Here is a 115,343-nt window from a genome sequence, read left to right on the forward strand (position 1 = left end):
ATCAGCCCCATGGCGCCGGCCTTGCTGACGATGGGCTTGCCGTTGACGGTGGTGCGCCCGCCGCTTTCCTGGCGGATGACCTCGCGGATCCACAGCTCCGGCATGTCGAAGCGCTTGGAGGCTTCCGCGACATGCGCGTCGATTTCCTCCGGCGAGGCGACGCGATGTGTGCCCCCGCCGCTGGCGCAGGCGCTCAGCAGGGCAGTCAAGGCGGCGCAGGTCAGCAACGGCTTCAGGCGACGCACGGAACCCCCGGTCATCGTTCAGTTCAACTTTAGGATAAGCCCGATTTGGAGGTAGAGACCTTTGCACATTCCCGGCCCGCCGTAAACCGTCCCAGCTGTGACCTTCGACGCGGCCGGAGAGCGCGGGAGGGGAGGGGGCTTCCAATCCTTCGGACGGACAAGCGGCCGTCCGGGTATCTGCCGTCCGGCGTGGCCTATGCCGGGATTTCCCTTGCCCGGGTTTTAAGGGCGATCAGCTCTCGCGATCGTCGTCGGGGTCGCGGCGGGTGGTGAGTTCGCGCATCAGCCGTTCCTTGGCGGTTCTGCGGCTCGGCCTGCTGCCGCCGCGTCCGAACAGCCCGCCCAGCAGGCCGCCGGGCTTCGGCTCCTCCTCCGGTTCCTCAGCCATCTGGGCGCGTTCCGCCTCGCGCCGGGCCAGCATGGCGGCGCGGTCGACCAGCGGGTTGCGCAGCCGGTGCGGCAGCGCCCTGAAGGCGAGGTTGGCGCGTTCCAGGTCGGCCAAATCCTCGGTGGAGCGGGCGATGCGCAGCGCCACCCGCAGCAGGTCGAGTCGCCACGCATCCTCCGGCGCATGCGGCAGCGTCTCCGCCGCCACCAGCAGGGTATCCAGGCCCTTGCCGGTCAGCGCGCTGGTGGATCGTTCGCTGCTGGATTTATCGGTGTCGCGGTCCCGTCCCATTCCGTCATCGAAGCTGTCGCGCTGAAGGCGGACTTTAGGACGGCTCGACAGGATTTGTCTGCCCCCATGCGTAGACCACACCATTCGGGTGGGGAGGGGGCGGGTCAGGCGGCGTCCGCCAGGTGGTGCAGGGCCGCATCGGGGACCGACTCGTCGACAACTTTCGCGGCCCCGGCAATCATTCAGGGGGATCGAACTGCAACGGCAGTTGCCGCGCTGCACTACGATGTTCGACCACTTCAAGAACTGTGTATTCTGTACGTAGACCGTCCTTAACTCGCCATTGTTCCATGAGAACTCGGCAAACGAGGATATCTCCCTTGGCGAAAACAACGTCGTTTTGATTTACCCGACTGATAAACTTCTCATCAGCCATAGTGACGTTGATTGTATTTTGTCCGTCATAGAGGCGCCACTTGTTTCCATCTTTGAATGAAACGGAAACAATGGTGAATGCGGATTTTCGCTCCTCATTGATTATCTGTTCTTCTTCAGGTTCCGGAGCGGCAAAAGAAGGAGCATCAGATTTCTCGACGACTTCGGTAGATTCAGGATTCGGGGAGAATTCTATCAGTTCAATGCCTGGATTTTCCAAAGGGCGAATTACATCGGCAGCAGCCTTGCGAACGCCCAAATCACGGTAAAGATCAATTACTTCGCGAGCGGTTTCAATGGATGAATCATCCAGTTCAAGCCGCACCCTTCCGCTCTCCAAAGAAACGAGCCGTTTCGGACGCCTGCCGCGCAGCCATTTGATGACGCCGATTAAGCCGGTCGTGCCTCCGGAAGCTCCACCCAACAGTGCCAGCAGGTTGGCAGCAGCAGTTGCATCCTCGCCGGTCAGGAAACTGCGCATCTGGGAGATGAGGCTCTGCACGAGATCAAGGTTGACCTCGAAAGATCCCTTACGGAAGTCGGAGCGAACCAGGACCGTTGCTTGGATGCGCTCCCCATTCAAGACACGGTTTGCTTCCTCACAGAGTTGGCCAATGGCCAATAGTGAAGGCGCGAGGTCCCGAACATCCATGGTGCCGTCATGGATGGCAGGTCCGTCAAAAGCTACCCTCAGCGTTGCTCTGCTCATTTCATCCGCCAACAACGCGCATTCTCCCCTACTGGCACACACGATCAGGGAAGAAAGCTACCAGAAATTCTACCGGATTGGAGTCTTCAATCATTAAACTAAGGCTGAAGCGTGGTGCCGTCAAATCGGGTCGCTGCCTCAGTGCTACGGTTAATGATGTAAGGTGCAATCCATCGTTCATATCCCGGCAATGGGGGTATGCAGCGCCCTTCAACGCCTTGGGAAAGCAGGTTCGTTTGCAACGGTGGTTTACCGGTTCCGAGCCTCCATCACAAAAAAGCCCTCTTCCCATCGCCGGGAAGAGGACCGCAAGTCTTTCGGGGAAATGCGCGGCTGGATGCCGGCAGTCATGCCGCCGCCCAGGGGGACGGGCGCGGCATCTCAAACCCGGCCCCTCCGCAATGCCGCGGAAGGGCCGGGAAACTCACCTCACTCGGCGGCCTGGGCCACGGTCAGGCCCAGCCGCTTGGCGACGCCCTCGCCATAGGCGGGGTCGGCGGCCAGGAAGTGCTTCAGCTGGCGCTGCTGGATGAACAACGGGGCCTTGTCCAGGCTGCCGGCGATGTTGTCCATCAGGCGGGCTTGAGCCTCCGCGCCGATCAGGTGGAACAGCGCGCCGGCCTGGGCGTAGTCGTCGTTGCCCTCGCGGTGATCATAATGGGCGGCGTCGCCGCTGATGTGCAGCGGCGGCTCGCTCGGCACACCCGTCTGGGCCGGGCCGCCGAAGCTGTTCGGCTCGTAGTTCGGCCGGCCGCCGCCGTTGCCGTCCACCCGCATGGCGCCGTCGCGCTGATAGTTGTGGACCGGGCAGCCCTGCGGCTTGTTCACGGGGATCTGCGCGTAGTTGCCGCCCAGTCGGTAGCGGTGGGCGTCGGCATAGGCGAACAGTCGGCCCTGCAGCATCTTGTCCGGGCTGAAGGAGATGCCGGGAACCACGCTGGCCGGGCTGAAGGCGGCCTGCTCGGTCTCCGCGAAGAAGTTCTCCGGATTGCGATCCAGCACCAGTTCGCCGATCTCGATCAGCGGGTAATCGGCATGCGGCCACACCTTGGTCAGGTCGAACGGGTTGATGCGGTAGCCGTCGGCCTCGGCCTCCGGCATGATCTGCACCGAGACGGTCCAGGCCGGGAAGTCGCCGTCCTCGATCGAGGCGTACAGGTCGCGGGTGGCATGGTCGGGGTCGATGCCGGCCATCGCGGTCGCCTGCTCGGCGGTGAAGTTCTCGATGCCCTGGCGGGTCTTGAAATGGTACTTGACCCAGAAGCGCTCGTTCGCCGCGTTGATCCACGAGAAGGTGTGGCTGCCGAAGCCGTCCATGTGGCGATAGCTGCGCGGGGTGCCGCGGTCGCTGAACAGGATGGTCAGCTGGTGCATCGTCTCCGGTGACAGCGAGAAGAAGTCCCACACGGCGGTGGGGTCCTTCAGGTTGGTGGCCGGGTTGCGCTTCTGCGTGTGGATGAAGTCGGGGAACTTCAGCGGATCGCGCAGGAAGAAGACCGGCGTGTTGTTGCCGACCAGATCGTAATTGCCCTCTTCCGTATAGAACTTCACGGCGAAGCCGCGCGGGTCGCGTTCGGCATCGGCGGAGCCCTTCTCGCCGCCGACGGTGGAGAAGCGCAGGAAGACGCCGGTCTCCTTGCCCACGGTCGACAGGAAGGCGGCCTTGGTCCACGGCGTCACGTCGCGGGTGACGCGGAAAGTGCCGTAGGCGCCGGCGCCCTTGGCATGCACCACACGCTCCGGAATGCGTTCGCGGTTGAAATGGGCCAGCTTCTCGATCAGGTGGAAATCCTGCAGCAGCAGCGGACCGCGCGGCCCGGCGCTCAGCGAATTCTGGTTGTCGGGAACGGGCTGGCCGAAGCTGGTGGTCAGGGTGCTCATCCGGGTCATCCTCATTGGGGCGGTGTCGCCTGAAGCGGCGTCATTGTCTCGCCCCTGGTTATCCGGCGTCTTGAACGATATATCCAAGACATAGAAGGAAATGCACCAATAGGCTCCACCTATGAATCTCTCCGGCCTGTCCCTGCGTGACCTGGAATATGTCGTCGCCGTCGCCGAGCTGCGCCACTTCGGCCGCGCCGCCGAACGCTGCGCCGTCAGCCAGCCGTCGCTGAGCGCCCAGATCCGCAAGCTGGAGGAGTCGCTGGGCCTGTCGCTGTTCGAACGCACCAGCCGCAAGGTCCTGCTGACCCCGCGCGGCGAGGCTATCGTCGTCCAAGCCCGTGTCGTGCTGGAGGAGGCGCGGCGGCTTCTGGCGCTGGCCGACGGGTCGGACGGGGCGTTGACCGGCCGGCTGCGGCTGGCGGCGATCCACACGCTCGGCCCCTACCTGTTTCCGCACATCCTGCCGGCGCTGCGCACGACTTGGCCCGACCTGACCCTGATCCTGTCGGAAGGCCGCACCGACAGCCTGCTGGAGGAACTGCGCGACGGCCGGCTCGATGCCGTGCTGCTGGCCCTGCCGGTGGAGGGCGACGGGCTGACGGCCGAACCGCTGTTCTTCGAGCCCTTCCTGCTCGCCCATCCCGCCGGCCACCGCCTCTGCGCCACGCCCGGCCTCTCGCTGAACGACCTCGACCCGGCGGAACTTCTGCTGCTGGAGGAGGGGCACTGCCTGCGCGATCAGGCCCTGGCCGCCTGCGGTCTCAGCGCGCGGGGCGGCGGCGTCCACGCCACCGGACTGGAGACGCTGCGCCACATGGTGGCGGCGGGAGCCGGCTGCACGCTGATGCCGGTCCTGGCGGTAAAGGGGGCGGCCAAGGGGGAAGACGGCCGCGCCGCCACGGTCGGCGGGCTGGTGGAGTACCGTCCCTTCGACGGTCCGCACCCGCCCGGCCGTGTCATCGGTCTGGTCTGGCGCGCCAGCGACCCGCGCGACCGTGGCCTGCGTCAACTGGCAGACTGGTTGCGTCGCGACCTGCCTGCCGGCACGGAGCCCGCCCTATCCCAAAGAGATGACTGACGGGGGGAAGGAACAAGCGCCCATCGGCCGGGTTGAAGGCTCCGCCCGCTCTCCTCACTGTTCAGGGGACGGGTGTGACTTTCGATACAGGCGGAGAAACGGGCGATCATGGCGAATATCCTGAAACAAGCGACACGGCTCGGTGAAGGATTGCCCTTTCCGCTGGGCGCAACCTGGGATGGGCTCGGCGTCAATTTCGCCCTGTTTTCCGCCAACGCGACCAAGGTCGAACTGTGTCTGTTCGACGAAAACGGCGAGGAGGAGCTTGAACGCATCGAGCTTCCCGAATTCACCAACGAAATCTGGCACGGCTATTTGCCGGACGCCCGTCCCGGACTGCTCTATGGCTACCGCGTGTACGGCCCTTACGAGCCGGAGAACGGCCACCGCTTCAACCCGAACAAGTTGTTGCTCGACCCCTACGCCAAGGAGCTGGTCGGCGAGATCCGCTGGAACCCGGCCCATTTCGGCTATGTGATGGAATCGGGCGACGACCTGACCTATGACGAGCGCGACAGCGCGCCCTTCATGCCGAAATGCAAGGTGATCGATCCCGCCTTCACCTGGGGTCGCGACCACAAGCCGGGCACCGCCTGGGACCGCACCATCTTCTACGAAACCCATGTGAAGGGCTTCACCAAACTGCACCCGGCGGTGCCCGACAGCCTGCGCGGCACCTATGGCGGCATGGCGGTGAAGGAGGTGGTCGACTACATCAAGTCGCTCGGCGTCACCTCGGTGGAACTGCTGCCGGTCCATGCCTTCGTCCAGGACCAGCATCTGGTCGACAAGGGTCTGGCGAATTATTGGGGCTACAACTCCATCGGCTTCTTCTCGCCGGAGCCGCGCTATGCCGCGTCGGGCAACGCCATCAAGGAATTCAAGGAGATGGTCGCCCATCTCCACAATGCCGGGCTGGAGGTGATCCTCGACGTCGTCTACAACCACACCGCCGAGGGCAACGAGCGCGGACCGACCCTGTCCTTCAAGGGCATCGACAACGCTTCCTACTACCGGCTGATCCCGGACCAGCAGCGCTACTACATCAACGAGACCGGGACGGGGAACACCGTCAATCTCAGCCACCCGCGCGTGCTGCAGATGGTGACCGATTCGCTCCGCTATTGGGCGATGGAGATGCATGTCGACGGCTTCCGCTTCGACCTCGCCACCATCCTCGGCCGCGAGCCCTACGGCTTCGACGAGGGCGGCGGCTTCCTCGACAGCTGCCTGCAGGACCCGATCCTCAACAGCGTCAAGCTGATCGCCGAGCCGTGGGATTGCGGCCCCGGCGGCTATCAGGTCGGCAACTTCCCGCCGGGCTGGGCGGAGTGGAACGACCGTTACCGCGACACCGTCCGCGCCTTCTGGAAGGGCGACGAGGGCAAGCTGCCGGAGGTGGCGCCGCGGCTCTGCGGTTCGGCCGACCTCTTCAACAAGCGTGGGCGCAAGCCGTGGGCGAGCGTAAACTTCATCACCGCCCATGACGGATACACGCTGAACGACCTCGTGTCCTACAACGACAAGCACAACGAGGCGAACGGCGAGGGCAACAACGACGGCCATTCCCACAATCTGTCCTGGAACCACGGGGTGGAAGGGCCGACCGACGATCCCGAGATCAAGGAACTGCGCGAACGGCAGAAGCGCAACATGCTGGCGACGCTGCTGCTGTCCCAGGGCTCGCCGATGCTGCTGGCCGGCGACGAGTTCGGCAACACCCAGCACGGCAACAACAATGCCTATTGCCAGGACAACGAGACGGCGTGGCTGAAGTGGGACGGCATCGACGAGGACGGGCAGGCTCTGATCGAGTTCGTCCGTCGCGTCGTCGCGGTTCGCCAGTCCTTCCCCATGCTGCGCCGCGGCCGTTTCCTGTCCGGCGAATACAATGCCGAGTTCGACGTGAAGGACGTCACCTGGCTCACCCCCGCCGGCGACGAGATGGACGAGAGCCATTGGCACGACGGCAATGCCCGTTGCCTGGGCATGCTGCTCGATGGCCGCGGGCAGGCCAGCGGCATCAAGCGCCCGGCGATGGACGCCACCCTGCTGCTGGTCATCAACGCCCACCATGACGTGGTGGAGTTCACCCTGCCGGAGGTGACCGGCGGCAGCGTCTGGCGCTGTCTGCTCGACACCAACCTGCCCGACCCCGACGAGGTGCCGCGCGTCAACACCGGCGAAGGCTACATCGTCACCGGCCGGTCGCTGCTGCTTCTGGCCCTGGAGCCGGAAGGCAAGACCTCCTTCGCGCTCCGCCGTGCCGCCCGCGCGCTCCGCAGTGTCGCCGAAAGCCCGACCGCGGTGTCGTCCTATGGCGAGGAGACCACGGAAGAGGAGAAGCCGGCGGAACCGGTGGAGGTGAAGGAACCGGCGAAGGCCGAAGCGGTGGCGGAGCCTGCGCCGGTGAAGGGCGAAGCGCCCGCGAAAAAACCCACCTGACCCATCTCCTAATCCCCCTCTCCCCCCCGGGGAGAGGGTCGGGGTGAGGGGGTGCACCGCAGGATTTCCACAAAGGTCCCGCCGCGCCTCCCCCTCACCCTAACCCTCTCCCCGGGGGGGAGAGGAGATCCTCCGGCCTCCGGATCCCCCGCCATGAAACTCTTCGAATGCCAGAACTGCCACCAGCCGCTCTATTTCGAGAACACGCTGTGCGAGCGCTGCGGGCACCGGCTCGGCTATCTGCCGGATGTGGGGACCCTGTCGGCACTCGACCCCACCGACCATGACGGGGTGTGGAGCGCGCTCGCTACCCCCGAACCGCTCTACAAGTTCTGTGCGAATGCGGAACTCGACGCCTGCAACTGGATGCTGCCGGCCGACTCCGCCGACACCCACTGCGCCGCCTGCCGGCACAACCGCACCATCCCCGACCTGTCCGATACCGCCAACCTGACGCGCTGGCGCAAGCTGGAACTGGCGAAGCATCACCTGTTCTACACGCTGACCAACCTGAAGTTGCCCCTGCAGACCCGGATCGACAATCCGGAGGAAGGTCTGGCCTTCGACTTCCTGTCCGACACCGTCGCCGCCGACGGCACGGTGACGCCGGTGCTGACCGGCCATGCCAACGGCCTGATCACCATCAATGTCGCCGAGGCCGACGATGCCGAGCGCGAGAAGCGCCGCACCGAGATGGGCGAGCCCTACCGCACGCTGCTCGGCCATTTCCGCCACGAGAGCGGCCATTACATCTGGGATCGGCTGGTGCGCGACGACCCGGCGCTGCTGGAGCGCTTCCGCGCCCTGTTCGGCGACGAGCGGCAGGATTATGGCGAGGCGCTGAAACGTCATTATGCCGACGGCGCGCCGGCCGACTGGCAGGCGAACTTCGTCAGCACCTATGCCACCGCCCACCCGTGGGAGGATTTTGCCGAGACCTGGGCGCATTACCTGCACATCGTCGACACGCTGGAAACCGCCCGCGCCTTCGGCCTGCGGGTTCGCCCACGCATCACCGAAGGGGCGGAACTGGAGGCGGAGGTCGACTTCAACCCCCACAAGGCCCGGCGTATCGAGGACCTGATCGACCTTTGGCTGCCGCTGACCTACGCGGTGAACAGCCTGAACCGCAGCATGGGCCAGCCGGACCTGTATCCCTTCATCCTGTCGGCCGCAGTGATCGAAAAGCTGGGCTTCATGAACGGGATGGTGCGGGGGCTGGAGGGACGTTAGGCACCCTTTATTCCTGGGCCCCCACCACCGCCCGCACCCAGCGCACCGCGCGGTTGCGGCCGTCGCGCTTGGCCTTGTAGAGCGCGGCGTCGGCATGGCGCATCACCGTCGCCATGTCGCTGTCGTCCTCCGGCCAGGAGGCTATGCCGATGGAACAGCCGACGCGGACCGTCTCCCCGTTGAACGACACCGGCTCGTTTACGGCGGCGATGATGCGTGACGCCAGCTCCTCGGTGTCGGGAGCCGGGCGGTCGGCGCGGCGGGGAAGCACGGCGGCGAATTCGTCGCCGCCCAGCCGGGCGACCACGTCGTCGTCGCGGAAGATGCTGGCCAGCCGGCCGCCGATCTGGCGCAGCACGGCGTCGCCGGCATCGTGGCCCAGACGGTCGTTCACCGGTTTGAAACCGTCCAGGTCGATGTACATCACCGTCGCCGATCCGCCGCCGCCGCCGGTCGACGCCTCGACATACTGTTCGAAGTAACGCCGGTTCGGCAGCGCGGTCAGCCGGTCCTCGTAGGCGATGTCCTCCAGCCGCATCAGGGCGACGTCCTTGTTGGTCAGGCTGTCCACCATCTCCCGCAGCGCCACCGACAGCCGGCGGATCTCCGCCGCACCGCCGACGTCGGGGATCGCCATGCCGCGCTCGCCCTTGCCGATGCGCTCGGCAGCGTCGGCGATGGCGCCCAGCGGCCGGGCGATGCGTCCGGCGGCGAACCAGCCGATGCAACTGAACAGCAGGGCAAGCACCGCGCCGGACCCGATGATCGTCAGCCGCAGGCGGTCGGTTTCGGCATAGACGATGTCGGCCGGCTGACGGGCGACGACGGTCCAGCCCAGCCCGGCGTAATCGTGCAGCCCCTTGCCGTGGGCCACGCCGGTGACATAGGTGACGCCATCGGGCCAGACCTCGCTGCTCCAGCCGTCGCGCAGCTTGGCCGTCAACGTCGGCACCGGCAGGGGCTTGCCGACCGCCGAATCGGGACCGATCAGCACGGTGCCGTCCGCCGACAGGATGTAGAGCGTCAGCCCCTTGCGGTCGGACAAGGGCTCGATCAACTGCCGGATCGAGGCGTGGGCCCATTCCCAGCTGTAATGGGCGGCCAGCACGCCGACCGTGGTGCCGTCGGCCTTCTGCAGCGGGGCCGACACGTCGACGAATTTCGGTGTTTCGCCCTTCAGGTACGGCACCTTGCCGTGCAGGGCCACCGCCTCGTGCACGTCGCCGACGAACAGGCCCTTCATGCCTTCCTGATGGACCGGGCGGCTGGCGATGTCGGCCCCCAGCAGCAGCCCGTTGGAGGCGGCCACCACCCGCCCGTCGGCGTTGGTCATGCCGATCCAGGCGATGGTCGGGTCGCGGCGCTTCAGCTCGTCGATGGTCGATTGCGCCACCGCCGGGTCCTTCAGCGCGTCGATCCGCGACAGCGCGGCGATCTGGTTGGCGCGGGCCCACATGGTCAGATCGAGCTGCCGCGCCAGCGATTGCGCCAGCCCGGTCATCGAATTGCCGATCTCCTTCGCCAGCGCGTCCGCCGCGCCATTGCCGACGACCAGCCCCTTGACCAGAGTCGACCCGAGCAGCAGCACGGCCACGGTGACGGCCACGGTCATCCGCAGGCCGATGGCCCGGCGCGGAACACGGATGGTGGCGACATGGTGTCCGGCGGTCCGGCCGCTTGGCTGTCCAAGGGGCGACATCGTGGCAAGATCCTTATCAAGCGGCGCCGGCCGAGCCGGATGGGAGACGATCAGTGCAGACACTGTATCATCCCAGCCCTTTATAAAGGGTCAAGCGGAAGCGAAGCGATGCATTTGCAATGTAAAAGGGAAAATTGCCGAGCTTCCGGCACGTCCCGGACGTACGTCAGCCAAAAAAGTTTGCGAAGCTGACTTTCAGCATATTGCGTAAAAGAGAAAAGGCCGCTAGCTATACAGCCGCGGCCCGAGTTTAGGGAGGAAACGCCTGAAAGGCGATCGAAACAACAAATAATGCTGCGTCGCCGAAAATCCAGCCCGATGTGGCTGGATTTTTCGTTTCAGCCGCAAGAATCTTCGCCAATATCGGTGTTGCCCCAGCGGAAGGGGGATTCCCCAAACGGTTGGTTGCGCTATCATGTCAGCCCAACGAACCAGACAGCCGGGAAGACTCCTCATCATGAAACGGCGTGCGTTCCTCTCCAGCGCCGGTGTCGGCATTGCCGCCGCCGGAACCGCCGCGACCATCGCGGCTCCGGCCATCGCCCAGAGCTCCCAGCCGGAGATCAAGTGGCGCATGGCGTCGAGCTATCCCAAGAGTCTCGACACCATCTATGGCGCGGCGGAGTTCATCGCCAAGCGGGTGTCCGACGCCACCGACGGCAAGTTCCAGATCCGCACCTTCGCGGCGGGCGAGATCGTTCCGGCGCTCCAGGTGCTGGACGCGGTGCAGAACGGCACGGTCGAGTGCGGCCAGTCGGCGGCCTATTTCTATGTCGGCAAGGATCCGACCTTCTGCTTCGACACCGCCATGCCCTTCGGCCTGAACACGCGCCAGCACATCGCCTGGATGATGCATGGCGGCGGTCTGGAGCTGATGCGGGAGGTGTTCAAGGATTACAACATCCACCACATCCCCGCCGGCAACACCGGCGCCCAGATGGGCGGCTGGTTCCGCAAGGAGATCAAGAGCCTGGAGGATCTGAAGGGCCTGAAGATGCGCATCGGCGGTCTGGTCGGCCAGATCCTGACGCCCTTCGGGCTGGTCCCGCAGCAGCTCGGCGGCGGCGACATCTATCCGGCGCTGGAGCGCGGCACCATCGACGCGGCGGAGTTCGTCGGCCCCTACGACGACGAGAAGCTGGGCTTCCACAAGGTCGCCAAATACTACTACTACCCCGGCTGGTGGGAGGGTTCGGCCCAGATCCCGCTGATGTTCAACATGCAGGCCTGGGAACAGCTGCCGAAATCCTACCAGACCATCCTGGAACAGGCCTGCTGGGAAGCCAACAGCTGGATGATCGCCAAGTACGACACGTTGAACGCCTCGGCGCTCAAGCGGCTGGTCGGTGGCGGCGCCGTGCTGCGCCCCTTCCCGCGCGACATGATGCAGGCCTGCGAGAAGGCGGCGTTCGAATTTTACGACAAGCTCGCCGCCGGCAACCCGCGCTTCAAGAAGGTCTATGACGGCTGGAAGCCCTTCCTGGAGCAGGAGCGGCTGTGGTTCCGCGTCGCCGAGAACGGCTTCGACAGCTTCGTCTACAGCCAGTCGGCGCAGCAGCGCTGAGTGGTATCGCGGGGCGGATCGCCTGCGGCGATTCGCCCCGCCTTTCGTTGAAAAGGCTGATTTTTTCAGGTCTTTCTGTCCGCAATCGCGATCATTGGTCTTCTCAATCGCACGCAGATGGAGCACACTGCCGGTCTAAGCGTGGGCATTGCCTTCGCAGTTGCACAAAATTTCGGCAAAGCGTTGAATTGATCACGACATAGTCATTCCTCTTGTCTATTTTCTTAAACGCGTGGTACCGTCAGGGTCAGAAAGACGGACCGGACCGGGGTGGCGTACCCGGATCCAGGTCGCCTGTGACGGGAGCGGACGGATGGACGGCGGGATGATCGCGACGACAGATACCCTGGTGCGCTTTTCCGGGGTGCAGAAGACCTACGATGGCGAGCATCTCGTGGTGAAAAGCCTCGATCTCGACATTCGCAAGGGCGAATTCCTGACGCTGCTGGGGCCGTCGGGGTCGGGCAAGACCACCACGCTGATGATGCTGGCCGGGTTCGAGGTGCCGACCCATGGCGACATCTTCATCGGTGACCGGCCGATCAAGAACACGCCGCCGCACAAGCGCGACATCGGCATGGTCTTCCAGAACTACGCCCTGTTCCCCCACCTGACGATCGAGGAAAACGTCGCCTTCCCGCTGTCGGTGCGCGGCGTTCCGAAGGCGGAGGTGAAGGAGCGGGTTCGGGCCGCGCTCGACATGATCAAGCTCGGCAACCTCGCCGGCCGCCATCCCGGCCAGCTGTCGGGCGGCCAGCAGCAGCGCGTGGCGCTCGCCCGCGCCCTGGTCTTCAACCCGGCGCTGGTGCTGATGGACGAGCCGCTGGGCGCGCTCGACAAGCGCCTGCGCGAGCATATGCAGCTGGAGATCAAGCGCCTGCACGAGACGATGGGCCTGACCGTCGTCTACGTCACCCACGACCAGGGGGAGGCGCTGACGATGTCCGACCGCATCGCGGTCTTCAACGACGGCATCGTCCAGCAGATCGACCGGCCGGATGCGCTGTACGAGCGGCCGGTGAACAGCTTCGTCGCCAACTTCATCGGCGAGAACAATGTCCTGAGCGGCGTTGTCGAAAATATCGAACAGGGCTGGGCGCGGGTGAGGCTCGATGCCGGCGGGTCCGTGGTGGCGCAGGCGGTGAACATCGGCGGCGCCGGCAACCGCACCTCGCTGTCGCTCCGGCCGGAGCGCGTCGCCATCGAAACCGGTAACAGCGGCGACAGCGACATGAACCGGCTGCCGGCGACGCTGACCGACCTGATCTATCTCGGCGACCACACGCTGGCGGTGCTGAACACGCCGGCCAACCCGGAATTCATGGTCAAGCTGCCGGCCGGCTCCTATGCCGGTCTGGCGCCGGGCCAGGATGTCTACATCGCGTTCCGCCCGGAGGACTGCCGGGCGCTCGATCCGGTCTGAGGACGTGGTTCCTCAGCGCCAGGATGCCTTTCAGCAACAACAACCACGACGAATAAGGACGGGGAATCATGTCGAAGATTAAGGTGGCTCTCGGTTTCGCTGCGACCTTCACCGCCCTCACGGCCCTGGCTTCGGCCGCAAGCGCCCGCGACCTGACCGTCGTGTCGTGGGGCGGCGCCTATCAGGACGTCCAGAAGAAGGTGTATTTCGGTCCGTTCAAGGAGACCGGCACCCCGATGAACGACGAATCCTGGGACGGCGGCGTCGGCGTCCTGCGCGCCAAGGTCCAGGGCGGCGCCTCCACCTGGGACGTGGTCCAGGTCGAGAGCGAGGAGCTGGCGCTCGGCTGCGACGAGGGTCTGTACGAGAAGATCAACTACTCCAAGATCGGCGGCGAGGACATCTATCTGCCGGCCACGGTCAATCCCTGCGGCGTCGGCGCCATCGTCTATGACTTCGTCCTTGGCTACGACAAGGACAAGCTGAAGGACGCGCCGAAGAGCTGGGCCGATTTCTTCGACACCAAGAAGTTCCCGGGCAAGCGCGGCCTGCGCCAGGGCGCCAAGACCACGCTGGAAATCGCGCTGATGGCCGACGGCGTGGCCCCGGCCGACGTCTACAAGGTGCTGGGCACCGATGCCGGCATCGACCGCGCCTTCAAGAAGCTCGACACCATCAAGAACGACATCGTCTGGTGGAAGGCCGGCGCCCAGCCGCCGCAGCTGCTGGCCTCGGGCGAAGTGGCGATGACCTCGGTCTACAACGGCCGCATCGACGCCGCCAACAAGAACGAGAAGAAGAACTTCGGCATGGTGTGGAACGGCGCGCTCTACACCATCGACAGCTGGGTCATCCTGAAGGGCAGCCCGAACCAGGACGCCGCCTACAAGTTCCTGAACTTCGTCGGCAAGGCGGAGAACCAAGCCAAGCTGTCCGAAGGCATCGCCTACGGCACGTCGAACAAGAAGGCCCCGTCGCTGCTGCCGAAGGCCGTCCTGGCCGACCTGCCGACCGCGGATCACAACATGAAGAACGCGATCGAGATCAACACCGACTTCTGGCTGGAGAACATCGACCGCCTGACCGAACGCTTCAACAAGTGGGCGGCGAAGTAAGTACTTGTTTGTGATGTTTCCCTCTCCCGTCTCGGGAGAGGGAAGGGGCCCGTGCGGAGCACGGGAAGGGTGAGGGGCACTGCAAGAATCCCGAACCGCATGGTTCCTTGGATCACCCCTCACCCGGCGCCTTCGGCGCCACCCTCTCCCGGGGCGGGAGAGGGGATGGTGCACAAGTGCGCGAGCGCCTTTTGCGTCTTTCCAACAGGACAATGCCGATGACAGCCGCCTTCGTTGCCGGCGCCGACGTGCCGTTGAAGCGTCGATTGAAACGGGCCGAGCGGGCCCGGCAGTTCCGTGCGCTGGGCCTGGTGCTGCCGCTGCTGGCCTTCCTGCTGTTCACCTTCGTCGTGCCGCTCGCCGGCATGATCTGGAAGTCGGTGGACGACTGGGAGGTGCCGCAGGCGATGCCGCAGACTGTCGCGGCGCTGGAGCATTGGAACGGCCAGGGGCTGCCCGACGAGGCCACCTTCGCCGCGCTCGCCGCCGACCTCCGCACCGCGTATGACGCCGGCACGCTGGCCGTCGCCGCCAAGCGGCTGAACTACATCGTCAACGGCTATCGCACCACGCTGCTCTCCACCGGCCGCAAGCTGAAGGAGCAGCCGGCTCCCGGCACCGCCAAGGAGACGCTGATTGGCATCAACCCGGCCTGGGGCGAGCGCGAGAGCTGGACCGCGATCAAGAGCGCCAGCGGCCCGGTCACCAGCTATTACCTGCTGGCCGCGGTCGACCTGACCCGCAACGCCGACGGCGCCATCGTCCAGGCCCCGGCGGACCAGTCGATCTACCGCGAGGTCTTCGTCCGCACCTTCACCATCGGCTTCGGCGTCACGGCGCTCTGCCTGATCCTGGGCTTCCCGGTGGCCTATCTGCTGGCGAACCTGCCGACCGGCCGGTCGAACCTGCTGATGATCTTCGTGCTGCTGCCCTTCTGGACCTCGCTGCTGGTGCGCACCTGCGCCTGGATCGTGATCCTGCAGAGCGAGGGCATCGTCAACGGCTCCCTGGAGTGGCTGGGTGTCATCGACGAGCCGATGCGGCTGATCTACAACCGGTTCGGCGTCTACATGGCGATGACCCATGTGCTGCTGCCCTTCATGATCCTGCCGCTCTACAGCGTCATGCGCGGCATCTCGCCGGCCTACATGCGGGCCGCCGCCTCGCTCGGCGCGCCGCCGATGACCGCCTTCCTGCGCATCTACCTGCCGCAGACCATTCCGGGGATCGGCGCCGGCTGCCTGCTCGTCTTCATCTTGGCCATCGGCTACTACATCACGCCGGCGCTGGTCGGTGGGGCCGCCGACCAGATGATTTCGTCCTTCATCGCCTTCTACACCACGGAAACGGTCAACTGGGGCCTCGCCTCGGCGCTGGGTGCGGTTCTGCTGCTCTCCACGCTGGTGCTGGCGCTGGTCTACGGCAAGCTGGCGCTCGGCCGCCAGACGACGGGAGGTCTGAAGAATTGAGCGCGAACCATTCCCCCCAAACCGCCAGCCAGCGTTTCGCCTGGATCGCCACGATCGTCGCCTCCACGCTGGTGTTCATCTTCCTGATGGCGCCGATCCTGGCGATCGTGCCGCTGTCCTTCAGCTCCAGCACCTACCTGACCTATCCGCTGCCCGGCCTGTCGCTGCGCTGGTACGAGGAATTCCTCAATTCGGCGCGTTGGATGAATTCGCTGAAGAACAGCTTCATCATCGGTGTGTCGTCGGCCATGCTGTCGATGGCGCTGGGCACGCTCGCCTCGCTTGGTCTGGCCCAGTGGAAGAGCAAGTGGAAGCCGCTGATTCTCGCTGTCGTGCTGTCGCCGATGGTGGTTCCGGTGGTCATCACCGCGGTCGGCGTCTATTTCTTCTTCGCGCCGCTGGGGCTGACCGGCAACTATCTCGGCCTGATCCTGGTCCACACCGCGCTGGCGACGCCCTTCGTCGTCATCACCGTGTCGGCGACTTTGCAGAGCTTCGACATGACGCTGGCGAAGGCAGCCGCCTCGCTGGGGGCGCCGCCGCTGCTGACCTTCCGAAAGGTGATCCTGCCGCTGATCCTGCCGGGGCTGGCGTCGGGCGCGCTGTTCGCCTTCGCCACCAGTTTCGACGAGGTGGTGACGGTGCTGTTCCTTGCGGGACCGGAGCAGCGCACGCTGCCGCGTGAGATGTTCAGCGGCATCCGCGAGAACATCAGCCCGACCATCACCGCGGTGGCGGTGGTGCTGACGGTGATCTCGGTCTTCATGCTGTCGACGCTGGAAATCCTGCGCCGGCGCAACGAGCGGCTGAAGGGGAATGTGGGGTAGGGGGTTTGCCCCCTCCCTAACCCTCCCCCTCTTCGAGGGAGAGGGAACTGCCGCTGCTCCGCTAATCCACCCTCTCCCGCGAAGCGGGGGAGGGCAGGGGCCCGCGGCGCAGCCGTGGGAAGGGAGGGGGCAGCTGGAGGCTCACAAATACGGCGGCGTGCAGGCGCTGATCAGCTCGCACTCTTCCTCGCCGATGTTGCGGAACCTGTGCGTCACGCGGCTGTCGAAGAAATAGGCATCGCCGGGGCCGAGCAGCTGCTTGCGGTCGCCCACGGTCAGCTCGATCTGACCCTTGATGACGATGCCGCCCTCTTCGCCCTCGTGCTGCAGCATGGTGCGGCCGGTGTCGGCGCCGGGAGCGTAGCGTTCGTGGAGGATCTGCAGGTTGCGGCTGCGCAGGTCGCCGACCTGCCGGAAGGAAATCCGGCCGACGGTGCCCTTCAACTCATCGGCCAGTTCGATCAATTCGTCGCCCTTGAAGAAAATCTGCTCGGGCGGCGGCAGATCGTCGGAGGAGAAGAATTCGGCAAGAGTCATCGGGATGCCCTGAAGCACCTTGCGCAGCGACGATACCGACGGGCTGCTGCGGTTCTGCTCGATCAGGGAGATTGTGCCGTTGGTCACTCCGGCCCGCTGGGCGAGCGCCCGCTGCGACAGTCCATGCTGTTCGCGGATCTGCTTCAACCTTGCGCCGACGTCGAATTCCATCACCGGACTCCTGCTCCACATCCGTTAACGCAATAGCCCATTCGTGCAACCCCGTCATCAGAATATGAACAGCTAAACAGGGGTTGTTTAATTTATTAAACATGGTAGGCTTCTGTCCAAGGTCCAGGCCCCCGCGACGGAAATCCTTGATTGGTAAGGACATTTCCACCGGGCGCGGCCGGACGGTTCCACAATCTTCATGCAGGGCGGATCGAACATGCTGTCGCTGAACGACCAGGGCCTTCTCCGAACCAAGGGCTACGTGAACGGTGCGTGGCGCGCGGCCGATTCCGGGAAGAGCTTCCCGGTCACCAACCCCGCCACCGGCGCCGTCATCGCCGAAGTGTCCGACATGGGCGCCGCCGAGACGCGCGAGGCGATCGACGCCGCCAACGCCGCCCTGCCGGCGTGGAAGGCCAAGACCGCCAAGGAGCGCGCGGCCATCCTGCGCCGCTGGTACGACCTGATCCTCGCAGCCCAAGAGGATCTGGCCCAGCTGATGACCGCGGAGCAGGGCAAGCCGCTGACGGAGTCGCGCGGCGAGGTGGTCTATGGCGCCTCCTTCATCGAGTGGTTCGCGGAGGAGGGCAAGCGCGCCTACGGCGACGTGATCCCGTCCTTCGCCGCCAACAAGCGCATCGTCGTGCTGAAGGAGGCCATCGGCGTCGTCGCAGCGATCACGCCGTGGAACTTCCCGAACGCGATGATCACCCGCAAATGCGCCCCGGCCTTGGCCGCCGGCTGCACCGTGGTGGTCAAGCCGGCCGAGGACACCCCGCTGTCGGCGCTGGCCCTGGCTGAGCTGGCGGAGCGCGCCGGCATGCCGGCCGGTGTCTTCAACATCGTCATGGGCCGGGACCCGGTCGCCATCGGCCATGAGCTGACCCACAGCCCGATCGTCCGCAAGGTCAGCTTCACCGGCTCGACCGAGGTCGGCAAGCTGCTGATGCGGCAGGCCGCCAGCACGGTCAAGAAGGTGTCGCTGGAACTCGGCGGCAATGCCCCCTTCATCGTCTTCGACGATGCCGACCTGGACGAGGCGGTCAAGGGCGCCATGGCGTCGAAGTACCGCAATGCCGGCCAGACCTGCGTCTGCGCCAACCGCCTGCTGGTCCAGGCCGGCGTCTATGACGCCTTCGCCGCCAAGCTGGCCGAGGCCGTCAAGGCGCTGAAGGTCGGCAACGGTGCCGAGGCCGGTGTGACCCAGGGTCCGCTGATCAACGCCGACGCCGTCGCCAAGGTGGAAGAGCTGATGGGCGATGCGTTGGAGAAGGGCGCCAAGGTCGCGCTCGGCGGCAAGCGCCACGCGCTGGGCGGCACCTTCTTCGAGCCGACCATCCTGACCGGCATCACCACCGAGATGCGCGTCGCCCGCGAGGAGATCTTCGGCCCGGTCGCCCCGCTGTTCAAGTTCGAGACGGAAGAGGACGCCATCCGCATGGCGAACGACACCGAATTCGGGCTCGCCGCCTATTTCTACAGCCGCGACATCGGCCGCGTCTGGCGGGTGGCGGAAAAGCTGGAATACGGCATCGTCGGCATCAACGAAGGCATCATCTCGACCGAGGTGGCCCCGTTCGGCGGCGTCAAGGAGTCCGGCATCGGCCGCGAAGGCTCCAAGTACGGCCTCGATGATTTCATGGAAGTCAAATATCTCTGCGTCGGCCTCGGCGCCTGACCGTCGTCAAAGGAAAAGTGAAAATGACCACCAACCAGTCCTTCGTCGCCCGTCGCGAGGCCGCCGTCTCCCGCGGCATTTCCGCCGGCATGCCCTTCTACATCGACCGCGCCGAGAACGCCGAGATGTGGGACATCGAGGGCAAGCGCTTCATCGACTTCGCCGGCGGCATCGCCGTGCTGAACACCGGCCACCGCCATCCGAAGGTGATGGAGGCGGTGAAGGCGCAGCTGGAGCGCTTCACCCACACCTGCGCGATGGTCACTCCCTATGACAGCTTCGTCGAGCTGGCGGAGAAGCTGAACGCGCTGGTCCCCGGCCCGACCCCGAAGAAGACCGCCTTCTTCACCACCGGCGCCGAGGCGGTGGAGAACGCCGTGAAGGTCGCCCGTGCCGCCACCGGCCGTCCGGGCGTGGTCGCCTTCTCCGGCGGCTTCCACGGCCGCACGCTGCTGACCATGGGCCTGACCGGCAAGGTCGTGCCCTACAAGGTCGGTTTCGGCCCGTTCCCGGCCGAGATCTTCCACGTGCCGTTCCCCAACGCCTACCGCGGCATCAGCGAGGCGGAGAGCCTGAAGGCGCTGGACAATCTGTTCAAGTCCGACGTCGATCCGGCCCGCGTCGCCGCGATCATCATCGAGCCGGTGCAGGGCGAAGGCGGCTTCAACATCGCCAGCCCGTCCTTCCTGCAGGCGATCCGCGCGGTCTGCGACAAGCACGGCATCGTCATGATCGTCGACGAAATCCAGACCGGCTTCGCCCGCACCGGCAAGATGTTCGCCGTCGAGCATGCCGGGATCGAGCCGGACCTGATCACGATGGCGAAGAGCCTGGCCGGCGGTTTCCCGCTGTCGGCGCTGACCGGCAAGGCGGCGCTGATGGACGCCCCGGTTCCGGGCGGCCTGGGCGGCACCTATGCCGGCAGCCCGCTGGCGACCACCGCCGCGCTGGCCGTCATCGACGTCATCGAGGAAGAGAAGCTGATCGAGCGCGCCGAGAAGCTCGGTGAGCGCATCGCCGGCCGCTTCCGCACCATGGCCCAGCGCAACAGCCTGTCGGTGATCGGCGACGTCCGCAACCTGGGCGCCATGGTCGCCATGGAACTGGTCACCGACCGCGAGACCAAGGAGCCGGCGGCCGACCTGACCAAGGCGCTGGTCGCAAAGGCGGCGGAAAAGGGCCTGATCCTGCTGTCCTGCGGCACCTACGCCAACGTCGTCCGCATCCTGGTCCCGCTGACCGCCTCGGATGCGCTGGTCGACGAAGGCCTGGACATCATCGAGCGTTCGCTGGAAGAACTGGTGTCGGCGTAATCTTTCCCACCCCCATATCCCCTCTCCCCCCCGGGGAGAGGGGGGACCGCGGGAGAGGGCAATAACACCAACAGGAGGAAGACCTTGGCCGGACCCTTGTCGCACATCCGGGTGCTGGAGCTGTCGCGCGTTCTGGCCGGGCCGTGGTCGGCGCAGACGCTGGCCGATCTCGGCGCCGACGTGATCAAGGTGGAACGGCCGGGCGCCGGTGACGACACCCGTGCCTGGGGTCCGCCCTGGGCCGGCGACCAGTCGGCCTATTTCCTGTCGACCAACCGGGGCAAGCGGTCGATCACCATCGACTTCGAACGGCCAGAGGGCCAGGAGCTTGTCCGCAAGCTCGCCGCCCAGGCCGACGTCGTCATCGAGAATTTCAAGGTCGGCGGGCTGGTCAAGTACGGCCTCGACTATGACAGCCTGAAGGCGGTGAACCCGCGGCTGGTCTATTGCTCGATCACCGGCTTCGGCCAGACCGGGCCGTACCGCAACCGTGCCGGCTACGACTTCATGATCCAGGGCATGGGCGGGCTAATGAGCATCACCGGCCAGCCCGATGGCGAGCCGGGCGGCGGCCCGGTCAAGGTCGGCGTCGCGGTGACCGACATCTTCACCGGCCTCTACGCCACCATCGGCATCATGGGCGCCCTGGCCCACCGCGACCGCACCGGCGAGGGGCAGCAGGTCGACCTCGCCCTGCTCGATGTGCAGGTGGCGGTTTTGGCCAATCAGGCGATGAACTGCCTGGTCGGCGGCAAGGCGCCGCAGCGGCTCGGCAACGCCCATCCCAACATCGTGCCCTATCAGGCTTTCGCCACCCGCGACGGCTACATCATCCTGGCGGTCGGCAACGACGGCCAGTTCGCCAAGTTCTGCACGGTCGCCGGCCGTCCCGATCTGGCGAAGGATGAACGTTACGCCACCAACCCGGCCCGCGTCGCCAACCGCAAGGAGCTGGTGGCGCTGCTGGAGGAACTGATCCGCACCCGCGACAGCCACGACTGGCTGAGCGCACTGGAGCAGGTCGGCGTGCCCTGCGGCCCGATCAACGACCTGACCGCGGTGTTCGAAGACCCGCAGGTGAAGGCCCGCAACATCCATCAGGATCTGCCGCACCCGACCCAGGGCAGCGTGCCGACGGTGGCGAGCCCGATCCGCTACAGCGGCACCCCGCTGGTGCACGACACCGCCCCGCCGACGCTGGGCCAGCACACCGACACGGTGCTGGCGGAATCCCTCGGTCTGAGCGAGGCTGACATCGCGTCCTTGCGCGAGAAGGGCGTGATCTGATCGCAGGAGTGGGGAGCCGGAAAGCGCTGACTTTCCGGCTCCATCATCAAATACTGCCCTCAGAACTCGGTCACCACCGTCACCCCGGTGCCCTCGAACCTGTCCATGTTTACCAGCGCGTCGATCGACTGCTCCAGCGTGATCGTCCTGCCAACCAGCTTCTCCGGCGCCAGCTTGCCGGAGCGCATCATCTCCAGCATCGCATCGTAGCGGTAAGCCTGCATGCCGTGGCTGCCGAGGATTTCCAACTCCTGGGCAATGACGCGGCTCATCGGGATGGCGGGGGTGCTGTTCTCGGCCAGCATCAAGCCGACCTGCACATGCTTGCCCCGCTTGCGCAGGTTGCTGATCGAGTTGAAGCAGGTGGTGGGATGCCCCAGCGCGTCGAGCGAGACGTGGGCGCCGCCGCGCGTGATCTCGATGACCGCCTCGGCGACCTCCCCGACCTCGGCCGCATTCACCGTGGCGACCGCGCCCAGCGCGCGGGCCAGGGCGAGCTTGTCCTCCGAGATGTCGACGGCGACGACGTTGGCGCCCACGGCATTGGCGATCATGATCGCCGACAGCCCGACGCCGCCGCAGCCGTGAACAGCCACCCACTGGCCGGCGGAGGTCTTGCCCTGGTCGACGACGGCGCGGAACGAGGTCACGAAGCGGCAGCCGAGGCTGGCGGCCGTGGTGAAGTCCATCGTCTCCGGCAACCGCACCAGATTGATGTCCGCCTGATGTAGGCCGACATATTGCGCGAAGGAGCCCCAGTGGGTGAAGCCAGGCTGGAACTGCCGGTCGCAGACCTGATGATTGCCGGAATGGCATTCGGGACAGGCGCCGCAGCCGCCGACGAACGGGACCGTTACCCGGTCGCCGACCTTCCATTTCGTCACGTCCCTGCCGACCGCCTCGACGATGCCGGCCAACTCATGGCCGGGCACATGGGGAAGCCGGATGTCGGTGTCATGGCCGACCCAGCCATGCCAGTCGCTGCGGCAAACCCCGGTCGCCATCACCTTGACGACGACACCATGCGGCTCCGGCGTCGGATCGGGCACGGTCATGATTTGGGGCGGTGCGGAAAACGCCTCGTAGACCACCGCTTTCATCGGGATTCTCCTGCTGGATTTTCCCGGCATTCTACGGCGAAGCCGCTGAAATTGCCTTTCAATTGAAGACGGGGCATCCCGGAGATATGAAGGAGTCTTTCACAAAATCCAGCTTTCTTGAGGGAACTCGCCGGTATGGACGCGCTCGATAAAATGGATGCCACGATCGCGGACCGGCTGCAGCAGGATGGCCGGCTGTCCAACGCCAAGCTTGCCGAGCAGCTGGCGCTGAGCGAGGCATCCTGCTGGCGCCGCCAGAAGCGTCTGGAGGACAGCGGGGTCATCAAGGGCTATCAGGCGGTGCTCGACCGCCGGAAGCTGGGCTTCGGCGTGATGGCCTTCGTGCAGATCGTCTGCACTCAGCATGGCGAGGAGGTGACCGCGGCGTTCGAGGCGGTCATCCAGGCCTGCCCCTATGTGCTGGGTTGCCACAACACCACCGGCGAGGCGGATTTTCTGCTGATCGTCGTCGCCCGCGATCTCGACGATTACAGCAAATTCGTCGATACGGTGCTGCGCAAGCTTCCGGGCGTCGCCAGCATCCGGTCCAACCTGTCCCTGCGCGAGATGAAGGCGACGAACCGGCTGCCCGTTCTGGCCGAGCCCTTCCGCTGACGGACCGGCCCCCGGAGCGGATGGAATTTTCGCATCGCTCCTGCCCGCCGGGCGGGGGTTGCGTTCGTCCGCCAATCCAGCAAAATCGCTGCCCGCCCTGGCCTCCGGCCTGCTCCTGCGGATCACGCCCTCAAACCAACCCCGGATCCCTTCCATGACCGCGGCCCCCGCGACCGACACCCGCCTCGGCATCCTGATGATGCTGGGCGGCATGACGCTGTTCACGCTGAACGACGCGCTCGGCAAATGGCTGGTGGCCGACCATCCGGTCGCCATGCTGATCGCGGTGCGCAGCCTGTTCGGTCTGGCGGTTCTGGCGCCGATGATCTGGCGCGACGGCTTCGCCGCGGTCTTCGCCGTCGACCGGCTGCCGCTGCACATCCTGCGCGTCGTCCTGATGACGGTGGATGTCGCCTGTTTCTACTGGGCGGTCGGCTATCTGCCCTTGGCCGACGTGATGACCATCTACATGTCGGCGCCGCTGATCGTCACCGCGTTGTCGGTGCTGGTCCTGCGGGAAAGCGTCGGCTGGCGCCGCTGGGTGGCGGTTCTGGTCGGTTTCGTCGGCGTCGTCATCGTGCTGAACCCGACCGGCCGGTTCGACCTGCTGCCGTCGCTGGTGGCGCTGGTCGGCGCCTTCATCTTCTCCAGCGGGGTGATCTCCACCCGCGTCCTGCGCTCCTCCTCCAGTCTGACGCTGGTCGGCAACCAGATGGTCGGCGGCATCCTGATCGGCGGGGCGGCGCTGCCCTGGTCGTGGCAGGCGCCGGGCTGGCTCGGCTTCTTCCTGCTGGGGCTGCTGGGCGTCTCGGCGCTGGCCGGCCACGCCATGATGAACCGCTCGCTGCAGCTCAGCCCGGCCGCGGTGGTGGTGCCGTTCCAGTATGTGTCGATCCTGTGGGCGGTGGTGCTCGACCTCGCCGTCTGGGGCACCGCGCCGACCGCCCGCATGGGGGTGGGGGCGGCGCTGATCATCGGCAGCGGCCTGTTCATCGTCTATCGCGAACAGCGCGTGAAGCGCGGCGTGGTGGCCGAAGGGGTGACGGAGGTGCCGTGAGGCTGCCCCTCACCCCCCGAAGAAGCGCGGCACCAGCCTGACCGTCAGCGGATCCAGCGGGCGCCAGCCATAGTCGCCGATGACGTCGTTGGCCTCCACCGGCCGCCGCCCGTCCGCCAGCGACCATGTGATGTGGTAGGTCGATCCGTCCGGCCGGTCGCTGGTGCCGTCGATGGCGACGACCAGCGCCTGCACCCCCTCGCCGTCGTCGGCGCAGCCGATCACCTCGGCCAGCGTGGCGGTGGGCAGCGGGTCCTGCGGGCCGGCGCCGAACTGCAGCGTGACATGGTCGGCGACCAGCCGTTCATAGCGCGGCGGGACCTGGGCCAGCAGGCGGCCGCGTTCGTCGGCCGGCAGTTCCCACCCGGTGTATCCCGATCCCATCACCGCTTCCCCTAAGCCGAAAGGCGCCGGCACACTCACCGCCGGCCGCCGTTCATGATCCCGTCCATGATCTTATTCGCTTCCGCCGGCCCGGCAATCAGCTCGATCATGCGGATGGCGGTATAGCCGGTGCGGGCGTTGCCGGCGGGGCCGGCCAGCTCCTTCTGCGCCCGTTCGGTCAGCGAGGCGGTGGTCTTCTGCGTCATCTCGCGCAACTCGCCGCGCAGCCCCAGCGAATCGGCGATGGTCGCGCATTTGCGCAGCGCCCGCGCGTGGTTCTCCGCCTGGGCAAGCTGGGCCCGTCCCTCGCGGACGTCACCGCCGCCGTCCAGCGCGCCGATGGCCGAGACGATGCCGGCGTCGGCATCCTGCAGCACCTGGGTCTTCACCATGGAGTGGACGGAGCTGCGGACCTGTTTCAGCCGCTGGTCGAACTCCTTGTTGCGGCTCTGCTCCATCGCCGCGCGGGTGGCGTCCAGGGTGGCGACGAGGTCGAGCGCCAGATCGGCCACCGCCATGCGATCCGCATTCCCGGCGCTCTGCCCCGCCCGCGAGCGGTCCTCGATCTGGGCGACGACCGTGCCGCTCAGCGACATGAACAGCGCGGCGCGGTCGGCCGATTTCTGCCCCAGATCCATGTCCCACAGCCCGCTCAACAGCACCGACGGGTTGGTCAGCCGCGACGCGGCCAGCAGCACGAAGATCTTCAGCGCATCCGGCCGGACGCGGGACAGCCGCCGGCCGATGGACTGGATCGCCTCGATATGGTCGGCGTGCAGCTTCGGCACAGGCTTGGGCGACAGCGCCGCCTTCAGCTCCGCCACCTCGGACGCGATGGACAGGATGACGGCGATGTCGGCCAGCGCCCGAGTCCGGTTGGGGTTCATCCGCAGGTCCAGCGGCTCACTGAAATGCCCGGCCACCGCCCCTTCGGCGATCTTCGCCACCGCCGCCGCGCATTCCGTCCAGAACGTCTCGCGCAGCGCCTTGTGCTCCGCCCCCTCCTCCAGGGCGGGGCGGTAGGCGCGCAGCCGGTCCTTGCCGATCTCCGCCTCGACCAGCGGCCACAGGCCGTTCATCAGCGACCGCTCGATCACGCTCAGCGGCACCGGGTCGGCCTTGCCCAGCGCTTCGAACAGATCCTCGAACGGGTCGCAGAACAGGCGCTTCAGGGTCGGCCGGCGGCTCAGCCGCAGCTCGACCAGCCGCGGGCGGATGACGGCGATGGTGCGCTGGATGTCGGGATGGTCGTTCATCTGCTCCAGCAGGCCGACGACCTGGCGGAACTTGGCCTCGTCGATGTCCATCAGCTTGTCGCCCAGCGCGACCAGATCCCTCATCTCCATGGTCAGGCCGCCTTCCCTTTGATCGTCTCGATCCGCATGACCAGATCGACGTCCAGCTGGCCGCTGCGCCAGTCGACATAGGCGCGCACGGAGCGCTTGTGGCTGGTGATCAGCTTGTCCGCCATCATCGACTGGTCGGCACGGCCCTCGTCCTTCGGCAGCAGGGGGATGACGCGGAAGATGTCGTGGACGGCCATGTCCTGGCTGTGGCGGTCCTGGGTCTGCGCGTCGGTCCACAGCAGGATCAGATATTCCCAGCCGTCGAGCAGCCAGGACAGCCGACTCGACGCCTTGCGGATCAGCGCCCGCTTGGTCTCCCACTGGCGCAGCAGGGTCTCGAACGATGCCATCGCCTGATCGAGCTGGCCGATGACGTTGCGGGCATGGTTGACCGTATGCTCCGCCACCTCGGCGCAGAATCCGCCGATGGGGGCCGCCTCCGACACATTGTCGGTCGCCCAGTCGGTCATGCTGTCGCGGAAGCCCTGCAGGTCGCGCATCAGCCGCCGCAGCCGCGCCGGCTTGGGCGAGCTTGCCAGCCCGATCGACTCCATCAGCACCGCCAGCTCGGCGATGCGGCCATACAGCTCGGTCGGCTCCAGCGCCAGACGCTGCGCCGCCTTCATCATCAGGTCGCGCGTCAGCTTCTGCCCCTCGGCGGAGGTCAGGCCGACCCGCAGGATCTCCGTCGATTCCAGCCCGACCGCCTTCAGCGCCTCGACGATCAGCTGATAGTTGATGAGAAGCCGCTGCTCCTCGTCGTCGTTCAGCGCCGCTTCGGCCGCCGCCACCGCGCCGCCGCCGGCCAGCCCGCAGCGCGCCGCCTCCAGCACCGCCTTGCGGATGTCGTCCGGCGAACAGCCCTCGGCCTTGGCGATCAGCTCGTGCAGCATCCGGTCGTGCACCGTCATCGGGAAGGCCAGCGGCAGCGACTTCCACGGCACCACATAGACGCCGCGCCCCTCCGACAGGTTGGGCACCAGCACTTCCAACTGGTCGCGGCTGTCCTTGCGCACGCGGGTCTGGGCCAGCACCGGCGTGGTGAAGGCCACCGCGGCACCGCGTTCCTCGAAGGTGGACGGGGCGAAATTGGTAAGGGAACGCATCGTGTCTGCGGCCGTGGCTGCTGGAAATGGTGGAACCGGATGATCGGGTGATTACGGCGCCGCGATACTGAATTTTGCGTTAAATCCAATATAAGCGCCAACGGAAATATATCACCTTTGGACAGTGTGCCCGGATCTCTCGCGGTACCCCCCGCCTGTGGCCTTCGCTGTTCCGTCCGCTCGTCCGTTGTCGAAGAAGGACGGTGCGCGGAGGGACGGCGGCATGGCGGCGGATGCGGGGGCAGCGGGGGCAGGATCGGTGTTCAAATGGATCGGCTACGGGCTGCTCGGCCTCGTCGGCCTCGTCGTCGTCGCGGTCGGCGCGGTGCTGCTGCTGTTCGACTGGAACGATGCCCGCGGCTTCGTCGCCCGCCATGCATCATCCGCGCTGAACCGCGAGGTCGCCATCGACGGCGTCCTGCGCGTCCATCTCGGCAACCCGATCCGCATCCACCTGGAAGGGCTGCGCGTCGCCAATGCGGAGTGGGCGCAGGACAAGACGATGGCGGAGATCAAGGTCCTCGACGCCACGCTGCGCCCCTGGCCGCTGCTGCGCGGCGACTGGGAACTGCCGGAACTGAAATTCCAGGGACCGAAGCTGATCCTGGAGAAGAACGAGAAGGGCGAGGCCAACTGGAACTTCGGCCCGCCCAACGCGGAGAAGGAGGTGGCGAAGCAGGCCGCGACCCCCGACAACCGGGGCGACATCCCGGTGATCGAGCGGCTGGTGATCGCCGACGGCACCATCCGCTATCGCGACCCCACCAGCGACATCGACATCGACAACACCATCAACACCGCGACCGGCGGCAACGACGACGACACGGTGGAGTTGAAGGGCAAGGGCAGCTTCGCCGGCAAGCCCTTCACCCTGGCGGCGGCCGGCGGCTCGTTGCTGTACCTGCGTGACGACCCGAAGCCCTATCCGCTGAAGATCGACGCCGCGGTCGGCAAGACCAAGGGCCACATCGAAGGCTCCATCGCCGAACCGGTGAAGATGCAGGGCGTCGACCTGTCGGTCGCGCTCAGCGGTCCGGACATGGCGGAGATCTTCCCCATCGTCGGCATTCCGACGCCGAAGACACGGCCCTATTCCATCGACGGCCATCTGTCGCGCGAGGGCGACCTCTGGGCCTTCCGCGACATGACGGGCAAGGTCGGCGAAAGCGATTTGTCCGGCGACCTGTCGGTCAAGACCGGCGGCGAACGGCCGCTGGTGAAGGCCGACCTCACCTCCAAACGGCTGGCGGCGCAGGATCTTGCCGGCCTGGTCGGCGCCTCCCCGCGCGGCAGCGACGATTACCCGACCCGCGGCAAGGACAAGGTAATCCCGGCCACGCCCATCCCGGTGGAAAAGCTGCGCAACACCGACATGGACGTCCGCCTGCGCGGCAAGCGGGTGGAGGCGCCCTTCGCGCCGCTCGACGATCTCGACATGAGGGTCCGGCTGAACGACGGCGATCTGCATTTCGACCCGCTGTCGCTGGGAATCGGCGGCGGGCGGATCGCCGGCGCGGTGCAGGTGGACAGCCGCCGCAAGGTGCCGGCGATGCGCTCCAACCTGGACATCCGCGCCATGAAGCTGTCGACCTTCTTCAGCGAGACCGCGCTGGCCGGGCAGATCGGCGGCACGGTGGCTGGCCGCGTCCAGCTTGCCGGCACCGGCAAGACGGTGGCCGACCTGCTGGCGACCTCCGACGGCAAGATCGGCGTCGCGGTGGACGGCGGCCGGATCACCAGCCTCGCGGTCAAGGGGCTGAAGACCAACATCCTGGAAACGCTGGGAGTCGCCATTTCCGGGTCGAAGCCGATGCCCTTCAACTGCCTGGTCGGCAACATGTCGGTGGAGAACGGCATCGCCCAGGTCCAGGCGCTGGTGCTCGACACGCCGGAGACGCTGGTCACCGGCAAGGGGCGGATCAGCCTGCGCAACGAGGCGCTGGACCTGCGCATCGTCGGCGACGCCAAATCGCCGCAGGTCTTCGCCACCCATGTCCCGGTGCTGGTCGGCGGGACGCTGGGCAACCCCGACATCGGCGTCGATCCCACCGAGTCGGCGGCACGTGGTGCGGCGGCGGTGGCGCTGGGCGTGCTGCTGACGCCGCTGGCCAGCGTGCTTCCCTTCCTTGACCCAGGCAGTGATGAGCAGCCACAGTGTGGCCGGCTGGTGCGGGATGCCCGCTCTCCCGAAAAGGGGGGGCAGGCATCCGGCAAGTCGGGCAATGGCCGCGGGGAAGGGAAGGCGTCGGGTTCGGCGCGCTGACCGGACGCCGATCCGCATCCATCCTGTCCGATCCGGCCATCGTGTAGGCCTGGAAGGACGCTGTCCCTGCCAATGACCATCGACCAGATGTTATCTTTCGGAATCATCGGCGCGGTGATCGCGCTGCTGATCTGGGACCGTCTGCGCTACGACCTCGTCGGCATGCTGGCGCTGCTGGCTTCGGTCGCGGCGGGCATCGTGCCGGCAAAGGAGGCCTTCCAGGGCTTCTCCGACGACATCGTCGTCATCGTCGGCTCCGCCCTGGTGGTCAGCGCCGCCGTCGGCCGGTCGGGGGTGGTGGAGGCGGCGATGCGCCCGCTGACCACGCGCATGACCAGCGTCTGGACCCAGGTGGCGGTGCTGGCCGGCGCGGTGACCATGCTGTCGGCGATCGTCAAGAACATTGGCGCGCTGGCCATCTTCATGCCCATCGCGCTGCAGGTGGCGCGGCGCACCGGCACGCCGGTGTCGATGCTGCTGATGCCGATGGCCTTCGGCTCGCTGCTGGGCGGCCTGATGACGCTGGTCGGCACCTCGCCCAACATCATCGTCTCGCGCGTCCGGGCGGAGATGACGGGCCAGCCCTTCCACATGTTCGATTTCACGCCGGTCGGGCTGGTGATCGCGGTGTTCGGCGTCGCCTTCCTATCGATCGGCTACCGGCTTCTGCCGAAGGGCAGGGCGGCGGGGGCGGGCCCGGCCTTCAACATCGATGACTACACGGCGGAGGCGCGGCTGCCCCCCGGGTCGCAGTTCGTCGGCCGCACCGTGGCGGAGCTGGAGCATTTCGGCGAAGGCGAGGTGACCATCGCCGCCATCGTGCGCGAGAATTACCGCCGCTACGTGCCGTCCGCCCATTGGGTGCTGTTCGCCGGCGACATCCTGGTGCTGGAGGGCGACACCACGGCGCTGGCCGAACTGGTCAAGCGCGCCGGCCTGCGCATGATGCACGACAAGGACCAGGAGGGGGTCGAGCACGAGGACGACATCGCCGTGGTCGAGGCGGTGGTGGAGCAGCGCTCCGCCATGATCGGCCACAGCATCGAGGAGGTGAACCTGCGCGAGCGCTTCGGCGCCAACCTGCTGGCGATCAGCCGGCGCGGTCGTCCGATCCGCCAGCGCCTGCGCCGTGTCCGCCTGCAGTCGGGCGATCTGGTGGTGCTGCAATGCCGTCAGGCCGCCGTGGCCGACACGCTGGCCGAGCTGGGCTGCCTGCCGCTGGCCGAACGCAACCTCGCCATCGGCCGCACGCCGAAACGGGCGGCGGCGGTGGCGGTGCTGGGCCTGACCATCATCCTGGTCGCCAGCGGGCTGGTGCCCGTCGCCATCGGCTTCTTCGGGGCGGCGGTGGCGATGACCGCGCTGAAGGTGGTCAGCCTGCGCGAGGCTTATGAGGCCATCGAATGGCCGATCCTGGTCCTGCTGGGATCGCTGATCCCGGTCAGCGAGACCTTGCGCACCACCGGCGGGACCGAGCTGATCGCCGGCTTCCTGTCGGACGCGTCGCAGGGGCTGCCGCCCATCGGCTCGCTCGCCATGATGATGGTGGCGGCGATGGCGGTGACGCCCTTCCTGAACAATGCCGCGACCGTGCTGGTGATGGCGCCGATCGGCGCCAGCCTCGCCACCCATCTGGGGCTCAGGCCCGACGCCTTCCTGATGGCGGTGGCGATCGGGGCGGGTTGCGACTTTCTCACCCCCATCGGGCACCAGTGCAACACGCTGGTGATGGGTCCCGGCGGCTACCGCTTCGGCGATTACTGGCGGCTCGGCCTGCCGCTGTCGATCATGGTGGTGGTGATCGGCACCGCCGCCATCGCCCTGTTCTGGCCGCTGGTGCCGCGCTGAAAATCAGGTCCGATCACGACATTGTGTAACCTACGGGCAGTTCCGTCTTCCCTCCGTCTGGTGTAGGCTTCTCCCCAGGGCTAGAGCCTGACAGGAGGCGGAGATGTCGGTTTGGCGCCGCTATCTGGTAAAGGACGTGACCGGCCGGCTGGTCGATCTGCCGAGCAGCCTGCTCGACCGGGCCGATGACGGCACGGCGCCGCTGCCGCATTTCGCCGGCCGCTGCGTGGAGATGGTGGCGGCGGTGATCGTCGGCGACCGCAAGACCCACGCCCGCGTCACCGAACTGGCCTTCACCAAGCTCTATTTCGACCAGATGGGCTATGTCGACGCCGCCAAGCGCGAGCGGATGATCCGCCTGATGCTGGAAAGCTGCGCCGACCGCCGCTGCCGCCCGCCGCGCCGGGACGCTCCTCAGGACAATTGCGCCCAGCTGTCCCGCCGCGCCGTCGCCGCCCGTGACCAGCTGATCCGCGAATTCGGCTGGGAGCCGAAACCGGCGGAACGCGACGCCGCCCTCAGCCGCCTCGACCCCGCCCGCCTGCGAAGTGCGCCGCCGGAACCGGCGCGCACGCTGCATTGAGGATCGTCCATTCCGGCCCTGGGAAAGGGAGCCGGTTTCCGCAAAGGAGTGGGCCCCCTTTTCGACCCGCCCCTCTCGACCCATATGCAGGCGTACGCAAAGCATGGAGCCTGGCGAACCGCAGATGAGTCCTCCCGATACCGCCCAGACGCTGTCTTTCGCGCGCGTGCGTCAGCTGGCCCTGATCGGCGCCGGATGCACCATCATCCTGCTTGGCATTCTGCTCGCCCCCTTGCCCGGTCCGGGCGGGCTGCCGGTGATGCTGCTGGGCGGCGTGCTGGTGCTGCGCAACTCCGCCGACGCCCGCCGTCTGTTCGTGCGGTCCAAGCGCCGCTATCCCCGCATGTTCAGCCCGGTCGAGCGCATCCGCCACAAGCTGCGCGCCCGCCGCCTGCGCAAGATGCACGGCGGCTGATCCGCCCGCGCTTTTCGGGCGGGCGGACTGCCAAACGATGCTTCCGGTGCCCCCTTATTACGGTGCCGACAGGGCCGGAACGCCGTCCTTCCACTGGTCCCAGTGGCCGACGATGTGGTCGACCATGCGTGACCCGACGAGTTCCACATTCTCCACCGTTTCGGCGAAGCCGCCGGCGGTCTCGCCGGGTTTCGGGTCCAGATGCTGGAGCGTGGTCTCGTTCGGGTTGCCCTGGTCGAAATTGACGGCGCCGCGCAGGCTCATCACCCGGTCGGAGCCTTGCAGCCGCTTGATGACCAGCGTGATTGCCGCCGCCTCCATCTCGGTGATGACATAGTCGTCCGCACCGTAGAGCTTGGCGATGTACTGCGCCTGGGCCGACATGCCGGGACCGTGGAAGAAAGTATCGCCGGTCATGTGCGTGCCGGTGCCCACAAAAGGAGCACGCTGCGCGGTTTCCTGCGGATAGCGCTTGCGGTAGGCACGGGCGGAGTCGCTGTCCTTCAGCGGCGTGTCGGCGGTCAGGCGCATGGCCCAGGACACCAGCGCCGGGTTCATCGGGAACAGCCGCACCGCTTCGTAGCCCTTGCGCGGCATGAAGGTCGGCTCGCCCGGCTTGCCTTCCTCCGGTGCCCAGCGGTGGCCCAGATCATAGTCGACCACCCAGGTCGCCCAGTTCACTTCGCCGATGGTGCCGCGTGACGGCGGGGTGCCGGCCACGCCGGTGACCAGAATATAGGCTTGCGACAGGTCGAGCTGCGGATTCAGCAGGATCGCCTGCATCGAGGCGGAGGAGCTGACTTTGCCCATGCCCAGCACCGACCCGCACACGCCGTCGGCGTTGCAGTAGACCGGATTCAGCGCGCCCTTCACCGTGATGGGCTCGGCCGTTTGCCAGTAGCGTTCGTACCAGTGTTGGAACTCGCCGGCGCGGTCCCCGGTGTTCTTGCCGATCTCGAACATCGAGCCGACGAACACCTTGACCTTGATCGGCTCCGCGGCCTGAAGAGGGCCATTCAGCCCGAACAGGAGCAGAGCCGACAAGGCGGCGCCGCGGCAGCGGGAGAACAATGACATCGGACCTTCACTCCTTGGGACAAAAAACGTACCTGAGTATGCAACGTCCATACCATGGCCGTCTCGGTCGCTTCATACGGCTCTGCAAGATTCGTTGGTCCCTCACCGGTCGCCCTGCCGCCCGCCCGCGGTCTGCCCTGCGGAAGCGGGCACTGGACAGCGTCGCCCCGCAGCAGCCATCTTGTGCGTCCGTTCGCATGAGGAGGTCTTCCGGTGAAGTCGGGCAACGCGCTCCTGTCCAGCTATGGCACCACCATTTTCGAGGTCATGTCCCGCCTGTCGGAGGAGCATGGCGCGATCAACCTGGGCCAGGGGTTCCCCGACGACCGCGGGCCGGCCGACGTGCTGCAGACCGCGGCCGACGCGCTCCTCAACGGGTGGAACCAGTATCCGTCGATGATGGGCACCCCCGACCTGCGTCAGTCCCTGGCCGCCCACGCCGGCCGCTTCTATGGCCTCGAAATCGACTGGAAGACCGAGACGATGGTCACCTCCGGCGCGACCGAGGCGCTGACCGCCTGCCTGCTCGGCCTGATCAATCCGGGCGACGAGGTGGTGCTGTTCCAGCCGATGTACGACAGCTACCTGCCGATCGTCCGGCTGGCCGGCGGCGTTCCGCGCTTCGTCTCGCTGAAGGCGCCGGACTGGAGCTTCAGCCGCGCCGACCTGGAGGCCGCCTTCTCCCCCCGCACCAAGCTGGTGCTGATCAACGACCCGCTGAACCCCGCCGCCAAGGTGTTCGACCGGGCGGAGCTGGAGTTGATCGCCGAGTTCGTGCAGCGCCACGACGCGCTGGCCGTCTGCGACGAGGTGTACGAGCACATCGTCTTCGACGGCCGCCGCCACATCCCGTTGATGACCCTGCCCGGCATGCGCGACCGCTGCCTGAAGATCGGCTCGGCCGGCAAGACCTTCTCGCTGACCGGCTGGAAGGTCGGCTATGTCACCGCCGCCTCGCATCTGCTGCAGCCGGTGGCGAAGGCGCACCAGTTCCTGACCTTCACCACCCCGCCCAACCTCCAGACCGCCGTCGCCTTCGGGCTGGGCAAGGAGGAGGGCTATTTCACCGGGCTCGCCGCCGGGCTGCAGGCCAAGCGCGACCGGCTGTCGGCCGGCCTCGCCGCGGTCGGTTTCGACGTGCTGCCCAGCGCCGGCACCTATTTCGTCGCCGCCGACATTTCCCGCTTCGGCTTCGACGGCGACGATCAGGCCTTCTGCCGCTGGCTGGTGGCCGAGGCGAAGGTCGCCGCCATCCCCGTCAGCGCCTTTTTCGTGGAGAACGCGCCGACCAACGTCGTGCGCTTCTGCTTCTCCAAGAAGGACGAAGTGCTCGACACCGCCATCGAGCGGCTGCGGAATCGTTTCGTGTCTCGATAGAACTTCGTGCATATCAATATTTCATAGGCCAACTGTTCGGATATTTGACAAGTCTTAACCGATCGGCGCGATGATCGGCTCCACCCCCACCGATCTCCGCCGAAGGCGCGGGCCGGTGCGGGGGCCGGTGGAACGGCGGAGCGCAGGTCATGCCACGACTCCCGACCTTTCGGTTCCCCTCTCTCAGGACGCCGTCCTTCCGGAGCCCATTTTTCCGGGCCCCATCTTTCCGGATTGGCGTCCTGACGGCGGCGGCCCTGGCCATTGCCGGGGTGTGGGTCGGCTACGTCGTGATGGCCGCCTCCATGCTGGAAACCCAGACGCGGGATGCGCTGGTGAATGCCGAGGCGACGGCGCGCGCCTATGAAAGCAGCACCAGCCGCACCCTGCACGATGTCGACACCACGCTCCGCTCCTTCGCCGAACGCTATGCCGATGGCGGGCTGGCCCGTGCCCGGCGCATCGCCGACGACGGGCTCTATGACACTGCGCTGATCCATCACGTCTCGGTCTTCGGCCCCAGCGGCGCCCAACTCTTCCACAGCCTGGGAAGCGGGCCTCCCGAAAAGCTGGAGGACGAGGCCCTGCTCGCCTACCACCGGATGGAGGGGCGGGACCGGATGACGGTCGGTCCGCCCTCCGCCGGATCGGCGGCCGGCCGGCCGCTGCTGCGCCTGTCCCGCCGGTTGAACGATGCGGCGGGCGGCTTTGCCGGGGTGGTGGTCGCCAACGTCGATCCCAGCTTTCTCTCGGGCTTCTACCGGCAGGCCGATGTCGGCCGGAACGGGGTGGTGACCCTGGTCGGGCTGGACCGGATCATCCGCGCCCGCGGCTCCAAGGACGGGCACGACGCCATCGGGCTGTCCATTTCCGGCTCGGCCCTGTGGGAGGCGGCGCGGCGGTCGCCGACCGGCATCTACTGGCAGGACAGCATCGCCGACGGTTTCCGGCGCGCTTACGCCTACCGGCCGGTGGAAGGCTATCCGCTGATCCTCAGCGTCGGCATCGCCGTGACCGACCTCGAGGCTGCGGTCGCCGGTTTCCGCAGGCAGATGCGGATCATCGCCGTCCTGCTCAGCGTCTCGGTCCTGCTGGTTGCCGCCCTGCTGCTGGTCCAGCACCGCAACGCCGAACGGCTGGCGGCGGCGCTGGCGGTCAACCGCGATTTCCTGGCCCGCGTCAGCCACGAACTGCGGACGCCGCTGAACGCCATCATCGGCTTTTCCGAGATCATCAAGGACCGGATGTTCGGGCCGGACGCCGGCGACCGCTATGCCGACTATGCCGGCGACATCCACGCTTCAGGTCAGCATCTGCTGACGCTGATCGACGACATCCTGGATCTGTCGCGGCTCCAGGCCGGCAAGTTCGCCCTGCTGATGGAGGATGTCGACCCCGTCGCAGCCGCCGAATGGGCCATCCGCATCGTTACCCCCCAGGCGGAGCAGAAGTCGATCCGGCTGGAGATCAACCGCCCGCCGGCCCCGACCCTGGTGCGGGCGGACGAGCGGGCGCTGAAGCAGATGCTGCTGAACCTGCTGGGCAACGCCCTGAAATTCACCCCGGAGAACGGGCGCGTGCTGGTCAGCATCGGGCGTGGGGTCCATGGCCGCTGCATCGTCCGCGTCACCGACAACGGCATCGGCATGACGGCGGAGGAACTGCGCCAAGCCTCCATCCCCTTCGGCCAGACCTCCGCCCTCACCACCCATCCCGGCCGCGGCACCGGTCTCGGCCTGCCCATCGTCAAGTCGCTGATCGAGGCGCATGGCGGCAGCCTCCGCATCGACAGCCGCCCCGGGCAGGGCAGCCAGATCACCCTGGAATTCGCGGCCTGATCCACAGGTCCGTTGCCGATCCGGCCCGCAACCTGGGCGATCTTCGCGGCGGTGCCGCAAAGCCATGGCGAAACCCCCGCCGCTTGGGCATACTCCGCGCCGGTTTTGTCCAGGTCCGAGCCGACGCCAGGGCTGTCCCCGGCCGCGTGCTTCCGGACCCACCCGCGGAATTGGGGCCTGTCCAGAATGTTGCGTGCGCTGGCGCGTGTCTGTGCCGTTCTTGTCGCGTGCTCCGGCACGTTCACCGCATCCCAGACCCTCGCCGCCGATCCCCCGGCCGAGCCGGTGCCCTTCGGCGTCTCCAGCGTCGAGGTGGTGGCGGAGCGCGATACGCCGCAGGCCTGCTTCACCTTCACCGACCGGCTGGAGCGTTCGCGCGCCGTCAACTACCGCGACTATGTCGCGGTGGAGCCGGCGGTGGACGGCGCCGCCATCGCCCGCGACCGCACGCTCTGCGTGGAGGGGCTGCACCATGGCGAGACCTACCGCGTCACGCTGAAGGACGGGCTTCCCGGCGCCGACGGCAAGCGGCTGCCGGCGGCCGACACCCGCGAGGTGCAGGTGCCCAACCGCAAGCCCTCGCTCGCCTTCCGCGGCGCCGGCTACATCCTGCCGCGCGTGGGGTCGGACGGCCTGCCGCTGCGCTCGATCAACCTGGACCGGGCGAAGCTGCAGGTGCTGCGCATCGCCGACCGCGCGCTGGTCGAGAAGATCTATTTCGGCCGCATCACCCAGCAGATGACCGATTACGACATCGGCGAGATCCTGGACAAGTCGGGCCAGGAGGTGTGGCGCGGCGAGATCGGCATCGGCAACCAGCCGAACCGCACCGTCACCACCGCCTTCCCGATCGACGCCGTGCTGGGCAAGCTGGAGCCGGGCGTCTATGTCGCCGTCGCCGGCGCCGACGAGATCAAGCCGGGCGGCTGGGACCGCAAGGCGACCCAGTGGTTCGTCGTCTCCGACCTCGGCCTCAACACCATCCTCGGCGAGGATTCGCTGGTGGTCTTCGCCCGTTCCGTCCAGAGCGCCGCGCCGGCCGCCGGGGTGGAACTGCGTCTGGTCGCCCGCAACGGCACCGAGCTGGGCCGCGTCCAGACCGGCGAGGATGGGCTGGGCCGCTTCGACCTCGCGGCCCTGCGCGCCGCCGGGACGGAGCCGGTGCAGGCGCTGTTCGCCGCGCGCGGCGACGGCGACTTCGCCGTTCTCGACCTGACCGCCGGCGGAGCCCCGCCGGCCGAAACGCCGGACAAGCCCGCCACCGTCGTCCGCCCGGCAGCCAATGGCCTCGACGCCTATCTCTACACCGAGCGCGGCATCTACCGGCCGGGCGAGACGGTGCAGCTGACCGCGCTGCTGCGCGACGCCGACCTGAACCCGCCGCCCGCCGGCAAGCAGCTGACCATCCGCGTCCTGCGGCCCGACGGTTTCGAGGTGGAGCGGCGCGGCCTGACCGACAGCGGGGCCGGCGGCTATGCCACCCGCATCGACCTGCCGATGAACGCCTATCCCGGCAACTGGATCGTCACCGCCCATGCCGAGCCGGACGGCCCGGCCATCGGCAAGGCCGAGTTCCTGCTGGAGGATTTCGTGCCGCCGCGGCTGGACGTGGCGCTCGCCTCCCCGACGACGGTGCTGGCGTCCGACGGCGAGGCCGACATCGCGCTCGACAGCCACTATCTTTATGGCGCGCCGGCCTCCGGCTTGCCGGGGGAGCTGACGGTGACGCTGCGCGCCGCCGCCAACCCCTATCCCAACCTGCCGGGCTATCATTTCGGTCTGGTGCAGGAGGACGTGAAGCCGGCCCGCGCCGATCTGCCGGGCTTCATCACCGATTCCAACGGTTCGGCCCGCCTGAAGGTCAAGCTGCCGCGCCCGCCCGACAGCACCCGCCCGCTGGAGGCGGTGGTGCGCGCCACCCTGTTCGACCTCGGCGGCCGACCGGTCGGCCGCGACTTCGTGCTGCCGGTGCGCCACCAGTCCTTCGCCATCGGCATCAAGCCGCGCTTCGAAGGCGACGGCGTGCCGGAGGGGGCGACCGCCGGCTTCGACGTCATCGCCGTCGGTCCGGATGGCAAGCCGACCGACCACCCCGACCTCTCCTACGAGCTGTTCGAGGAGGAGTATGATTACTCCTGGTACGAGGCCAACGGCCGCTGGGACTACAAGGTCACGGTGAAGGACCAGCGGGTGACCGGCGGTTCGCTGTCGGCCCAGGCTGGCGCGCCCGTCCCGGTCGAAACCCCGGTGACCGCCGGCCGTTACCGGCTGGAGGTGTTCGATCCCAAGACCGGCGTCGCCAGCAGCTTCCGCTTCGCCGCCGGCTGGTGGATGACTCCGACCGCCGGCGAGCGGCCGGATTCCGTCGATGTCTCGGTGATGATGCCGGCCTACCGCGCCGGTGAAAGCGCCTGGGTCTTCGTCAAGCCGCCCTATGACAGTCAGGTTCTGGTCGCCGTGGCCGACCGTGGCGTCTCCTATGCCGTCACCCGCGCCATTGGCACTCAGGGCGCGTTCCTGGAAATCCCGGTCGGGCAGGGCTGGACCAGCGGCGCCCATGTGCTGGCGACCGCCTTCGCCACCTCCGACCCACAGTCGAAGAAGCCGCCGCGCCGCGCCGTCGGCCTTGCGTGGCTGGCGATGGACAAGGCCCCGCGTACCCTCGACGTCCGCCTCTCCGCCCCGGCGGAGACGGAGCCGCGCCGCGCCATGACCGCCGACATCACGGTGGACGGCGTCGCCGAGGGCAAGCAGGCCTTCGTCACGCTCGCCGCCGTCGACGAATCGGTGATGCAGCTGACCGACCAGCCCTCGCCCGATCCGGCCCGCCATTATCTGCGCAAGCGTCCGCTCAGGGTGGAACTGCGCGACTCCTACGGCCGCCTGATCGATCCGGCCAGCCTGGACGCCGCCCGTCCGCCGGCCCAGCCGACGCCGCGCCTGCGCCAGATCGCCGGGCTGGTACCGCCCAAGTCGGAACGGGTGGTCTCGCTCTATTCCGGCATCCAGACCGTCGGGGCCGACGGCAAGATCGCCATTCCCTTCGATCTTCCCGACTTCCAGGGCCGCCTGCGCCTGATGGCCGTCGCCTGGAGCGAGGGACGGATCGGCCATGCCGAAAGCCAGATGCTGGTCCGCGATCCGGTCGTCGCCGACGCCGTGCTGCCGCGCTTCCTCGCCCCCGGCGACTCGGCGCAGGTCCTGCTGTCGCTCGACAACCTGAACGGCCCGTCCGGCGATTACACCATGACCCTGACCGCGGAGGGCGCCGTCACCATCGCCCAGTCGGAGTCCGGCAACGAACTGGCCGTTCCGAAGCTGGCGCGCGGCAAGCGGGCGACCGCCGGCCGGGTGCTGACCGCCACCGGGGTCGGATCGGGCCATGTCACGCTCGATGTCACCGGTCCGGAGGGCGTCCGCGTCACCCGCCGCTGGGACGTGACCGTCCGCCCGGCAACGCCGCCGGTGTCGCGCCGCAACACCGCCGCGCTGCCGACCGACAAGAGCCTGACCATTCCCGCCGACATCACCGCCGGCCTGCGGCCGGAAACCCTGTCGGTCGGCGCGGTCGTCGCACCCCTGCCGGACCTCGACGTGGCGGGTCTTCTCTTCGCGCTCGACCGTGCGGCAGCGGGCGGGGCGGAGCAGACCGCCAGCCGCATCCTGCCGCTGCTGTCGATGAGCGACGTCGCCGCCGGCCTCGGTATCGCGCCGGAGGACCGCATCAAGGCCCGTGTCCAACGCAGCGTCGACCGGCTGCTGACCTTCCAGAGAATTGACGGCGCCTTCGCCGCTTGGTCGCCGAAGGGGGAACTCGATCCCTGGCTGACCGCCTACGCCGTCGATGTGCTGGGCCGTGCCAAGGCGGCCGGCTACCGCGTCCCCGACCAGCCCTATCGCAAGGGGCTGGACTGGCTGAAGCAGGCCATCGACAACGCCTGGGTCGAGACCGCCGACCTGCCGGGCCGCGCCTATGCGCTCTATGTGCTGGCGCGGGCGAAGATGATCGACGCCGGCGCCGTGCGTTATTTCCGCGAGAACTACTGGGACCGGCTGCAGACCGACTTCGGCCGGGCGCAGATCGCCGCCGCCACGGCCGTGCTGGGCGACCAGCCGGGGGCGACGGAGGCCTTCTCCAAGCTGACCGGCGCCCGCATGGTCACCGCCAGCCTGCGTGACCAGGGCTCCTCCCTGCGCGACGAGGCCGGCGTGGTGGTGCTGATGGCCGAAAGCGGGGCGGTGGACCGTGACCGCATCTTCCAGGCGGCTGACCGGGTGGCCAAGACCTTCGCCGCCGTCCGCACTACCAACCCGCAGGAGCAGGCCTGGCTGCTGCTGGCGTCCAAAGCGGTGTTCGACCGCGCGGCGCCGATGAAGCTCGCCATCGGCGACCAGACGGTGGAGAACGCCAAGCCGCAGATCCTGCCCGTCGACCCGGCCGCCCCGACCGCCATCCGCAATCTCGGCGGTGAGGTCCGGCAGACTGTGTCGGTCGCCGGCGTGCCCGACCAGCCGGCCGGCGCGGAGGAGCAGGGGATGACCATCCGCCGCCGCCTGTTCGACATGGCCGGCCGTCCGGTCGATCCGGCCGGCATCCGCCACAACGACCTGCTGGTGGTGACCCTGGAGGGCGAGGCCGGCGATCCGCTCGACCATTCGGTGCTGGTCAGCGATCCGCTGCCGGCCGGCTTCGAGATCGAGAATGTCCGCCTTGCCAACAGCGGTCAGCTCGGCAAGCTGTCCTGGCTGGGCGACCTGTCGGCCGTCCGCAATGTCGAGTTCCGCGACGACCGCTTCCTGGCGGCGGTTGACCTGCCGAAGGCGGCCCCCCGCTTCCGGCTGGTCTATCTGGTCCGCGCCGTGACCCCTGGCGACTTCGCGGTCCCCGGCGCCCAGGTTCAGGACCTGCAGCGTCCCCACCTGTCCGCCCGCACCGCCGCATCCCGGCTGCGCGTGCTGCCGGAGTGACGCAGGCAAGGCGGACGGGGGCCGGCAACGGCGCCACCGTCCGCCTCAAATGCCTAAGGCCTTGAAAGTTTAAAGATAGCTCTGCTCGCCCCGGTGGTGCTCCCGCCGGCGGGCGAGCAGGGTCAGGGCCGCGACCACCACCGCGAAGCACAGGGTCAGCAGCAGGTAGAAGGCCAGTGCAAGGCCGACCGTCATGGTGCCGATCAGCACCATGGCCAGTATCCAGACGCCCAACGATACGATGGCGCGCGCCGACATGGGTTGTCTCCTGTCCCCTGTCCCGATTTTCCAAAAACCTTGAAATTTGTCGCGGCCTTCTGGCCGTCTGTCCGGCGCCGCACCCCATCCCCATATCGACCAGGGAGATGGGCGGATGCGTCCGCTCACCGCAAAGCCTGCCACAGCCGCCACCCGTGCGGGGGCGTGGCATCCTGTCACTGCGCGGGCGCGCCGCACCCGTTAGTGACTGAACAGTTCCGGCCAACCAGTTTTCCAGGCGGTTCGGCAAACTGGTTTGCATGGTCAACAAGTCTGTTGACAGCAAGCGGCACCTACCTTACCTTTACGTAAACGTCAGGGAAGGGAGCGGACAGCGTGGATCGGCTTTCGGTCGGCAAGGGCATGATGGACGGCGGGGAGGATGCGGGCGACGACCTGATGTCCGGCCCGCGCCTCGCCATCGGCGAACTGGCCGGGGAGTTCGGTCTGACCCACCGCACCATCCGCCATTACGAGGATGAGGGACTGCTGTCGCCCGAGCGGATCGGCAGCGCCCGCGTCTATGGCCACCGCGACCGCGCCCGGCTGGCGCTGATCTGCCGGGGCAAGCGGCTGGGCTTCAGCCTCGCCGAGATCAAGGATTTCCTGAACCTCTACGACACCGACGACGCCCAGATCGAACAGATGCGCTACATGCGCACGATCGCGCGCCGGCGGATTTCCGCGCTTGAACAGCAGCTCGCCGACGTCAAACAGACACTGTCGGAGCTGTGCACCATCGACACCCAGATCTCCGAGCATCTTCGCCGCAACGGCATCACGGAGACGCAGGACATGGAGGAGAAGCACTCATGAAGTCGGTCGTCATCGCCGGTTATGCCCGTTCGCCCTTCGCCTTCGCCCACAAGGGCGAGCTGACCAAGGTCCGCCCCGACGATCTGCTGGCCCGCGTCATCGCGGCGCTGGTGGAGCGCACCGGCTTGAAGACCGACGACATCGAGGATGTGATCGTCGGCTGCTCCTTCCCCGAGGGTGAGCAGGGGCTGAACGTCGCCCGCAGCATCTCCTTCCTGGCCAAGCTGCCGCAGACCGCGGCGGCCACCACGGTCAACCGCTATTGCGGCTCCTCCATGCAGTCGATCCATCAGGCGGCGGGCGCCATCCAGATGGGCGCCGGCGAGGTGTTCATCTGCGGCGGCGTCGAGTCGATGACCCGCGTGCCGATCATGGGCTTCAACCCGATGCCGAACCCGGCGCTGAAGGCCTCCTATCCGGAAGCCTACTGCTCCATGGGCATCACGGCGGAAAACGTCGCCCGCAAATACGCCATCTCCCGCGCCGAGCAGGAGGCGCTGGCCGTCGCGTCCCACGCCAAGGCGGCGGAGGCCCAGGCCGCCGGCCGCATGGCTGACGAGATCGTCGGCATCCAGACCCCGGCCGGTCTCGTCGACAAGGACGGCTGCATCCGTCCCGGCACCACCGCCGAAGGGCTGTCGGGCCTGAAGCCCGCCTTCATCGCCGACGGTACGGTGACCGCCGGCACCTCCTCGCCGCTCACCGACGGCGCTTCGGTCGTTCTGGTGACGACGGAGGAGTATGCCCGCGCCAACGGCCTGCCGATCCTGGCGAAGATCCGCTCGGTCGCCGTCGCCGGCTGCGCGCCGGAGCTGATGGGGCTGGGGCCGGTCCCGGCGACCCGCAAGGCGCTGGCCCGCGCCGGGCTGTCGATCAACGACATCGACATCATCGAGATCAACGAGGCCTTCTCGTCCCAGGCCATCGCCTGCATGCGCGACCTCGACATCGACCCGTCGCGCATCAACCCGGACGGCGGCGCGCTGGCGCTCGGCCACCCGCTGGGAGCCACCGGCGCCCGCATCACCGGCAAGGCCGCGGCCCTGCTGAAGCGCGAAGGCAAGCAGTTCGCGCTGGCCACCCAGTGCATCGGCGGCGGTCAGGGCATCGCCACCATCCTGGAAGCGGTCTGACGAACGGGATCGGGGAGGAAACGACCATGAAGATCGAACGCGCCGCCGTGATCGGTGCGGGCGTGATGGGCGCCGGCATCGCCGCCCATTTCGCCAACGCCGGCATCCCCTGCGTCCTGCTCGACATCCCGGCCAAGGAGGGTGCCGACCGCAGCGCCATCGCCAAGGGTGCCGTGGCGAAGATGCTGAAGACCGATCCGGCCCCCTTCATGCATCCCAAGAACGCCAAGCTGATCACACCCGGCAATCTTGAGGACGACCTGACCCTGCTGGCCGACGTCGACTGGATCGTCGAGGCCATCGTCGAGAACCCGGCGATCAAGGCCGACCTGTACAAGCGTATCGATCCGGTGCGCAAGGCGGGCTCGGTGGTGTCGTCCAACACCTCCACCATCCCGCTGGCGGTGCTGACCGAAGGCCAGAGCGAGCAGTTCGCCAAGGACTTCCTCATCACCCACTTCTTCAACCCGCCGCGCTACATGCGGCTGCTGGAGATCGTCGGCGGCGCCGCCACCCGCGCCGATGCGCTGGCCGCCATCGCCGACGTCGGCGACCGCCGTCTCGGCAAGGGTGTCGTCCACTGCAAGGACACGCCGGGCTTCATCGCCAACCGCATCGGCGTCTTCTGGATCCAGGCGGCGGTGAATGCCGCGGTCGATCTGGGCCTGACGGTGGAGGAGGCGGACGCCGTCGGCGGCCGTCCGATGGGCATCCCCAAGACCGGCGTCTTCGGCCTGATGGACCTCGTCGGGCTGGACCTGATGCCGCACATCGCCAAGAGCATGTCGGCCACCCTGCCGGCGGGCGACGCCTATCGCGGCCAGATGCGCGAACACCCGGTCATCACCAAGATGATTGCGGACGGTTATACCGGCCGCAAGGGCAAGGGCGGCTTCTACCGCATCAACAAGGCCGGCGGCGGCAAGGTGAAGGAGTCGGTCGACCTGCAGACCGGTGAATACGCCCCGTCGGAGAAGGCCCGGCTGGACAGCGTGTCCGCCGCCGGCCGCGACCTGCGCAAGCTGTGCGAGCACCCGGACAAGGGCGGCCGTTTCGCCCGCCGCGTCCTGGCGCAGACGCTGGCCTACGCCGCCAGCCTGGTGCCGGAGATCGCCGACAGCATCGTCGCCGTCGATGAGGGCATGCGCCTTGGCTACAACTGGAAGCAGGGTCCGTTCGAGCTGATCGACCGGCTGGGCACCGAGTGGTTCGCCGAGCTGTGCCGCTCGGAAGGCATTCCGGTTCCGGCCCTGGTCGAGACCGCCGCCGGCCGCCCCTTCTACCGGGTCGAGGGCGGCAAGCTCCAGCACCTGACCACCGCCGGCGTCTATGACACGGTGGTGCGTCCGGACGGCGTGCTGCTGCTGTCCGACATCAAGCGCGCCGCCGGCAAGCCGGTGTGGAAGAACGGCTCCGCCAGCCTGTGGGACATCGGCGACGGAGTGCTGTGCGTCGAGTTCACCAGCAAGATGAACGCGGTCGATGCCGACATCATGGCCGCCTACGAGAAGGCCATGCGCCTGATCGGCGACGGCAAAGGCGACTGGAAGGCGCTGGTCATCCACAATGAGGCGGATAATTTCTCGGTCGGCGCCAATCTGGGCCTTGCACTGTTCGCGCTGAACATCGGCCTGTGGCCGCAGATCGAGGAGATGGTGGAGGGCGGCCAGCGCACCTACCGCGCGCTGAAATACGCCCCCTTCCCGGTGGTGGCGGCGCCCAGCGGCATGGCATTGGGCGGCGGCTGCGAGATCCTGCTGCATTCCGACCATGTCCAGGCCCATGCCGAGACCTATGTCGGCCTCGTTGAGGTCGGCGTCGGCCTGATCCCGGCCTGGGGCGGCTGCACCGAGATGCTGGCCCGCCATCAGGCCAACCCGAAGGCGCCCCGCGGGCCGATGCCTGGCATCGCCAAGGCCTTCGAGATCATCAGCACCGCCACCGTCGCCAAGTCGGCGGCCGAGGCCAAGGAGCTGCTGTATTTCCGCGCCACCGACGGCATCACCATGAACCGCGACCGCCTGCTGGCCGACGCCAAGGCCAAGGCGCTGGAACTGGCGGCCGATTATACCCCGCCGGAGAAGACCACGGCCTATGTCCTGCCCGGCCCCAGCGCCCAGGCGGCGATGGAGTTGGCGGTGGAAGGCTTCGCCCTGCAGGGCAAGGTCACGCCGCACGACAAGGTGGTCTGCGCCGCCCTGGCCGAAGTGCTGAGCGGTGGCGAGGAGGCCGACATCTCCAAGCCGGTCGGCGAGGACCATGTCCTGCGGCTGGAGCGCGAGGCGTTCATGGGTCTGGTGCGCACCGGCGGCACCATCGACCGGATCGAGCACATGCTGCTCACCGGCAAGCCGCTGCGGAACTGAGGGGGAGGAACGAGAGATGCCGATCTACAAGGCTCCGCTTGAGGATGTGCGCTTCGTCCTGGACGAGATCGTCGGGCTGGACAAGCTGTCGGCCCTGCCGGGTTACGAGGACGCCACGCCGGAACTCGTCGGCCAGGTGCTGGAGGAAGGCGCCAAGCTCTGCGAGGAGGTGCTGTTCCCGCTGAACCAGTCCGGCGACGGCGAAGGCTGCCGGTTCGAGAATGGCGAGGTCCGCACGCCCAAGGGCTTCAAGGAGGCCTACGACACCTACATCGCCGCCGGCTGGCAGGGTCTGGCCTGCGATCCGGCCTATGGCGGGCAGGGGCTGCCGAAGCTGGTCAACATCATGCTGGAGGAGTTCATCTGCTCCGCCAACCTCAGCTTCGGCATGTATCCCGGCTTGTCGCTCGGCGCCTACAACGCCCTGGCGATGTACGGCTCGGACGAGCTGAAGCAGCGTTTCCTGCCCAAGCTGGTCGACGGCACCTGGTCCGGCACCATGTGCCTGACCGAGCCGCATTGCGGCACCGACCTCGGCATCATCCGTACCAAGGCGGTGCCGGACGGCGAGGGCGGCTACAAGGTCACCGGCACCAAGATCTTCATCTCGGCCGGCGAGCATGACCTGACCGAGAACATCCTGCATCTGGTGCTGGCCCGTCTGCCGGACGCCCCGGCCGGCACCCGCGGCATCAGCCTGTTCCTGGTGCCGAAGTTCATGCCGAACGCCGACGGCACGCCGGGCGCGCGCAACGGCGTCGCCTGCGGCTCCATCGAGCACAAGATGGGCATCAAGGCGTCCTCGACTTGCGTCATGAACTTCGAGGACGCCACCGGCTGGCTGGTCGGCGAGCCGCACAAGGGCATGCGCGCCATGTTCGTGATGATGAACGCGGCCCGTCTGGCCGTGGGCATCCAGGGGCTGGGGCTGGCCGAGGTGTCGTACCAGAACGCCGTCAAATACGCCCGCGAGCGGCTCCAGGGCCGGTCGCTGTCGGGGGTGAAGGCGCCGGACAAGCCGGCCGATCCGATCATCGTCCACCCGGACGTGCGCAAGAACCTGCTGACCGCCCGCGCCTTCACCGAAGGTGCGCGCGCCCTGGGCGCCCTGACGGCCTACAAGCTCGACGTGGCGGAAAAGCACGCCGACGCCCGCACCCGCCGCGACGCCGACGAGTTCGTCCAGTTGATGACGCCGATCGTCAAGGCACTGTTCACCGACATCGGTTTCGATTCGGCCAACATCGCCGTGCAGGTCCATGGCGGCCACGGCTTCATCTGGGAGACCGGCGTCGAGCAGTATGTCCGCGACGCCCGCATCTGCCAGATCTATGAAGGTACCAATGGCATCCAGGCGCTCGACCTCGTCGGCCGCAAGCTGCCGCAGGACATCGGCCGGCTGCTGCGCCACTTCTTCCACCCCGTCGGCCGCGACATTGAGGCGGCGATGGAGAAGGACGAGCTGGGCGAGTTCGTGATGCCGCTGTCCAAGGCCTTCGCCAAGCTGCAGCAGGCCACCGCCCTGATCGCCCAGAAGGGCCTGAAGGATCCGGAGGAGGCCGGTGCCGCCGCCAGCGACTATCTGCGCCTGTTCGGTCTGGTGGCGCTCGGCTGGAGCTGGCTGACCATGGTGGAGAAGGCGCAGGCCAAGCTCGCGGCCGGGGAGGGCAATGCCGCCTTCTATGAGGCCAAGATCAAGACCGCTCGCTTCTACATGACCAAGCTGCTGCCGCAGACGAACAGCCTGTTCATCACCATCGCCGCCGGCGCCAAGCCGCTGATGGAACTGGAAGAGGCCGCTTTCTAACAGACCTGTCGATCCGCGTCCTATCGTCCTCCGGGGCGCGCAACTTCAAAGCCGGTCGGGTGCCAGAAATTGGCGCCGGCCGGCTAATTTTTTAGATATTTCAAGATCCAGTGACGCATTCGCACATTGACCTAAAATTGTCATAGCGCTTTAGAAATATCACTCCCGGGAAGTGTTGCCTTCGTCCGCTAGGCCATCGGAGCGGTGACAAAAGTTAATTTCCGGTTGTCGGTCCTCGTCCCTGCGTGTTACATCTCAATAGAGATTACGTTCGGCCGGTGCCTGCTATATCCTTTGGATTTTAGGGAATATGCGGGTGGCGACAGCCCCCTCCTTTTCTCAAGCCCTTGGGGCGTCTTTCGGAGGGGCAGGCATGGTTCGGGAGTTTGAGCGATGAAGATCCTGATCGGTGATGATCACGTCCTGTTCCGGGAAGGTCTTCGCCGTCTGCTTGAGCAGCTTCGCGATAATGCTACCTTTGCGGAGGCCAGCAATTTCGACGAGCTTCTGGATATGGCGGCGTCGAAGGATGAGGCCTATGACCTTGTCCTGACGGACCTGCGCATGCCCGGCTGGCCCGGCTTCTCTGGCATCGGCATGCTGCGCGAGCGGCAGCCGAACGCCAAGGTCGTGGTCGTGTCGGCGTCGGAGGCACAGGCAGACGTGCGGGAGGCGCTGGAGAACGGCGCCGCCGGCTATATCCCGAAATCGTCCAGCGTGAAGATCATGCTGAGCGCGCTCGACCTGATCTTCTCCGGCGGCGTCTATGTGCCGGCGACGGTTCTGCGCGAGGGGATCGAGCCCGATCACCGCGGTGCCGGTGGCGTGATCCCGCCGACCGATCCGCAGCTGGAACAGCTTCTGACCCAGCGTCAGCGCGAGGTGCTGGACCGCCTGCGCGAAGGCAAGTCGAACAAGCAGATCGCCCATGAACTGGGCCTGTCCGAAGGGACGGTGAAGATCCACATGACGGCGATCTTCAAGTCGCTGGGCGTGCGCAACCGCACCCAGGCGGCGATGGCCTTCCCGCAGTCGCATTCGGCCTGACCCCGCTCTTCCCGAGCAAAATGAAACGACCCGCCGGAGCGCTCCGGCGGGTCGTTTCGCGTTTCAGGCGGTGTGGAACGCCTCACCCCATGCCGGCGACATAGCCCCGCAGCGACTCGACCTCCAGTTCGGCATCGTCGATGCGGGCCTTCACCACGTCGCCGATGCTGATCACGCCGATGACCCGGCCGGACTCGACGATCGGCACATGGCGGATGCGCCGCTGGGTCATCACCGCCATCATGTCGGCGACGGTGTCGGTGGGGGTGCCGGTGATCAGCTCCCGCGTCATCAGGTCTGCCGCCGGCCGGTCCAGCGCGCCGGCACCGTCGCGGGCGACGGCCCGCACCACGTCGCGTTCCGACAGGATGCCGACCGGTTGCCCGTCTTCATCGATCACCAGCACGGCGCCGATCCGGTGTTCGGTCAGCAGGCGGGTGACGGCGGCAACGCTGTCTTCCGGCGCGGCGGAGACGATCCGGTTGCCCTTGCGCTTCAATACGGCTGCAACATGCATGGCGGTACGGCCTCCCTTCCGTTGATCCCCGTAGGGGAATCATGGGGATAACCGTACAATCTGCAAGACTGATGGTAAAAAGAAAAAGACGGCCTCCCCCGGATGGGGAGGGCCGTCCTTCCAATGTCCGGAACTGATTCCGGAAACCGGTCTTAGAAGCGGTAGCCGACGCCGACGCCGACCAGCCACGGGTCCAGCGTGACCTTCGAGGTGACCGGCAGGACGACGTTGCCCAGGCGGGCATTGGCGGTCACGTCGGTCTTCAGGAAGATCTTCTTGACGTCGAAGTTCAGCGACCAGTTGCCGGTCAGGGCGACGTCGACACCAGCCTGCAGGGCCCAGCCGAAGCGGTTCTTATAGTTGGTGTCGGTGATGCGCAGGCCGGCCGCGTTCGGGTTCTCGGCCGCGTCCTCATTGTAGAACAGGGTGTAGTTGACGCCGGCGCCGACATACGGGCTGATACGCTCCTTCGGCATGAAGTGGTACTGCACGGTCAGGGTCGGCGGCAGCAGCGACACCTTGCCGATTTCCGTGACGCCGCCGGCGCCGGCGATCAGGTTGCCCTTCACGCGGTGACGGCTGGTGCCGGCGATCAGCTCGGCGGCAATGTTGTCGGTGAAGAAGTAGGTGAAGTCGACTTCGGGGATGTAGTCGTTGCCGACCTTGGCCGACCCGATGTCACCGAGAGCCGAGTTGTTGATCGTGCCCTTTTCCTGCGGCAGCACGGCCAGGCCGCGCGCACGGACGACGATGTCGCCGGCCGACTTGCCCTTGAAGTCCTGAGCGAGCGACGGGGAAGCGATGGCGACGAGGGCCGAGGTCGCCAGCAGGGCGGCGGCGGCGCGCGACAGGATGGTCATGGGGTCTGCTCCAGGCAATGCGTTGTTGCTGTTCTGTGGCATCAGCCGATGGAGCTATTACCAGACACCGTGTAAGGGTACTAGGGGGGCTGCAACCCTTCCTCTCCTTCTGCAGCAGCTATGCAACAGTGACGAGTTGTCGCATGGACAAGGAAATCAAGGGCTTGGTTTAATTGTCCGCTGCGGGATCAGCGCCATGCAGTTCTGAACGATGGCATAGCATTGACCAAGTCGCGCGGAGCCGCCGCTGGCGCCGCCATATACGACGCGCTCGACCACACCGTTTCTCAAACTGAAAGTTGCTTCACAGTCGAAGCTGTTGACTTCATAACCATAGGACGGCCAGCCATAGCCGTACCCATAATGGGGCCATCCCCAGCCGCCATAATAGCCGAGGGGCGGCGCGCTGGGGTAGGAGACGATGCGGGAGCTGCGGTAGGTGAAGAACTCCCGGTTGTCGACGGTCGCCTGCCGTTCCGGCACCCCGGCGCAGGACAGCAGCGTCGCCTTGGACATGCCGATCAGCGCGGTCTGCGCCACCAGCGCCTCGTCCGCCGCAGGGTTGGCGCAGCCGCCAAGCGCCCCGGCGGCGGCCAGCGCCGCGACGCCGAGCGCCCTCCGTGCCACAGGTCCTTTCGCCACCAGACGCACAGACATCGCACGCCTCCTCAGCCCTGATGCCGGGCTACCATAGCCTGCCTTATCGGGCCCTTGCCGGCGACAGGTCCGACTCGGCTACTCCCAATGCCCGTACATCCTCCGGCAGGCCGCGGCCGGTGGCCAGTCCCGCCGCCACCCGGCCCATGGCCGGCGCGGTCTGGATGCCGTAGCCGCCCTGGGCCGCCAGCCAGAAGAAGCCCTCCGCATCCGGCGCGAAACCCACCACCGGCACCTTGTCGGCGACGAAACTGCGCAAGCCCGCCCACCGGTGGGCCAATCTGCGAACGGAGAAGCGCGAGGCCTGCTCCAGCCGGTCCACCGTTACGGCGACGTCGATGTCCTCGGGCTGCACGTCGCAGGGCTCGATCGGCGTCTGGTCGGCGGGGGAGGCCAGCAGCCGGCCGGCATCCGGCTTCACATAGAAGGTCTCGGCCACGTCGGACACCATCGGCCAGCCGTCCAGCCCGGTCTTGTCGGCCGGATCCTCGAACACCGGATCGAAGGTGATGGCGGTGCGCCGCTTCGGCACCAGCCCGACGGTGGCGACTCCGGCCAGCTTCGCCAACTCGTCCGCCCAGGCGCCGGCGGCGTTCACCACCACCGGTGCGGCAAAGCTGCCGGCGCTGGTTTCCGCCACCCACAGCCCATCCTGCCGGGTGAGCGTCCGCACCTCCGCATCGGTCACCACCCGGCCGCCGCGCGCCTTCAGCCTGCGCAGATAGCCATGGTGCAGGGCATGCACGTCGATGTCGCGGGCGTCCGGCTCCCAAACGCCGCCGGCGACATAGTCCGGACGCAGGAAGGGGGCGCGGGCCAGAACCTGCTCGCGGTCATACCGCTCCACCGAGGGGGTGAGCCGCCGGCCCTGTTCGTATTCCACGTCCAGCCGGTCGATCTCATGCTCGCGGCCAATGATGAGGACGCCGCGCGGGGTCAGCAGGTCATGCTCGGCGAAGCCGGCGGGCGGGTTGGTGTAGAAGTCCCAGCTCGCCACCGTCAGGGCGCGGATCGGCGCCGGGCCGTAGGTCTGGGTGTAGAGCGCCGCCGACCGTCCGGTCGAGTGATAGCCGGGCTGCGACTCGCGCTCCAGCACCAGCACCCGGCCCTGTGCGGCCAGCTCATAGGCGGCGGACGCCCCGGCGATGCCGGCCCCGACCACCAGAAAATCGACGCGCTCCACTCGTCCCGCTCCTCAAATCGTTATCGGCCGCCTATCGCGTGGCGACGCTTAGGCTTGGCATTTGATCCGGCAGGGCCACCATTTCAAGGATCAGCTTCTGCCGCAGGGCGGCGACGAAGCTGTCCCTGTCCATGGCGCTCTTCACGAAGCTGCCCGGCCCGCCGATCACGCTCTCGTCGAAATACTCCTCCAGCCAGGGGAATTCGTCGAGGATGGCGAGGCCGTTGACGATGATTCCGCGCTTCGTCACCCGGTCGCGGGCGTCGGCCGGATCGATCCCGCTGTTGGAAAAGCCGTTGGAAACCAGATCGATCACCTGCCGCGGCGCCTTGCCGCCGTGGTCGAACAGCTTCGCCGCCTCGATGATCGCGCTGCCGATCGCTGTCGAGTCGCCCTGGAAGCCGCGGGGGAGGGCGTCGATCCGGTCGGCGAAGCGCCCGGCATCCTCCGGCTTGTCCAGCGCCGTCCAGGGGATCAGCACCCGCAGGCTGTTCGGCCCCGAATAGGCCGCCAGCGTCACCCGTGTCCCGGCCGAAGCCAGCGCATCGGCCACCGCGGGATCGCGGAAGGCGGCGGCATGGCCCTGCAACTGGAACTCCAAGTCGCCGGTGGTGATGGAGGCGGAGCCGTCGAGCGCCAGCACCAGCGCAACCCCCGCCTTCTTCTCCGCTGTTTTCTCGGGCGGCGCGGCAAGCACCTCGCCGCACAGCGCCAGCAGGACGAACAGGACGGCGACCACGGCACGCAGCATTCTTATCGGCACTCCATCCTGCGCGAGCCCTTATCACACGTTGGAAAGGGCGTGGCGCACCACCTTCACCATCACCGACGGCAGGGCATGATCGCCCAGCCGGTCGACCGGCACCCAGGTTCCGTCGGCCTGCCGCCAGTCGGTCCCGGCCTGCGCCGCGACCACCTCAAGCTCCAGGTGAAAATGGGTGAATGTATGGCGGACCACACCCGGCAGCCGGCGCCAGAGGGCGGGCAGGGGCTGCTGCGCCGCCACCGCCGCCTCGCCGGGCAGTTCCGGTCCCCAGGATGTCGAGGGCACCTCCGCCATGCCGCCCAGCAGCCCTTCCTCCGCCCGGCGGCGCAGCAGGACGGCGCCGTCGGGGTTCAGCAGCCAATAGGCAACGCCGCGCCGGGTCGGCTTCTCCGCCTTGGCCACCTTGCGCGGCAGGCTTTCGGCGATGCCGGCGGCGCGCGCCTCGCAATACTCCGCCCACGGGCACAGCATGCATTTCGGCTTGCGCGGGGTGCAGATGGTGGCGCCGAGATCCATCATCGCCTGCGCATAGTCGCCGGGACGAAACTCCGGCGTCAGGGTGGCGGCCAGCCGGCGTAAGCTCGGCTTGGCATTGGGAAGCGGTTCCTCCACCGCGAAGATGCGGGCGATCACCCGCTCCACATTGCCGTCCACCACGGTGGCCTTGCGGCCGAAGGCGATGGAAGTGATGGCTGCGGCGGTGTAGGCGCCGATGCCCGGCAGTTCCAGCAGCGCCGCCTCGTTGTCCGGGAAACGACCGCCATGCTCATCCGCCACCACGCGGGCGCATTTGTGCAGGTTGCGCGCCCGCGCGTAGTAGCCGAGCCCGGCCCAGGCCACCAGCAGATCGTCCAGCGGCGATTCCGCCAGATCGCGGACGGTCGGCCAGCGTTCGGTGAAGTTGCGGAAATAGGGGGCTGCGGCGGGAACGGTCGTCTGCTGCAGCATGATCTCCGACAGCCAGACTCTATAGGGATCGGCTATCTCCCCCGGCTTGGCGCGCCAGGGCAGGTCGCGGCGGTGGCGGTCGTACCAGGACAACAGCCGCCGGGCGGCCTCGGTGGAATCTGGAATCATGATGGGAAGAAATAGAGGGTCCGGAGCGTCTGGGGAAGGGAGCCGGTCCGGTCTCTGGTCGGAAGCTGGGCATCGGCCCACGCTTGCGCTAGGGTGCCGGCATCCCACATGACCCGGAACCGGTGCCTCAGCCGGTGCCGCACAGGAGTGATCGCAGAGCATGACCGGACCGCGTCGCATCGGCCAATCCGTTCCGGAGGTCGCCGGCAAGGTGCTGGGCAAGCGCGGGCTTGCCTTCGGCGCGCTGATCACCGACTGGCCGTCCATCGTCGGTCACCAGCTGTCGCTGCGCACCGCCCCCGACAAGCTCAGCTTTCCCCGCGGCAAGCGCGAGGAGGCGACCCTGCACATCCGCGCAATGGGCGCCATCGCGCTGGAGCTGCAGCATCTGGAACCGCAGATCATTGAGCGCATCAACAGCTTCTTCGGTTATCGCGCGGTGGCGAAGATCAAGCTGATCCACGCGGCCCTGCCGTCCACGCCGTCGCCGGTGGTGCGCCCGCGCGCCCTGACGATGGACGAGGAGATCGGCATCACCACCACCACCGCGACCATTGAGGACGAGGAACTGCGCGCCACCCTGGAACGCTTCGGCCGCTCGCTGATGGCGCGGCCGAAACGGGCGGCGCGCTAGCCGGCCTGCTGGACGCGCCGGGGCCTGATTGTCTATACGTCAACATCTGGTAGGAACGAGGGCAAAGTGAACCGCAAAATTTTGGGACGCAGGTACTTCGGGCTGGCCGGCCTTCTGGCCATCGGCTTCACCGCCGCCATCGGCACCGCCGTGACGGCTCCGTCGGCCGCCCGGGCCGCGGCCACCCTGCCGCCGGTGTCGGAGATGATGGCCGATCGCGTCATGGGCGACGCCAAGGCGCCGGTGACGATCCTCGACTATTCGTCGATGACCTGCCCGCACTGCGCCCACTTCCATACCGACATCCTGCCGAAGATCAAGGAAGCCTACATCGACACCGGCAAGGTGAAGCTGATCTTCCGCGACTTCCCCTTCGACCAGGCGGCGCTGACCGCCAGCATGCTGGCCCACTGTGCGCCTGCCGAGCGCTACTATCCGTTGACCGACGTGCTGTTCAAGAGCCAGTCGACCTGGAGCCGCGCCGCCGACCCGACCAAGGCGCTGGCCCAGTACGGCAAGCTGGCCGGCATGAGCCAGGAGACCATCGACGCCTGCTTCGCCAACAAGGAACTGGCCGACGCCATCCTGAACAGCCGCCTGACCGGCCAGAACCAGTACAAGGTCGAGGCCACCCCGACTTTCATCCTCAATGACGGCAAGGCCCGCATCGAAGGCGCCCAGTCGTTCGAGGAGTTCTCCAAGGCGATCGACAAGCTGTTGAAGTAAGCGCCGGCAACATTCAAAGCCATATTGCCCCCTCCCTAACCCTCCCCCGCTGACGCGGGAGAGGGGACTGCCGCCACTTCGCATAAGGCACCCTCTCCCGCGAAGCGGGGGAGGGTCGGGGAGGGGGCAACAGTTCTCCAACGCCCGCACCTCCTCAAAGCCCAGTACACCAAAGGTTCTTTCCCAGTGCAGTTCACGCGTCTCCGCCTGTCGGGTTTCAAGTCTTTCGTCGATGCCACGGATCTGGTCATCGAACCCGGCATGACCGGCATCGTCGGTCCCAACGGCTGCGGCAAGTCCAATCTGGTGGAGGCGCTGCGCTGGGTGATGGGCGAGACGTCGGCCAAGCGCATGCGCGGCGACGACATGGACGACGTCATCTTCGGCGGCACCTCCAGCCGGCCGGCCCGCAATCTGGGCGAGGTGACGCTGGCGGTCGACAACCGGTCGCGCACGGCGCCGGCAGGTTTCAACGAGCACGACGAGCTGGAGATCACCCGCCGGATCGAGCGCGGCTCCGGCTCTGACTACCGCATCAACGGCAAGCTGGTGCGGGCGCGCGACGTCCAGCTGCTGTTCGCCGACAACGCGTCGGGCGCCGGTTCCCCGGCGCTGGTCAGCCAGGGCAAGGTGGCGCAGATCATCTCGGCCAAGCCGCAGGACCGCCGCGCCCTGCTGGAGGAGGCCGCCGGCATCACCGGCCTGCATTCCCGCCGGCATGAGGCCGAGTTGCGGCTGAAGGCGGCGGAGACCAACCTGACGCGTCTTGATGACGTGATCGGGGCGATGGACACCCAGCTGCAAAGCCTGAAGAAGCAGGCGCGGCAGGCCGCCCGCTACCGCAACCTGTCCGACCAGATCCGCAAGGCGGAGGCTGTGCTGTGGCACCTGCGCTGGCTTGCTGCGCAGGAGGAGCGCACCCGCGCCCACGCCGCCTTCGCGACCGCCGAGGCCGAGGTGCGCGACCGCATGCTGGCCGTCAACCAGCTGACCGCCCGCCGTACGGAGGCCGCTGCCGGCCTGCCCGACAAGCGCCAGGACGAGGCGCGCGCGGCTGCCGCCCTGCAACGGCTGGTGATCGCCCGTGAACAGCTCGACGCAGAGGAAAAGCGCGTCGCCGACCAGCAGCGAACGCTGGAGGCCCGGCTGCGCCAGATCGCCGGCGACCTCGGCCGCGAGGAGGCTCTTGCCGCCGACGCCGACGAGGCGCTGGCCCGGCTGGTGGCCGAACGCGACCGCCTGATCGCGGCGCAGGCCGACGAGGAAATGCTGGAGGAGGCCGCCGCCGAGGCTCTGGCCGAGGCGCGCGAGCAGGTCGATGCGCTCGACCGCGAACTGACCCGCCTGACCGAAGCGGTCGCCACCGACGAGGCCCGCCGCGCCGCCACCCAGCGGCAGGCCGCCGAACTGGAAACCCGCGCCGCCGGCCTCGCCAAGCGGCTGGCTGAACAACAGGCCCAGCGTGCGGCCCTGGAGGCGGAAATCGCCGCCCGCGCCGACCTCTCGGAGGCGGAACTGGCGGTCGAACTGGCCGAACAGCGGCTGGAGCAGGCCCGCGACGCCGCCGAGGCCGCCGAACAGGCGAAGGCGGACGCCGAGCCGTCGCTGTCCCGCGCCCGCGAGGCGCTGTCCGCCGCCGACAGTGCCTGCGCCAAGCTGCGCGCCGAGGAACGGGCGTTGGCCGAACTGCTGGAGGCCGGGGCGGGTGGACCGTTTCCGCCGCTGGTCGATGCGGTGACGGTGTCGCCCGGCTATGAGGGCGCGCTGGCCGCCGCGCTCGGCGATGCGCTGACCGCTCCGCTGGACATGGCGGCGCCGGTGCATTGGCGCATGCTGCCCATCTATGACGCCGTGGCGCCGCTGCCCACAGGGGCGGAGCCGCTGTCGAACCATGTGCAGGGTCCGCCGGCCGCCGCCCGTGCGCTTGCCCATATCGGGTTGGTCGCCGATGCCGGGGCGGGGGTGGCGCTGGCCGCGACGCTGGCGCCGGGGCAGGTGCTGGTCAGTCGCGACGGCGGGGCGTGGCGTTGGGACGGGCTGACCGTGCAGGCCGGCGCCCCGACCGCCGCCGCCATCCGGCTGAAGCAGCGCAACCGGCTGGCCGAACTGCGCGGCGAACTGGAATTGGCCGAGGAACAGGTCGAGCTGGCGCGCGAGGCGCTCGACGCCGCCAAGCTGGCGGTGGAGGCGGCGGCCCAGGCTGACCGCCGCGCCCGCGACGCCGTGCGGGATGGCTTCGCCGTGCTGAACGCCGCCCGTGACCGCCACGCCAAGCTGGCGCGCGAGGCCGACGCCGCATCCTCCCGCCTCGCCGCCTTGGTGGAGGCGGTGGAGCGGCTTGCCGCCGACGAGCGCGAAGCCGCCGCCCGCCGGGACGAGGCGCTGGAACTGCTGGACTCGCTGACCGACCCGCGCGAAGGGCGGGAGCGGGTGAACGACCAGCGCGCCGCACTGGCCGAACGCCGCGCGGTTCTGGCCGAACGGCAGAACGCGCTGGACCGTCTGACCCGCGAGGCGCAGGCGCGGCGCCAGCGTCTGGCCGCTATCCAGTCCGAAACCGCCTCCTGGGACACCCGCTCCGCCGGGGCCGGCGGACGTGTGGCGGAACTGCGCCAGCGCGCAGAAGAGGCGGAGGGCGAGATCGCCGCGCTGTCCGGCCGCCCGTTCGCGATCGCGGCGGAACGCCAGGAGCTTCTCGACCGCATCGCCATGGCGGAGCGCGACCGCAAGCGCGCTGCCGATGCGCTGGCGGAGGCCGAATCCCGGCTGGCCGGCACCGAACAGGCCCTGCACGACGCCGAAGCGGCGCTGGCCGACGGCCGCGAAGCCCGTGCCCGTGCCGAGGCCGCCGTCTCGGCTGCCCAGCAGCAGGAACGCACCCTGACGGAGCGCATCGCCGAACGGCTGGACTGCCGGCCGGAGGACACCCGCGCCGCCGCCGATCTCGACCCCGCCGAACCGATGCCCGACGCGACGGCGGTGGAGGCGCGGCTCGACAAGCTGACCCGCGAGCGCGAGAACATGGGGCCGGTCAATCTGCGTGCCGAGATTGAGGCGGAGGAGCTGGAGGCCCAGATCACCGGCCTGCATGGCGAGCGCGAGGACCTGACCGCCGCCATCGCCCGCCTGCGTCAGGGCATCTCCAGCCTCAACCGAGAGGCGCGCGAGCGTCTGGTCGCCAGCTTCGATGTGGTGAACCGCGACTTCCAGGAGCTGTTCACCCGCCTGTTCGGCGGCGGCAAGGCCTATCTGGAGCTGGTCAACGCCGAGGATCCGCTAAATGCCGGCCTGGAGATCTACGCCAGCCCGCCGGGCAAGAAGCTGCAGGTTCTCTCACTGCTGTCGGGCGGCGAGCAGGCGCTGACCGCGCTGTCGCTGCTGTTCGCCGTCTTCCGCTCCAACCCGGCGCCGATCTGCGTGCTGGACGAGGTCGATGCCCCGCTGGACGAGGCGAATGTCGGGCGCTTCTGCGATCTGGTGGAGGACATCGCGAAGCAGGGCGACACCCGCTTCCTCATCATTACCCACCACCGCCTGACCATGGCGCGGGTGGACCGCCTGTTCGGCGTGACGATGGTGGAGCGCGGGGTCTCGCAGCTGGTCAGCGTCGACCTCAGCCGCGCCGAGGAATTGCGCGGGGTGGCGTGAGACACATCGCCCCCTCCCGCCATGGAACGCGGAAGGGGGCGAGGGGGGTGGTTACGCCGTGACCGGCATCCGGCCGTCCCGCGTGCGCATCAGCAGCCAGACCACCGAAACGCCCAGCAGCTTCGACGCGAAGCTGGCGGCCCAGACGGTGGGGTCCCAGACGTCCAGCATGCCGAAGAAGATGGCGGTGTCGACCGGCACCGACAGGGCGGCGCTGATCCACAACCGGTCGCGCAGGGGGCGGCGGGTGATGGTGAAGACCGCCCAGTCGATCATCTCCGACACGGCGAAGGCGACGACGCTGGCGGTGGCGACGAACGGATCGGTCAGCAGATAGGACAGCACGGTGCCGCCCAGCATGGCGGCGAGCGCCCAATGGCCGAAGCGCACCTGCACCATGTCGCGCAGGATGAAGATCAGGCCAGCCCAGCAGGACCAGACCAGATCCAGGTGCGGAAACAGGCTGAAGGCGTAGTTGATGGCAAGAATGCTGCCGATATAGGCGGCGAGCCAGAGCATGGCGATGTTCCTCCGAGAGCGGACCCGCGGCAATACGGGCGCTGATGACCGGAGCCGACCCCGCGTGAATGCGAGCGCCCCGAAACCGCTCTAGCTAACAGAACATCGCCATGGTGGGAAGGTGCCGCGTGCCCCCTCCCTAACCCTCCCCCACCTGCGGTGGGAGAGGGAACTGCCGCCGCATTGCAAGCTCACCCTCTACCGCCGAAGGCGGGGGAGGGGAGGGGCCCATGCGCAAGCATGGGAAGGGAGGGGGCATGCAGCCCCTGCACTTCAGCCCCTTACACCGGCGTCGCGTCGCTCTTCATCAGGGCGTAGGTGTAGCTGTCCACCAGCGCTTCCATCGAGGCCTCGATGATGTTGGTGGACACGCCCAGCGTCGACCATTCGCTGCCGTCGGTGCGGGCGCTGCGGATCAGCACGCGCGGCATGGCGCCGGTGCCGTCCTTCGCCGCCAGGATGCGGACGCGGTAGTCGGACAGGCTGACCTTGGCCAGCGCCGGATAGACCGGCTCCAGCGCCTTGCGCATGGCGACGTCCAGCGCATGGACCGGGCCGTTGCCGTCCGCCACCTCCAGCCGCACGGTGTCGCCGACACGCACGCGCACCACCGCCTCCGACTCCACCACCAGCTTGCCGACGGCGTTGTAGCGGCGCTCGTCGGTGACGTGGAAGCGCAGCAATTCGAAGAAACGCGGCACCTCGCCCAGTTCGCGCCGGACCAGCAGCTCGAAGCTGGCCTCCGCCGTGTCATAGGCATAGCCGTCGCTGTCGCGCTGCTTCACCAGATCGAGCAGCCCGGCCAGCCGCTCGTCCTTCGCGTCCACCACCATGCCGATGTCGCGCAGCCGCACGATCAGGTTGGAGCGGCCGGCCTGGTCGGACATGACGATCTGGCGGCGGTTGCCGATGGCCTCCGGCGTCACATGCTCGTAGGAGGACGGGTCCTTCTCCACCGCCGAGACATGCAGCCCGCCCTTGTGGGCGAAGGCGCTGGCGCCGACGTAAGGAGCGTGGCGGTTGGGGGCGCGGTTCAGCCGGTCGTCGAAGGCGCGGCTCAGCTGGGTCAGCAGCGGCAGATCTTCGCGCCGGATGCCGGTCTCGTAGCCCAGCTTCAGCATCAGCGTCGGGATCAGCGAGACGAGATTGGCGTTGCCGCAGCGCTCGCCCAGACCGTTGATGGTGCCCTGGACCATGCGGGCGCCGGCCCGCACCGCCGCCAGCGAATTGGCGACCGCATTCTCGGTGTCGTTGTGGCAGTGGATGCCGAGATTGTCGCCGGGGATGCCGTGCCTCTCCACCACCTCGCGGACGATGGCGTCGACCTCGTGCGGCAGGGTGCCGCCGTTGGTGTCGCACAGCACGATCCAGCGCGCCCCGGCGTCATAGGCGGCCTTGATGCAGGACACCGCATAGGCCGGGTTGCGCTTGTAGCCGTCGAAGAAATGCTCCGCATCGAACAGCGCCTCGCCCTTGGCGGCGTGCAGCGCGGCGATGCTGTCGCGGATCAGGTCGAGATTTTCCTCGCGCGGGATGTTCAGCGCGACGTCGACATGGAAATCCCAGGTCTTGCCGACCATGCACACCGCCTTGGCGCGCGACTGCGCCAGCGCCGTCAGCTGCGGGTCGTTGGCGGCGCTGCGGCCGGGGCGGCGGGTCATGCCGAAGGCGGTGAAGGTGGCGCGGGTCAGCTCCGGCGCCTCGGCGAAGAACTGGTCGTCGGTCGGGTTGGCGCCCGGCCAGCCGCCTTCGATGTAATCGATCCCCAGCCGGTCGAGGTCCTTGGCCATCGCAATCTTGTCGGCGACCGAGAAATCCACATCCTGGGTCTGCGCCCCGTCGCGCAGCGTGGTGTCGTAGAGATAGATGCGCTCGCCCGTCATCGCCGCCTGACCTGTAAAGACAAGAGGACCGGCAATGTTTGCCGCCCTGTGGAAAGCCGGGAGAATGGACGATGCGACGCTTATCCTCAACCGTTTTGACAAGAAACTTGCGGAAAGCGGGCGTTCGCTGCAACGGAAGGGAATGGCGGAGCGATACGCTCCGCCTTCCGGGGGTCAGCGCGCGAACAGGCGGTAGAGGGCGGAATGGTCCAGCGCGCCGTCGCCCTGGTCCACCAGCATCTCGAACAGCTCCAGCGACAGGCCGAGCGTCGGCAGGTCGATGCCGGACTGCTGCGCCAGCTCCTCCGCCTGCCGCAGATCCTTGACCTGGGTGGTGACGCGGCCGCCGGGGGTGAAGTCGCCGCTGACCATGCGGCCGCCATGCAGGTCGAGAATGCGGGATTCGGCGAAGCCGCCGCGGATTGCATCGCGCACCTTGGCCGGATCGGCGCCGGCCGCCTTGGCAAGCGCCAGAGCCTCCGCCACCGCGCCGATGGTCAGGGCGACGATGACCTGATTGGCGGACTTGGCGATCTGGCCGGCGCCGCTGGCCCCGACATGGGTGATGCGGCGGCCCATCGCCTGCAGCACCGGCAGGGCGCGGGCGAAGGCGGCCTCGGTCCCGCCGGCCATGATGGTCAGGATCGCCCCCTCCGCCGCCACCGTGCCGCCGGAGACGGGCGCGTCGAGCCACTCCGCCCCGGCGGCGGCGACACGCTGGGCCAACGCGCGGGTGGCGGCGACGGCGGTGGTGCCCATGTCGATCACCAGATGGCCGGGGCGCAGGACCGGCAGCAGCGCCTCGGCCACCGTTTCCACCGCCGCAGTGTCGGTCAGCATCAGCACGATGGTCCGGGCCTGCCCGGCGACGGCGGCGGGGCCGGTGGCGGCGATCATGCCTTCCGCCGCCATTTCGGCGACCGGGCCGGGGCTGCGGCTGGTCACCACCAGCTCCGCGCCGGCACGGGCGAGCGCGCGGGCCATCGGCTTGCCCATCAGGCCGAGCCCGATGAAGCCGATGCGCTGGCCGGCGAGGTCGGGGCGGAGGGTCTCTTCGGTCATGTCAAAGCTTTCAGCAAAGAATGGAAGACGGTCACAGGCGCATGTGGCGGGCGCGGGCGCCGCGTTCGATGGCGGCGGCGCACAGCCGGTCGACCCCCAGCCGGTGGCGGATCAGCTCCAGCATCCGCAATTCCTCCTGCGAGGCCTTGGGATCGGCGGCGGCGATGTCGCAGGCCACCGCATAGGCGGTCTCGCGCAGCTTCGACGGCAGCGCCTGCTCGACGATGGTCAGCACGGTGTCCAGCCCGTCGTTGTCCGACAGCATGGCGGTGCATTCGCGCGTCGCGGCCATCACCTGATCGCCGCTGTAATCCTTGAAGATCGGCAGGTAGCGCACATTCTCGCCGATGGCTTCCAGTTCAGGGTCGGTCATGTCGCCGTCGCAGGCGGACACCAGGACCATGATGTAGATGAGCGCGCTGTGGTGGTCGATCATGGCGTCGGTCGGCTTTCTCATGAGGCGGTCTCCCCCGGGGAGTGGTCGCAAGTCGGGTCGGCAATCTCGAACGCCGCCTGCGCGGCGTCAAGGGTGCCATGCCGGAAGTGGAGGGGTCGGCTTCTCGACGCGACGGTTGGCGTTGCCTATTGTCGCGCACCATGAACGTCGTCCTCAATGTCGCATTTCCCGTATTCGCCATCATTCTGGCCGGCTTCCTGTCCGGGAAGTCGAAGCTGCTCGGCGCCGCCTCGTCGGAGGCGCTGAACAAGTTCGTCTATTGGATGGCGCTGCCGCCGGTGCTGTTCCTGGGCACCGCGCGCCGGTCGATCCCGGAAATCTTCAACGGCCCCTTCATCGGCGCCTTCCTGGGGTCGATGCTGATGGTCTATGCGCTGGGCGCGATCATCGGCCGGCTTCTGCGGCGGGAGCGCACGCAGATCCAATGCATGCAGGGCCTGAACTCGGCCTTCTCCAACACCGGCTACATGGGCATCCCGCTGTTCCTGGCCGCCTTCGGCCCGGACCATCTCGCCCCGACCATCCTGGCGACCGTCATCATGAGCGCCATCATGGTCGGCATCGCCGTGATCTGGATGGAGTTCGCCAACAGCCACGGCGGCGGGCTGGGCAAGGCGTTGCGCGACGTCGGCCGGGCCCTGGCGAAGAACCCGCTGATCCTGTCCACCGCCGGCGGCCTCGCCTGGTCGGCGTTGTTGCCCGGCGTGGCGGTGCCGAAGCCGATCGCCACCTTTTGCGAACTGATGGGCTCCCCCGCCGGCCCCTGCGCGCTGTTCGCCATCGGCCTGTTCCTGGCCTCGCAACGGCTGACCGCCGGGCTGGCGGAGGCGGGGTGGATCAGCGCGCTGAAGCTGCTGGTCCACCCGGCGCTGGCCTGGGTCCTGACGCAGACCCTGTTCCCGATGGACCCCTTCTGGACCGGGAGCGCCGTGATCCTGGCGGCCTTGCCGACCGGCGCGCTCACTTTCGTGGTGGCGAGCCAGTACCAGACCTATGTCGAGCGCACGTCCTCGGCGATCCTGGTCTCGACGGTGCTGAGCGTGGTGACGCTGTCGGCGCTGCTGGCGGTTTATGCGCCTGGGGGGTGAGAGGCGCAGCTTCCCCCATTGCGCGTGGCCGATTTCTTCTGCACGATTTTTCGTATCAGCTATCCAAAGCGGAGAAAAGTCATGCCGTCGAGCCGCGTGCGAGAGTGGGTTCTGTTGAATGACTTTTTTGAGCACAAGGTCCGGCAGGGAAATGACGTATTCGTACCGGACACATCCTATCCCCACATACACATCGGCAAGGGGTTCGTCGTCTTCTCCAGGACTTCGAACGACCATCCGGACCTGATCCGCGGCGATATCGTTTCAACGGCGCGGGCGCAGTCATTGGTCATTGATCTGCAAGGCACTAAAGATCCCCGCAGAGAGCGTTTTGCCGACATCCTTCAGATCTGCCGCTTCATCGCGCACCAGTTCTGAACGGACGCCCTCACCACCCCCGCAGGAACTCCGCCGTTTCCTCCACCGCCTGCTTCAGCCCGACGCGCCGCATCTCCACTCCCTCCGGGAAGGCGCCGGCAAGCCGGCTCGGCATCATCGGGTCGAGCAGGACAAAGACGCCGGTGTCGTCGGCGCGGCGGACCAGACGGCCGAAGGCCTGTTTCAGGCGCAGGCGGGTGATCATGTCCTCGTAGCGCCGGCGGCCGAAGGCTTCGCGGCGAGCCCGGTGCAGGATGTCGGGGCGGGGCCAGGGCACGCGGTCGAAGACGATCAGGCGCAGCGAGCGGCCCGGCACGTCCACCCCGTCGCGCACCGCGTCGGTGCCGAGCAGGCAGGCGTGCTCCTCGTTGCGGAAGATGTCGATCAGGGTGGACACGTCGAGCGGGTCGACATGCTGGGCATAGAGCGGGATACCGACCTGATCCAGCGGCTCGGCGATGCGGTCACGCACGGCGCGCAGACGGCTGATCGCGGTGAACAGGCCGAGTCCGCCGCCGCCCGCCGCCAGGAACAGCGATTTGTAGGCCGCCGACACCTGCCCCAGATCGTCCTTGCGCACGTCGTTGACCACGAAGACGCGGGTGCGGTTCGGATAGTCGAAGGGGGAGGGGACCTGCGCCCGGATCGCCGGGGCCGGCAGATGGCTGGCGCCGCAACGGTCCTCCGCCGCGCGCCAGTCCTGGCCGACGTCGCCGGTGCCGTCGGTCAGCGTGGCGCTGGTCACCACCAAGCCATGGGCGGGACCGGCCAGCGCCTCGGCGAAGGGAACGGTCGGATCGACCCAGTGGCGGTACAGCCCGACATCGACGTCGCGGCCGTCGATCCGCTCCACCGCGAACCAGTCGACGAAGTGGGACGGCGTTTCCGTTGGCAGGGTGCGCAGCATGGCGCGCCAAGCCTCCACCGTCAGGGTGCCACGGCGGTGCAGGCTGCGCGACAGCGCGTCGATGCGGCGGCGCTGGTCGGAATCCAGTTCGGCGCTCTCGTCCTCAAGCCGCTGGGCCAGCCGGCGGGCCAGCGCCTCCACCGGCTCGGACAGGCGGACCAGCGCCTGCTCCAGCTCCGCCGCCGCCTCCAGCAGCCCATCCACCGGATAAGCCTTGTCGGCCTCCAGGCTGTAGGGACCGCCTTGGCCGGCGGTGCGGGCATAGACCTGCTGGCGGGCCAGCAGAAGGAAACGCTCGGTCGGTCCCTGCGGGTTGTCGGCGGCCAGACGCGCCGACCAGCCGTCGCCGGGCAGCACGCGGGCGCCCATCAGGATGTCGTCGAGGTGGCGCAGAGCCTCCTCGTCGCCGGCGACGATGTCCTCCAGCCGGCGCTTCAGGCCGCGGGCACGGCTGCGGCCGGTTTCCTCGGCGCCCAGCAGCCAGCGCCGCAGCTCCTGCGTCTCGCGGCAGGTCAGGTGGCCGGCGAAGGCGCTGTCGGCGGCGTCAAAGACATGGTGCCCCTCGTCGAAGACATAGCGGCTGGGCAGTGTCGGCTCCTCGCCGCCGCCGAGAGCCGCCTGCACCATCACCAGCGCGTGGTTGGCGATGACGATGTCGGCCCGGCGGGCCCGGCGCACGCTCTTCTCGATGTAGCAGCGGGCGTAATGGTCGCAGGCGGAATAGATGCACTCGCCGCGGCGGTCGGCCAGACCCATGGTCGGGCCTCGCCCGGCGATGTCGACCAGCCAGCCGGGGAAATCGCCGCCGGTCATGTCGCCGTCGCGCGTCGCCGCCGCCCAGCGCGCCATCAGCCCGACGCCGATGGCGTTGTGCGGCTGGAAGGGCATGGCGCGCACCGCCTCTTCCAGGTTCAGCAGGCACAGGTAATTCTCGCGCCCCTTGCGCAGCACCACCTTGCGCGACTTGGTCGCCGGGTCGGCATAGAGCCGGTCCAGTTCGCCGTCGATCTGGTGCTGGAGGTTGCGGGTGTAGGTGGAAATCCACACCGTCCCGCCATTCTTCTCCGCCCAGACCGTGGCCGGGGCCAGATAGCCCAGCGTCTTGCCGACGCCGGTTCCGGCCTCTGCCAGCACCACATTGGGCGTGTCGGGCAACTGGCGCGGGGCGAAGGCGGCGGACACCGCGCTGGAGTAATCGGCCTGCTGCGGCCTCGGCTCCGCCACCTTGCCCAGCACATTGGCCGACAGCATGGCGGCGAGGCGGCGGCGCGCCTCCTCCGGGTCGACCGGATTCTGGGCGGGCGGGGGCGGGGGAGCGCCTTCCTCCCACTCCTTGATGCGGGTCCAGACGCGCAGGCCCGAGCGGGCGGCACCCTTCTCCGGTCCGTCGGGCTTGCCCAGCGCCGCCAGCACGGCCGGCGCCCAGGGCCAGCCGGCGCGCCCCATCTCCCAGGCGAAGGCAACGGGGTCGGACGACTCCTCCCGCCCGGCAGCCCCCAGGTCGCCCAGCAGGCGGCGCACGGCGCGCTGCAGGGCCAGCGCCTCCGCCACGTGGCCGTCGGGGGTGGGCAGGTCGAGCGCCTCGGCGATGCCGCGCGGGGTGGGGACGCAGAAGCGGGCGGGGTGGACGAAGGCGAACAGTTCCAGCACGTCGAAGGCCGGGAAGCCGTCGATCCCCAGCCGGCGGGCGAAGGCGCGGGCATGGCAGACCAGCGGCGGCTGGCGGCGCACCTTCGACGCGGCGGCTGCCAGCGACAGCTCCTCCACCTCGCCGTCGAGCGTCAGCGACACGACGCGGCGCGCGCCGGCCACCATGGCGGGCGCGTCGTCAAGGCTGTGGAGCGGGGTGGGGTCGGCGGTCAGGTCCATCGGCGGCACTATATGGCGGCGGCATGCCGCAAAGCGAGTGCCGGATGTTGACGGCCCGCCGCTTCACCCCCATTGAGGGAAGTCCGGGGAGCCAAGCGGAGACGGGACCTTATGCGGAAACTGCTGCGCTGGGCGCTGATCGGGGCGGCGGGGCTGATGGCCTTCACCATTCTATGGGCGGTGCTCTACCGGATCGTGCCACCGCCGGCCACGCCGCTGATGCTGATCCGGGCGCTGGGCGGCTCCGGCCTGTCGCGCGACTGGGAGCCGCTGGAACGCATCTCGCCGGCCCTGGCAGAGGCGGTGATCGCGTCGGAGGACACCGGCTTCTGCGGCCATGGCGGCTTCGACTGGGCGGCCATCGAGGACGCCTTCGAGGACAATGAAGAGGGCAAGCGCCTGCGCGGCGGCAGCACGATCAGCCAGCAGACCGCCAAGAACGCCTTCCTCTGGCCCGACCGCAGCTGGACCCGCAAGGGGGCGGAGACCTGGTTCACCCTGCTGATCGAAAGCCTGTGGAGCAAGCGCCGCATCCTGGAGGTCTATCTGAACATCGTGGAGTGGGACGACGGCGTCTATGGTGCCGAAGCTGCGGCGCGGCATCATTTCCACAAATCCGCTGCGGCGCTGACCCGGCGCGAGGCGGCGCTGCTGGCGGTGGTGCTGCCCAACCCGCGCAACTGGTCGCCGTCCCGCCCCGGCCCCTATGTCGCCCGCCGGGCGGGAGTGATCGAGCGGCGGATGGCGGTGGTGCGGCGCGACGGGCTGGCGGACTGCGTGCGGTGAGGAGTGCGCAAGGTGTTCACTCATGCCCCCTCCCTAACCCTCCCCCGCCCTTGGCGGGAGAGGGAACTCCGCCACTGCCGCACTTAACTCCCTCTCCCGCGTAGCGGGGGAGGGTTGGGGAGGGGGCATCGAGCAACCACCTTCCACCGAATCTTAACCCCCGCCGCACTACGCTTCTTGATGCCCCCGCCGCTCCGGAGGAGGCCGACCATGGCCACGCGTCGCACGCTGCACGGAACGCCGTACCCGACCCCGCCTCCCGACCCGTTGCGCGAGGAGTTGGTGCCGCACCATGCCTCGCAGCCGGAAGCGGCCCATCCCACCCGCCTGCTGATCATCGTCCTGATCTCGCTGCTGACCCTGGCCGGGCTGGCCTATGGCGGCGGCATCGCGGTGGACCGCATCCTCGAACAACGGCGGATCGAGGCGCGGATGGGGCCGAAACCGTATCTTGCGCAGCTGCCGGCGATGGAACTGCCGCTGGGCGGGTCGCGGGCGGTGGAGATGCAGGTCTCGCTGGTGCTGGCGCCGAAGGTGACCGCCGACCGGGTGCTGCGCTACCAGGACCGCATCGCCGACCGCCTGTTCCAGACCGTCGGCCAAACCGACAGCGAAATCCTGACCGGCCCCGGCTCGGCCGCCTTCCTGAAGGCGCGCATCCGGGACGCCGTCAACCGCGAGGCGGGGACCGGCCTGATCCGCGACATCTACATCGAACGCATGGTCGTCAAGTGACGCACGCGGGGCTCGTTCGGCGATGGCCCTTGTCTTGTGCGGCGCAATAGCTTATGTAGGGCGTCTTGATCGCTGGAGGCTCGCGCGTCTCTTGAGCGAGACGCGCTGTGATTGCGCAACGGCAGCTCCTTCGGGGGCAAACGTCCCAGGGTTCTAGGGACGCTCTGGCCGCTGCATCGGATAGACGCCTCTCCCTCTATCGACCTCCTCCCGGCGAGTCCGCCGGTATGTCCCACGCCCGCCATCGGGGCGCGCGGGGCCGTGCCGTGTTGCTTTGAGAAGGTTGTTACGACTTGACGTTTTCCGAACTCGGCCTGCACCCGCTCGTCCTGAAGGCCCTCGAGGCGTTCGAATACACCGTTCCCACCCCGGTCCAGCTCGCCGCCATTCCGCCGGCGCTCCAGGGCCGCGATATCCTCGCCACCGCCGAGACCGGCACCGGCAAGACCGCCGCCTTCATGCTGCCGGCGCTGACCCGCACCGCCGAGCTGCCGCTGAACGGCGCCGCCACCCCGCGCGTGCTGGTTCTGGCTCCGACCCGCGAGCTGGCCAAGCAGGTCACCGACGCCGCCCGCAAGTACGCGAAGTTCATGAAGCTGAACATCGTGGACGTGGTCGGCGGCATGCCCTACCGCGAGCAGCTGCGCCTGCTGTCGCGCCCGGTCGACGTCCTCGTCTGCACCCCGGGCCGCCTGCTGGACCATGTTTCCCGCCGCCGCATCGCGTTGGACGAAGTTGAGGTGCTGATCCTCGACGAGGCCGACCGCATGCTGGACATGGGCTTCCTCGACGATGTCGAGACCATTGCCAAGTGCTGCCCGCCGACGCGCCAGACCCTGCTGTTCACCGCCACGCTGGACCGCCGCATGGCGCAGTTGGCCGGCAACCTGCTGCGCAACCCGGAGCGCGTGGCCGTCGAGAGCCAGGCGACCGCGATCAACGTGGAACAGCGTCTGCACCATGCCGACGATCTGGACCACAAGCGCCGCCTGCTGCAGCATTTCGCTGCCCAGGAAGAGGTCGGCAAGGCGATCATCTTCGCCGCCACCAAGCGTGATGCCGACACGCTGGCCGAAGAGCTGAGCGCCGCCGGCCATGCCGCCGCCGCCCTGCACGGTGACATGGACCAGACCAAGCGCAACCGCACGCTCCAGCGCCTGCGGTCCGGTCAGGTCCGCCTGCTGGTCGCCACCGACGTCGCCGCCCGCGGCATCGACGTGCGCGACATCACCCACGTCATCAATTTCGACCTGCCGCGTTCGGCGGAGGACTATGTCCACCGCATCGGCCGCACCGGCCGCGCCGGCGCCTCGGGCGTTGCGATCTCCTTCGCCGCCCGCGCCGACCGCGAGACCCTGGTCCGCATCGAGCGCTACACGAAGGCGACGCTCGAAGTGCATGTGGTGCCCGGCCTGGAGCCGACGCGCCCCTTCACCACCGGTGGCGCCGGCCGTCCGCCGGCCCGCAATGGCCGTCCGGGTGGCGGCGGCAAGCCGTGGCACCGCAATGGCGAGTCCAAGGGTCCGCACGCTCCGCGCGGCCCGCGTCCGGACTATGGCCGCAACGACAACCACCGCGGCGACGCCCGTCCGGACCATGGCCATGCCCGCCGGGAAGCCCACGGCAACGGCAAGCCGGCGGCCCGTGCCAAGAGCTGGTAAAAGATAGCTGGTAAGTCTTGTTCTTGAAGTGACTGAGGGGGCGTCGCCGGCTGGCGGCGCCCCTTTCGTTTATCCGCCCCGTTTCCACACCGTCGTTTCGATGTAGCGGCTCGCCAGGAACCGGTAGGTCTGCTTTTGCAAGGCCTCCACCTTCGGCGAGCGTTCCATCGTGATCTCGTCCCAGCCATGCAGCAGGTCTTCCCACTCCAGCAGCTTGGCGCGCAGGTCGTCGCGGATCTTGCGGATGAACTGGATGGTGGGGTGGAAGTTGCGCAATGCCCCGACGATGTCGCCGGTCTGGGCGTCGGCCTGATCGAAGATCATGTCGTATTCGCGCACCGGCTTGCGGATCAGCCCCTGCATGCGGTTCAACTCGCTGCAGAAGGTACGGTCGGTGCGGTAGATGGTGGCCAGCTTCGCCATCGCCTGTTCGATGCGGCGGATGTGCCTGAAGCGGTCGCGCAACGCCTCGATGTAGGACAGTTCCTGCGCCAGATCGTCGATGCGGTCGGTCAGATACTGCTCGGCGTTGGTGGTCAGCTTCAGCCGCTCGGCGATCTTGGCGAAGGCCGCCTTCATCTTCTCGTGTGTCTGCGGATCATCCAACAGCTGTTCCAGTTGCGACTGGTCGGAAACGATGATCTCGTTTCCGGTGAAGGAGGAGACGATCTGCATGGTCAGCCTCCCTTTGGCGGTGATGCGGTGCCTGTCCTCCACCGACCACGAGGCCCGGCCGTCCAGCAGTTCGCCCGGAATTTCCTCGCCCGGCCGGATCTGCTTCACGAAGGCCAGTCCCTGTTCGATGATCTCCAGCAGGCGGGCGTCATGGCTGCCCTCCTCGATCTGGAAGGACTCCATCAGGGTGGGAAAGGCGAGCGCCGCCTTCAGGTCGCCCAGCAGGATGTTCAGCACCGCTTCCTTGCTGTTCGGCTCCTGGCAGAAGAAGGCGCCGGGCAGGCTGAAGACCTTGTGCTGGAAATCGAAATGCGTGTCCCGCATCGGCTGGACCAGAACATTCTCCTGCGCGGCCTTTTCGGCGATGCCGGAGTCCGGGGCGCCGTCCGGGGAGGGGGTGGTCTCGTCGCTGCTGGAGGTATCGGTCATGGGCGGGGAGGGGACTCAAGGCCGGAGGAGGGGACTGTCGATTGCTTGCGCAGCCTACAGCAGATCGCGCAGACGGAACCACATCATTGCGAGGACCAGCGCCGGTGTGCGGAACCGCCGCCCGCCGGGGAACGGCATGTGCGGGATGCGGGCGAACACGTCGAAGCGCCCGGCGGTGCCGCTCACCGTCTCCGCCATCAGCCGCCCGGCCATGCCGGCCAGCGCCACGCCATGGCCGGAATAGCCGTGGGCGTACAGCGTCGTCGGCGACAGCCTGCCCAGATGCGGCATGCGGTTCATGGTGATGGCGACCCGCCCGCCCCAGAAATACTCGACACGGGCGTCCTTCAGCTCCGGATAGATCGCCAGCATCTTCAGCCGCATCGCCTGCTTCAGACCCGGCGCGTCCACCCCCGAATAGCTGACGCCGCCGCCGAACAGCAGCCGGTGGTCGGCGGAGCGGCGGAAGTAATCGAGCGAGAACTTCATGTCCGACACCGCGATGTTCGTCGGCAGCAGCGCGGCGGCCCGCTCCGCCCCCAGCGGCTCGGTGGCGATCATATAGGTGGCGACCGGCATGATGGTGCGGTCCAGCGCCGGGGCCAGCCCGCCGAGATAGGCGTTGCCGGCCAGGATCAGGTGCTTCGCCGTCACCCGACCGCGTTCGGTGCGGACCCAAGGCGCGGCGCCGCTGTCCATGGCGAGGACGCGGCTTTTCTCGAAGATGCGCACCCCGGCGGCATCGGCGGCGCGGGCAAGGCCGAGGGCATAGTTCAGCGGATGCAGATGGCCGCTGCCCTCGTCCAGCAGGCCGCCGATATAGGCCTCGCTGCCGACATGGGCGCGGATGCCGGCGCGGTCGAGCCGCTGCACCCGGTCATAGCCGTAGCCGTCGCGCATTTCCCGCTCCAGCGCCGCCACGTCCTGCATGTGGCGCGGCTTCAGCGCGGCATAGGCGAAGCCCCAGGTCAGGTCGCAGGCGATGGCGTGGCGTTCCACCCGCTCGGCCAGCTGGGTCTTGGCCTCCTCGCCGAACTCCCACAGGCGGCGGGCATCCTCCTTGCCGATCCAGCCCTCGATCGTCGCCATCGGCTTGTTGTAGCCGGTGATGATCTGCCCGCCGTTGCGGCCCGACGCCCCCCAGCCGCAACGTTCCGCCTCCAGCAGGACGACGTCGAAGCCGCGCTCCGCCAGTTCCAGCGCCGTGGTTAGGCCGGTGTAGCCGCCGCCGACGATGCAGACGTCGCAGGCGACCTCCCCCTCCAGGGTTGGGCGGTCGACACGGGGCGCGGCGGAGGCCGCGTACCAGCTGTTCAGGTATGAGGCTTTCGGCATGGCGGCAGTTAAGTCCCAGCCGATGGGGGAGGTCAACGGAAAGGCGGATGTTTCACCAAAGCATCATGCGGAACCCTCTGGCGCGTCCCGCCGGAACGGCGTCATAGTGTCGCTGTCGTTCACAGCACGGAGGGGGCTGCCCATCGCCCGGAGCGGTCCGCCATACCCATGGGTTTTATGGAAGACTTCATCAAGAAGAACCGCATTACCGAAGTCGAATGCCTTGTGCCCGACATGTCGGGCATTGCGCGGGGAAAGATTGTCCCTGCCGAGAAGTTCCTCCGCATCCTGCGCGACCGCGGCCTGCGCCTGCCCGAGGCGATCTTCGTCCAGACCGTGACCGGTGAATTCCCCGAGGACGAGGACATCACCTCGGACGAGAATTCCGACATCTACATGATCCCGGACGAACGCACGATCCGCTTCGTTCCCTGGTACAACGAGCCGACGGCCCAGGTCATCACCGACTGCGTCTATGCCGACGGCAAGCCGGTCGACGTCTCGCCCCGCCATGTCCTGAAGCGCGTGCTGTCGCTGTACGAGGAGCGCGGCTGGAAGCCGCTGGTGGCGCCGGAGCTGGAATTCTTCCTGGTCCAGGTCAACAAGGACCCCGACTATCCGCTGGTGCCGCCGGTCGGGCGCAACGGCCGGATGGAAAGCGGGCGGCAGGCCTTCGGCATCGACGCCGTCAACGAATTCGATCCGATCTTCGAGGCGGTCTATGATTTCTGCGAGAAGCAGGACATCGACATCGACACGCTGACCCACGAGGCCGGCGCCGCCCAGATCGAGATCAACTTCAACCACGGCGACGCCCTGGAACTGGCCGACCAGGCTTTCCTGTTCAAGCGCACGGCGCGCGAGGCGGCGATGCGCCACCATATCTACGCCACCTTCATGGCCAAGCCGATGCAGGGCGAACCCGGCAGCGCCATGCACATCCACCAGTCGGTGGTGGACGCCGACAGCGGCCGCAACCTGTTCGCCAATCCCGACGGCACCGACAGCGCCCTGTTCATGTCGCACATCGCCGGCCTGCAGAAATACCTGCCCTACGCGATGCCGCTGCTGGCGCCCAACGTCAACAGCTACCGCCGGCTGGTTCCCAACTCCGATGCGCCGATCAACGTGCATTGGGGCCGTGACAACCGCACCACCGGACTGCGCGTTCCCGTCTCCCAGCCCGACGCCCGCCGGGTGGAGAACCGGGTGGCCGGCGCCGACGCCAACCCCTACCTCGCCATCGCCGCGTCGCTGGCCTGCGGCTATATCGGCATGATCCAGGGGCTGGAGCCGAACGACCCGATCAAGGGCTCCGCCTACCGCCTCGCCTTCACCCTGCCGCGCCACCAGTCGGAGGCGCTGACCAAGTTCAACGCCTGCAAGCCGCTGAAGGAAATCCTCGGCGAGCGCTTCATCGACGCCGTCGCCTGCGTCAAGGAGGCGGAGTACGAGGCTTACAACCGCGTCATCAGCTCGTGGGAACGGGAAAACCTGCTGCTGAACGTCTGAAATCTTAAGCTGACGAACGAAGGGGCGGCCCGCGGAGACATCCGTCGGCCGCCCTTTTACGTGTTTGGTTCCCTGTTCCTGCGTGGGATCCGGCGGTCCGGCACCTGCCCGGCGCTTAGCGGATCGCGCCGGCCGGCACCCCGTTCGTGCGCCGATCCGCCACGGAATTTCGCAAGTTCGGCCAGGAAGACCGGCCGCGTGCTGGCAATGGCCGCCTGTCCTACTCCGACCGGTCCGCAGCCCCACCCCGATCGATCGCCGGGCGCCGTTCCATGCCACGACCGCGCTGATCGGCCGTGTCGGCACAGCCGAAATTTTCAAAGCTGGCGTTAATCCGCTTATGGCCGCCCGAACACGAAATCGAAGACTTTCAAAGCAAAGCCGCAGTGTATTTTCGGCTGTGTCAGAGGAGGCGGAAGGAGATGCGGGCGCTGCATGGCGTCTCGGCATTGCTGCACTTTGTTATCTCCTTTGGAAATAGTCAACACACGTAACCGTTTTTCGCGGAGACGGCGCCCCCTGCCGCCGCGCTGTGCCTTCGATTGCCTATTCGGATAATCCAGGCGAGCGGCCGGACCGGCGCACGGGCACTGTCTCCACACAATCGATGGGCAACCGATGGATGGCCAAGCATGAGCATGCAACCAGCGATCCCGTCCCTTCGGACCGGCCTCCACAGCGTTGGCTGGGTCCAGCGCAGCATCATCCTGGCGTCGTTGTTCATCGTGCTGACGACGGGGCTGCTCGGGCTGGCTCTGCACCGCGGCGGCCATGCCAGCAACCTGACCGACATCCAGAACCTGTTCGTGCTGGAAAACCAGGACCTGATTCCGGTCGACAGCTGGGATCCGATGATCGCGGCGCTCAACTGGCTGCACGAGCGGCCCGGCGAGAATGTCTATGAAGGGGTGTTCTTCCAGCAGCACATCAAGTTCCAGTATCCGGTGACCTCGCTGTTGCCGCTGGAGGCGATGAAGGCGCTGGGGGTGCTGAACCTCGTGGCCTTCGAGCGGGTCAACCTGCTGTTCGTGCTGGCGACCGCAGCCGGCATGGCGATCCTGGTGCTGGAGATGGCCGCCCGTTTGCGGGTGCCGGGTGCCCGTGACGACCGCATGACACAGGTGCTGCTCGGCGGCTTCGGCTTCGTCGCGACCCTGTGCTTCTACCCGGTGCTGAAGGCCTTCTCGCTGGGGCAGGTCCAGGTCTGGCTGAATGCGGCCTTTGTCTTCGCCTGCATCGCCCTGTTGCGGGACCGCCGCGCCCTGTGCGGCGCCCTGCTCGGCGCATCGACGCTGATGAAGCCGCAGATGTCGCTGTTCCTCGTCTGGGCGGTTCTGCGCGGCGACTGGCGGATGGCGGCGGGCTGGGCGGCCGTGGTGGTGCCGGGCGTGGCGCTGGCGACCCTGTTCTACGGCTTCGCCCCGATGGTCGATTACCTCGACGTTCTGCTGTTCATCGGCCGCCATGGCGAGAGCTATCACGTCAACCAGACCGTCAACGGGCTGGTCAACCGCCTGCTGCACAATGGCAACAACCTCGACTGGTCGGCGGAGGCCTTCGCCCCCTACCATCCGGCGGTCCATATCGCCACGCAGATCTCCGGCCTTGCCTTCGTCGCCCTCGGCCTGCTGTGGCGCCGGCGCGACCGGGGAGCCGAGCGGATCCTGCCCTTCGTCGTCGCCGGCATCTGCTTCACCGTCGGCTCGCCGGTCGCCTGGGTGCATCATTACGGCATCCTGCTGCCGGCCTTCGCGCTGGCCTTCCTGATCCTGCTGGAACCCGGCCTGCGGCGTCCGGCCGGGGCGGCGGCTCTGCTGGCCGTGGCCTATTTCCTGGCCGGCAACCTGCTGTTCTGGCCGGTCAACGCTCTGGCCGACACGCCGCTGAACGTCCTGCAATCCTACCTGTTCTTCGCCACCCTGATGCTGCTGGGGCTGACGGTCGTGCTGGCAGGGCGGCACGACCGCGCCACGTTGGTCTGGGGCGGGGCGGACGCCGGCGACCGCAGAGACCGCGTTCCGTATGCGGGCGCTCCCGGCCTGACCGCCACCACGGTGGCGCTTCCCCGTGCCGCCGCGGCCGAAACGGCGGTCCCGCCGCCCGCCGCGGAGGAGCCGCCGCTGTTCGTCGATCTCGACGGCACGCTGCTGAAGACTGACCTTCTCTATGAATCGCTGTTCGGCCTGATCAAGGCCCGGCCCTGGGCGGCGCTGCTCGTGCCGGTCTGGCTGGCGGGGGGCAAGGCGCGGCTGAAGGCGGAGCTGGCCCGGCGTGTCGACATCGATCCGACCGGCCTCGTCTACAATCCCGCCGTCCTGGAACGGCTGGATGCCGAGCGCAAGCGCGGGCGCCGGCTGGTGCTGGCCACCGCCGCCCACCACCGCTATGCCGACGCCATCGCCCGCCATCTCGGCCTGTTCGATCAGGTCCTTGCCAGTAATGACGGCGTGAACCTGAAAAGCGAGCGCAAGTACGAGGCGATCCGCGCGCAGGTGCCGTCCGGCGTCTTCGATTACATGGGCAACGACGAGGCCGATTATGCGATCTGGCGCGGCGCCCGTTGCGGCATCGCGGTGGATGCGCCGGCCGCCGTGCTGCGCCATGCCGCCACCCTCTGCCCGCTGGAAGCCATCACGACCCCGCGCCGGCCGCGCCTGCTGCTGATCTTCAAGGCGCTGTGCCTGCACCAGTGGCTGAAGAACCTGCTGGTCTTCGTGCCCCTGCTGGCCGGCCAAAAGCTGGGCGAGGTCGGCCCGACGCTGCAGGCGGCGGCGGCCTTCCTCGCCTTCGGCCTGTGCGCGTCGAGCATCTATGTGCTGAACGACCTGCTCGACCTGCCGGCCGACCGGCGGCACCCGCGCAAGCGCCGCCGTCCCTTCGCCGCCGGCGACCTGCCGCTCGACCTCGGCCTGACGCTGATCCCCGGCCTGCTGCTGGCGAGCCTCGTCCTGTCGCTGGTGGCGCTGCCGCCGCTGTTCCTGGCGGCGCTGGCGACCTATGCCGCCTCGTCGCTGTTCTACAACCTGTTCGCCAAGAACCGGGTGATCTGGGACGTGATGCTGCTGGCCGGGCTCTATTCGCTGCGCGTGCTGGGCGGCGCCACGGCGACGGCCATCGTCCCGTCCTTCTGGCTGCTGGCCTTCTCCATGTTCCTGTTCCTCAGCCTCGCCATGGTGAAGCGCTATTCCGAGATGGACAGCATGGTGAAGCTCGGGTTGGAACAGGCGGAGGGGCGCGGCTATGTGACCGCCGACATGCCGGTCCTGCAATCCATCGGCGTGTCGGCCGGCTTCCTCTCGGTGCTGGTGATGGCGCTCTACATCAACAGCCCGGAGGTCGGGCGCGTTTATGACCAGCCGCAGGCGCTGTGGATCATCTGTCCGCTTCTGCTCTTCTGGATCGGGCGGGTGTGGCTGCAGACCCACCGCGGGCTGATGCATGACGATCCGGTGGTGTTCGCCGCCCGTGACAAGTGGAGCCTCGCCATCGGCGCGGTCTGCGGCGCCGCCCTTCTCTTCGGCCGGACCTGAGCCGCCGTCCTCCACCATTCCGCCTTTAGCCGGGAGTCCCCATGCCCATCGCCGTCGTCGGATTGATCCTGCTGAGCGTTACCCTGTCCGCCATCGCCCAGATCTCGCTGAAGATCGGCATGTCCAGCCCGGCGGTATCGACCGCGCTGGCGCGGGGGGAGGCCGGGCAGATCGCCCTGTCGGTCGTCGCCACGCCGCACATCCTGACCGGGCTCGCCTGCTATGGGCTGGGCATGGTGGTGTGGCTGGCGGTGCTGGCGAAGGTCGAGGTCACCATGGCCTATCCCTTCGTCGGGCTGGGCTTTCTGGTCACGCTGGCGCTCGGCGTCCTGCTGCTGGGCGAGACCATGAGCCTGACCCGCGTCATCGGCACCCTGCTGGTGGTGCTGGGCGTCGTGCTGACCGCGCAGAGCTGATTGCCACCGCTGGCGCTCATCGACGGCCGGAAGCCGCAACGTGTTGATATGAATACGATTGTCTGGAAACGAATCCCGTCACGCCGTCTTTCAAACCAGTAACGGAATGCGACAATTGTTGCATTGACCGGAAAATCGCCAGGGCTATAACTGACGACATAGTCGCGAGTGGAAATACTGGCGTATGCAATTTCAGCGTTTGGCGTCCCGGTTGCCGGCCGACAGGCCTTAGACCGGGGAAAGGCTTTCCTTTGCCGGCCGCGCTTCCCGTCATGCGGGCTGTTTTGCCCTCAGGGAGCGCGGCCGGTCGCCACCCCCGGCGCGGTGCCCGCCTTGTTTCCCCGGCCTGACCCGCAGGCGATTGAAACCTCGACCCTAACCGTTGACAACATGCCCGGCCGTGGGTGCAATAGCGCCCGCGAGCCGGGTATGCCGTTGGGATGTGGCGGCGCCCGCAACACTCACGAACAGGTCGGGGCAAATCATGAAAAAACTCGCTCTCAGCCTCATCGGCGCGGTCGCGGCGATTGCCGTCGCCGGCCCGGCGATGGCCCAGGCCAAGAAGCCGGTCAACATCTACATCTGGAACGATTATCTGGGTGAAACGACCCTCGCCGACTTCACCAAGGCCACGGGCGCTGAGACGAAGGTCGACCTGTACGACAGCCTGGAACTGCTGGAGCAGAAGGTGCTCGTCGGCAAGTCCGGCTATGACGTGATCGTGCCGACCGCGGAGCCGACCCTGTCCCGCCTGATCCAGGCCAAGGTGGTGGGTCCGCTCGACAAGTCGAAGATCCCCAACTACAAGAACGTCGACCCCAAGGTCCTGAAGCTGCTGGAGAATTCCGACCCCGGCAACAAGTACGCCGTGCCCTATCTCGGCGGTACCGTCGGCATCGCCATCATCCCGGAAAAGATCAAGGCCGTCGCCCCCGACGTCGCGCTCGACAGCTGGGACCTGATCTTCAAGCCGGAAGTGGCGAAGAAGGTTTCGGCCTGCGGCATCACCGTGATGGATTCGGCCATCGACGTCATCCCGTCGGTGCTGAACTATCTCGGCCTCGATCCGAACTCCGAGAAGAAGGAGGATCTGGAGAAGGTCGAAAAGACGCTGATGGCGGTTCGCCCCTACATCAAGCGGTTCGTCACCGGTGAGAACATCAACATCCTGGCCGGCGGCGACGCCTGCGTCGTGATGGCCTACAACGGCGACGCCATCCAGGGCGCCGCCCGCGCCGCCGAGGCCAAGAGCGCCAAGGTCGAATACATCACGCCGAAGGAAGGCGTGCAGGTCTGGTGGGACACGCTGGCGATCCCGGCCGACGCGCCGAACAAGGAGGGCGCGTACGAGTTCATCAACTTCGTGCTCGACCCGGCCAACATGGCCAACATCTCCAACAAGGTCAGCTACGCCAACGCGGTGCCGGCCTCGCTGCCGATGGTGGCCGACGACATCAAGTCGAACCCCGGCATCTTCCTGCCGGCCGACAGCAAGGTAAAGCTGTTCTCGCTGAAGCAGATCAAGCAGACCACCGACCGCGCCCGCACCCGCGTGTGGACCAAGGTCAAGACCGGCAAGTAAGCCGCTCCCAACGAGGCGCCGATCTGTGGCGCTGGCCCGCCCCGGCCGATCCCCAGCGATGGGGAGCGGCCGGGGCGTCGTCATGAAAGAGGAACCCGGATGGCCGGTCAGCCGATTCGCAAACCCACCCGTCTGGAACCGTGGCAGGACGCGGGCCAGACGCCGTATGTCCGAATCGAGAAGGTGACGAAGACCTTCGGCGACTTCGTCGCGGTGGACGAGGTCAGCCTGTCGATCTATCGCAACGAGTTCTTCGCCCTGCTCGGCGGTTCCGGCTCCGGCAAGACGACTCTGCTGCGCATGCTGGCGGGGTTCGAGCAGCCGACCGAAGGCAAGATCTTCATCGACGGCGTCGATATGGCCGGCATCCCGCCCTATGAGCGGCCGGTCAACATGATGTTCCAGTCCTACGCCCTGTTCCCGCACATGACGGTGGAGCAGAACGTCGCCTTCGGCCTGAAACAGGACGGGGTGGCGAAGGCGGAGATCCGCGACCGGGTGGCGGAGATGCTGGGGATGGTCCAGCTGTCGGCCTTCGGCAAGCGCCGCCCGCACCAGCTGTCCGGCGGCCAGCGCCAGCGCGTGGCGCTTGCCCGCTCGCTGGTCAAGCGGCCGAAACTGCTGCTGCTGGACGAGCCGCTGGGCGCGCTGGACAAGAAGCTGCGTGAACGCACGCAGTTCGAGCTGGTCAACATCCAGGAAAAGCTGGGCGTCACCTTCATCGTCGTCACCCACGACCAGGAAGAGGCGATGACGATGTCCTCGCGCATCGCCGTGATGAACCACGGCGTCATCGCGCAGGTGGGCACGCCGACCGAGATCTACGAATATCCACACAGCCGCTTCGTTGCCGAGTTCATCGGCTCGATCAACATGTTCGACGGCCGCGTCGTCTCCACCGAAGGCGATCAGGTCATCGTCGCGTCGGAGGAGGCCGGCTGCGAGTTGCTGATCGCCCACGCCACCCCGGCGCCGGCCGGCTCCCCCGTCTCCGTCGCCATCCGGCCGGAGAAGATCGCCCTGTCGAAGGACCCGGTCGCCGGCGGTGACGGCCGCAACCAGACCACCGGCATCGTGCGCGAGATCGCCTATCTCGGCGACGTGTCGATCTATCTGGTGCAGTTGCCGACCGGCAAGACGGTGCGGGTCACCGCCCCCAACGTCACCCGCCGCACCGAAATGCCGATCACCTGGGAGGACGAGGTGACCCTGACCTGGCGCCCCTTCGCCGGCGTGGTGCTGACCCAATGAGGGCGGTCGTCGCCATTCTCGTTTCCGGGCTCAGCCGGATCGGGCTGTGGGGCCGCGGCGTGGTCGTCGCCGTCCCCTATCTGTGGCTGATGCTGTTCTTCCTGGTGCCCTTTCTGATCGTCTTCGGCATCAGCTTCTCCGAATCGATCATCGCCCAGCCGCCCTATTCGTCGCTGGTGGAGTGGCTGACCGACGAGGATGCCGGCACATCGAAGCTGCAGATCCTGCTGAACATCAGCAATTACTTCCGGCTGGGCGGGGACGACCTCTACATCCTCGCCTACCTGAACTCGCTGAAGATCGCGGCGGTCACCACGCTGCTGTGCCTGCTCATCGGTTATCCCATGGCCTACGCCATCGCCAAGGCCGACCCGGCGCGGCGCGGACCGCTGATGATGCTGGTGATCCTGCCCTTCTGGACCAGCTTCCTGATCCGCATCTATGCCTGGATCGGCATCCTCAAGGGCAACGGCGTCATCAGCAACCTGCTGGAATGGGCGGGCATCACCAGCGGTCCGGTGGAGATCCTCTATTCCGACTGGGCCGTCTATATCGGCATGACCTACTGCTACCTGCCCTTCATGGTGCTGCCGCTCTATTCCACCCTGGAGAAGATGGACCCCAGCCTGCTGGAGGCGGCGGCCGATCTCGGCTCCCGTCCCTTCAAGTCCTTCCTGTCGATCACGCTGCCGCTGTCGCTGCCGGGCATCATCGCCGGCTCGCTGCTGGTCTTCATCCCGGCGGTGGGCGAGTTCGTGACGCCGGAGTTGCTGGGCGGCCCCGACACGCTGATGATCGGCCGCGTCCTGTGGAACGAGTTCTTCGCCAACCGCGACTGGCCGGTCGCGTCGGCCGTCGCCATCGCCCTGCTTCTGGTCCTGGTGGTGCCGATCATGATCTTCCAGCATGTGCAGGGCAAACAGGCGGAGGCCGGGCGATGAAACGGTTCGGGTTTCTGTCCTGGGCGCTGCTGTTCGGCTATGCCTTCCTCTATGTCCCCATCGCGCTGCTGATCGTCTTCAGCTTCAACGAGTCGCGGCTGGTGACGGTGTGGGCCGGTTTCTCGACCAAATGGTATGCGGAGCTGATCCACAACGACACGCTGCTGGACGCCGCCCTGCTGTCCTTCCAGGTGGCGGCGGTGTCGGCGACGCTGGCGGTGCTGCTGGGCACCTGTGCCGGGCTGGCTTTGACCCGCTTCGGGCGGTTCCGTGGCCGGACGCTGTTCGGCGGCATGATCACCGCGCCGCTGGTCATGCCAGAGGTCATCACCGGCCTGTCGCTGCTGCTGCTGTTCGTAGCGATGGAGCAATGGGTGGGCTGGCCCGACGGGCGCGGCGTCACCACCATCACCATCGCCCACACCACCTTCACCATGTCCTATGTCGCGGTGGTCATCCAGTCGCGGTTGGCCGGCATGGACGGCAGCCTGGAGGAGGCGGCGATGGACCTGGGCGCCCGCCCGGCCAAGGTCTTCTTCGTCATCACCCTGCCGCTGATCGCCCCGGCGCTGGTCGCCGGCTGGCTTTTGGCCTTCACCCTGTCGCTGGACGACGTGGTGGTGGCGAGCTTCGTCTCCGGCCCCGGATCGACGACGCTGCCGATGGTGATCTTCTCCAGCGTGAAGTTCGGCATCAGCCCGCAGATCAACGCGCTGGCCACCCTGATGGTGCTGGTGGTGGCGACCGGCATCTTCGTCGCCAGCATCGTCATGGCCCGCCAGGAACGCCAGCGCAAACGCGATGAGCAGATGGCGATCCAGAACGGTTGATGGAGTTTTATGGACCGGCCAGACGCCATAGCCCGGCCGGTCCATAGACGATCCCGGCACCTCATCCGTCCGCGCAGAGGAGAAACCTGCCGCCATGGATGGCAATTGCCTGCTTCTTTTGCTATGTTGAAGCCATCTGCAACAGCGAAAGAGGCCGTGCCATGCGCGCGCTCCTGTGGTTCCCCTTGTTGAGACTCGGATTTTTCAATCCCGTTTCCAGTGCTTATTCGACCACCCGTACGGTCACCGCCCGCCGCGCCCTGCGCCCGCCGTCCGGCGCCTGATCGGCTGCCGACGGCCTTCATGCCGGCCCCCTCCCGGCATGCCGACGCGACCCGACGTCGTGTTCTTTCAAAAGTTCCTCTGCCATAAGGCCAAGTGCCGGCTGCCGTGGACGCGATTGCCAAACGCGCGCTCCCGTGGTTAGGGTGGACCGGGACGGAAAATGTCCCGGTCTTGCGGTTTGAGGCTCGCGGTTTCGAGTCACGCGGCCGCCGCGACGGGCAGGGACTTTTAAAAAAGGTAGGGGGATCGACGCATGACGACACCGAACGCCCCGATGCCGACGGGTCAAGGCTTCCACATGCCCGGCGAATGGGCGCGCCACAGCGGTTGCTGGATGGCGTGGCCGTGCCGGCCGGAAACCTGGCCGGAGGGTGCCTTCGACGCCGCGTGCGACGCCTACGCCGAGGTCGCGCAGGCCATCTCCCGCTTCGAGCCGGTGACGATGGTGTGCGACCCGGCGGATGTGGCGGAGGCCTCGCTCGCCTGCGGTGCCGGCATCCAGATCCTGCCGCTGCCGATCAGCGATTCCTGGATTCGCGACACCGGGCCCAGCTTCGTTATCGACGGCAAGGGCGGGCTGGCCGGCGTCCATTGGGGATTCAACGCCTGGGGCGGCAACTACGAGGGCTGCGAGAAGGACCGCGAGGTCGGCCGCCTGATCCTCGACCACCTCAAGCTTCCCTGCTTTTCCGCACCCCTGGTCATGGAGGGCGGCTCCTTCCATGTGGACGGGGAGGGGACGCTGATCACCACCGAGCAATGCCTGCTCAACCCCAACCGCAATCCCGGCCTGTCGCGTGAGGAGATCGAGCGGCATTTGAAGGACCATCTCGGCGTCGAGACGGTGATCTGGCTGGGGCAGGGCTATCAGGACGACGAGACCGACGGCCACATCGACGAGATTGCGCTGTTCGTGCGTCCCGGCGTGGTGATGGCGATCACCACCGACGATCCCGGCGATCCCAACTTCAAGATCTTCCAGGACAATCTCGACCGGCTGAAGCGTGCCCGCGACGCGAAGGGCCGCACGCTGGAGGTCATCCCGATCCAGCAGCCGGCCCGCCGCGACGTGAACGGCGTGCGCCTGACCCTGTCCTACACCAACCTCTACATCGCCAACGGCGGCATCGTCATGCCGGCCTTCGAGGATCCGGCCGACGACGAGGCATTCCGCGTCGTCCGCAAGGCCTTCCCCGACCGCGAGGTGGTGCAGATCGCGGCCCTGGACATCGTGCGCGGCGGCGGCGGCATCCACTGCATTACCCAGCAGCAGCCAGCAGCGAAGTAAGTAGTTGATTTAAAAATGGAATCCGAAACTCAAGGCTAAGATGTCCTGTTGCGAACTTGTTGCGAGGCGTTGATTTTCCTCAAAAGTCCCGTACATTGTTGCGAAGTGGTTGCGAACTTTTGGGGAAAACACCTTGGATGTTGAAGTTGATAGCCTTAAAGAAACTAAGGAAATCGAAGACGGCTTATTAATCTGGCGGGATAGCAAGAGCCCGTATTGGCAGATGCGCGCATACGTGACGGGCACGCGCCGCTATATCCGCCAGAGTCTAAAGACGACCGATCTCCATGCCGCCGTCGTTGAAGCGCGCAAGCGGTGGATGCGCCTTCAAGTTCGCATCGAAGACAATCTGCCGGTCTTCGAGATGCGCATTGAGAAGGCGTGTGATCTGTGGCTTTCGGAAAAAGAAGATCTCGTCAAGAAGGGTGCCTACAAGGCCAGTGTGCTCCGAGTCGCCAAGGGTGCGATCAAGCGTTACCTAAAATCCTACTTCAAAGGCCGTTCGCTGAGCAGCATCGACCATTCGGAATCCGTGCGCTATTGGACATGGCGGCTCAACAATGCAAAGCGAAGCGCTCAGCCCAGCAAGGTTACGATTGGCGCCGAACTCAACACGATCAACCAGATTGTCGAGTGGGCGGAGATCAAAGGGCATCTCAAGCGAGGTGTCGTTTCGCGTTTGAAGAAGCCTAAAGCCCTTGCCAAGACCAAGGTGAACCGGAGGGCAGCCTTCTCGCGGGAAGAAATGAAGACGCTCTTTACGGTGCTAAAGCTCTGGCAACAGGAAGCGCGCAACGACCGAGATCGTATGGTTCGTACGGTCCTCTACTACGCTGTGAAACTCGTATACTACAGTGGCATGAGAACGAATGACATGCCGCTGCTGCGGTGGCAGGATGTCAAAGCGACCTGGAGCGACAAGGACAGCCAGTGGTATGTGCAGTTCTTCTTGCGCGGTAAGGTGGAGCCACGATGGGTGGTTGCGCAGCATGATGCCGGGCCGCTGCTGATCGAATGGCGCAATATCTGCCCGCACACGGAGCCGGACGACCTTGTGTTCGCCTACAAGAAAGGGGAGATGCCCTTGCTTGAACAAAGCTTTCGTAACTGCCTCAAGAGATTTGATCTCTGGCTCGACGGCGATGGAGCACCACGATCTCTTTACAGCCTGCGCCATACCGCAGCGACTGAAGCACTCGACCGGGGAGTGCCGATTGAGGACCTCGCGCGAAATATGCGCACCAGTGTCCAAGTCATAATGGACCACTACGGCCACATCGCCAATCTCGACAAGGCATCGGTGCTGACCTATCGGCAACGTGACGATGCACCCGAACGGCCCGTGTGAGGGGTCCGAAGCTCAAGGAGTACGTTCGGCGGGATCGGCCTATCCTGCACGCCTACATGATAATCGCCGCATTCACCGGCTGTCGGCCGACGGAAATGGAGGGGCTGAAATGGGGGTATGTGCCGGGTTACAGGGAGTGGCGCAATAGCCGTCACGTGACCGCGACATCCGCTTTCGCGTACGCGGAAAGGGCAAGGCCCGCACCTTCGTTCCCCAGGAAGCCACCTTGCCCTGGTTCGACACATCGTGGATGCTCTCGGTTCGAGCCATGAAGCGCGATCCGCTCGACACCGAGCCGGACTGCGCCTATACAGCCGGGAATTGGCTCGACGGCGTGAAGAAGAGCTTCGCCGAGCTATCGAAGGCGTGCAACCTGCTGACCGACCATCGCTGTGTGCGTCGGATATCCTATTCGTTTCGCTACTTCTACATCGGCCAGCAACTCATTGCCGGAGTGGACATCTTCATCCTGGCCCGCAACACCGGAACGAGCAACGACATGATCCATCGCTTCTACGCCGACGTGAAGCTGGAATTGATGAAGGATCGCCTGCGGCCCGAGTGGAAGCTCACGGCGCCGGTCTGATGACGTGGGAGTAACTTTCGCCAATGAGCTCCTGGCGCGCTTACGAGACGCGCTGGCTGCGTTCCTATGAGGGCTGCTACGCTGATAGTGAATGAAGCGGAAGCTGCGGCTGTATTTGCTTTGCAGCCGCAGCGCACTAACACTACTTTGGCGAAAATTCCGGCTTTATGGTCCGATTTCAACCGGCCAGCGTTTTCATGCTCTGTTCACCAGCCCATTGACTGTCCTTCATACCGCCGCTGAAATAGCCAAAGTAGTGCTAGTTCATACCTTGGTTGGCGCGCATCAGCGGTTACAATAGAAAGGGCGGCGGCCTATTCTACGACCCGGGCTACTGACGTTGCTGAAGGTTTTTGTAGAACTGGGGAGTTCCGCCTGGTGTGGGTTGGAACATAAAGCAGTTGCAGTAAGCGTCGATTGCCTGCATTACGCCGAGCAGAGACGCTCCAGTGAAGCTCAGTGTCTGTCCTGTGCCCCAATGACTCAGAAAGTTACCGACGATTGTCGCCATATTGGTGTTTAGTCCATTGACTTGATTCTGGTCCAACACTAGCTTGTTTGCCGCTTGATTAATCTTCACCGCGGCATCAATCGCGTTTAGGAATTCGTTCGCCATTTGTTTGTTATCGTTGAATGCCATGTCGATCGGTACCGGAATCCGGAGCCGGGTGATCAGATCGCTCAGGCGATATTCGAGATACTGGCGCACACCTTCCTTGGCAAAATCGACTTGGCCAGCTTGCAACATTGCGATTGTCTGATCTTTAACTTTGTTGACTGCGCCTGTCTGTGGAAAGACCCCAAACTGCGGAGCACCCTCAAGCCGCTGGTGCCACCAGAACCCGCTTCCCGTGTGCTTATTAAATAGCTTCTCAAGCATAGTGTCGTGGCTGAGAAGAATAACTTGTAGTCCGCTGGGGTTCGCCGGTCGGGCAAGCGCAGTGCGGAGCAGCTCGACAAGGTGCAACTGGTGACCTGCATCAAAGCTTGAGGTCACATCATCAAGAACAATGAACTTTGGCATACCGCCATAGAGGGATGCGGCGGCCAAATACAGGGAAATGGCAAATGCGTTACGGAAACTTTCTGATAAGACGGCTTGTGGTGACAGATTCTGCAGGCCATGGAACGCCGTGAGACGGATTTGGAGATCCTCACTAGACGCGCGCTTGGCGACGGCCGGGACTACCCCCGGGAACGACATGCGTGCGAAGTTGCTCTGGAAAACCGGCTCTACTGCCGCTAGGCGGTCTTTACTGATTTGGGCCTCCGCAGAAGCAAAATCAGCCGATACTGTATCTAGAAAATTCTTTATCTGAGACACTGTTGCTTCGCGGTCGACCTCAAGCTTAACCTTCCGAGCAGAATCCCTAATTTTGATACAGTTCTCTTGAAGCCGCCGAGCGGCCTCGATCTTCTTGGCGACCTCGACTGTAGAGGGCGGTAATTCCTTTTCCAGTCCCTTCTGCTCCATTGAGAGCTGCTCTTCTTTCTCTGCCGCGCGCTTTCGGAGAACACTGACCCATTTCCCTAAGCGGAGCGCCTCATCATGAGTCATCGTGCCAACATTCGCCCGTGCTTTGTGCTTTGCGATTAGGCGCAGATCGTTGGCAGGCTCCAGAAGTTGTTCTAGCTCGCTGAGGTCCGCCCAGCCCGCTTGGTTCCACTCCACTGCAACCGCCTGGGTCGCGTCGTCTAACGCCGTGAAGTTGGCGAGTTTACCAGTAATATGAGTTTTCAAGTCATGTGGTGTCTGGTTTTCACATAGAGGACACTGGCCGTTATCCTGCCATTCAGGAAGCTCCAAAGCCTTTATTCCAGCTTTGAACAGGTTAAACATTACGTTACCGGCTGTCTTCCCAACAATCTCTTCGCGCGCGGCAGCTAAGATGCCGAGCTGCGCGCATCGGGCTTCATCCGGTGCATCGGTATTTCGCTTCGCAAGATCTCCACGTTCCCGGATGCAGGCTTGCAGGCGGTCGCGTTTAGGTCCGCCTTCCGCAGCTTTTACTGCCTCCAGACAGGCATCAACGTCAATTTCAAGAAACGACTTTTCCTTGCATATGTCAGATAGAACAGCAATCTGCGTAAGTCCTTGGTAACAATGCTCGATGGCTTCCGCCAACTTGGTGGTGGTCAACTCTTGACCCGTTAAGATGACGTAGTCCTGTTTAAAGGCGCTTTTTGCGTCGCTGACCGCTTTCTCCTCGTGCGCCCGTTTAATTTCGTGGGCGCTAGTCTCGAAGTGGTTGTTGAACGCGCGAGTGTTAGCGAGACCCGCAAGGGTCTGGCGCATTACGTTGTAGTCGGACAGCCCTAGAAGACCGGAAAAGGTCCGGCCTCGGTCGAGGGGTCTGGCCGCTATGAATTTTAGGAACGTTGGCCCATCGAGTAAAACGAACTCTCTGTTGAGTGTACGAAGAATATCATCCGCATTCCAAGGCGCCGGAGCAGTTGCAGTACGATTGCCTGCCACGTCACGGGTGACGACTACCTCGCATAGCTGGCCAGTTGGCTCTGCTACGAGTTTCAATTTGATCGTAGCAGACTGGGAAGTGTTAAAGCGATTTAGATAATAGTCGCTATCTCGTTCGGAGGCAGGCAGTTCATCCAGCCATGGAAGCTTTCCAGAAATTGCGTAACGAATGGCGTCATAGACCGAGCTTTTTCCTACTCCGTTGACCGCTGAGACGCTATTAACTTTGTTGAGATGAAATTTTAATTCTAGCGGCTTTCCCTCATTGTTGATCCCTCTGAAGCCCTCAATGCTGACTCCTTCAAGCAGCCAGCCTGTAACTGGATTATGGCCGGAAGCTGGGGTAGAACTTATTGTCAGAGGTGTTGCAACGGCAGTTGGAGCCGTGGCTTGAGCATTTGAAGTCTTTGCCGCTTCAATTGCCTGAAACAAAGCAGACCAAAGTTCAGCCTGGGATACAGTGTTATCCCGCAAATCGCTAAGACGTGTGGTCAGAGCGGTGCCGAGCACGCTGTTGATCCCGATTATATGCGTGCTAAATGCCGATATGTTAGTTTCGAAATCCGCGCTTTGATTGAATGTGAATGCAATGGTCATTTTGGCTATGTCCCCTGCTTTTGCGTGCCCACACCATGACGCGGCAATACACGCGAAACAAGAGCATGCTCGTCACATCTCTCATTTTTTCGGCATCATGACCTGCTTACCGGTGATCTCAGCTTAGTAGCTAGCCGGATGTTAAACCAGGGGAAATGGCAGCACTTGCATTGCCCGGAAGTAACGTGTGGAGGCGATAATAATTCTGCTCCCCGCGGCCTTAAGACCCAGCACGCCATTTAGTGGTCTTCGCTGCTTCTAGGTGCAGGCGCAAGAGTGTATACCCGACCTCAAAACGCAGGCCTGTGACGTTACGACAATGAGGCGATGCAAGAATCTGCTTCTGACACAAAGCAAACAAAGCGCCTTTGGTCGATACCTCTAACCAAAATTCAGGAAGTGCTCGCACTGCTCGATCAGTGTATCCGGTGTTTCGGACTTGAAAACCTGCTTGATAACCTCCGCTGTTGCTATCAGCCGGGCAGGAACCTGTTCGGTTCGCAGTTCGTCAAAAGCGCGTTGGGCGCGGCGATGCGCATCAATCAGAACATGGATGTTGTGGTTGGCAGCAAGCATGTCGGTGTCGGTGTCACGGTCACCATTGTTGAAAAATGAATACCTTTGCCCATCCAGAAGCAACAGATGTGCAACTGTGCTTTCTGCCGGAAAATAGTGCGTTCCGAGATAGCGAGGCATTTCGTTGGAGCGCCGGACGACATGACTCGTTAGGTCCGGGGTGCATTCTGCAATGGCTTCCTCGGCACCAGAGGTGTCTTTCTTAAATTTTGCCGACAGTAATGCGTCCATCATGGTGCCCGTCTTGTTTTGGGCGTCGGCAAGTTCACTGAACTTGATGGTCTGGAGGCTCCAGGCAGAAGGATGCAGGGTAAAACCAGAATAGAGCATCTGGTTTCCATACATGCGAAACGGGCTACTGGCATCGTACGAGATCTGGATGGAAGAGCCGATCTGGTTCTCGAAAGTCCGTTGCAGGGCGGTATAGACGCATCCGAGTTCAAGATTGCCGACACCAAGGAAGTGCAGCCACTCCTTCCCCTTCAGGTCGCCGCCGTCACGCATGCGTATCAGCATACGCAGCAGCAAGGCGATGTCATTGGTCAAATAGCCCGCGAATGCCCAGCCCCTGAATTTGCTTTTCCGCGCGTGGCGCAACCATTCCTCAGCCTCGTCAAGATTCCGTCCTTGGAGAACGTTGAGGAGTTTTGTGCCAGGATCGGCAATGCGACGAAAGAGCCGGTTGTTTCGAAGGGTCTGGACGAGGCAGGCGTTGTAATCAATGCCAAGGCCGTTCCGCTGAGCGATGCTGGGCAGATTAACGCCTTCGGACATCAATCGCTTCGAGTGCTTGGCAATAATCCCGCCACTGATCCCGCCAGTTGGGAAATCAAGTGCCATGCAGTAGTCGGCGTGCCCTTCCATCCACTTGAGCAACCGTGCTGCCGTATCGGGGCCTTCCCACTCAATCGTATCGGTTGCCACCTGGAAGCCGCCACTGTCCCCGATAACACGAGTCGCGTTGCGGTCACGACGCAGGACGATGTTGTCTTTGCGGGCCGCGCTTCTTGTCTTTGCGGCTTGGCCCGCGCTGTAGAGAGCATAGGGGTAATAGAACAGCCGACTGTCTGGGCTCAGGAAGTTCAGATCGCCGGGTTGCAGCGTCTCCAGCCGTTTGAATGAGCCAGTGGCCGCGAACTCCGCATAATTGGGACTGAGGGCGGGCAGATAGACTGCGCAGCCATCGAAAACGGAGGAATAATCCTTTAACATCACTGGCTCATTGGGGCATGGTGAAGCTCAAGCTGATCTTACGACAGCGTGGATTTTTTCGTTACGAAAGTTTTTCGGCGAGGGAATGATGGCACGGAAGGCGAAGCGGACGGCAAAGGGCGACAATTACGACGCCCAGCTTGCAACTTGGATCAAGGAGTTTGAGCCGGTCCAAAAGGCCGCTGCCGATAGTGAGAAGGCTGACGAGGGAGCGCGAAAGGCACTCTACGCGGCCTTGGAAGGGTTATTCGATTTTGGCCGTCGCCTGCTGGAAAGTGGCGATTTCACTATTGCACAAGCCTTCGTCGACAAGATGGGCGGCAAATGGGGCGCGGTCGCGCAAAAAAACCCCTTCACGGCATTGGTCAAAATCGCCTTCAAGCACGCCTCCGATGCTCCGCAATCAAAATACGCGAAGGTTCTTCAGGTCGCCTATGTCCTAAAGATCAAGGATCCACTGTCGAAGTGGCTGCTCTCAGGTGGAAAGACGCTGGAGATCTGGTACGAAGAGGCGGACCAACATCTTTCTCCAGAAAGCGCAGCCAGCAAAGACGCCAAGACCGAAGCGTTGATCGCCGACGGCATTGCGGCGCTGAAGAAAGAAAAGCCCCTGAGTGGCGTGGTTCAACTCAGCGCCCCTCTCTCCTCCTCATCTGAGTTCGCGACTGTCTTGGTGCGCGTTGTAGGCCCGGACCAGATTGAAATCGTGAAAATGCTGAGCACCGAAGAGGCTGATGTTGCCCCGATCTTGAAGAAACATGGGAGCAAGAAGCGGTCGGCACGGTCGACGCTGGAGCAGCATAGCCTGTTCCGCTTTTTCAGGGCTGTAGAGTTCATCACTTCTGTCTCTACGCCCCCTGGCGCGAAGGAGCGTCGTTTGATCGTGGTGGAGACCTCCGAAGACGCGGGAGCGATCACCAGTCGCCTGTACTCCGCCGCCAGCATGTATGATTTCATGTATGCGGAAGCGCGGATCACTGGGCATGACCTTGGGTTGCCGGTCGGCTCGTCGCTGTATTTCGATGTCGAGAAGAGTGATACTGCTGAACAGTTCGTCTCAGGTTTCTTAAAAGACAGCAACTGGTCTGTGGAGGTGCATGGCAACGGTTCTTGCACTCTGGTCCCAGAAAATACCAAACTGAACCGCATCACGCTCCTGCCATTCACCGAAAAGGAGCGTGAGGGTCTATTTGTTGGCACGAGCAAGTTCACATCATCCGCGAAGACCGCCTTTGATTATGGCGCCGCCCAACATGCTCTGGATTGGCTGGACGCAATGAAGGAGTTTGTTTCCAGCAGCAATCAGACGCGGGTCGCCAAGACCGATACGGACAGCGTGCTCAAGCTCAAAGACGGGCAGGGTGCGATTGCCGCAGCGGCGATACGCGCACCGAGCGCCACGCCTGTTGACTTGTTCCCGGTTCCGGCCAGCTACAAGCTGCCCAAGGACCGTCATCTGCGCGTCCGCGACATCCAGAGGCTTGCTGATATGGCCGTGGCTTATGGTTTGAGCATGAGCGGTGATGTCGTGGATGCAGAGGTAAAATCCGCTTTCGCTGTGCTTGAGCAGAAATTGAATGAGGACGAGCTGCGCTGCTTCGTGCCGTTTGCAACGAACCAGCAAGGCACTTATGCACGTTGCTGCCAATCGATTGATGAGTAGTGCACATCGCCTCTTTCTGGAGTTCGCAGGTCACGATTAGCCATCGTACGACCATACGAGCTTCATGAAGAGGCGACGTGAACGATTCGCTCATTTTGCAAACGAGATTGGCGTCAATGTTAGCATTCGATCTTGATGGGATCTTCCTTCCAGACATCGTTTACCAGCCCGAAACCTTCAGCACGGTCCATCGCGTCCGAACGTCATTGCTGAAGCCGATCTTCATTCCTGACCAGCCCTACTACATCATAACCGGCAGACCCGTCGACGACCGGGAGGAAACTCTGGCATGGATCGACCAATTCGCCATGCATCCCAAGGCCGTATTCCACGACAATCGAGACATTCAGTACCCCGCGCTTTACAAGGAGCGAGTGCTGAAGGAGCACGATGAAATCACGCATTACATTGAAAGCGATGCGGCTCAGGTGGCTTATCTCACCGACCGAGTGCCATGTCGCGTGATGTTGTTTGATGAACTGCTTCGATATGGGATTGCCGCTGGAATAGAGGGGAAATGAAGGAGGGTTTTGTGCTGTCCGAAAAGTGTGAGGCGCACTCCCACCGTCTGGCGAACTGGGCAACCGAGTGTGCCTCATCACAGGCCGCCCGCGTAGGACGACAATTGAATTTTGGCTAAAGAACCTCTACAGCGGCTTTCATCATCTCCGGGGTGCAGTCGATATAGCGTTGTGTCGTAGTCAGATTTTTGTGACCCGCCAACGTCATGATGACCTTTGGGCTGACGCCGCTGTGGGCAAGACGAGTGATGAACCAGCGTCGTCCGCTGTGGCTCGATCCGCCGTCAATGCCCGCATCGCGGTAGAAGCGCCCGAAGAGCTGGCACAGAGTGTTGGCTGAAAAGCATGTGCGCTGCTGGGTGAGCAGGAAGGGTTGATCGACCGCTGGCTGTTCTGCATGGGAGTTGACGTAGCGGTCCAGCTCCTTTCGCAGCCGGTCACTCACATAAATGGCGCGGCTTTCGTCGGTCTTGGTCGTCTCGGCCCGAAGCTGGATCAGGTCGCGCACACGGCCTTCCCGATCGACCACATCGGCCCATGTTAGCGCCGCAATTTCGCCAACGCGCATCCCGCCATAGTAGGACAGCATGACCGCCACACGGTTACGGGCAGCGTACTTACCCATGCCGGTGGCCGCGACGAGCCGCTTGAATTCTGCCTCGCTGGGGACCTTTGCCTGTTTCATCGAAGCCTCACATTTTGCAGCGCTCCACCACAAAACATTATATTTTCCAGGCGCGTAGTTCGCTACCCAAGACAGAATCCAGGAATTCTGCGGTTTCTGATCTCACAAAATGTGCATTTTGTTAAATTTATTTTCCAAGCCCGTAGAGCAAGCCTTATAAAGCGTGAGTGTCCTTTCGTGCATGGAGTCGCTTCCTTACGCTGTCCTATCCCTACGCTGAAAGACCAGTTATGCTGGCAGCCAAGAAGCGCGAAACAGTCGTCGGTTGAGATCTATCGCATGAGCCTTATTAAGTCAAAACAGCGCGTTGCTGACCATGGGGAAGTTTTCACCCCCAGTTGGCTGGTAGACGCCATGCTGGACGTCGTCAAGGACGAGGCCGATCGAATCGACTCGCGCTTTTTGGAACCGGCTTGTGGCAGCGGCAATTTCCTAATCCGGGTTCTTCAGCGGAAGCTGGCCGTCGTCGAGGTGAGGTTTGGCAAGTCCGAATTCGAAAAACGACACTACGCTCTTCTAGCGCTGATGTGCACCTACGGGATAGAGCTACTGGCCGACAACATCGCCGAATGCCGGGCGAATATGCTTGAGGTTCTCGCGGAGTACCTCGCCATCGGCGAAGAAGACGAATTCTATCACGCCGCCACGTTCGTTCTTTCGCGAAACCTCGTCCATGGCGACGCCTTGACCATGCGAACGCTGGACGGCGCGCCGATCACGTTTGCCGAATGGGCCTATATCGGCAAGGGCAAGTTCCAGCGCCGCGACTTTCGTCTGGATGTCCTCACCGGCTCCTCGGCCTTCAGCGCCGAAGGTTCACTGTTCGCGCATCTCGGCAAGCACGAGATTTTCACTCCGACCAAGACATATCCGCCGATGACGGCGCGTGACCTCGCGTCCGCCGATGGCGGAACGCCAAAGGAGACCGCATGAGCATACAGGCTGGCTTTGCTTTGCGCGGGCGCAATCCCGACGTGTTGACCTGCATCGCGAACCTGTCGAATGACGAGGTATTCACCCCGCCGGAATTCGCCAACCGCATGCTCGACACGTTGGCCGAGGCGTGGGCGTCCGAGCATGACGGCGCGAACATCTGGACCGACAGTCAAATCAAATTTCTCGATCCGTTCACGAAGTCCGGGGTATTCCTGCGTGAGATCACTAGCCGCCTGACCGTAGGGTTGGCCGATCAAATTCCCGACCTCCAGGAGCGTGTCGATCACATTTTGACCAAGCAAGTGTTTGGCATCGGCATCACGCATTTGACGAGCCTGCTGGCGCGGCGCAGCCTCTATTGCTCGAAACATGCCAACAGCGCGCATTCGGTTGCTCGTAGTTTTACGCGCAGCGAAGGTAATATATGGTTCCAACGCACCGAACATGCGTGGGTTGACGGAAAATGCCGGTATTGCGGAGCGAGCCAAGATACTTTTGATAGGGGCGAGGATCTTGAAACTCACGCCTATGCGTTCATCCATACCGATGACATCAAGGCTCGCATCGCCGAGCTATTTGGAGGCGATATGCACTTCGACGTGATCATTGGCAACCCACCTTATCAGCTAGATGATGGTGGGCACGGCACCAGTGCAGCGCCCATCTACCAACTATTCGTGGAACAAGCAAAGAAACTCGAGCCGCGATATCTGACCATGATCATCCCGTCCCGCTGGTTCGCTGGAGGTAAAGGCCTTGACGAATTCCGCGAGTCGATGCTGTCCGACAATCGCTTGCGCTCAATTGACGATTATCTCAGCGCGGCTGATGTATTTCCAGGTGTAGGGCTGAAAGGTGGCGTCTGCTACTTCCTTTGGGATAAGGAAAACCCAGGACTTTGCCGGGTCGCTACTCATTTCAAGGACTGGCCTGTTTCAGAAGCCACACGCCCGCTTCTGGAGAATGGCGCGGATATCTTCATCCGGTTCAACGAAGGTGTATCGATTCTGCGAAAGGTCATTAGCCGAGAAACAGGACAGGACAACGTCTTGTCTTTGCCAGCGGTGAAGAGCTTTGACCGACTGGTTAGTTCGCGAAAGCCCTTTGAGCTTGATACAAAATTCAAGGGCAAGGCCGAGAAGCACTCTGACGACGACCTAGTCATCTATCGGAACGGTGGCACGGGATATGTGGCGCGAAATGCGATCACTGCAGGGGGCGGGTTGATTGACAAATGGAAGCTGTTTGTTGGCTACGCCGCGCCCGGCACAGGGAATAGGGACACATATCCGCATCGGATCATCAGCACGCCTTTCGTTGCGGGGCCCGGCACAATTTCATCTGAAACCTATCTATGCATTGGGCCGTTTGAGACGCAGAGCGAAGCTGAAAGCGTGATGTCCTACTTGTCGTGCCGCCTAACGCGACTATTGATCCTACTTCATAAGTCCTCCCAGCATGTGACCCGCAAAGTCTACACCTTCGTCCCCGTCCAGGACTGGACGCGGACATGGACTGATGCTGACCTCTATGCTCGCTACGGACTAACAGGCGACGAAATCGCTTTCGTTGAGGGAATCGTACGTCCTATGGGCGGCGAAGATGAATAAACCCGCTATCGACGAAATTCTCGCCCCGAAGCCGTTAGCCCGGCCCCGTATTTACGCCTATTCGATTGCCGATGCAGCACATGAAGGCCTTCTCAAAGTCGGCCAAACGACGCGCGACGTGAAGCAACGCATTGCCGAGCAGCTGAAAACAGCTGCCATCAAAAACTATTGCATTGAACTGGACGAATCCGCCGAGCGAGACGACGGGACGGTCTTCTCCGACCATGAGGTGCGCGCGGCCCTCGCTAAGAAGGGATTCACCAACAGCGAATTGGAGTGGATGCGCTGTTCGGTTCCCGACGTCAAGACCGTGCTTACCGAGTTGCGAACGGGCCAGAAGTTTAGCGGCACGCATCACCAGACTTTCCCGATGCGTCAGGAGCAGGCCGAAGCGGTGCAGGTGACGCTTGCCTACTTTCTATCACGTTGGGTGGAGGACACGCATGCTGTTCCGCGCTTCTTGTGGAACGCGAAGATGCGCTTCGGCAAGACCTTCACCACCTATCAGTTGGCGCGGAAGCTCGGCGCCAAGCGCGTTTTGGTCGTTACTTTCAAGCCAGCTGTCGAGGATGCTTGGCAGACGGACCTTGATAGCCACGCGGATTTTAACGGCTGGCAATACCTGTCGAAGTCGTCCGGCGGTGATCCTACCCAGATTGACAGGTCCAAGCCCGTCGTCTATTTCGGCTCCTTTCAGGATCTCCTGGGCCGCGATTTGGCAGGGAATATCAAGCCGAATAACGAGTGGCTGCATCAGGTTAACTGGGACTTGGTCGTCTTCGACGAATACCATTTCGGCGCTTGGCGCGAGACTGCGAAGGAATTGTTTGAGGGCGAGGATGAGGCGGTTTCCAAGAAGGAGGCCAAGCTGGAATACGCCACTGGGTTGGACGAGGTGAACGAGGACCTCAATGTCCTGTCGCAGAAGGAAACGGAATTCCTGCCGATCACAACGCGGGCCTACCTCTATCTCTCTGGTACGCCGTTCAAGGCGCTGGCCACCGGCGAATTCATCGAGGAGCAGATCTTCAACTGGACCTACACCGACGAGCAACGCGCCAAAGCAGAATTCGCGACGAAGCAGCCAGGAAAATGGAACCCCTATGGCGCGCTGCCACAGATGCGTCTGCTCACCTATCAAATGCCTGATGAACTGGTGGCGGTGGCAAGCGCCGGGGAATTCGACGAATTCGACCTCAACGAATTCTTTGCGGCAACCGGAACTGGCAAGGGTGCGCAATTCAAGCACAAGAACGATGTGCAGAAGTGGCTGGACATCATTCGTGGCCAGTACGCCCCGAAAGCTGTAGAAAGCCTCAAGACGGGAACCAAGCCGCCCTTCCCCTATTCAGACGTGCGCCTGCTACCCTACCTTCAGCACTCTTTCTGGTTTCTGCCCAACGTGGCGGCGTGCCATGCCATGGCGAATCTGCTGGACGAGAAGCATAACACGTTCTGGCGCGAATACAGAGTCATCAGCGCGGCCGGTGCGGCGGCGGGAATCGGGCTGGAGGCGCTGCCGCCGGTGCGTAAGGCCATCGGCAGCGGGTTTGAGACCAAGACTATAACCTTGTCCTGCGGCAAGTTGACGACTGGCGTGACCGTGCCACAATGGTCATCCATCCTGATGCTGCGAAACCTGAAATCGCCAGAAACATATTTTCAGGCCGCGTTCCGCGTACAGTCGCCATGGTCCATTAAGAACCCAAATGGCGACAATCCGAACGAGGAAGAAATCCTCAAGCCTGTCTGCTTCGTGTTCGATTTCGCGCCCACACGCGCGCTGCGGCAACTTTCCGAATACGGCATCGGGCTTTCACCAAACGAGCCGAACCCGGAAAACGCCGTCAAGGACCTCGTGTCGTTCCTGCCGGTGTTGGCCTATGACGGCGCAAACATGACGCAGATTGATGCGGGCGGCATTCTCGACATCGCCATGGCGGGCACATCTGCGACGCTGCTTGCCCGCAAGTGGGAAAGCGCAATGCTCGTAAATGTGGACAACGACACGCTGCGCCGCATCATGGATAACCCCGAGGCTATGGCAGCGGTGGAGCGCATCGAAGGTTGGCGTGCGTTGGGCGACAACATTATCGAGACCATCATCAACAAGAGCGAGAAGGTCAAAGACCTCAAGAAGAAGGCCAAGACCGGCGATCTGAATGACAAGGAGAAACGGGAACTCACAGACGAAGAGAAGGAATATAAGTCTAAGCGGAAGCTCGTTCAGGAGAAGCTGATCAAATTTGCAACGCGGATTCCAGCCTTTATGTACCTGACTGACTTCCGCGAGAACACGTTGCAGGATGTCATCACGAAACTGGAACCGGACTTGTTTCTGGCAGTCACCGGATTGTCAGTGAAAGACTTTCATTTGCTCGTGCGATTGAAAGTCTTCAACACAGAACAAATGAATCAGGCGGTATTTGCCTTCCGCCGCTATGAGGACGCATCCTTGCGGTATACGGGTATCGAAAGCCATCCGGGCCTGAGCCATTACGGTCTGTATGATACCGTTGTCGCAAAAGAATGATGGCGTATGCTACGAATTTTTGTTCACAGTAATTCGGCATCTAAAATGCGGGGTTCTGACCTCGCTGGTGCGGCCTAGTCACCCCCATCAGCAAAGACGCAACCCATTTATGGCTTGGTTTGAACTGGGATAAGCGGAGGGCCGCTGTTTGATGACCGGACTGACGACGACGATCAGGCCAGCGGCACGATTACGGGCTATAACTACTACCGCAATTCGTCGAAGGTGGTGCTGGCGGCCACTAATCGTTTCTAGTGGATTGAACCAGACGGAACTTTACGCATGTAGAACGACACGATCCGTCTGGGTCCGCCTGCTAGAGCACAGGGGCTAGACGGACCGTCGCACACGCAGCTGGAATGGAGTGCAGGCACCTTGCATATGCGACGGACTTTAAACGACACCAACAGCTTAATTTACTGCGCTAACGCTTGAATATCAATTTAACAGCATCCCAAAGAGGGATCTTTGACCTTTTGCTCCGATGTTTCGGCTGCCCAACAAACATTGTTCCGCTGTCATCTGCTGTTATAGTGCATATTCGCAATGCATCTAGTAAGGCGTCTTCAAGGGTCCCGGCGTCTGTCTCTTCCGCAGATTTACCCCTGAGTGGAGCGTCGCTCCTAAGTGTATATTGACGTTTGTTTGTCCAAACCGTTATCTTCAAAATAAATTGATTGCTCATCTCAACGTGTAATGAGCCGCGCCTACCGTTGTCGCTTTTATTTAGAAACGTAAACTCTGCTGTGGCCCATGCTTCGCTAAAAGGTTCCGTTCCATCGGAAAAGTCAATGTATATTGGTGCCTCATTCATTTCGTTGTTGGCATTGTCCGCAACTGTCTGGCACATGGCGGCGAACCTCTGCCATGCGGCAGCTCGGTCCTGCCGCCAAGCCTCATGACTTACGTTGCTTTCGTGGATGTCCCTTGCCAGTTGTTCGGCTTTTTCTCTGAGCGTTGCTTTGTGTTCCTCATCTTGGGCCTTAAGTTCGTCGCCAAGCTCTTTAAAGCGGCTTGTTTTGTCGGGGGATTTCTTGCTCATGCTTGGAGTATTCCTTTGCGGAGGTCGTATATCTGCAGCCTATGATAGACAGGTGGGGTGTTGAACTACGCTTTCACGGGTATTGTCTTTCTGAAGCGGAGCACCGTGCAATTGCGTTAGTCGCTGACATGTCGATGGAGGCGGATTTCAGGCACATATTGGGCGGGAACATACATAACTAACCGTCTGGCGTGCATTACTAGCAGATAATCGTTGTGCGTTACTGTTGTGCTGTAACAGAAGCCCGTGCAGAGTTGCGATATTCGGGTAAGTATTTAAATTAATGAGGCTCTTTCTTTGGGGTTGCTCACGCTGCATCTGCGCTCTTCTTATAGGGGTGCAGATGTATGGGTTAATCTCCTGGCTTCGCTATAAGCCTTGCACAGTAATATCGCACGCTATTGTAAATTCCAAGAATTGCGTTGTACGCTGCCTGACGACCTCTTTCTGGCAGAACCAGTTGCGCCTCCTTACCACTTCTTGAAATATTCGGGCGTCTCTCGAAAGTCTTGGCGGACACCTGGAATGGATATCTCATGTTTTGAGAAGGGTGCAACAATCCAATCGTGGGCAACGAATGAATAGTAATCGGGACGATGCGAACACTCATGGTCAACGAAAACCGTCGCTAGGCGATAATCCAAGCTAGGAAAGCACTCTTTGAGGCGGAGATAGGTGCGCCCCCTCGCCATCATATCATCGACGAACAGCAGTCTGGTGTTGTTGAACGAGCAGAGCTTGTTCTCAGTTGGATACCAAAAGCCAACTTTCCGCTTCAACACGTTGGCAATTAGGAATGCAGGGATCAATCCCTTCCTCGCTACGGCAATAACCTCGGTGGGGTTATAGGAGCGGACCATCTCTGCCAATTTCAGGCAGTGCTGCTCATATTCATCCCAGGATAGGAGACGCTTATCCATTAGCGAGAACCCAGCCTTTCGATCAGAGATACAAATTCAGCGGCGCGCTTCTCAGTAAAGCGAGCAAAATCTCCGGATTCGAGTGCCTGTGGTATTTCGACCAACAACTCGGCGAAATACTGAGATTTCAGCGGGTTGACTTCGTATCCCGGCTCCTCGATATCGTTCTCAAGGAATGCAAGATAGCGTTTCACGCAGGTGATGCATGTCCCGCATTTTTGATGGTGTTCGCTGTAGCAGGAGCTGGTGTCGAACAACACCTCCTGCGGAATTCCGTGATCAAGGGCCCACCGGATCACCTCTCCCTTGGACATGCTCGCAAACGGGCTTTCCACGATCGTCTGTGGCTGAAAAAACTCATTTGTGAAGGTCAGAAGTGCACTCACATCGTGGAAATAGCGCTCGCTCTTGTCGTGCTCCTTGCCATTCTGCTCCCCATCAAGTGCGTTGATCCAAACACGAGGACCAAACATCGAGCCAAGAACAGCGAGCAAAACGTTTCGGCTCGGAATGATATGATTGGTAAGCCGCGATGAAAAGAGGTCATAGAGCTCCCGGAAATTAAGCACATCAACAGACGCATGCCACTCTGATACGCGGAGAATGGACGCGAGCTCCTTCTCTGCATAAGGTTGTCCGAAATTAAGATGAATACAGTGAGGCTGATACCCTTGAGAGCGGCCGTAATGGTAGGCGATAAGGCTATCTAGTCCGCCAGAATACATGATAACCAAACGGCGATCTTGCATCGATGCATCTCCAAAATTCTGTGTCTAATCTATCGCGCGCCAGAATTGCATTTAAGGCAATCACATCTCATCTGGCAACGCTCAAGCATAGGCTGCGGCATCATGGTGCATTGCAATGATGTTGAGCAATCATCGGGAAAGGAGCGATTAGGCATGATCCGGATCGAAGAAGAGCCGACCGAAATGCTCCGGGCAGAAACGTGCCCTGTAACGAGCTTTCAAGGGCCATATCGGTTCCTGTCCAATATGTGGCCGTGCCGCATTGAGTGGGAGGGCATTGAGTACAGCTCGACCGAGCACGCCTATCAGGCATCGAAGACGACAGACATGGCTGAAAGGCACCGTATTGCCGAGATCCGCGATCCCATTGAGGCCAAGGAGGAAGGGCGGAAGCTGACCGTCCGTTCGGATTGGGACGAGATCAAGCGCGATGTGATGACGAGCGTGATCCGCTTGAAGTTCGCTGACCCCGAACTTGCGGGATTGCTACTTGCTACAGGGGATCGAAAGCTCATTGAAGGCAATGATTGGGGTGATCGAATTTGGGGCGAGTGCCCTTTGGGTGTTGGGACGAACTGGCTTGGTATTATCTTGATGGAAGAACGGTTGCGGTTGTTAGACTGTTTATCCTGATCTGCATTGTTGATGAGTGATGACGTGTTTGCTGTCTGTTGCTCTGTGATGTCTTCCACTGCCATCATTCAGGCAATACTATGAACTACACACCCCGCCGATGCGGGGCATGTGGTCCAGGTTCAAACGCAGTCCGTTGATATCCTTAGCGTGGCAAAAGGCTCAATTGGGGTGCTATGTTGAGCGAGATTAGGTGCTCGCCGAACGCTGAAACTCGGTCGACAGAATTTGGCTGTCGAAAACACTCGTGTGGCTGGTGTGCTTGGTCATGTAATCGACGGCCCCAGCGAGATCATCGATAGCCTTGATTTGCACGTCGCCGCCGGGAAATAGCTTCTTCCAAATCTCGTCCGCATCCGACAGGAACCTATCCTGATGCTCGGGCGCTACGGCGAACACGGCGTGAAGGTGGATGTTCGACGTGATGTTCTCCGCGAACGCTACGGCGAACGTGCGCCTATCGGGCTTCTTCGCGTATCTTGGGCCTAGCAATGCGCGATCAAGCTGCTGTAGAAATTTACCAAACCGTTGGCGTGCGCCATCTACTGAGATGGGGTTGTTGAACGCGAACGTCACGGTGTGGGATGCGCCCTTTTCCCGAAGCAAATCGACCCATGCTTGCTTCCACTTCGCGCGGCCACCGACAATGGTCGTGGTTCTCTTTGGCAACGGGGCAAGCGTCTTTCTTTTTACCGGCTCCGCTGCTTGGGCCTGGAATACGGTATTCGCCGCTTGAATTTCGTCCCCCGTGAATTGCCGAACAGGCATACCCATAAAATGCTCTCCCAGACTATGTTCGTAGTATTTATCTCCTGTAGTGTGTCAAAATTTTTCGTTACGAAACTTTCCCGCGCCTCGATAAATAAAGGCAGCTATATCCACTACGGTGATTAAAAAATGATCGCAACGAAAGCTTATAACATTTTACGTGATTTCGGGCTTTGCGCCACACAGGCTGATTTCAGTCGTGAGTGGCTTGGAGCAAGCGACCGGTACTTCAGCTTTCTTCTTGCCAAGCAGCGCGAGCCGCACATGACTGCCCTTATGGGCTTGGCTGCGCGACTTGAACGATTGGCAGATCGTTTGGCGGCTGATCCACGATTTTCCGCATATACAGGCACCATCGATAGCCTCGTCGATGATACCTGGGACCACATGCGTGCTCGCGCCCTCGCAGCGTTGCCTCAGCGTCGGATTGGAGCAGGCTCAATTGTGACCACATCCATTTAGACAGTAAGGGCACCGGCTTTTCGCCAGTGCCCTCTTGCTTATCAACAACTGCGAAAAACAACGGCGCCGCCCTTGAACCGAAAGCGCTCCTGATTCGTAGGAATGCTGGCGAAGGCAAAAGAGCTATACCCGCGCCAATTCAGCCGATTGCACCAGCCCTTCATATGTTTGAAATCGAAAGTTCTTAGCGGGTCTGGCAAAAAAAGAATAAGCTCTTCACCATCATACCGTGGCGTGATGTCGTGCAAATTTCCCTGCTGGTCTTCCCATACTGAATGATGTTCCGCCTCAAACCAGTCGGCACCAGATCGCCAAATTATCCAACCACTGATGCTACGGCCACCATTCCGTCGAACATGTTCTCTGACATTGAGATGACAATCTCCAGCTTGGTAGTTTGCGTGCGTATAACGCAGATACAAAGGATCATGCCTGGAAATGGATTGGCAAAAACTCAAAGTCTCGCTGTCTAAGCTTTGCGGAGTTGTAGATTTAAACATAGTCGTCCTCTTAATACGTTTGTCATTGTGTTCTGGCTTCGGTGGAAAAGCATTTCGTCCCTCCATTGCGCTTACATTCTGATAATATGCGTTCCCTCGAACGGCTCGCAATATTATCTCGTTGGCGAAGCGTTTCTAACGTTGAAGCTGCAAAAGCCTTTGATATGCGGGAGCTACGCTCCGCCAAAGGTGCAGGGTCCCCTGAGGCGTCCACGATCAACTTATTCCAGCTGACGCAGCACATACGCTGGTAGAGGTCGAGGGAACCTGTTGTGCGGAAAGGCGCATGCGCAGGCGTAGAGCTTCCAGTTCATGTGGGGTCATCGACCTGTTGCCTGGACTGGGCCAAGGAAACAGGTCGTTTCGTTCCTGTGGGGTGTCGATCTGGCGCATCGTAATCTCCTGTTAGCGCGGTAGTTTGAGTATTTAGCCGCTCAATGCCAGGGCAGCTGCGCTGCGATGCACTCTTTAAGATGCCGAAGCCATTACCCCGATAGCATCCACGCCGGAATATTGCGAGCTGCAACCCGCTCACAGTATAAATAAGCAGACACTTAAAGCGTCTGCTGCAACAGGCTGATACGTGAGAGGTGATGGCGCACGAAGCTCGATAGCTTATCCATGATTTTGCCGTGCGTGCTTTGCCTCTCGCGCACTTGATGGCCCCGGATGTTGCAGCATCCGGGGCCTTCTTGTTTAGAGGCAAAAAACATTATGAAAGAAAATTTAATCCCCGATGGCGTTTCTTTGGACGCGCCGATGGTTCATTCACCGGCACCAACCCCGGCGGAATTTCAGGCCGAGCTAATCGCTGAATTGGCAAAGAGGCATGCGAAGGGGGATCGGATCGACGGTCGGGAGGTCGTCTCACTCTTAGATCCAGACGCTGACAACCGCCAGGTCCGGGAGTGGCTTGCTCAGAACCGAGTCATGAAAGGCGCAGAGTTCGATCGGGCGCTAAAGCAAGAAAGGCGGCGTCAAAAAATCGAAAGCCGGTTGGGATTTGTTCCCGAGACGGTCGTGGCGTTTGTGAAGGGCTATGCCGAGCGTGAGCGAATTGGGATGACATATCGCGGTCTGTTAAAACGAAGCAAGCCGGTCACATATGGCAAACTCGTTGATGACGAGGTGTTGGCTAGCACCGTGATAAACGAGGAAGACCGGATCGACCCCCGCATTGACAATCATGTGCGGCTTACTGCAGGCAGCCGAACGCAAATCAGCGATTTCCTGCGCGAGTTGCGTCTCCTTTCCTTAGATTTGGGATTAGGATACTCCGACAACAATATTCTTGACGCGGTGCAGGAATGGACGCTGGGACAACGGGAGGAGCACAAGCTTGCGATCTTCGACCGCATTGCAAGCTACAATCCCGGCCCGACGGCGCAAGAACGCGCGCAAGCGTCATGGGATGCCTTGGAACGTGCCGCGTTCGATGTATCGGAAACCTGTCCCGGTTTCGCGGTTGCGGTGCTTCGCAAGTTCATCTGGCAGGTTAAACGCAAGATGCTGGGGTTGCGGGTAACAAACCACCTAATGCCCGTTTTGACCGGCGCCCAGGGCAAGGGCAAGAGCACGTTGGTCCGAAATCTGCTTCTCCCTGTCGAGGAATGTACGGCCAATAGCGACTTCAAGCAAATCACCGACGACCGCAACATTCAGCTGTGGGAGAATTACGCCATTTTCCTCGACGAGCTTGGGCACGCAAAGCGGGCTGAGATGGACGAGGTCAAGAACATCATCACGGCGAATGTCCTAACGCGACGTCCGATGAGGACCAACGATGTCGAGCACGTCGAGCAGAGGGCGACTTTCATCGGTTGCACCAACAAGGGATTGAGCGAGTTGATCCGGGACGAAACAGGTGTGCGACGCTTTGCCGAGCTCGCCTTCACCAACACTCCGGATTGGGAAGCAATCAACGCCTTGGATTGGGAACAGATGTGGCGCAGCGTCGATGAGCGGGGACCAGACCCCAGCAGCCTTATCGCGACGACATTGGCAGACCAGCAGAGTGAAAATCGAACCTTGAGCGCCGTGGAACAATGGGCGCGGCAAGAAGAAGTTGGAGGGAAGCAGCGCGCTGATGACCTTCATTCCCTGTTTCGTGTATGGGAACAGAACAATTTCCCGCGCAATGCCACGGACATTACGAGCTGGGGCAAGGAAATGAAGCGCCTCATGCGCAACGACACTGACTTTCCATGGTCCGCAGGGCGAGATGGTCGTGGCGTGTGGTATTGCAAGGGGCTGGCTGTGTAGGCGGGCTGTAGGGAGGGTGTAGGGGCTGCCTACACCCTCCTTTTCCACTTCAGGGATCCAATCAGTTCATTTGAGACTGAAATCAGTGGGTTTTAGTAGAAAAACAACAAGATTGGCTATGTGTGTAGGGAGTGTAGGTTATTTCTTTTAATCAATACCCAATTCAAAATACCAAGAAATCAAACCTACGGCAATACAAGACAGGCTTAAAACGCTACACAGCCTGCACTCCCTACACAGCGGGAGCCGACATAACGAAGGCCATCAACCTGCTTTGCCTCCGCTCTGCGCGTCAATCAGCTCCTTCTGCTTCTTTGCAAGCTTTTCCCGCATCTTGTTCACGGTTGCGCGCTTCTTCATTAGCTTCCCTTGTTTGACCAACTCCGCAGATCGACGGCTCGCAGCATCCATGGTGCTATCGTCCATTTCCAGCAGACTCGCCGCCCATTCCTCGTAGCTAATCCCCATAACCTCATGCAATCGCATCGCTCGTTCCTCTCTGTTGCACATTCCGGCCAGCTATTTACCGTTCGCGCAACCATGAGGAATGTTCATATCAAGCTTGATGATGGCCGCCATGACCGTAGCATTAAGGCTGAGGTTGGGGGTGGAGAGGACGGAGGATGCTGTGAACGAATTCGTCGTTGAAGGCACAGTCCATGGCAAGCCGGTCAAGGTTCGTGTTTTCGCCCAAAACGCGCACCATGCCCGACAGATGGCAAAGCAACAGACCGGCGATCCCCAGATGAATTTTCGGTCCGTGAAGCAAGTTTAAGCGTCCACGATCCTTCCGCTATAAAGGCGTAATCGCGAAAAGAGGCTTTGCGCCCTCAATCTCCGTCAGAATCAAGTTCATAATAATCATTGGCTCAACTTCTGAGGGTTGAGTGCCGGTGCCATGACGTTACCGTATGGGTGAAGGAACATACGGAGAACGGAAATGAGCATCCTGGAAAACTTGATTCTGACGAACATCACCAAGCAGCGGGACACCAGGCCCGAGGGGACTGCCCGCCAAAAGCTTTTGGATGCGCTGGCGCTTCAGATCGAAGCCGCAACCGCTACAATGAAGGGCGAGATGTTCATTCGGCGCGTCGGCCGCTGGGTGGATGTGGACGGGACGAAGGAACATAAGGAGGTCCCCGTTCGCTTTCGGCCCTGGTGGTTCAAGGATGAAGCGGGAACGGTTCATCTCCACATTCGCTACGGCAACAAGCCGCTCGAACTCAAGCCGGGTAAGTCAGTTGTCACCGTGGGCACCATGGACCAGCTGGTGCCGGTGCTGGAACAGGTTCGTCAGGCCGTCACGGCAGGGGAACTCGACAAGGCGATCGCCGGCGCGGTTGCGAGCCGTCAGCGAGTGCTGAAGAAGCCGGCGACGACCAAAGCCGGAAAGACCACGCAATGACCGACAAGGCGATGAGGCGTGCAGTAGAGATCGCACGCCTTAACGACCATCTGCGCCGCACCTTCCAAGGTGGCCGGGTGGTCATTACCGCCGGCATAGCGGCGCTCGATCCCCTCCATGTCAGTCTCATCATAGCAGGGGTTCGCACCTTCAACGCCTTCACGGCAGACAACGACCCCTATGGCGAGCATGATTGCGCGACCCTGACGGTCCGAGGGGTGAGGGTAATGTGGAAGATCGACTACTACGATCCTACGATGACATACCTGTCGTCCGATGCCGACGATCCAAGCGTGACCGTGCGTGTGTTGACGATCATGATGGCCGACGAAGCCTGAAGATTGTTCACTATTTGTTCTGTTGCCCGCCATGTTGCGAACTCGTTGCGAACTGCCAAAGTGGGCAAAAAAATTATTTCATATCAGCAGCTTATTTTCAGTGGAGTAAGCCACTGCATCACCCAGCAGCAGCCGCTTCCCTGAAACCGGCGCTCTGATCCGGCCTGTCAGGCCGTCATGGCGGGGGCCGGCCGCAAAGCCCGGCGTGCCAGTTCGAACGGGATCAGACCGACGGCGACCAGCGCCAGCAGTGCGCAGCCGAACTCGACGGTGATGAGGTCGCTGCCGGTCCGGTCGCGGATCAGGCCGGCCAGCATCTGGATCAGCGTCATCAGGATATAGAAGACGGTCATGAACCAGCCCAGCGACCATGCCGTCTCGCCTGGGGCGGAGTGGCGGGCAGGCAGGGCCAGGATGCCGCCGGCCGGCAGGCCGAGGAACAGGCCGGCGGCGATGCAACTCGCCACCGGCGGCGCCCCCAGGCTGAAGGCCATCCCCGCCGCCGCGGCACCCAGCGATCCGACCGCCACCGGCATCAGCGGCCGGCGGCAACGGTCGGTCAGCAGACCGCCCAGCGGCATGGTCGCCATGGTCACCCACACGGTCAGGCTGACGGTGCGCGACGCCTCGGTCACCGACATGCCGGTGGAGGCCAGCAGGGCCGGCGCATAGGTCAGGAAAATCACCTGTCCGACATTGTAGGCGGTCCAGATGATGCCGGCCAGGGTGGGGAGGATGCTCTGCCGCCGGGCGATCAGCCGCAGCCTGGGCATGCTCCGACGCGCCATGGCGGTAGCCGTGCCGGTGCCGGCGGGCGAGCGGTAGGTCAGCCCCACCAAAACTGCCACCGTCAGGCAGACCAGGGTCGTCAGATGGCAGGCCCAGCGCCAGGAGGCCGCTTCCGCAATCGCCGGGAACACCGCCAGCGCGACGGCGAGGCCGAACTGCCAGCTGATGAACACGATGGACAGCGCCGTCGACAGATCGCGGTCGCGGAACCATTCGGCCACCATCGCCGAAACCAGCACGCTGAGCACCGCGTTGCCGGCCCCGCCGACCAGACGCCCGGCCAGGGCGGTGCCATAATCGTGACTGACGGAGAACAGCGCGCTGCCGCCGGCCAGCAGAAGCAGGCTGAAGACCGCCAGCCGCTTCAGCCCGAACCGGCTGCTCAGCATCCCCGCCGGCAAGGCCAGCACGATGCCCGGCAGCATGAACAGGCCCATCAACTGGCCCATGGCGGCATAGTCGCTGTCCAGATCCACCCGCGCGAACGGCATCACGGCGCCCAGGATCTGGAATTCCAGCGCCATGCAGGTGCGGGCGATGAACAGGATGGCAAGAATGAACCAGCGCATGGTCGTCGCTTTCCCCCGTCCACCGTGATCGCCGCTGTGTCCGGGCCGAGGATGACACCGAAACGCGCCGTGTCCAGCGCCCTTCCAATGCCTGGGCCTCCTCGAAAAGCGGCGGCAGGGAACGTGGCGGCCCGGCCGGTGTTCCTGTCGGGCATTCTCCCATCCGGAAAGCCCGACGACCATGGCCGAGGACACCGCCCGCCGGCTGCAGGCACGCCCCATCGCGGTGACGAAGGCCGCTCCGCCCGTCTCCACCCAGACCATCCTGCTCATCATCACGCTGATCGTGGTGACGCTCTATGTGGCGGCGGACATCCTGATGCCGATCGCCCTGGCGGTGCTGCTCGGCTTCGTGCTGACGCCCATCGTCAGCCGGCTGGAGCGCTGGCGCCTTGGCCGGGTGCCGTCGGTGCTGGCGGTGGTGGTCCTGCTGTTCCTCGCCATCATCGGCTTCGGCGCTGTGGTTGGCAGCCAGCTTGGCGATCTGGCCGACAATTTGCCGACCTACCAGCGCAACATCCACACCAAGATCGAATCCCTGCGCAGCGCCACCGCATCGACCGGCGACCGCGGCGCCATCAAGCAGGCGACCGAGGCCTTCCGCGACCTCAAGCAGGAACTGGAGAACGCCACCGGCAGCGCGACGCCGGCGCAGCAGGGCACCACAGCCGCGCCCACGCCACAGGCCACCCCCGCCACCCCGCCGCGCCGCGAACCGGTGCCGGTGCGCATCGACCAGTCCGACACCGGCGTGTTCGACCTCGTCAGCCGGGTGCTCGGCCCGGCGATGACGCCCATCGCCACCGCCGGCATGGTGCTGGTCTTCACCATCTTCATGCTGCTGCAGCGGGAGGATCTGCGCGACCGCCTGATCCGTCTGGTCGGGTCCGGTGATCTCAGCCGCACGACGGAGGCGATGAACGACGCCGGCGAGCGGGTCAGCCGCTATCTGCTGATGCAGGTGGTGGTGAACGTCACCTACGGCATTCCCATCGGCGTCGGCCTCTGGCTGCTGGGCGTGCCGAACCCGCTGCTGTGGGGGCTGCTGGCGACGGTTCTGCGCTTCATTCCGTTCCTGGGGCCGGTGATCGCGTCGGCATTTCCGATCCTGCTGTCCTTCGCGGTCGACACCGGCTGGACCCTGCCGCTGCTGTGCATCGCCCTGTTCGTGGCGGTGGAGCTGTTTTCCAACAATGTGGTGGAGCCCTGGCTCTACGGCACGGCGACCGGCCTGTCCTCCCTCGCCATCATCGTCGCGGCGGTAGTGTGGACGACGCTGTGGGGGCCTGTCGGGCTGCTGCTGGCGACCCCGCTGACGGTGTGCCTCGTCGTGCTGGGCCGCCATGTGCCGCAACTGCATTTCCTGGAGGTGATGCTGGGAGACCGCCCGGTCCTGCCCGACGAGGCGAAGGTGTACCAGCGCCTGCTCGCCCGCGATCCCACCGAGGCGACGGAGCTTGCCGAGGAGCGGCTCGGCACCTGCAGCCCGGTCGAACTGGCCGACGGCCTGCTGCTTCCCGCTTTGTCGCTGGCCGAGCAGGACCGCCAGCGCGGCACCCTGAACCCGGAGGGCCGGCAGGCGGTGGCCGAGGGCATGGCGAGCCTGCTGGACGAGTTGAGCGACACTGCGGCGCAGCCCGGCGATGCGCCCCATGTGCTCTGTGTCGGCGCCCGCAACAATCTGGACGAGGCGGCGGCCGGGCTTCTGGCCTATCTGCTGACCGGCCGCGGCGTCCGGACCGATGTCGTGCCGTGCGAGAAGGTGTCATCGCGCACCATCGCCAGCCTGGGAACCGCCGGGGTGGATGCAGTGGTGCTGTCCTCCCTCAACCCGTCCGCCCTCGGTCACAGCCGGCGGCTGGTGCGCCGCCTGCGCCTGCATTTCGGTCCGCACGTGCCGATTCTGCTCTGCCTGTGGAGCGCCCATCCGGAGGCCGAGGTGCCGGAGCGCGCCAGCGCCGAGACCGACGCCAATCTGGTTGCCACCGGCATGGCCGGCGCCCTGGCGGAGTTGGAGGAACTGAACATCGGCGTGGTTGCAGCCCCCGCTCCCGAGCCGACGTCTCCGCAGACTTAGTCAGGCCGCCTCACTTAGGCCGCCGCGGCCCACCGGTTGCGTCCGGCGCGCTTGGCGATGTACAGGGCATCGTCTGCCGCCTGGATGCAGGCATCGGCCGTCCGCCCTTCGCGGTAGGCGGCGACGCCCAGGCTCAGAGTCACGACGATGTCGTTGTCCTGATGCGCGATGGGATGGCGGGCGATGATCTCGCGCAGCTTTTCCGCCACCGCTTCGGCCTGGATCTGATCGGTGTCGGGCAGCAGGATCAGGAACTCCTCGCCGCCCCAGCGGGCGCACAGATCGTGCCCGCGCAGGTTCCGCCGCAAAATACCGGCGGTTTCCACCAGAACATGGTCGCCGGCGGCATGGCCGAAGGCGTCGTTCACTTCCTTGAAATGGTCGATGTCCAGCATGATGAGCGCGAAGCCGCCGCCGCTGCGGCCAATGCGGCACAGCTCCGCCTCCAGCCGTTCGATCATCTGGCGGCGGTTGGGCAGCTCGGTCAGCGGATCGGTCTGCGAGGCGGCATGCAGCGCCCGCGCCATCTGGCGGGTGTCGGTCTGCATGCGGTCGCTGATCTTGGCGATTTTGGTCAACTGCCGCATCAGCTTCAGATGCTCGTCGGCGAGCGCGCGGAATTCCCCCATCAGCGGATGGGTGGCGTAATCCGGGTTCTCCGCAAGGCGGGCGAGCCAGTCCTGGATCTTCTGCTCCTGCAGCATCATGCCCACCGTTCCCCGCCGCAAGGCCCAGCGCCTGGGCAAACCCGTCACCGTCGCGCCCTCAAGCCCGGTGCCAAGGCCGGTGTCGGCGGATTTGGTGTCGCCGGTCATGATGCCTCCTCTGCCACCGGGACCGTCGCGGTCACCGGAAGCGTGGCCCGCGGCACCGGCAGCCGGACGGTGAAGGCCGATCCCCGCCCCAGTTCGCTCGTCATCGAAATGCCGCCGCCATGGTTGTCCACGATGCAGCGGGCAAGGTGGAGGCCAAGCCCGGCACCGGTCGTCCCGGCGGCGTTGGACGCGCGGAAATATTTGTCGAACAGCCGCGCCGCGTCGGCCGCATTGACGCCAATTCCCTCGTCCGTGATCCGAACCGTAACCTGACCCTCACCGGCCGAGAGGTCGACACGGACCGTCCCCCCGTTCGGCGAGTATTTGACAGCGTTCTCCAGCAGGTTGGAAAACACAATCGCCAAAAGGTCGCGGTCGCCGGGGATCGGGAGCGGACGGTCGGCGCCATGCAGCTCGACCCGGTGGCCGCAGGCCGACGCCCCCACCTCGCCCGCCAGCGCGGTCAGCATCGCCGCAAGGTCGAAGGCCATCGGCCGTGCCGCGGCAGTGCCGAGCCGGTCGTTGGTCAGGCAGCGTTCGATCAGGTGCAGCATCCGCTGGACCGCATTGCGGATCTTTCCCACCCGCGGCATCGCCGAAACCGGCAGCTTCGGCTCAAGCTCCAGCATCTGCGAGGCGCTGTCGATGATCGCCAGCGGCGTGCGGAATTCGTGGCTGACCATCAGCACGAACTGGCGCTGCTGGAGCGCCATCTCCTTGGTCTCGGTCTGGAGGCGGTCGCTGATCTTGGCGATCTTGCGGAACTGGCGCAAAAGCTTGCCGTGCCGTTCCGCCAGCGTCTGGAATTCCGCCAGCAGCGGGTTGTCGGCATTGGCCGGATCCTCGGCCAGCCGCTGAACCCACTGACGAAGCTCCTGTTCCTGCGACCGCATCGTCATCCCGGGTGCTCAGTGTGCCATCAATGGGCCAGAATTTCGAACGGCAGAGACACGTCCTCGGCGAACTCCTCCGCCATGTCGAGCGCGCGGTCGTTGTCGCTGTCGTAATGCCAGCGCACCGACACCGTCTGACCCTTCTGGTGGGCGCCGTCCAGCATCTCCAGCACGTCGATCATGCATTTGATGCTGCTGGTGTTGAGATAGCTCAGCCCGATGTCCAGCACCACCGCCGGGGCGGGGTCCTTCAGATACTCCTCCAGCCAGCTGAACACCGGCGCGTAGAAGTCGAAGGAGTTCTCCGGATAGGATTCCCCTTCGATGCGCAGCAGCCCGGCCGCCGGATCGAAATCGATCAGGGGCGAGCAGGAGGTTGCCTCGATCCGCAAACTGTCCATTATGCGTGTTCCGTGATTTCTTATAGCTGGACTTCAAGGCTGAAGAAGAAGTAGGCGTCGTCCACCGCGCGCAGCGAGTATTCCAGCGGCCGGGTGGCCTTGCGCGCCATGTCGATCAGCCCCAGCCCGGCGCCGTTGGCGCCCGGCTCGCGCGGCTTGCGCGACTGCTCCTTGTAGACCGCCTTGAGGCCGGCCTTGTCCAGTCCGCGCAGCTTTTCCAGCATCGCCGACAGGCCGGGCACGTCGTCCGCCTCCACCAGATTGCCGGAGCTGACGACGTAATGGTCGCCCTCCTTGCCGATCACCACGATACCGCTGTTGGCCGGGATCGGCCGGCCCAGCGCTTCGCGCGATGCCGTGTAATTGCGGACATTCTGCGCCTGCTCCACATAGACGGAGAAGACGTCCATGATCGCCGACTTTTCGATCCGCTCATTTTCCAGATGGTTGCGGACCGCCTTGCCCAGTTCCTCGATGACGCTGTGGCTGAAGGGGCCGCTGAAGCAGATCAGCAGCTTCTGCCGCGACAGCAGCTCCTGCAGGTTGAAGAGTTCGTTGCCTTTCATCGTACTTTGACGACCTGCCTTACGGGTGGACGGGGTGGGAGGAGGATGCGTCGGCCGCGGACACCGCCGCAAGTGCCGGCGAAACGGTGAAGCCGACCAGGGTGATGTCGTCGCGCTGGGCCCGCTCGCCCTGATGCTCGGCCAGGGCCTGAGCGAAGGCGGTCCTGCGCTCAGCCATCGGGATCGCGTCGTGCTCCAGCAGCATGGTGCTGAATCGGCGGTTGCCGAAGCCGAAGCCGCGGGCGCCGCCGGCCTGATCGAGGAAACCGTCGGTGGTCAGGTAGAAGCTGCGGCCCGGCGCCAGCTCCACCCGGTGGGTGGTGAAGCGGTGGCCGATGTCGGAGCGGCGATAGCCCAGGCTCTGCGGGTCGCCCTTCACCTCGCCGACCTTGTCGGTGCCGGGGTCGACGATGTGCAGGCCGATCCGCCCGCCGGCGAACAGCAGGTCGCCGCGATCCGGCCGCACCAGGCACAGCCCGATGTCCAGCCCGTTGTCGAAGCGCGGGTTGTCGCGTCCGCGGGCCAGCGCCGCGCGCACCATGCGGTTCAGCCTGCCCAGGATCGCCGCCGGGTCGCTGTCCGGCGTCTCCGACAGCACATGGTCGAGGATGGCCGATACCGTCATCGTCATGAAGGCGCCCGGCACGCCATGACCGGAACAGTCGGCGACGCCGATCAGGAAGCGGCCGTCCTCCAGTTCGCGGAAGATGTGGAAATCGCCGCCCACCACGTCGCGCGGACGCCACAGCACGCAGACGCCGTCCAGATGCCGCGCCATCTCGCGCT

General features: G+C 64.7%; 95 protein-coding genes (2 of these 95 running past the window's edge). 55 read left to right on the forward strand and 40 right to left on the reverse strand.

The genetic code is table 11. From position 1 onward, the window contains the following. The 4 genes from M5E06_RS24050 to M5E06_RS24065 all read right to left on the reverse strand — a co-directional run. Positions 1-260 carry the 5' portion of a transglycosylase SLT domain-containing protein gene (locus tag M5E06_RS24050; protein WP_252140353.1) on the reverse strand. 811 nt of this gene lie to the left of the window's left edge, so only the first 260 of its 1,071 coding nucleotides appear in the window; the start codon lies at positions 258-260; its stop codon lies beyond the left edge, outside the window. 217 nt (positions 261-477) lie between these two features. Further along, positions 478-924: a hypothetical protein gene (locus M5E06_RS24055; protein WP_252140354.1), complete on the reverse strand. Its 447-nt coding sequence runs from the start codon at positions 922-924 to the stop codon at positions 478-480. 178 nt (positions 925-1,102) lie between these two features. Further along, entirely contained in the window at positions 1,103-2,020 is a 918-nt protein-coding gene (locus M5E06_RS24060; protein WP_252140355.1) for an LAPAL motif-containing putative phage structural protein, read from the reverse strand. A gap of 417 nt (positions 2,021-2,437) precedes the next feature. Continuing rightward, on the reverse strand, positions 2,438-3,889 hold the full coding sequence (locus tag M5E06_RS24065) for a catalase (protein ID WP_286208938.1): 1,452 nt from the start codon (positions 3,887-3,889) through the stop codon (positions 2,438-2,440). 121 nt (positions 3,890-4,010) lie between these two features. On the opposite strand from M5E06_RS24065, the gene M5E06_RS24070 reads away from it, so the two are divergent. From M5E06_RS24070 to M5E06_RS24080, 3 genes are all read left to right on the forward strand, one after another. After that, complete coding sequence (locus M5E06_RS24070) at positions 4,011-4,970, forward strand: LysR substrate-binding domain-containing protein (protein WP_252140356.1); 960 nt, start codon at positions 4,011-4,013, stop codon at positions 4,968-4,970. 108 nt (positions 4,971-5,078) lie between these two features. After that, positions 5,079-7,415, forward strand: coding sequence for a glycogen debranching protein GlgX (gene glgX / locus M5E06_RS24075; RefSeq protein ID WP_252140357.1), 2,337 nt, complete (start codon positions 5,079-5,081; stop codon positions 7,413-7,415). 153 nt (positions 7,416-7,568) lie between these two features. Beyond that, positions 7,569-8,648 (forward strand): zinc-binding metallopeptidase family protein, encoded by a 1,080-nt coding sequence (locus tag M5E06_RS24080; RefSeq protein ID WP_252140358.1) that lies wholly within the window; start codon positions 7,569-7,571, stop codon positions 8,646-8,648. A gap of 7 nt (positions 8,649-8,655) precedes the next feature. Here M5E06_RS24080 and M5E06_RS24085 read toward each other — a convergent pair whose 3' ends face one another. Beyond that, a complete protein-coding gene (locus M5E06_RS24085) occupies positions 8,656-10,347 on the reverse strand; it encodes a GGDEF domain-containing protein (protein WP_252140359.1) in 1,692 nt (563 codons plus the stop codon). Positions 10,348-10,804: 457 nt separating this feature from the next. Here M5E06_RS24085 and M5E06_RS24090 point away from each other — a divergent pair, with 457 nt between their 5' ends. The 5 genes from M5E06_RS24090 to M5E06_RS24110 all read left to right on the forward strand — a co-directional run bounded on the left by M5E06_RS24090 (position 10,805) and on the right by M5E06_RS24110 (position 16,745). Next, on the forward strand, positions 10,805-11,911 hold the full coding sequence (locus M5E06_RS24090; RefSeq protein ID WP_252140360.1) for a TRAP transporter substrate-binding protein: 1,107 nt from the start codon (positions 10,805-10,807) through the stop codon (positions 11,909-11,911). A gap of 313 nt (positions 11,912-12,224) precedes the next feature. Continuing rightward, positions 12,225-13,334, forward strand: a complete 1,110-nt coding sequence (locus M5E06_RS24095) for an ABC transporter ATP-binding protein (RefSeq protein ID WP_252140361.1) — start codon at positions 12,225-12,227, stop codon at positions 13,332-13,334. Between the two features lie 68 nt (positions 13,335-13,402). Further along, positions 13,403-14,449, forward strand: a complete 1,047-nt coding sequence (locus tag M5E06_RS24100; RefSeq protein WP_109151827.1) for an ABC transporter substrate-binding protein — start codon at positions 13,403-13,405, stop codon at positions 14,447-14,449. Between the two features lie 218 nt (positions 14,450-14,667). Next, on the forward strand, positions 14,668-15,918 hold the full coding sequence (locus M5E06_RS24105; RefSeq protein ID WP_252140362.1) for an ABC transporter permease: 1,251 nt from the start codon (positions 14,668-14,670) through the stop codon (positions 15,916-15,918). Then, complete coding sequence (locus tag M5E06_RS24110) at positions 15,915-16,745, forward strand: ABC transporter permease (RefSeq protein WP_252140363.1); 831 nt, start codon at positions 15,915-15,917, stop codon at positions 16,743-16,745. The genes M5E06_RS24105 and M5E06_RS24110 overlap by 4 nt, the downstream gene beginning before the upstream one ends. Before the next feature lie 141 nt (positions 16,746-16,886). Here the strand turns inward: M5E06_RS24110 and M5E06_RS24115 are convergent, their stop codons facing one another. After that, positions 16,887-17,453, reverse strand: a complete 567-nt coding sequence (locus M5E06_RS24115; protein WP_109151829.1) for a cupin domain-containing protein — start codon at positions 17,451-17,453, stop codon at positions 16,887-16,889. Positions 17,454-17,670: 217 nt separating this feature from the next. Here M5E06_RS24115 and M5E06_RS24120 point away from each other — a divergent pair, with 217 nt between their 5' ends. The 3 genes from M5E06_RS24120 to M5E06_RS24130 all read left to right on the forward strand — a co-directional run bounded on the left by M5E06_RS24120 (position 17,671) and on the right by M5E06_RS24130 (position 21,731). After that, positions 17,671-19,131 (forward strand): NAD-dependent succinate-semialdehyde dehydrogenase, encoded by a 1,461-nt coding sequence (locus tag M5E06_RS24120; RefSeq protein ID WP_199230868.1) that lies wholly within the window; start codon positions 17,671-17,673, stop codon positions 19,129-19,131. 23 nt (positions 19,132-19,154) lie between these two features. After that, positions 19,155-20,444: a 4-aminobutyrate--2-oxoglutarate transaminase gene (gene gabT / locus M5E06_RS24125; protein ID WP_252140364.1), complete on the forward strand. Its 1,290-nt coding sequence runs from the start codon at positions 19,155-19,157 to the stop codon at positions 20,442-20,444. An 84-nt stretch (positions 20,445-20,528) separates the two neighbouring features. Beyond that, a complete protein-coding gene (locus M5E06_RS24130; RefSeq protein WP_109151831.1) occupies positions 20,529-21,731 on the forward strand; it encodes a CaiB/BaiF CoA transferase family protein in 1,203 nt (400 codons plus the stop codon). A 59-nt stretch (positions 21,732-21,790) separates the two neighbouring features. On the opposite strand, the gene M5E06_RS24135 is transcribed toward M5E06_RS24130, so the two are convergent. Further along, the gene (locus tag M5E06_RS24135; RefSeq protein ID WP_252140365.1) at positions 21,791-22,831 is read right to left on the reverse strand and encodes a zinc-dependent alcohol dehydrogenase family protein; all 1,041 of its coding nucleotides are present in this window, start codon (positions 22,829-22,831) and stop codon (positions 21,791-21,793) included. A gap of 153 nt (positions 22,832-22,984) precedes the next feature. Here M5E06_RS24135 and M5E06_RS24140 point away from each other — a divergent pair, with 153 nt between their 5' ends. Then, the gene (locus tag M5E06_RS24140; protein WP_252140366.1) at positions 22,985-23,446 is read left to right on the forward strand and encodes an Lrp/AsnC family transcriptional regulator; all 462 of its coding nucleotides are present in this window, start codon (positions 22,985-22,987) and stop codon (positions 23,444-23,446) included. Between the two features lie 154 nt (positions 23,447-23,600). Beyond that, positions 23,601-24,503 (forward strand): DMT family transporter, encoded by a 903-nt coding sequence (locus M5E06_RS24145; protein ID WP_252140367.1) that lies wholly within the window; start codon positions 23,601-23,603, stop codon positions 24,501-24,503. 9 nt (positions 24,504-24,512) lie between these two features. Here M5E06_RS24145 and M5E06_RS24150 read toward each other — a convergent pair whose 3' ends face one another. Genes M5E06_RS24150 through M5E06_RS24160 form a run of 3 tightly spaced genes read right to left on the reverse strand, consistent with a single transcriptional unit; the run spans position 24,513 to position 27,339 of the window. After that, positions 24,513-24,887: a hypothetical protein gene (locus M5E06_RS24150; protein ID WP_109155957.1), complete on the reverse strand. Its 375-nt coding sequence runs from the start codon at positions 24,885-24,887 to the stop codon at positions 24,513-24,515. A 35-nt stretch (positions 24,888-24,922) separates the two neighbouring features. After that, entirely contained in the window at positions 24,923-26,233 is a 1,311-nt protein-coding gene (locus M5E06_RS24155; RefSeq protein ID WP_252140368.1) for a hypothetical protein, read from the reverse strand. A gap of 2 nt (positions 26,234-26,235) precedes the next feature. Then, complete coding sequence (locus M5E06_RS24160; protein WP_252140369.1) at positions 26,236-27,339, reverse strand: hypothetical protein; 1,104 nt, start codon at positions 27,337-27,339, stop codon at positions 26,236-26,238. Positions 27,340-27,562: 223 nt separating this feature from the next. On the opposite strand from M5E06_RS24160, the gene M5E06_RS24165 reads away from it, so the two are divergent. The 4 genes from M5E06_RS24165 (at position 27,563) to M5E06_RS24180 (ending at position 32,448) form a co-directional block, all read left to right on the forward strand. Next, positions 27,563-29,602: an AsmA family protein gene (locus tag M5E06_RS24165; RefSeq protein ID WP_252140370.1), complete on the forward strand. Its 2,040-nt coding sequence runs from the start codon at positions 27,563-27,565 to the stop codon at positions 29,600-29,602. An 87-nt stretch (positions 29,603-29,689) separates the two neighbouring features. Continuing rightward, positions 29,690-31,450: an SLC13 family permease gene (locus M5E06_RS24170; RefSeq protein ID WP_353654359.1), complete on the forward strand. Its 1,761-nt coding sequence runs from the start codon at positions 29,690-29,692 to the stop codon at positions 31,448-31,450. 103 nt (positions 31,451-31,553) lie between these two features. Next, on the forward strand, positions 31,554-32,033 hold the full coding sequence (locus tag M5E06_RS24175) for a hypothetical protein (RefSeq protein ID WP_252140371.1): 480 nt from the start codon (positions 31,554-31,556) through the stop codon (positions 32,031-32,033). Between the two features lie 124 nt (positions 32,034-32,157). Then, positions 32,158-32,448 carry a hypothetical protein gene (locus M5E06_RS24180; protein WP_136703160.1) on the forward strand — a complete coding sequence of 97 codons (291 nt, stop codon included), beginning with the start codon at positions 32,158-32,160 and terminating at the stop codon, positions 32,446-32,448. A gap of 57 nt (positions 32,449-32,505) precedes the next feature. Here the strand turns inward: M5E06_RS24180 and M5E06_RS24185 are convergent, their stop codons facing one another. After that, the gene (locus M5E06_RS24185) at positions 32,506-33,525 is read right to left on the reverse strand and encodes a purine-nucleoside phosphorylase (RefSeq protein ID WP_252140372.1); all 1,020 of its coding nucleotides are present in this window, start codon (positions 33,523-33,525) and stop codon (positions 32,506-32,508) included. Between the two features lie 213 nt (positions 33,526-33,738). Between M5E06_RS24185 and M5E06_RS24190 the strand changes: the two genes are divergently transcribed. The 3 genes from M5E06_RS24190 (at position 33,739) to M5E06_RS24200 (ending at position 41,708) form a co-directional block, all read left to right on the forward strand. Continuing rightward, positions 33,739-34,902 (forward strand): aminotransferase, encoded by a 1,164-nt coding sequence (locus M5E06_RS24190; protein ID WP_252140373.1) that lies wholly within the window; start codon positions 33,739-33,741, stop codon positions 34,900-34,902. Positions 34,903-35,195: 293 nt separating this feature from the next. Beyond that, positions 35,196-36,740: a sensor histidine kinase gene (locus M5E06_RS24195; RefSeq protein ID WP_252140374.1), complete on the forward strand. Its 1,545-nt coding sequence runs from the start codon at positions 35,196-35,198 to the stop codon at positions 36,738-36,740. Positions 36,741-36,926: 186 nt separating this feature from the next. Then, entirely contained in the window at positions 36,927-41,708 is a 4,782-nt protein-coding gene (locus M5E06_RS24200) for an alpha-2-macroglobulin family protein (protein WP_252140375.1), read from the forward strand. A gap of 69 nt (positions 41,709-41,777) precedes the next feature. Here the strand turns inward: M5E06_RS24200 and M5E06_RS24205 are convergent, their stop codons facing one another. After that, on the reverse strand, positions 41,778-41,966 hold the full coding sequence (locus M5E06_RS24205; RefSeq protein ID WP_109151845.1) for a hypothetical protein: 189 nt from the start codon (positions 41,964-41,966) through the stop codon (positions 41,778-41,780). Positions 41,967-42,302: 336 nt separating this feature from the next. Here M5E06_RS24205 and M5E06_RS24210 point away from each other — a divergent pair, with 336 nt between their 5' ends. The 5 genes from M5E06_RS24210 to M5E06_RS24230 all read left to right on the forward strand — a co-directional run bounded on the left by M5E06_RS24210 (position 42,303) and on the right by M5E06_RS24230 (position 49,135). Then, positions 42,303-42,782 carry a MerR family transcriptional regulator gene (locus M5E06_RS24210; RefSeq protein ID WP_353654360.1) on the forward strand — a complete coding sequence of 160 codons (480 nt, stop codon included), beginning with the start codon at positions 42,303-42,305 and terminating at the stop codon, positions 42,780-42,782. Then, positions 42,779-43,915 carry a thiolase family protein gene (locus tag M5E06_RS24215; protein ID WP_136703163.1) on the forward strand — a complete coding sequence of 379 codons (1,137 nt, stop codon included), beginning with the start codon at positions 42,779-42,781 and terminating at the stop codon, positions 43,913-43,915. Before M5E06_RS24210 ends, M5E06_RS24215 begins: the two co-directional genes overlap by 4 nt. Before the next feature lie 26 nt (positions 43,916-43,941). Then, positions 43,942-46,281 carry a 3-hydroxyacyl-CoA dehydrogenase/enoyl-CoA hydratase family protein gene (locus tag M5E06_RS24220; RefSeq protein WP_252140376.1) on the forward strand — a complete coding sequence of 780 codons (2,340 nt, stop codon included), beginning with the start codon at positions 43,942-43,944 and terminating at the stop codon, positions 46,279-46,281. Positions 46,282-46,297: 16 nt separating this feature from the next. Further along, the gene (locus M5E06_RS24225) at positions 46,298-48,088 is read left to right on the forward strand and encodes an acyl-CoA dehydrogenase C-terminal domain-containing protein (RefSeq protein WP_252140377.1); all 1,791 of its coding nucleotides are present in this window, start codon (positions 46,298-46,300) and stop codon (positions 48,086-48,088) included. A gap of 393 nt (positions 48,089-48,481) precedes the next feature. Then, positions 48,482-49,135, forward strand: a complete 654-nt coding sequence (locus M5E06_RS24230; RefSeq protein WP_109151850.1) for a response regulator — start codon at positions 48,482-48,484, stop codon at positions 49,133-49,135. 82 nt (positions 49,136-49,217) lie between these two features. On the opposite strand, the gene M5E06_RS24235 is transcribed toward M5E06_RS24230, so the two are convergent. The 6 genes from M5E06_RS24235 to mutY all read right to left on the reverse strand — a co-directional run bounded on the left by M5E06_RS24235 (position 49,218) and on the right by mutY (position 54,195). Then, positions 49,218-49,652, reverse strand: coding sequence for a CBS domain-containing protein (locus M5E06_RS24235; protein ID WP_109151851.1), 435 nt, complete (start codon positions 49,650-49,652; stop codon positions 49,218-49,220). A 152-nt stretch (positions 49,653-49,804) separates the two neighbouring features. After that, positions 49,805-50,512 carry an OmpW/AlkL family protein gene (locus M5E06_RS24240; protein WP_247870722.1) on the reverse strand — a complete coding sequence of 236 codons (708 nt, stop codon included), beginning with the start codon at positions 50,510-50,512 and terminating at the stop codon, positions 49,805-49,807. Positions 50,513-50,668: 156 nt separating this feature from the next. After that, the gene (locus tag M5E06_RS24245; RefSeq protein WP_252140378.1) at positions 50,669-51,169 is read right to left on the reverse strand and encodes a hypothetical protein; all 501 of its coding nucleotides are present in this window, start codon (positions 51,167-51,169) and stop codon (positions 50,669-50,671) included. Between the two features lie 43 nt (positions 51,170-51,212). Further along, positions 51,213-52,352, reverse strand: coding sequence for an NAD(P)/FAD-dependent oxidoreductase (locus tag M5E06_RS24250; protein WP_252140379.1), 1,140 nt, complete (start codon positions 52,350-52,352; stop codon positions 51,213-51,215). Between the two features lie 31 nt (positions 52,353-52,383). After that, a complete protein-coding gene (locus M5E06_RS24255; RefSeq protein WP_252140380.1) occupies positions 52,384-53,103 on the reverse strand; it encodes a DUF1194 domain-containing protein in 720 nt (239 codons plus the stop codon). Positions 53,104-53,136: 33 nt separating this feature from the next. Beyond that, positions 53,137-54,195 carry an A/G-specific adenine glycosylase gene (gene mutY, locus M5E06_RS24260; protein ID WP_252140381.1) on the reverse strand — a complete coding sequence of 353 codons (1,059 nt, stop codon included), beginning with the start codon at positions 54,193-54,195 and terminating at the stop codon, positions 53,137-53,139. A gap of 160 nt (positions 54,196-54,355) precedes the next feature. Between mutY and M5E06_RS24265 the strand changes: the two genes are divergently transcribed. From M5E06_RS24265 to smc, 3 genes are all read left to right on the forward strand, one after another. After that, the gene (locus M5E06_RS24265) at positions 54,356-54,829 is read left to right on the forward strand and encodes a DUF721 domain-containing protein (protein WP_085085788.1); all 474 of its coding nucleotides are present in this window, start codon (positions 54,356-54,358) and stop codon (positions 54,827-54,829) included. A 66-nt stretch (positions 54,830-54,895) separates the two neighbouring features. Continuing rightward, positions 54,896-55,555 carry a DsbA family protein gene (locus M5E06_RS24270; protein ID WP_252140382.1) on the forward strand — a complete coding sequence of 220 codons (660 nt, stop codon included), beginning with the start codon at positions 54,896-54,898 and terminating at the stop codon, positions 55,553-55,555. Positions 55,556-55,741: 186 nt separating this feature from the next. After that, positions 55,742-59,203 carry a chromosome segregation protein SMC gene (gene smc, locus M5E06_RS24275; protein ID WP_252140383.1) on the forward strand — a complete coding sequence of 1,154 codons (3,462 nt, stop codon included), beginning with the start codon at positions 55,742-55,744 and terminating at the stop codon, positions 59,201-59,203. Between the two features lie 51 nt (positions 59,204-59,254). On the opposite strand, the gene M5E06_RS24280 is transcribed toward smc, so the two are convergent. The 4 genes from M5E06_RS24280 to M5E06_RS24295 form a co-directional block, all read right to left on the reverse strand. After that, complete coding sequence (locus M5E06_RS24280; protein WP_109151859.1) at positions 59,255-59,722, reverse strand: preQ0 transporter; 468 nt, start codon at positions 59,720-59,722, stop codon at positions 59,255-59,257. 281 nt (positions 59,723-60,003) lie between these two features. Beyond that, positions 60,004-61,605: a citramalate synthase gene (cimA, locus tag M5E06_RS24285; protein ID WP_252140384.1), complete on the reverse strand. Its 1,602-nt coding sequence runs from the start codon at positions 61,603-61,605 to the stop codon at positions 60,004-60,006. Between the two features lie 174 nt (positions 61,606-61,779). After that, complete coding sequence (locus tag M5E06_RS24290; RefSeq protein ID WP_252140385.1) at positions 61,780-62,667, reverse strand: NAD(P)-dependent oxidoreductase; 888 nt, start codon at positions 62,665-62,667, stop codon at positions 61,780-61,782. A gap of 31 nt (positions 62,668-62,698) precedes the next feature. Then, positions 62,699-63,124 (reverse strand): tellurite resistance TerB family protein, encoded by a 426-nt coding sequence (locus tag M5E06_RS24295; protein WP_109151862.1) that lies wholly within the window; start codon positions 63,122-63,124, stop codon positions 62,699-62,701. Between the two features lie 20 nt (positions 63,125-63,144). Between M5E06_RS24295 and M5E06_RS24300 the strand changes: the two genes are divergently transcribed. Together M5E06_RS24300 and M5E06_RS24305 are read left to right on the forward strand one after the other, a co-directional pair. After that, entirely contained in the window at positions 63,145-64,212 is a 1,068-nt protein-coding gene (locus M5E06_RS24300) for an AEC family transporter (protein ID WP_252140386.1), read from the forward strand. A gap of 81 nt (positions 64,213-64,293) precedes the next feature. Continuing rightward, complete coding sequence (locus M5E06_RS24305) at positions 64,294-64,590, forward strand: hypothetical protein (RefSeq protein ID WP_252140387.1); 297 nt, start codon at positions 64,294-64,296, stop codon at positions 64,588-64,590. Between the two features lie 10 nt (positions 64,591-64,600). Here the strand turns inward: M5E06_RS24305 and M5E06_RS24310 are convergent, their stop codons facing one another. Next, on the reverse strand, positions 64,601-67,366 hold the full coding sequence (locus M5E06_RS24310; protein ID WP_252140388.1) for an ATP-dependent DNA helicase: 2,766 nt from the start codon (positions 67,364-67,366) through the stop codon (positions 64,601-64,603). Positions 67,367-67,477: 111 nt separating this feature from the next. Between M5E06_RS24310 and mtgA the strand changes: the two genes are divergently transcribed. The 3 genes from mtgA to M5E06_RS24325 all read left to right on the forward strand — a co-directional run bounded on the left by mtgA (position 67,478) and on the right by M5E06_RS24325 (position 70,548). Then, positions 67,478-68,152: a monofunctional biosynthetic peptidoglycan transglycosylase gene (gene mtgA / locus M5E06_RS24315; RefSeq protein ID WP_109151865.1), complete on the forward strand. Its 675-nt coding sequence runs from the start codon at positions 67,478-67,480 to the stop codon at positions 68,150-68,152. 210 nt (positions 68,153-68,362) lie between these two features. Continuing rightward, positions 68,363-68,887, forward strand: a complete 525-nt coding sequence (locus M5E06_RS24320; RefSeq protein ID WP_252140389.1) for a flagellar basal body-associated FliL family protein — start codon at positions 68,363-68,365, stop codon at positions 68,885-68,887. A gap of 293 nt (positions 68,888-69,180) precedes the next feature. Next, on the forward strand, positions 69,181-70,548 hold the full coding sequence (locus tag M5E06_RS24325; RefSeq protein WP_252140390.1) for a DEAD/DEAH box helicase: 1,368 nt from the start codon (positions 69,181-69,183) through the stop codon (positions 70,546-70,548). Between the two features lie 69 nt (positions 70,549-70,617). Here the strand turns inward: M5E06_RS24325 and M5E06_RS24330 are convergent, their stop codons facing one another. Both M5E06_RS24330 and M5E06_RS24335 read right to left on the reverse strand, forming a co-directional pair. Then, positions 70,618-71,652 (reverse strand): hypothetical protein, encoded by a 1,035-nt coding sequence (locus M5E06_RS24330; protein ID WP_252140391.1) that lies wholly within the window; start codon positions 71,650-71,652, stop codon positions 70,618-70,620. A gap of 54 nt (positions 71,653-71,706) precedes the next feature. Next, positions 71,707-72,987: an NAD(P)/FAD-dependent oxidoreductase gene (locus M5E06_RS24335; protein WP_252140392.1), complete on the reverse strand. Its 1,281-nt coding sequence runs from the start codon at positions 72,985-72,987 to the stop codon at positions 71,707-71,709. A gap of 168 nt (positions 72,988-73,155) precedes the next feature. Between M5E06_RS24335 and M5E06_RS24340 the strand changes: the two genes are divergently transcribed. The 10 genes from M5E06_RS24340 to M5E06_RS24385 all read left to right on the forward strand — a co-directional run bounded on the left by M5E06_RS24340 (position 73,156) and on the right by M5E06_RS24385 (position 86,556). Further along, positions 73,156-74,499: a glutamine synthetase family protein gene (locus M5E06_RS24340; protein ID WP_109151870.1), complete on the forward strand. Its 1,344-nt coding sequence runs from the start codon at positions 73,156-73,158 to the stop codon at positions 74,497-74,499. A 632-nt stretch (positions 74,500-75,131) separates the two neighbouring features. After that, the gene (locus M5E06_RS24345) at positions 75,132-78,029 is read left to right on the forward strand and encodes a UbiA family prenyltransferase (protein ID WP_252140393.1); all 2,898 of its coding nucleotides are present in this window, start codon (positions 75,132-75,134) and stop codon (positions 78,027-78,029) included. Positions 78,030-78,070: 41 nt separating this feature from the next. Then, the gene (locus tag M5E06_RS24350; RefSeq protein WP_085085754.1) at positions 78,071-78,445 is read left to right on the forward strand and encodes an EamA family transporter; all 375 of its coding nucleotides are present in this window, start codon (positions 78,071-78,073) and stop codon (positions 78,443-78,445) included. Positions 78,446-78,929: 484 nt separating this feature from the next. Beyond that, positions 78,930-80,027 carry an extracellular solute-binding protein gene (locus M5E06_RS24355; RefSeq protein WP_252140394.1) on the forward strand — a complete coding sequence of 366 codons (1,098 nt, stop codon included), beginning with the start codon at positions 78,930-78,932 and terminating at the stop codon, positions 80,025-80,027. A gap of 99 nt (positions 80,028-80,126) precedes the next feature. Continuing rightward, positions 80,127-81,278, forward strand: coding sequence for an ABC transporter ATP-binding protein (locus M5E06_RS24360; RefSeq protein ID WP_109151876.1), 1,152 nt, complete (start codon positions 80,127-80,129; stop codon positions 81,276-81,278). Beyond that, the gene (locus M5E06_RS24365) at positions 81,275-82,219 is read left to right on the forward strand and encodes an ABC transporter permease subunit (protein ID WP_252140395.1); all 945 of its coding nucleotides are present in this window, start codon (positions 81,275-81,277) and stop codon (positions 82,217-82,219) included. Before M5E06_RS24360 ends, M5E06_RS24365 begins: the two co-directional genes overlap by 4 nt. Next, a complete protein-coding gene (locus M5E06_RS24370; protein WP_109151878.1) occupies positions 82,216-83,049 on the forward strand; it encodes an ABC transporter permease subunit in 834 nt (277 codons plus the stop codon). Before M5E06_RS24365 ends, M5E06_RS24370 begins: the two co-directional genes overlap by 4 nt. Before the next feature lie 538 nt (positions 83,050-83,587). After that, on the forward strand, positions 83,588-84,622 hold the full coding sequence (locus M5E06_RS24375) for an agmatine deiminase family protein (protein ID WP_252140396.1): 1,035 nt from the start codon (positions 83,588-83,590) through the stop codon (positions 84,620-84,622). 133 nt (positions 84,623-84,755) lie between these two features. After that, positions 84,756-85,970: a tyrosine-type recombinase/integrase gene (locus M5E06_RS24380; RefSeq protein ID WP_252140397.1), complete on the forward strand. Its 1,215-nt coding sequence runs from the start codon at positions 84,756-84,758 to the stop codon at positions 85,968-85,970. Between the two features lie 226 nt (positions 85,971-86,196). After that, positions 86,197-86,556, forward strand: coding sequence for a hypothetical protein (locus M5E06_RS24385; protein ID WP_252140398.1), 360 nt, complete (start codon positions 86,197-86,199; stop codon positions 86,554-86,556). Positions 86,557-86,887: 331 nt separating this feature from the next. Here M5E06_RS24385 and M5E06_RS24390 read toward each other — a convergent pair whose 3' ends face one another. Both M5E06_RS24390 and M5E06_RS24395 read right to left on the reverse strand, forming a co-directional pair. Next, positions 86,888-89,629, reverse strand: coding sequence for an ATP-binding protein (locus M5E06_RS24390; protein WP_252140399.1), 2,742 nt, complete (start codon positions 89,627-89,629; stop codon positions 86,888-86,890). A 381-nt stretch (positions 89,630-90,010) separates the two neighbouring features. After that, positions 90,011-91,417, reverse strand: a complete 1,407-nt coding sequence (locus M5E06_RS24395) for a hypothetical protein (protein ID WP_252140400.1) — start codon at positions 91,415-91,417, stop codon at positions 90,011-90,013. Positions 91,418-91,502: 85 nt separating this feature from the next. Here M5E06_RS24395 and M5E06_RS24400 point away from each other — a divergent pair, with 85 nt between their 5' ends. Continuing rightward, entirely contained in the window at positions 91,503-93,080 is a 1,578-nt protein-coding gene (locus tag M5E06_RS24400; protein WP_252140401.1) for a hypothetical protein, read from the forward strand. Between the two features lie 77 nt (positions 93,081-93,157). Beyond that, positions 93,158-93,601 carry a hypothetical protein gene (locus M5E06_RS24405; RefSeq protein ID WP_252140402.1) on the forward strand — a complete coding sequence of 148 codons (444 nt, stop codon included), beginning with the start codon at positions 93,158-93,160 and terminating at the stop codon, positions 93,599-93,601. A 115-nt stretch (positions 93,602-93,716) separates the two neighbouring features. Here M5E06_RS24405 and M5E06_RS24410 read toward each other — a convergent pair whose 3' ends face one another. Continuing rightward, positions 93,717-94,286 carry a tyrosine-type recombinase/integrase gene (locus M5E06_RS24410; RefSeq protein WP_252140403.1) on the reverse strand — a complete coding sequence of 190 codons (570 nt, stop codon included), beginning with the start codon at positions 94,284-94,286 and terminating at the stop codon, positions 93,717-93,719. A 279-nt stretch (positions 94,287-94,565) separates the two neighbouring features. Between M5E06_RS24410 and M5E06_RS24415 the strand changes: the two genes are divergently transcribed. Genes M5E06_RS24415 through M5E06_RS24425 form a run of 3 tightly spaced genes read left to right on the forward strand, consistent with a single transcriptional unit; the run spans position 94,566 to position 99,365 of the window. Then, complete coding sequence (locus tag M5E06_RS24415; protein ID WP_252140404.1) at positions 94,566-95,219, forward strand: DNA methyltransferase; 654 nt, start codon at positions 94,566-94,568, stop codon at positions 95,217-95,219. After that, on the forward strand, positions 95,216-96,832 hold the full coding sequence (locus M5E06_RS24420) for an Eco57I restriction-modification methylase domain-containing protein (protein ID WP_252140405.1): 1,617 nt from the start codon (positions 95,216-95,218) through the stop codon (positions 96,830-96,832). Before M5E06_RS24415 ends, M5E06_RS24420 begins: the two co-directional genes overlap by 4 nt. Further along, on the forward strand, positions 96,825-99,365 hold the full coding sequence (locus tag M5E06_RS24425) for a DEAD/DEAH box helicase family protein (protein WP_252140406.1): 2,541 nt from the start codon (positions 96,825-96,827) through the stop codon (positions 99,363-99,365). Before M5E06_RS24420 ends, M5E06_RS24425 begins: the two co-directional genes overlap by 8 nt. A gap of 424 nt (positions 99,366-99,789) precedes the next feature. Here the strand turns inward: M5E06_RS24425 and M5E06_RS24430 are convergent, their stop codons facing one another. From M5E06_RS24430 to M5E06_RS24440, 3 genes are all read right to left on the reverse strand, one after another. Then, positions 99,790-100,407, reverse strand: coding sequence for a hypothetical protein (locus M5E06_RS24430; RefSeq protein WP_252140407.1), 618 nt, complete (start codon positions 100,405-100,407; stop codon positions 99,790-99,792). A gap of 470 nt (positions 100,408-100,877) precedes the next feature. After that, positions 100,878-101,327, reverse strand: a complete 450-nt coding sequence (locus tag M5E06_RS24435; RefSeq protein WP_252140408.1) for a phosphoribosyltransferase — start codon at positions 101,325-101,327, stop codon at positions 100,878-100,880. After that, positions 101,327-102,076 (reverse strand): 7-cyano-7-deazaguanine synthase, encoded by a 750-nt coding sequence (locus tag M5E06_RS24440; protein ID WP_252140409.1) that lies wholly within the window; start codon positions 102,074-102,076, stop codon positions 101,327-101,329. Before M5E06_RS24440 ends, M5E06_RS24435 begins: the two co-directional genes overlap by 1 nt. A 153-nt stretch (positions 102,077-102,229) precedes the next feature. Here M5E06_RS24440 and M5E06_RS24445 point away from each other — a divergent pair, with 153 nt between their 5' ends. Next, entirely contained in the window at positions 102,230-102,709 is a 480-nt protein-coding gene (locus tag M5E06_RS24445; protein ID WP_252140410.1) for an NADAR family protein, read from the forward strand. A gap of 189 nt (positions 102,710-102,898) precedes the next feature. Here M5E06_RS24445 and M5E06_RS24450 read toward each other — a convergent pair whose 3' ends face one another. Next, positions 102,899-103,483, reverse strand: a complete 585-nt coding sequence (locus tag M5E06_RS24450) for a hypothetical protein (protein WP_252140411.1) — start codon at positions 103,481-103,483, stop codon at positions 102,899-102,901. Positions 103,484-103,606: 123 nt separating this feature from the next. Between M5E06_RS24450 and M5E06_RS24455 the strand changes: the two genes are divergently transcribed. After that, entirely contained in the window at positions 103,607-103,939 is a 333-nt protein-coding gene (locus M5E06_RS24455) for a DUF6626 family protein (protein ID WP_252140412.1), read from the forward strand. A gap of 41 nt (positions 103,940-103,980) precedes the next feature. Here M5E06_RS24455 and M5E06_RS24460 read toward each other — a convergent pair whose 3' ends face one another. Next, positions 103,981-104,505, reverse strand: a complete 525-nt coding sequence (locus M5E06_RS24460; protein ID WP_252140413.1) for a hypothetical protein — start codon at positions 104,503-104,505, stop codon at positions 103,981-103,983. Between the two features lie 603 nt (positions 104,506-105,108). Between M5E06_RS24460 and M5E06_RS24465 the strand changes: the two genes are divergently transcribed. Beyond that, the gene (locus M5E06_RS24465) at positions 105,109-106,701 is read left to right on the forward strand and encodes a VapE domain-containing protein (protein ID WP_252140414.1); all 1,593 of its coding nucleotides are present in this window, start codon (positions 105,109-105,111) and stop codon (positions 106,699-106,701) included. A 264-nt stretch (positions 106,702-106,965) separates the two neighbouring features. Here M5E06_RS24465 and M5E06_RS24470 read toward each other — a convergent pair whose 3' ends face one another. After that, entirely contained in the window at positions 106,966-107,187 is a 222-nt protein-coding gene (locus M5E06_RS24470; RefSeq protein WP_209980960.1) for a hypothetical protein, read from the reverse strand. A 142-nt stretch (positions 107,188-107,329) separates the two neighbouring features. On the opposite strand from M5E06_RS24470, the gene M5E06_RS24475 reads away from it, so the two are divergent. From M5E06_RS24475 to M5E06_RS24485, 3 genes are all read left to right on the forward strand, one after another. Beyond that, positions 107,330-107,476, forward strand: coding sequence for a hypothetical protein (locus M5E06_RS24475; protein WP_252140415.1), 147 nt, complete (start codon positions 107,330-107,332; stop codon positions 107,474-107,476). A 165-nt stretch (positions 107,477-107,641) separates the two neighbouring features. Further along, positions 107,642-108,109: a DUF6641 family protein gene (locus M5E06_RS24480; RefSeq protein WP_252140416.1), complete on the forward strand. Its 468-nt coding sequence runs from the start codon at positions 107,642-107,644 to the stop codon at positions 108,107-108,109. After that, on the forward strand, positions 108,106-108,447 hold the full coding sequence (locus M5E06_RS24485; RefSeq protein WP_252140417.1) for a DUF3768 domain-containing protein: 342 nt from the start codon (positions 108,106-108,108) through the stop codon (positions 108,445-108,447). The genes M5E06_RS24480 and M5E06_RS24485 overlap by 4 nt, the downstream gene beginning before the upstream one ends. Before the next feature lie 167 nt (positions 108,448-108,614). Here the strand turns inward: M5E06_RS24485 and M5E06_RS24490 are convergent, their stop codons facing one another. Beyond that, positions 108,615-109,805, reverse strand: coding sequence for an MFS transporter (locus M5E06_RS24490; RefSeq protein WP_252140418.1), 1,191 nt, complete (start codon positions 109,803-109,805; stop codon positions 108,615-108,617). Between the two features lie 181 nt (positions 109,806-109,986). Here M5E06_RS24490 and M5E06_RS24495 point away from each other — a divergent pair, with 181 nt between their 5' ends. Further along, positions 109,987-111,882 carry an AI-2E family transporter gene (locus M5E06_RS24495; protein WP_252140419.1) on the forward strand — a complete coding sequence of 632 codons (1,896 nt, stop codon included), beginning with the start codon at positions 109,987-109,989 and terminating at the stop codon, positions 111,880-111,882. A gap of 14 nt (positions 111,883-111,896) precedes the next feature. Here the strand turns inward: M5E06_RS24495 and M5E06_RS24500 are convergent, their stop codons facing one another. The 5 genes in view from M5E06_RS24500 to M5E06_RS24520 are tightly spaced (at most 20 nt apart) and all read right to left on the reverse strand, a layout consistent with a single transcriptional unit that may run on beyond the window. Continuing rightward, complete coding sequence (locus M5E06_RS24500; protein WP_252140420.1) at positions 111,897-112,697, reverse strand: GGDEF domain-containing protein; 801 nt, start codon at positions 112,695-112,697, stop codon at positions 111,897-111,899. Then, positions 112,694-113,596 carry a sensor histidine kinase gene (locus tag M5E06_RS24505; RefSeq protein WP_109151883.1) on the reverse strand — a complete coding sequence of 301 codons (903 nt, stop codon included), beginning with the start codon at positions 113,594-113,596 and terminating at the stop codon, positions 112,694-112,696. The genes M5E06_RS24500 and M5E06_RS24505 overlap by 4 nt, the downstream gene beginning before the upstream one ends. 20 nt (positions 113,597-113,616) lie before the next feature. Then, the gene (gene siaC, locus M5E06_RS24510; RefSeq protein WP_109151884.1) at positions 113,617-113,991 is read right to left on the reverse strand and encodes a biofilm regulation phosphoprotein SiaC; all 375 of its coding nucleotides are present in this window, start codon (positions 113,989-113,991) and stop codon (positions 113,617-113,619) included. A gap of 20 nt (positions 113,992-114,011) precedes the next feature. Beyond that, complete coding sequence (locus M5E06_RS24515; protein WP_252140421.1) at positions 114,012-114,557, reverse strand: SiaB family protein kinase; 546 nt, start codon at positions 114,555-114,557, stop codon at positions 114,012-114,014. Positions 114,558-114,576: 19 nt separating this feature from the next. After that, positions 114,577-115,343, reverse strand: partial view of a SpoIIE family protein phosphatase gene (locus M5E06_RS24520; protein ID WP_252140422.1) — the end only. Its footprint extends 901 nt past the window's final position; 767 of the gene's 1,668 nt are visible here — the last part of the coding sequence; its start codon lies beyond the right edge, outside the window; it ends in the stop codon at positions 114,577-114,579.

It is taken from the genome of Azospirillum sp. A1-3 (assembly GCF_023806445.1).
In the GTDB taxonomy this organism is placed as follows: Bacteria; Pseudomonadota; Alphaproteobacteria; order Azospirillales; family Azospirillaceae; genus Azospirillum.

Bases quoted from the DNA above. Each gene is read 5' to 3' on its own strand.
- M5E06_RS24055 (WP_252140354.1), bottom strand. From the start codon at position 924: ATGGGACGGGACCGCGACACCGATAAATCCAGCAGCGAACGATCCACC.
- M5E06_RS24065 (WP_286208938.1), bottom strand. From the start codon at position 3,889: ATGAGCACCCTGACCACCAGCTTCGGCCAGCCCGTTCCCGACAACCAG.
- M5E06_RS24070 (WP_252140356.1), top strand. From the start codon at position 4,011: ATGAATCTCTCCGGCCTGTCCCTGCGTGACCTGGAATATGTCGTCGCC.
- glgX (WP_252140357.1), top strand. From the start codon at position 5,079: ATGGCGAATATCCTGAAACAAGCGACACGGCTCGGTGAAGGATTGCCC.
- M5E06_RS24080 (WP_252140358.1), top strand. From the start codon at position 7,569: ATGAAACTCTTCGAATGCCAGAACTGCCACCAGCCGCTCTATTTCGAG.
- M5E06_RS24085 (WP_252140359.1), bottom strand. From the start codon at position 10,347: ATGTCGCCCCTTGGACAGCCAAGCGGCCGGACCGCCGGACACCATGTC.
- M5E06_RS24090 (WP_252140360.1), top strand. From the start codon at position 10,805: ATGAAACGGCGTGCGTTCCTCTCCAGCGCCGGTGTCGGCATTGCCGCC.
- M5E06_RS24095 (WP_252140361.1), top strand. From the start codon at position 12,225: ATGGACGGCGGGATGATCGCGACGACAGATACCCTGGTGCGCTTTTCC.
- M5E06_RS24100 (WP_109151827.1), top strand. From the start codon at position 13,403: ATGTCGAAGATTAAGGTGGCTCTCGGTTTCGCTGCGACCTTCACCGCC.
- M5E06_RS24105 (WP_252140362.1), top strand. From the start codon at position 14,668: ATGACAGCCGCCTTCGTTGCCGGCGCCGACGTGCCGTTGAAGCGTCGA.
- M5E06_RS24115 (WP_109151829.1), bottom strand. From the start codon at position 17,453: ATGGAATTCGACGTCGGCGCAAGGTTGAAGCAGATCCGCGAACAGCAT.
- M5E06_RS24120 (WP_199230868.1), top strand. From the start codon at position 17,671: ATGCTGTCGCTGAACGACCAGGGCCTTCTCCGAACCAAGGGCTACGTG.
- gabT (WP_252140364.1), top strand. From the start codon at position 19,155: ATGACCACCAACCAGTCCTTCGTCGCCCGTCGCGAGGCCGCCGTCTCC.
- M5E06_RS24135 (WP_252140365.1), bottom strand. From the start codon at position 22,831: ATGAAAGCGGTGGTCTACGAGGCGTTTTCCGCACCGCCCCAAATCATG.
- M5E06_RS24140 (WP_252140366.1), top strand. From the start codon at position 22,985: ATGGATGCCACGATCGCGGACCGGCTGCAGCAGGATGGCCGGCTGTCC.
- M5E06_RS24145 (WP_252140367.1), top strand. From the start codon at position 23,601: ATGACCGCGGCCCCCGCGACCGACACCCGCCTCGGCATCCTGATGATG.
- M5E06_RS24150 (WP_109155957.1), bottom strand. From the start codon at position 24,887: ATGGGATCGGGATACACCGGGTGGGAACTGCCGGCCGACGAACGCGGC.
- M5E06_RS24155 (WP_252140368.1), bottom strand. From the start codon at position 26,233: ATGGAGATGAGGGATCTGGTCGCGCTGGGCGACAAGCTGATGGACATC.
- M5E06_RS24160 (WP_252140369.1), bottom strand. From the start codon at position 27,339: ATGCGTTCCCTTACCAATTTCGCCCCGTCCACCTTCGAGGAACGCGGT.
- M5E06_RS24165 (WP_252140370.1), top strand. From the start codon at position 27,563: ATGGCGGCGGATGCGGGGGCAGCGGGGGCAGGATCGGTGTTCAAATGG.
- M5E06_RS24170 (WP_353654359.1), top strand. From the start codon at position 29,690: ATGTTATCTTTCGGAATCATCGGCGCGGTGATCGCGCTGCTGATCTGG.
- M5E06_RS24175 (WP_252140371.1), top strand. From the start codon at position 31,554: ATGTCGGTTTGGCGCCGCTATCTGGTAAAGGACGTGACCGGCCGGCTG.
- M5E06_RS24180 (WP_136703160.1), top strand. From the start codon at position 32,158: ATGAGTCCTCCCGATACCGCCCAGACGCTGTCTTTCGCGCGCGTGCGT.
- M5E06_RS24185 (WP_252140372.1), bottom strand. From the start codon at position 33,525: ATGTCATTGTTCTCCCGCTGCCGCGGCGCCGCCTTGTCGGCTCTGCTC.
- M5E06_RS24195 (WP_252140374.1), top strand. From the start codon at position 35,196: ATGGCCGCCTCCATGCTGGAAACCCAGACGCGGGATGCGCTGGTGAAT.
- M5E06_RS24200 (WP_252140375.1), top strand. From the start codon at position 36,927: ATGTTGCGTGCGCTGGCGCGTGTCTGTGCCGTTCTTGTCGCGTGCTCC.
- M5E06_RS24205 (WP_109151845.1), bottom strand. From the start codon at position 41,966: ATGTCGGCGCGCGCCATCGTATCGTTGGGCGTCTGGATACTGGCCATG.
- M5E06_RS24215 (WP_136703163.1), top strand. From the start codon at position 42,779: ATGAAGTCGGTCGTCATCGCCGGTTATGCCCGTTCGCCCTTCGCCTTC.
- M5E06_RS24220 (WP_252140376.1), top strand. From the start codon at position 43,942: ATGAAGATCGAACGCGCCGCCGTGATCGGTGCGGGCGTGATGGGCGCC.
- M5E06_RS24225 (WP_252140377.1), top strand. From the start codon at position 46,298: ATGCCGATCTACAAGGCTCCGCTTGAGGATGTGCGCTTCGTCCTGGAC.
- M5E06_RS24230 (WP_109151850.1), top strand. From the start codon at position 48,482: ATGAAGATCCTGATCGGTGATGATCACGTCCTGTTCCGGGAAGGTCTT.
- M5E06_RS24235 (WP_109151851.1), bottom strand. From the start codon at position 49,652: ATGCATGTTGCAGCCGTATTGAAGCGCAAGGGCAACCGGATCGTCTCC.
- M5E06_RS24240 (WP_247870722.1), bottom strand. From the start codon at position 50,512: ATGACCATCCTGTCGCGCGCCGCCGCCGCCCTGCTGGCGACCTCGGCC.
- M5E06_RS24245 (WP_252140378.1), bottom strand. From the start codon at position 51,169: ATGTCTGTGCGTCTGGTGGCGAAAGGACCTGTGGCACGGAGGGCGCTC.
- M5E06_RS24255 (WP_252140380.1), bottom strand. From the start codon at position 53,103: ATGCTGCGTGCCGTGGTCGCCGTCCTGTTCGTCCTGCTGGCGCTGTGC.
- mutY (WP_252140381.1), bottom strand. From the start codon at position 54,195: ATGATTCCAGATTCCACCGAGGCCGCCCGGCGGCTGTTGTCCTGGTAC.
- M5E06_RS24265 (WP_085085788.1), top strand. From the start codon at position 54,356: ATGACCGGACCGCGTCGCATCGGCCAATCCGTTCCGGAGGTCGCCGGC.
- M5E06_RS24280 (WP_109151859.1), bottom strand. From the start codon at position 59,722: ATGCTCTGGCTCGCCGCCTATATCGGCAGCATTCTTGCCATCAACTAC.
- cimA (WP_252140384.1), bottom strand. From the start codon at position 61,605: ATGACGGGCGAGCGCATCTATCTCTACGACACCACGCTGCGCGACGGG.
- M5E06_RS24290 (WP_252140385.1), bottom strand. From the start codon at position 62,667: ATGACCGAAGAGACCCTCCGCCCCGACCTCGCCGGCCAGCGCATCGGC.
- M5E06_RS24295 (WP_109151862.1), bottom strand. From the start codon at position 63,124: ATGAGAAAGCCGACCGACGCCATGATCGACCACCACAGCGCGCTCATC.
- M5E06_RS24305 (WP_252140387.1), top strand. From the start codon at position 64,294: ATGCCGTCGAGCCGCGTGCGAGAGTGGGTTCTGTTGAATGACTTTTTT.
- M5E06_RS24310 (WP_252140388.1), bottom strand. From the start codon at position 67,366: ATGGACCTGACCGCCGACCCCACCCCGCTCCACAGCCTTGACGACGCG.
- mtgA (WP_109151865.1), top strand. From the start codon at position 67,478: ATGCGGAAACTGCTGCGCTGGGCGCTGATCGGGGCGGCGGGGCTGATG.
- M5E06_RS24320 (WP_252140389.1), top strand. From the start codon at position 68,363: ATGGCCACGCGTCGCACGCTGCACGGAACGCCGTACCCGACCCCGCCT.
- M5E06_RS24330 (WP_252140391.1), bottom strand. From the start codon at position 71,652: ATGACCGATACCTCCAGCAGCGACGAGACCACCCCCTCCCCGGACGGC.
- M5E06_RS24335 (WP_252140392.1), bottom strand. From the start codon at position 72,987: ATGCCGAAAGCCTCATACCTGAACAGCTGGTACGCGGCCTCCGCCGCG.
- M5E06_RS24340 (WP_109151870.1), top strand. From the start codon at position 73,156: ATGGGTTTTATGGAAGACTTCATCAAGAAGAACCGCATTACCGAAGTC.
- M5E06_RS24345 (WP_252140393.1), top strand. From the start codon at position 75,132: ATGAGCATGCAACCAGCGATCCCGTCCCTTCGGACCGGCCTCCACAGC.
- M5E06_RS24350 (WP_085085754.1), top strand. From the start codon at position 78,071: ATGCCCATCGCCGTCGTCGGATTGATCCTGCTGAGCGTTACCCTGTCC.
- M5E06_RS24355 (WP_252140394.1), top strand. From the start codon at position 78,930: ATGAAAAAACTCGCTCTCAGCCTCATCGGCGCGGTCGCGGCGATTGCC.
- M5E06_RS24360 (WP_109151876.1), top strand. From the start codon at position 80,127: ATGGCCGGTCAGCCGATTCGCAAACCCACCCGTCTGGAACCGTGGCAG.
- M5E06_RS24365 (WP_252140395.1), top strand. From the start codon at position 81,275: ATGAGGGCGGTCGTCGCCATTCTCGTTTCCGGGCTCAGCCGGATCGGG.
- M5E06_RS24370 (WP_109151878.1), top strand. From the start codon at position 82,216: ATGAAACGGTTCGGGTTTCTGTCCTGGGCGCTGCTGTTCGGCTATGCC.
- M5E06_RS24375 (WP_252140396.1), top strand. From the start codon at position 83,588: ATGACGACACCGAACGCCCCGATGCCGACGGGTCAAGGCTTCCACATG.
- M5E06_RS24390 (WP_252140399.1), bottom strand. From the start codon at position 89,629: ATGACCATTGCATTCACATTCAATCAAAGCGCGGATTTCGAAACTAAC.
- M5E06_RS24395 (WP_252140400.1), bottom strand. From the start codon at position 91,417: ATGTTAAAGGATTATTCCTCCGTTTTCGATGGCTGCGCAGTCTATCTG.
- M5E06_RS24400 (WP_252140401.1), top strand. From the start codon at position 91,503: ATGATGGCACGGAAGGCGAAGCGGACGGCAAAGGGCGACAATTACGAC.
- M5E06_RS24410 (WP_252140403.1), bottom strand. From the start codon at position 94,286: ATGAAACAGGCAAAGGTCCCCAGCGAGGCAGAATTCAAGCGGCTCGTC.
- M5E06_RS24415 (WP_252140404.1), top strand. From the start codon at position 94,566: ATGAGCCTTATTAAGTCAAAACAGCGCGTTGCTGACCATGGGGAAGTT.
- M5E06_RS24420 (WP_252140405.1), top strand. From the start codon at position 95,216: ATGAGCATACAGGCTGGCTTTGCTTTGCGCGGGCGCAATCCCGACGTG.
- M5E06_RS24425 (WP_252140406.1), top strand. From the start codon at position 96,825: ATGAATAAACCCGCTATCGACGAAATTCTCGCCCCGAAGCCGTTAGCC.
- M5E06_RS24430 (WP_252140407.1), bottom strand. From the start codon at position 100,407: ATGAGCAAGAAATCCCCCGACAAAACAAGCCGCTTTAAAGAGCTTGGC.
- M5E06_RS24435 (WP_252140408.1), bottom strand. From the start codon at position 101,327: ATGGATAAGCGTCTCCTATCCTGGGATGAATATGAGCAGCACTGCCTG.
- M5E06_RS24440 (WP_252140409.1), bottom strand. From the start codon at position 102,076: ATGCAAGATCGCCGTTTGGTTATCATGTATTCTGGCGGACTAGATAGC.
- M5E06_RS24445 (WP_252140410.1), top strand. From the start codon at position 102,230: ATGATCCGGATCGAAGAAGAGCCGACCGAAATGCTCCGGGCAGAAACG.
- M5E06_RS24450 (WP_252140411.1), bottom strand. From the start codon at position 103,483: ATGGGTATGCCTGTTCGGCAATTCACGGGGGACGAAATTCAAGCGGCG.
- M5E06_RS24455 (WP_252140412.1), top strand. From the start codon at position 103,607: ATGATCGCAACGAAAGCTTATAACATTTTACGTGATTTCGGGCTTTGC.
- M5E06_RS24460 (WP_252140413.1), bottom strand. From the start codon at position 104,505: ATGGAGGGACGAAATGCTTTTCCACCGAAGCCAGAACACAATGACAAA.
- M5E06_RS24465 (WP_252140414.1), top strand. From the start codon at position 105,109: ATGTTGCAGCATCCGGGGCCTTCTTGTTTAGAGGCAAAAAACATTATG.
- M5E06_RS24470 (WP_209980960.1), bottom strand. From the start codon at position 107,187: ATGCGATTGCATGAGGTTATGGGGATTAGCTACGAGGAATGGGCGGCG.
- M5E06_RS24480 (WP_252140416.1), top strand. From the start codon at position 107,642: ATGAGCATCCTGGAAAACTTGATTCTGACGAACATCACCAAGCAGCGG.
- M5E06_RS24485 (WP_252140417.1), top strand. From the start codon at position 108,106: ATGACCGACAAGGCGATGAGGCGTGCAGTAGAGATCGCACGCCTTAAC.
- M5E06_RS24490 (WP_252140418.1), bottom strand. From the start codon at position 109,805: ATGCGCTGGTTCATTCTTGCCATCCTGTTCATCGCCCGCACCTGCATG.
- M5E06_RS24495 (WP_252140419.1), top strand. From the start codon at position 109,987: ATGGCCGAGGACACCGCCCGCCGGCTGCAGGCACGCCCCATCGCGGTG.
- M5E06_RS24500 (WP_252140420.1), bottom strand. From the start codon at position 112,697: ATGACCGGCGACACCAAATCCGCCGACACCGGCCTTGGCACCGGGCTT.
- M5E06_RS24505 (WP_109151883.1), bottom strand. From the start codon at position 113,596: ATGACGATGCGGTCGCAGGAACAGGAGCTTCGTCAGTGGGTTCAGCGG.
- siaC (WP_109151884.1), bottom strand. From the start codon at position 113,991: ATGGACAGTTTGCGGATCGAGGCAACCTCCTGCTCGCCCCTGATCGAT.
- M5E06_RS24515 (WP_252140421.1), bottom strand. From the start codon at position 114,557: ATGAAAGGCAACGAACTCTTCAACCTGCAGGAGCTGCTGTCGCGGCAG.